Annotated in this window: 81 protein-coding genes and 1 pseudogene (1 of these 82 only partly in view); 55 read left to right on the forward strand and 27 right to left on the reverse strand. The window is 61.8% G+C overall.

From position 1 onward, the window contains the following. The 3 genes from QY049_RS20650 to QY049_RS20660 all read left to right on the forward strand — a co-directional run. Nucleotides 1-348: the 3' portion of a cytochrome c gene (locus QY049_RS20650; protein ID WP_301269905.1), read on the forward strand. The gene continues 978 nt to the left of window position 1, outside the view; the window shows 348 of its 1,326 coding nt (coding positions 979-1,326); its start codon lies off the left edge, out of view; the stop codon is at nt 346-348. Nucleotides 349-410: 62 nt separating this feature from the next. Then, nucleotides 411-1,235 (forward strand): haloacid dehalogenase type II, encoded by an 825-nt coding sequence (locus QY049_RS20655; protein ID WP_301269906.1) that lies wholly within the window; start codon nt 411-413, stop codon nt 1,233-1,235. Nucleotides 1,236-1,435: 200 nt separating this feature from the next. Beyond that, nucleotides 1,436-3,016, forward strand: coding sequence for an OprO/OprP family phosphate-selective porin (locus QY049_RS20660; RefSeq protein WP_301269907.1), 1,581 nt, complete (start codon nt 1,436-1,438; stop codon nt 3,014-3,016). A gap of 266 nt (nt 3,017-3,282) precedes the next feature. Here the strand turns inward: QY049_RS20660 and QY049_RS20665 are convergent, their stop codons facing one another. The 5 genes from QY049_RS20665 to QY049_RS20685 form a co-directional block, all read right to left on the reverse strand. Next, on the reverse strand, nt 3,283-4,170 hold the full coding sequence (locus QY049_RS20665) for a haloalkane dehalogenase (RefSeq protein ID WP_301269908.1): 888 nt from the start codon (nt 4,168-4,170) through the stop codon (nt 3,283-3,285). A 91-nt stretch (nt 4,171-4,261) separates the two neighbouring features. Then, a complete protein-coding gene (locus QY049_RS20670; RefSeq protein WP_158671076.1) occupies nt 4,262-4,795 on the reverse strand; it encodes a YkgB family protein in 534 nt (177 codons plus the stop codon). 106 nt (nt 4,796-4,901) lie between these two features. Further along, nucleotides 4,902-5,612, reverse strand: a complete 711-nt coding sequence (locus tag QY049_RS20675; protein WP_301269909.1) for an SDR family NAD(P)-dependent oxidoreductase — start codon at nt 5,610-5,612, stop codon at nt 4,902-4,904. Between the two features lie 348 nt (nt 5,613-5,960). Beyond that, nucleotides 5,961-6,473, reverse strand: coding sequence for a YkgB family protein (locus QY049_RS20680; RefSeq protein WP_301269910.1), 513 nt, complete (start codon nt 6,471-6,473; stop codon nt 5,961-5,963). A 50-nt stretch (nt 6,474-6,523) separates the two neighbouring features. Then, the gene (locus QY049_RS20685) at nt 6,524-7,060 is read right to left on the reverse strand and encodes a carboxymuconolactone decarboxylase family protein (RefSeq protein WP_301269911.1); all 537 of its coding nucleotides are present in this window, start codon (nt 7,058-7,060) and stop codon (nt 6,524-6,526) included. Between the two features lie 127 nt (nt 7,061-7,187). Here QY049_RS20685 and QY049_RS20690 point away from each other — a divergent pair, with 127 nt between their 5' ends. Beyond that, on the forward strand, nt 7,188-8,195 hold the full coding sequence (locus QY049_RS20690) for an AraC family transcriptional regulator (protein WP_301269912.1): 1,008 nt from the start codon (nt 7,188-7,190) through the stop codon (nt 8,193-8,195). Nucleotides 8,196-8,209: 14 nt separating this feature from the next. Here the strand turns inward: QY049_RS20690 and QY049_RS20695 are convergent, their stop codons facing one another. The 5 genes from QY049_RS20695 to QY049_RS20715 all read right to left on the reverse strand — a co-directional run bounded on the left by QY049_RS20695 (nt 8,210) and on the right by QY049_RS20715 (nt 12,986). Beyond that, nucleotides 8,210-8,527: a hypothetical protein gene (locus QY049_RS20695; RefSeq protein ID WP_301269913.1), complete on the reverse strand. Its 318-nt coding sequence runs from the start codon at nt 8,525-8,527 to the stop codon at nt 8,210-8,212. Between the two features lie 374 nt (nt 8,528-8,901). Next, nucleotides 8,902-9,333: a VOC family protein gene (locus QY049_RS20700; RefSeq protein ID WP_301269914.1), complete on the reverse strand. Its 432-nt coding sequence runs from the start codon at nt 9,331-9,333 to the stop codon at nt 8,902-8,904. Between the two features lie 30 nt (nt 9,334-9,363). Then, on the reverse strand, nt 9,364-11,127 hold the full coding sequence (locus QY049_RS20705) for an MOSC and FAD-binding oxidoreductase domain-containing protein (protein ID WP_301269915.1): 1,764 nt from the start codon (nt 11,125-11,127) through the stop codon (nt 9,364-9,366). 58 nt (nt 11,128-11,185) lie between these two features. Then, nucleotides 11,186-12,058, reverse strand: a complete 873-nt coding sequence (locus tag QY049_RS20710; RefSeq protein ID WP_301269916.1) for a DUF427 domain-containing protein — start codon at nt 12,056-12,058, stop codon at nt 11,186-11,188. 172 nt (nt 12,059-12,230) lie between these two features. Next, nucleotides 12,231-12,986, reverse strand: coding sequence for a sensor histidine kinase (locus QY049_RS20715; RefSeq protein ID WP_301269917.1), 756 nt, complete (start codon nt 12,984-12,986; stop codon nt 12,231-12,233). A 271-nt stretch (nt 12,987-13,257) separates the two neighbouring features. On the opposite strand from QY049_RS20715, the gene QY049_RS20720 reads away from it, so the two are divergent. Further along, nucleotides 13,258-14,172, forward strand: a complete 915-nt coding sequence (locus QY049_RS20720) for a helix-turn-helix domain-containing protein (RefSeq protein ID WP_301269918.1) — start codon at nt 13,258-13,260, stop codon at nt 14,170-14,172. A gap of 113 nt (nt 14,173-14,285) precedes the next feature. On the opposite strand, the gene QY049_RS20725 is transcribed toward QY049_RS20720, so the two are convergent. Then, nucleotides 14,286-19,487: an AAA family ATPase gene (locus QY049_RS20725; RefSeq protein ID WP_301269919.1), complete on the reverse strand. Its 5,202-nt coding sequence runs from the start codon at nt 19,485-19,487 to the stop codon at nt 14,286-14,288. 335 nt (nt 19,488-19,822) lie between these two features. On the opposite strand from QY049_RS20725, the gene QY049_RS20730 reads away from it, so the two are divergent. From QY049_RS20730 to QY049_RS20780, 11 genes are all read left to right on the forward strand, one after another. Then, nucleotides 19,823-20,509, forward strand: coding sequence for a haloacid dehalogenase type II (locus tag QY049_RS20730; RefSeq protein WP_301269920.1), 687 nt, complete (start codon nt 19,823-19,825; stop codon nt 20,507-20,509). A gap of 390 nt (nt 20,510-20,899) precedes the next feature. Further along, nucleotides 20,900-21,265: a response regulator transcription factor gene (locus QY049_RS20735; protein WP_301269921.1), complete on the forward strand. Its 366-nt coding sequence runs from the start codon at nt 20,900-20,902 to the stop codon at nt 21,263-21,265. Beyond that, on the forward strand, nt 21,262-21,903 hold the full coding sequence (locus QY049_RS20740; protein WP_301269922.1) for a sigma-70 family RNA polymerase sigma factor: 642 nt from the start codon (nt 21,262-21,264) through the stop codon (nt 21,901-21,903). Before QY049_RS20735 ends, QY049_RS20740 begins: the two co-directional genes overlap by 4 nt. Nucleotides 21,904-21,984: 81 nt before the next feature. Beyond that, nucleotides 21,985-22,932: an L-histidine N(alpha)-methyltransferase gene (egtD, locus tag QY049_RS20745; protein WP_301269923.1), complete on the forward strand. Its 948-nt coding sequence runs from the start codon at nt 21,985-21,987 to the stop codon at nt 22,930-22,932. 489 nt (nt 22,933-23,421) lie between these two features. Beyond that, nucleotides 23,422-24,036, forward strand: a complete 615-nt coding sequence (locus QY049_RS20750) for a sensor histidine kinase (RefSeq protein WP_301269924.1) — start codon at nt 23,422-23,424, stop codon at nt 24,034-24,036. A 325-nt stretch (nt 24,037-24,361) separates the two neighbouring features. Next, a complete protein-coding gene (locus QY049_RS20755; protein WP_301269925.1) occupies nt 24,362-26,008 on the forward strand; it encodes an ATP-binding protein in 1,647 nt (548 codons plus the stop codon). A gap of 2 nt (nt 26,009-26,010) precedes the next feature. Further along, complete coding sequence (locus QY049_RS20760; RefSeq protein WP_301269926.1) at nt 26,011-26,625, forward strand: response regulator transcription factor; 615 nt, start codon at nt 26,011-26,013, stop codon at nt 26,623-26,625. A 305-nt stretch (nt 26,626-26,930) separates the two neighbouring features. Then, the gene (locus tag QY049_RS20765) at nt 26,931-27,899 is read left to right on the forward strand and encodes an AraC family transcriptional regulator (protein WP_301269927.1); all 969 of its coding nucleotides are present in this window, start codon (nt 26,931-26,933) and stop codon (nt 27,897-27,899) included. 141 nt (nt 27,900-28,040) lie between these two features. After that, nucleotides 28,041-28,910 carry an alpha/beta fold hydrolase gene (locus QY049_RS20770; protein ID WP_301269928.1) on the forward strand — a complete coding sequence of 290 codons (870 nt, stop codon included), beginning with the start codon at nt 28,041-28,043 and terminating at the stop codon, nt 28,908-28,910. Nucleotides 28,911-28,948: 38 nt separating this feature from the next. Further along, nucleotides 28,949-29,923, forward strand: coding sequence for a zinc-binding alcohol dehydrogenase family protein (locus QY049_RS20775; protein ID WP_301269929.1), 975 nt, complete (start codon nt 28,949-28,951; stop codon nt 29,921-29,923). A 29-nt stretch (nt 29,924-29,952) separates the two neighbouring features. Next, complete coding sequence (locus QY049_RS20780) at nt 29,953-30,723, forward strand: SDR family oxidoreductase (protein WP_301269930.1); 771 nt, start codon at nt 29,953-29,955, stop codon at nt 30,721-30,723. Nucleotides 30,724-31,244: 521 nt separating this feature from the next. On the opposite strand, the gene QY049_RS20785 is transcribed toward QY049_RS20780, so the two are convergent. Beyond that, complete coding sequence (locus QY049_RS20785; RefSeq protein WP_301269931.1) at nt 31,245-32,006, reverse strand: ferredoxin reductase; 762 nt, start codon at nt 32,004-32,006, stop codon at nt 31,245-31,247. Next, on the reverse strand, nt 31,993-32,610 hold the full coding sequence (locus QY049_RS20790) for a sulfite oxidase-like oxidoreductase (RefSeq protein ID WP_301269932.1): 618 nt from the start codon (nt 32,608-32,610) through the stop codon (nt 31,993-31,995). Before QY049_RS20790 ends, QY049_RS20785 begins: the two co-directional genes overlap by 14 nt. Nucleotides 32,611-32,711: 101 nt before the next feature. On the opposite strand from QY049_RS20790, the gene QY049_RS20795 reads away from it, so the two are divergent. The 14 genes from QY049_RS20795 (at nt 32,712) to QY049_RS20860 (ending at nt 44,463) form a co-directional block, all read left to right on the forward strand. After that, nucleotides 32,712-34,346 carry an amidase gene (locus tag QY049_RS20795; protein WP_301269933.1) on the forward strand — a complete coding sequence of 545 codons (1,635 nt, stop codon included), beginning with the start codon at nt 32,712-32,714 and terminating at the stop codon, nt 34,344-34,346. Between the two features lie 33 nt (nt 34,347-34,379). Further along, nucleotides 34,380-34,565, forward strand: coding sequence for a hypothetical protein (locus QY049_RS20800; protein WP_301269934.1), 186 nt, complete (start codon nt 34,380-34,382; stop codon nt 34,563-34,565). Nucleotides 34,566-34,578: 13 nt separating this feature from the next. Beyond that, nucleotides 34,579-35,982, forward strand: coding sequence for an amidase (locus QY049_RS20805; protein WP_301269935.1), 1,404 nt, complete (start codon nt 34,579-34,581; stop codon nt 35,980-35,982). Nucleotides 35,983-36,160: 178 nt separating this feature from the next. Next, complete coding sequence (locus QY049_RS20810; RefSeq protein ID WP_301269936.1) at nt 36,161-36,769, forward strand: cytochrome P460 family protein; 609 nt, start codon at nt 36,161-36,163, stop codon at nt 36,767-36,769. 5 nt (nt 36,770-36,774) lie between these two features. Beyond that, nucleotides 36,775-37,356, forward strand: a complete 582-nt coding sequence (locus QY049_RS20815; protein WP_301269937.1) for a cytochrome P460 family protein — start codon at nt 36,775-36,777, stop codon at nt 37,354-37,356. Between the two features lie 63 nt (nt 37,357-37,419). Then, the gene (locus QY049_RS20820; protein ID WP_301269938.1) at nt 37,420-38,691 is read left to right on the forward strand and encodes a beta-propeller fold lactonase family protein; all 1,272 of its coding nucleotides are present in this window, start codon (nt 37,420-37,422) and stop codon (nt 38,689-38,691) included. 104 nt (nt 38,692-38,795) lie between these two features. Further along, nucleotides 38,796-39,707, forward strand: coding sequence for an urease accessory protein UreD (locus QY049_RS20825; protein WP_301269939.1), 912 nt, complete (start codon nt 38,796-38,798; stop codon nt 39,705-39,707). A gap of 25 nt (nt 39,708-39,732) precedes the next feature. Then, nucleotides 39,733-40,035: an urease subunit gamma gene (locus tag QY049_RS20830; RefSeq protein ID WP_367401198.1), complete on the forward strand. Its 303-nt coding sequence runs from the start codon at nt 39,733-39,735 to the stop codon at nt 40,033-40,035. 16 nt (nt 40,036-40,051) lie between these two features. After that, a complete protein-coding gene (locus tag QY049_RS20835) occupies nt 40,052-40,390 on the forward strand; it encodes an urease subunit beta (protein ID WP_301269941.1) in 339 nt (112 codons plus the stop codon). A gap of 9 nt (nt 40,391-40,399) precedes the next feature. Beyond that, on the forward strand, nt 40,400-42,103 hold the full coding sequence (ureC, locus tag QY049_RS20840; RefSeq protein WP_301269942.1) for an urease subunit alpha: 1,704 nt from the start codon (nt 40,400-40,402) through the stop codon (nt 42,101-42,103). A 25-nt stretch (nt 42,104-42,128) separates the two neighbouring features. Further along, entirely contained in the window at nt 42,129-42,827 is a 699-nt protein-coding gene (locus tag QY049_RS20845) for an urease accessory protein UreF (RefSeq protein WP_301269943.1), read from the forward strand. Beyond that, a complete protein-coding gene (gene ureG, locus QY049_RS20850) occupies nt 42,824-43,513 on the forward strand; it encodes an urease accessory protein UreG (protein ID WP_301269944.1) in 690 nt (229 codons plus the stop codon). The genes QY049_RS20845 and ureG overlap by 4 nt, the downstream gene beginning before the upstream one ends. Before the next feature lie 131 nt (nt 43,514-43,644). Next, entirely contained in the window at nt 43,645-43,956 is a 312-nt protein-coding gene (locus QY049_RS20855; RefSeq protein WP_301269959.1) for a chorismate mutase, read from the forward strand. A 69-nt stretch (nt 43,957-44,025) separates the two neighbouring features. Next, nucleotides 44,026-44,463: a VirK family protein gene (locus QY049_RS20860; RefSeq protein WP_301269945.1), complete on the forward strand. Its 438-nt coding sequence runs from the start codon at nt 44,026-44,028 to the stop codon at nt 44,461-44,463. 192 nt (nt 44,464-44,655) lie between these two features. Here QY049_RS20860 and QY049_RS20865 read toward each other — a convergent pair whose 3' ends face one another. Then, on the reverse strand, nt 44,656-45,009 hold the full coding sequence (locus QY049_RS20865; protein WP_301269946.1) for a hypothetical protein: 354 nt from the start codon (nt 45,007-45,009) through the stop codon (nt 44,656-44,658). Nucleotides 45,010-46,346: 1,337 nt separating this feature from the next. Here QY049_RS20865 and QY049_RS20870 point away from each other — a divergent pair. Beyond that, on the forward strand, nt 46,347-47,429 hold the full coding sequence (locus QY049_RS20870; protein WP_301269947.1) for a YncE family protein: 1,083 nt from the start codon (nt 46,347-46,349) through the stop codon (nt 47,427-47,429). Between the two features lie 344 nt (nt 47,430-47,773). Here the strand turns inward: QY049_RS20870 and QY049_RS20875 are convergent. Together QY049_RS20875 and QY049_RS20880 are read right to left on the reverse strand one after the other, a co-directional pair. Beyond that, nucleotides 47,774-47,965 (reverse strand): annotated as a pseudogene (locus QY049_RS20875) (SOS response-associated peptidase); the annotation flags it as partial. Nucleotides 47,966-48,558: 593 nt separating this feature from the next. Then, complete coding sequence (locus tag QY049_RS20880; RefSeq protein WP_301269948.1) at nt 48,559-50,127, reverse strand: hypothetical protein; 1,569 nt, start codon at nt 50,125-50,127, stop codon at nt 48,559-48,561. A 213-nt stretch (nt 50,128-50,340) separates the two neighbouring features. Here QY049_RS20880 and rpiB point away from each other — a divergent pair, with 213 nt between their 5' ends. Continuing rightward, entirely contained in the window at nt 50,341-50,790 is a 450-nt protein-coding gene (rpiB, locus tag QY049_RS20885) for a ribose 5-phosphate isomerase B (protein WP_194478389.1), read from the forward strand. 5 nt (nt 50,791-50,795) lie between these two features. Here the strand turns inward: rpiB and QY049_RS20890 are convergent, their stop codons facing one another. Continuing rightward, the gene (locus QY049_RS20890; protein ID WP_301269949.1) at nt 50,796-51,791 is read right to left on the reverse strand and encodes an alpha/beta fold hydrolase; all 996 of its coding nucleotides are present in this window, start codon (nt 51,789-51,791) and stop codon (nt 50,796-50,798) included. 174 nt (nt 51,792-51,965) lie between these two features. Between QY049_RS20890 and QY049_RS20895 the strand changes: the two genes are divergently transcribed. From QY049_RS20895 to QY049_RS20945, 11 genes are all read left to right on the forward strand, one after another. Further along, nucleotides 51,966-52,547 carry a helix-turn-helix domain-containing protein gene (locus tag QY049_RS20895; protein ID WP_194478387.1) on the forward strand — a complete coding sequence of 194 codons (582 nt, stop codon included), beginning with the start codon at nt 51,966-51,968 and terminating at the stop codon, nt 52,545-52,547. Further along, nucleotides 52,547-53,059: a GNAT family N-acetyltransferase gene (locus QY049_RS20900; RefSeq protein WP_301269950.1), complete on the forward strand. Its 513-nt coding sequence runs from the start codon at nt 52,547-52,549 to the stop codon at nt 53,057-53,059. Before QY049_RS20895 ends, QY049_RS20900 begins: the two co-directional genes overlap by 1 nt. 2 nt (nt 53,060-53,061) lie before the next feature. Further along, nucleotides 53,062-53,523: a GNAT family N-acetyltransferase gene (locus QY049_RS20905; RefSeq protein WP_301269960.1), complete on the forward strand. Its 462-nt coding sequence runs from the start codon at nt 53,062-53,064 to the stop codon at nt 53,521-53,523. A 92-nt stretch (nt 53,524-53,615) separates the two neighbouring features. Then, nucleotides 53,616-54,674: a LacI family DNA-binding transcriptional regulator gene (locus QY049_RS20910; RefSeq protein WP_301269951.1), complete on the forward strand. Its 1,059-nt coding sequence runs from the start codon at nt 53,616-53,618 to the stop codon at nt 54,672-54,674. An 87-nt stretch (nt 54,675-54,761) separates the two neighbouring features. Then, nucleotides 54,762-56,216 carry a xylulokinase gene (gene xylB / locus QY049_RS20915; protein ID WP_301269952.1) on the forward strand — a complete coding sequence of 485 codons (1,455 nt, stop codon included), beginning with the start codon at nt 54,762-54,764 and terminating at the stop codon, nt 56,214-56,216. After that, nucleotides 56,217-57,539, forward strand: coding sequence for a xylose isomerase (xylA, locus tag QY049_RS20920; protein WP_258764187.1), 1,323 nt, complete (start codon nt 56,217-56,219; stop codon nt 57,537-57,539). It abuts the gene before it with no gap. A gap of 11 nt (nt 57,540-57,550) precedes the next feature. After that, nucleotides 57,551-58,309: an ATP-binding cassette domain-containing protein gene (locus tag QY049_RS20925; RefSeq protein WP_258764186.1), complete on the forward strand. Its 759-nt coding sequence runs from the start codon at nt 57,551-57,553 to the stop codon at nt 58,307-58,309. Beyond that, the gene (locus QY049_RS20930) at nt 58,309-59,379 is read left to right on the forward strand and encodes an ABC transporter permease (RefSeq protein ID WP_258764184.1); all 1,071 of its coding nucleotides are present in this window, start codon (nt 58,309-58,311) and stop codon (nt 59,377-59,379) included. Before QY049_RS20925 ends, QY049_RS20930 begins: the two co-directional genes overlap by 1 nt. A gap of 93 nt (nt 59,380-59,472) precedes the next feature. Then, nucleotides 59,473-60,405 (forward strand): sugar-binding protein, encoded by a 933-nt coding sequence (locus tag QY049_RS20935; RefSeq protein WP_194478380.1) that lies wholly within the window; start codon nt 59,473-59,475, stop codon nt 60,403-60,405. Nucleotides 60,406-60,504: 99 nt separating this feature from the next. Then, a complete protein-coding gene (locus tag QY049_RS20940) occupies nt 60,505-61,485 on the forward strand; it encodes an aldo/keto reductase (RefSeq protein ID WP_258764183.1) in 981 nt (326 codons plus the stop codon). Between the two features lie 3 nt (nt 61,486-61,488). Then, nucleotides 61,489-62,331, forward strand: a complete 843-nt coding sequence (locus tag QY049_RS20945) for an amidohydrolase (protein WP_258764182.1) — start codon at nt 61,489-61,491, stop codon at nt 62,329-62,331. Nucleotides 62,332-62,409: 78 nt separating this feature from the next. Here the strand turns inward: QY049_RS20945 and QY049_RS20950 are convergent, their stop codons facing one another. The 3 genes from QY049_RS20950 to QY049_RS20960 form a co-directional block, all read right to left on the reverse strand. After that, complete coding sequence (locus QY049_RS20950) at nt 62,410-62,775, reverse strand: nuclear transport factor 2 family protein (RefSeq protein ID WP_301269953.1); 366 nt, start codon at nt 62,773-62,775, stop codon at nt 62,410-62,412. 111 nt (nt 62,776-62,886) lie between these two features. Next, the gene (locus QY049_RS20955; protein ID WP_092289080.1) at nt 62,887-63,237 is read right to left on the reverse strand and encodes a RidA family protein; all 351 of its coding nucleotides are present in this window, start codon (nt 63,235-63,237) and stop codon (nt 62,887-62,889) included. 119 nt (nt 63,238-63,356) lie between these two features. Next, complete coding sequence (locus QY049_RS20960; RefSeq protein ID WP_258764181.1) at nt 63,357-64,283, reverse strand: PHB depolymerase family esterase; 927 nt, start codon at nt 64,281-64,283, stop codon at nt 63,357-63,359. A gap of 216 nt (nt 64,284-64,499) precedes the next feature. Here QY049_RS20960 and QY049_RS20965 point away from each other — a divergent pair, with 216 nt between their 5' ends. The 3 genes from QY049_RS20965 (at nt 64,500) to QY049_RS20975 (ending at nt 68,346) form a co-directional block, all read left to right on the forward strand. Beyond that, complete coding sequence (locus tag QY049_RS20965) at nt 64,500-65,504, forward strand: PAS domain-containing protein (RefSeq protein ID WP_258764180.1); 1,005 nt, start codon at nt 64,500-64,502, stop codon at nt 65,502-65,504. Nucleotides 65,505-65,895: 391 nt separating this feature from the next. Then, nucleotides 65,896-68,004, forward strand: a complete 2,109-nt coding sequence (locus QY049_RS20970; RefSeq protein WP_258764177.1) for a methyl-accepting chemotaxis protein — start codon at nt 65,896-65,898, stop codon at nt 68,002-68,004. 45 nt (nt 68,005-68,049) lie between these two features. Next, entirely contained in the window at nt 68,050-68,346 is a 297-nt protein-coding gene (locus QY049_RS20975; RefSeq protein WP_258764176.1) for a hypothetical protein, read from the forward strand. A 32-nt stretch (nt 68,347-68,378) separates the two neighbouring features. On the opposite strand, the gene QY049_RS20980 is transcribed toward QY049_RS20975, so the two are convergent. Then, entirely contained in the window at nt 68,379-70,049 is a 1,671-nt protein-coding gene (locus QY049_RS20980; RefSeq protein WP_258764175.1) for an FAD-binding dehydrogenase, read from the reverse strand. A 248-nt stretch (nt 70,050-70,297) separates the two neighbouring features. Between QY049_RS20980 and QY049_RS20985 the strand changes: the two genes are divergently transcribed. The 5 genes from QY049_RS20985 (at nt 70,298) to QY049_RS21005 (ending at nt 74,683) form a co-directional block, all read left to right on the forward strand. Then, entirely contained in the window at nt 70,298-70,768 is a 471-nt protein-coding gene (locus QY049_RS20985; protein ID WP_194478371.1) for a hypothetical protein, read from the forward strand. Nucleotides 70,769-70,968: 200 nt separating this feature from the next. Then, nucleotides 70,969-71,163, forward strand: a complete 195-nt coding sequence (locus QY049_RS20990; protein ID WP_258764172.1) for a hypothetical protein — start codon at nt 70,969-70,971, stop codon at nt 71,161-71,163. 24 nt (nt 71,164-71,187) lie between these two features. Then, entirely contained in the window at nt 71,188-71,778 is a 591-nt protein-coding gene (locus QY049_RS20995; RefSeq protein ID WP_194478369.1) for an SCO family protein, read from the forward strand. Nucleotides 71,779-71,870: 92 nt separating this feature from the next. Further along, complete coding sequence (locus QY049_RS21000) at nt 71,871-72,806, forward strand: transporter substrate-binding domain-containing protein (protein ID WP_194482888.1); 936 nt, start codon at nt 71,871-71,873, stop codon at nt 72,804-72,806. Nucleotides 72,807-73,039: 233 nt separating this feature from the next. Next, nucleotides 73,040-74,683 carry a lysine--tRNA ligase gene (locus tag QY049_RS21005; RefSeq protein WP_258764171.1) on the forward strand — a complete coding sequence of 548 codons (1,644 nt, stop codon included), beginning with the start codon at nt 73,040-73,042 and terminating at the stop codon, nt 74,681-74,683. Between the two features lie 193 nt (nt 74,684-74,876). On the opposite strand, the gene QY049_RS21010 is transcribed toward QY049_RS21005, so the two are convergent. After that, entirely contained in the window at nt 74,877-75,530 is a 654-nt protein-coding gene (locus QY049_RS21010) for a helix-turn-helix transcriptional regulator (protein WP_258764169.1), read from the reverse strand. Between the two features lie 203 nt (nt 75,531-75,733). Here QY049_RS21010 and QY049_RS21015 point away from each other — a divergent pair, with 203 nt between their 5' ends. Both QY049_RS21015 and QY049_RS21020 read left to right on the forward strand, forming a co-directional pair. Next, nucleotides 75,734-76,078, forward strand: coding sequence for a DUF952 domain-containing protein (locus QY049_RS21015; protein WP_258764168.1), 345 nt, complete (start codon nt 75,734-75,736; stop codon nt 76,076-76,078). Further along, a complete protein-coding gene (locus QY049_RS21020) occupies nt 76,075-77,172 on the forward strand; it encodes a quinone-dependent dihydroorotate dehydrogenase (RefSeq protein WP_301269954.1) in 1,098 nt (365 codons plus the stop codon). Before QY049_RS21015 ends, QY049_RS21020 begins: the two co-directional genes overlap by 4 nt. Before the next feature lie 110 nt (nt 77,173-77,282). On the opposite strand, the gene QY049_RS21025 is transcribed toward QY049_RS21020, so the two are convergent. From QY049_RS21025 to QY049_RS21045, 5 genes are all read right to left on the reverse strand, one after another. Continuing rightward, a complete protein-coding gene (locus QY049_RS21025; protein WP_258764167.1) occupies nt 77,283-78,650 on the reverse strand; it encodes an MATE family efflux transporter in 1,368 nt (455 codons plus the stop codon). Between the two features lies 1 nt (nt 78,651). After that, on the reverse strand, nt 78,652-79,386 hold the full coding sequence (locus QY049_RS21030) for an MBL fold metallo-hydrolase (RefSeq protein ID WP_194478363.1): 735 nt from the start codon (nt 79,384-79,386) through the stop codon (nt 78,652-78,654). A 30-nt stretch (nt 79,387-79,416) separates the two neighbouring features. Then, nucleotides 79,417-79,719: a DUF6460 domain-containing protein gene (locus tag QY049_RS21035; protein WP_194478362.1), complete on the reverse strand. Its 303-nt coding sequence runs from the start codon at nt 79,717-79,719 to the stop codon at nt 79,417-79,419. A 188-nt stretch (nt 79,720-79,907) separates the two neighbouring features. Continuing rightward, nucleotides 79,908-81,569, reverse strand: a complete 1,662-nt coding sequence (locus QY049_RS21040; protein WP_258764166.1) for an ATP-dependent DNA ligase — start codon at nt 81,567-81,569, stop codon at nt 79,908-79,910. Beyond that, the gene (locus QY049_RS21045) at nt 81,566-82,603 is read right to left on the reverse strand and encodes a ligase-associated DNA damage response exonuclease (RefSeq protein ID WP_301269955.1); all 1,038 of its coding nucleotides are present in this window, start codon (nt 82,601-82,603) and stop codon (nt 81,566-81,568) included. The genes QY049_RS21040 and QY049_RS21045 overlap by 4 nt, the downstream gene beginning before the upstream one ends. Before the next feature lie 64 nt (nt 82,604-82,667). On the opposite strand from QY049_RS21045, the gene QY049_RS21050 reads away from it, so the two are divergent. Further along, nucleotides 82,668-83,594 (forward strand): class I SAM-dependent methyltransferase, encoded by a 927-nt coding sequence (locus QY049_RS21050; RefSeq protein ID WP_258764164.1) that lies wholly within the window; start codon nt 82,668-82,670, stop codon nt 83,592-83,594. 115 nt (nt 83,595-83,709) lie between these two features. Continuing rightward, a complete protein-coding gene (locus QY049_RS21055; protein WP_194478358.1) occupies nt 83,710-84,939 on the forward strand; it encodes an ABC transporter substrate-binding protein in 1,230 nt (409 codons plus the stop codon). Nucleotides 84,940-85,012 lie beyond the last annotated feature (73 nt).

Here is an 85,012-nt window from a genome sequence, read left to right on the forward strand (position 1 = left end):
TCGGATGCCTGCGCATCATGCCACCTGGAGAACGGCAAGGGGCAGCCGGGACTGTTTCCGCCTCTCGGCAAGAACGCCATGGTGCAACAACTTGATGCCACTGGCCTGGAGCAACTGATCCTGGCGGGGACGAGCATTGCAGCCACACCGAGCCGACCCTCGCCTCTGAGCATGCCCGCGTTTTCGTGGAAGCTCTCCGATCGGGAGATCGCGGATGTTGCGACCTTTGTCCGGAACAATTGGGGCAATCGAGCTTCCGCAATCGACCCGGACGACGTTGCCGCCCTGCGCAAGCAGCTGAAGCTTCAGGAGCCGAGGCGAACAGACAATTCAGGCGATCAAGATTGATAGGAAGACCGCAATTTGCGGCGCACGGAAGCTGAAGCCAGTCAAACCAGATGGAACAAACCATGATGCAGAACAAAGCCACCACGCCGATGGATCGTCGTAAGCTCCTGTCGGGACTAGGTACGGCAGCCGTGGGCGGCGTCACTGCGAAACTACTGGGTCATACGGGGCCTGCGAATGCCGCTGCGGCTCGAGACACGTCCGACGCACCGTCGATCCTCGTGTTTGATGTCAACGAAACACTTCTCGATATCGAGTACATCAGCCCTGTTTTCGAAAGAGTGTTCAATGATCGAAAGGTCATGCGCGAATGGTTCAACCAGCTTATTCTCTACTCCGACGCAGTAACGTTGTCGGGTCCCTACGTTACCTTCTTTGATCTGGGTCAGGGCATCCTGAAGATGCTTGGCACGATCCATGGCGCCAAGGTCACTGCGTCAGATATCGACGATCTTCGCACGCGAATGTTGACGATGCCGGCTCATCCCGACGTTCTCGCGGGATTGAAGCAGCTGAAGGATGCGGGCTTCCGTCTGGTGAGCTTCACGAATTCCCCGCCCGACCAAAAGGCCAGTCCCCTCAAGCATGCGGGTCTTTCTGAATGGTTTGAGAGATCGTTCAGTGTAGATCGGGTCCGCAGGTTCAAGCCGGCTGCTCAAGGCTATCATCTCGTGGCCGAAGAACTCAACGTTGCGCCATCCTCGCTCTGCATGGTCGCAGCTCATGTCTGGGACACGATCGGGGCGCAGAGCGTCGGCTACTCGGGTGCCTTGATCACCCGTTCCGGGAACGCGCCGCTTCTCGTGGATCAGCTTCCTCAGCCCCAAATCGTTGCGCCCGATTTGCCTGGCGTTGCGGCCCAAGCCATCCGGTTGTGGCGAAGCTAGGAACAAGGCCAGTGAAGGCCGTGGAGCAATCGTGCCGCCCATCGCTAAGCCGGTCAATCCTGGCACCGGTCTAAAGTCCGCAAAGGGATAGACGGGGCTCCGCGAAGCTTGCGCTTCGTGGGCCAAGCCCGATCGTCGATGTGGTGCGTCCTCGCCATCTCCGGATGATGTCTTGAGCCATACCCTGTTGGGAGCCAAAAATGAAAATCAGTAGGTTCTTCTCGACTGCGATGCTCGCGGCGACGACGCTCACGTCGGCTTCACTCCATTCAGTGCGCGCGGCCGGCGCGGGCCAGACCAGTGCTGAGATATCTTCCTTGAAGCGGCAACTGCATTTGCTCGAACAAAGGCTCGACAAGCTGCAACAGGGGAGCGCAGCGGGGGCCACCAAGTCAAAGGTTGCGGCAAATTCACAAGCAAGAGCCGCGTTAACGACCTCTAACGGAGCCAAAGCGCCGCCGCTGGCGGCGGGCGCGCTCGTGTCGATGCCGAACAACCGAGCGACCATCTGCACCGACGACGGCGAGAACTGTGTCGGTATCACGGGCCGCGTCCACTGGGACGTCGGTGGCTACGATTATCATCCCAATACCGCGGCGACCTCTCCGCAGCGACTGAATTCCGGCGAGAATGTCCGCCGTGCGCGCATCGGTCTCGCGGGCAAGTTCTTCGGCGACTGGAATTTTGCCCTGGTCTATGACTTCGGTGGTTCGTCAGATGGCTTCGGCGGCGCAGCGGCGGGCTCTCTTCCCGGCGGGGGGCTCTCGGGGCTGGAGAATGCCTACCTGAGCTACACGGGGCTCAAGCCGTTCGGAGGCAAGATGGCAATCGAAGGCGGCATTATGGACATCCCCTGGACGATCGACGAGGCCACCAGCTCGAACGACATCACGTTTATGGAACGCTCATCAGCCCAGGTCATCGCGGTCAACGTGGCCGCCGGCGATTTTCGTTCGACTTTCGGCACACGCTGGTGGAACGACTCATTCTGGGCCGGTGGCTATGTGACCGGTCCGACCACAGGTTCCATCCATTCGGCCTCGAGCGTCACGCCTGCGGGGGCCACCGAGCAGTTCGGTGCGGTGGCGCGCGTTGCGGGTCAGCTCATCAGCGGCAACAACTACTCCTTACACCTTGGCGCCAATGCCGAGTGGCTCGTTCAGCCGTCGCGCAATCTCGTGACCAACGCGCAGACGGTTTCGTTCAGTGACCGTCCTGAACTTCGGATCGATCCAACAGCGCTGATTTCGACCGGCGCAATTGCCAACGCCTCGGGTGCACAGGTCTACGGTGCGGAAGCGGCTGCGAGCTATGGGTCGCTCTACTTCCAGGGCGAGTACTACTGGTACAATGTCGATCGCAGCGCGTCGACGGGACTGCCACCGATCGGTGCTCCGAGTTTGCATTTTCAAGGTGGTTATGCCCAGGCAAGTTACGTGTTGACTGGTGAGACCCGCACCTACAATGCATCGACCGGCTCATATAACGGCATCAAGCCGGCGGATCCGTTCTCAATGCGGAGCGGCGGCTGGGGCGCCTGGGAAGTCGCGGGTCGCGTCTCAACAATCGATCTCAACGACGGGCTGGCGACCGCAGCCGGGGTCGCAGGTGGTCGGCAGACCGTCTATACAGCGGCCTTGAACTGGTACATCAACGGCAATCTTCGTCTCATGCTGGACTATCTGCACGGCGACGTCGCCAGGCAACAATCGCCGACTTCGACGGCAGATCGGGGCGCGACGTTTGACGCGGTAGCAATGCGTACCCAGCTCGCATTCTAATGAAGTGGGCACCAGGTTTGTCGGTACCGGCCGAGACTGTGTCAGCTGATTGGGCTCGCCGTGTTTCCTACCTCAGTCTCTTGCGCACGCGTGAGTCCTTTGGCGCCCATAATATTGCCGCCAAGGCGTTGCGCGACCAGGCCGCTCAACGCCTTGGTCGCGGACCGACCGCGTGCCGCTACGGTTGGGATTGATCCGAGGCGCCGATCAACAAATAGATGAATTGCTCTTGATCGCCATCCTCAGAGCATCGTGGCTCTCCTTAGCTAGGCGAGCGTGTTCATCCAGTCGACAATCGCGTGTCCGATCTCGTCGGGCGAGTCCTCCTGAACGAAATGGATTCCCGCCACGCTCCGCTCAGTCACAGCCGGCCAACTGCGCACGAGGTTGACCAGTCTATGATTGTCAAGAATGGCACCCGGCTCTGCCTTCAGGAAGAGCTTCGGTACATCGGTCGTCCCCAGCCAGTTCGCATAATCGGTCGCGATCGCGACCACATCGGCTGGTTCACCGTCGATCGGTATTTGCCGAGGCCAGGTCAATGTTGGACGTCGTCCCTCCCCGGGCTCCAGGAACGGCCTTCGGTAGTGCGCCATTTCCTCAGCCGAGAGCTTCCGGATGATGGCGTTCGGCAGGATCTGCTCGATGAAATAATTGTTCTGCAGGACCATCGTTTCGCCGGCATCCGAACGAAGGGCCTCCAGGGCTGAGCGCATGCCCATCTTGTCCCAATGATCGTCGCCTTGGGGCGCTACGATCGCCTCCATGAATGCAATTCCCCTCACCGATTCCCGATGGCGGTTGGCCCAGTCGAAGCCGAGAGCAGAGCCCCAGTCATGAAGAACCAGGGTGACACGCTCGCGCACATCCAGAGCGTCGAGCAAGGCATCAAGGTAACGACGGTGCTCAACGAAGCGATACGAGTTCGGGCCACTGTCGGGCAATTTGTCTGAATCGCCCATGCCAATGAGGTCGGGAGCAATGCAGCGGCCAAGCGGCTCGACATGTGGCAACACGTTGCGCCAGAGGTACGAGGAGGTTGGATTGCCGTGTAGCAGTAAGATGGGATCGCCCTCTCCAACCTCCACATAAGCCATCTCCCGATTCAGAACCCGCTGTCGCTTTTTCACATACGGAAATGCTGCGGATATCATGCGATTGTCCTTTTTCTCATCGTGTTCTAAATCGGTCGATGCGTGCTGTCATCGTTGTTACGATGTCGGGAGGGATCTTGATTCGAACTTCTTAGCTCGTAGCGGACAGAACGCTACGCCCTCGGGACAATGTCGTTTTGTCGCGCGCCGCGATAACCCGCTCGACATCCTGCTTCAGCAGATAAACAGAGACGGTCAGCAAGACGAGATCCTTCAGGAGGAAAGCTGCGACCATTCCCATGGCCGGGAACCCTCCGGCGCCGGCATCCCAGGCGTCTGGCGCGAATGGGAAGATCGTAACGGTTGCAATGAAGGTGCAGCAGGAACCGAGTGCGCCAAGCACGCCCAGCTTCTTATTCCAAAATCCCAGGAGCAATAGCGAACCGAAGGTCCATTCTGAAGCTCCGAGAAGAACACTCGTGCCACCGATACCCAAGACCGGAATCGTCCAGAAGATAAATGGGCCGTGGGTGATCAATGGCACGAGACCTCTGATCTCGGAATCGAACCATTTGTCATATCCGAACCACGCGAAGATGATCACCATCGATGTGCGGAGCAGATGGTAATCGAGATCGCGCCGTAGCAGCACTGAACGGCCGAGCGTGTCGATAATGAAGTTCATGGCGTGTTTTCTCCTGTTGACGAATGAATGAGGAACCGCGCCATGATGGTGCGGCACCAAGGGATAGGTCGGAGGATGCGATCGCCAAATGCAGTGGCGCTCGCAGTCAATGACCTGCGATTTGGCCACCATCGACGTGAATGGTTTCTCCGGTTACGAATTTCGCGTCTTCCAAGTAGAGGATCGCCTGCGCGATATCCTCGGGTTCACCCATGCGCTTGAGAGGGTGCAACGACGCCACGGCTTCGTATGTCTCGGGAGCGTGAAGCGGCGTCTTGATCATGCCGGGAGCTACAGCATTTACCCGAATGCCGCGGGTGGCGTATTCGATTGCGAGACCGCGCGTCGCAGCGGCGAGGCCGCCCTTGGTTAACGACGCCAGAACGGCAGGAACATTCGAGTTGGCGTATTCGACCAGGGTCGTCGTGATCTGGACGACGTGTCCGCTCTTCTGCTGCAGCATCGCCTTGATGGCGTGCTGGGTAATGAAGAAGAAGCCGTTCAGATTGGTCGCGAGAACGTCTCTGTAGTTCTGCTCGGTGTAGGTTTCGAACGGCCCGGAAATAAAGATGCCGGCATTATTGATCAGCGTGTCGACACGTCCGAACCTCTCGAGAGCGGATTCGATGACGCGTCGTCCGGCTTCCGGATCTGCGATATCGGCGCGAATTGCCAGGCAGTTCGGATCGTGGGACGGTGCAATCGACCGAGAAGTCGCGACAATGCAATAATTGCGGCTTCGATACCCATCGACGATTGCCTCGCCCAGGCCTCCCGAAGCTCCAGTGACGACGACAACCTTCTGACCTGTGTTCATGGTACGCCTCGTCTGGTTGTGCTGTCCTTGGGCGGCAGATATTTTGACGGCGTGCCCCAACGCGAGACCATGGCGTTTCCGATTCGTAACTCAACAGAATGCGAGAACCCTCCCGGTTGGATCTTGGCTCGCCGAAGGTCTCGTCGAATGCAGTGCCGTGTCTCACGGTGCCCCTTGAAACGGCGGCTCACAACCTAGCGATTATGATGCAGTAACGCATACTGAAGTATGGGTTGCTCGAACACCGGCCACCGCGGAGCTTCGCTGGAAGTGTGATCTCGACACGAGCTTCGTGCGTCACCGGCGAGCCAGCGTGCTCGCCGGTGACCGATCAGGTCGGCGTGATGGCTATCGACGTGCCAGTCGAACCAGATCTTGTCTCAACAGATAGAAGGAGACTGCGAGCAGGACGACGTCCTTCATCAGGAAAGGCACATTGCCGGTCATCGCCGGAAAGCCTCCTGCCGCAATATCCCAGCCCTCCGGCATGAAAGGAATGATGGTGACAGTTGCGACGAACGTGCCGGTCGAGCCGAGTGCCCCGAGAACACCAAGCCGCTTGCTCCAGAAGCCCGCGAGCAGCAGCGCGCCAAACGTCCATTCCGACACGCCCAGGAAGTAGCTGGCGCCCGCGTGGCCGAACACGGGATAAAGCCACCAGATCAGCGGACCGTTGCCGATGAAGGGGACCAGTCTCTCGAATTCATACGGAAACCACTTCTGGTAGCCGAAGAAGAAGAACATGATCACCATGGAGGCGCGAACGATGTGATAATCGAGATCCACAGCGAGTAAGCCGGATCCATGCATGATACGAAGAGCGGGGCTTTGGGCGAATTTGGTATTGGCAAGCGTAGTCATGATCCTGATTCCTGATTCCTGATTCGAGATGACGATGCGCCGCAGTTGCGCTACGCCACTGCCGGAAAGTCGATCTCGGTATCGTTGATACGATTGAAGACGTTGGTGAAGACGGTGGTTGCAAAGGCAAGGCTGATCTCGACGAGCTGCGCATCGCTGTAGCCAGCGGCCTTGATCGCGAGATAATCCTGGTCGCTGATGGTGCCGCTGGTGCGCGCGAGCTTGCGCACGAACGTGACCAACGCGTCACGCCGGGCATCGCCCGTGGGCTTACCGTCGCGCACCTGCTTCAGCACCTCCTGCGTAACGCCGACGAGCGACCCGAGATGGCTGTGGGCGGCGACACAGTAGTCACAGCCGGCGGCTTCGCTGATGATGAGCTTGATGATCTCCCTGTCGGACTTGTTCAGGCTGCCGGACGCCAAGACCGTATCGGCAGCGAGGACGGCCTTAAGTGCCGCAGGGCCATGGGCGGCAATGGCCGCGAACGTATTCGGCACGCTGCCGATGGCCTTCTTGATTTGGGCATAGAGCTGGCCAGACGGGCCGGCGTCAGCGTCGAGGTTCGGGATGGAAAGGCGGGACATGGTGGCACTCCTTATTGGCCGGTGAATGATTGCGGAGTGACAATAGGGTCCCAAGATGAGATGTTGAATGCCAGTATGGCGCGAATATATGCTTGTTCGTCTCAATAGGGTGTCGTGAGGGGTTTGGATGGATTGGTTGAGCCGGCTGTTCGAGATGATGCCAGTCCACGGTCGTTTGGACCTGCGTTGCTCGTATGGGGCGCCTTGGCGGATCGAGCAGGGGCCGGGCAATGTCAATGAGATCCCGTACCATGCCGTTTTGGCAGGCTCGGCGGTGCTGGACGATCCGGAGGGTGGCCGGCCGCTGCACCTCAAGGCTGGCGACATCGTGCTGCTTCCGGGCAATCCGCGGCACATCATGCATGATGGCAGCGGCGCCGCGCCGTTGAAGGTGCGCAACCGCGCGTCGCTCAATTTCATGATCAGCGAGAATCCGGGCTCCGACCAGCGACTTGATCTGTTGTGCGGACACTTCTCGATCGCGCCGCCGCACGACAGGTTGCTGCGAAATTATCTGCCGCCGGTGCTGGTCGTCAGCGCCGGCGCGACGAATGGAGAGCAAGAGACAGCGGGGCAACTCGCGGGCCTCGTTGCCTTGATGCGCGGCGAAACGGCAAGTGATCGATTAGGAGGCCGCGCGATGTTGAATGCGCTGTCGACTGCGATGTTCGCGCTCGTGTTGCGTCTTGCCAGCGAGACCGGGGATACGCCACGTGGGCTGCTTGCGCTTGCGGGTCATCCCCGCCTAGCGCCAGTGGTCGCGGCAATGTTTAACGAGCCGGCGCGCGCATGGACGCTGCCCGACTTCGCACAGCTCGCCAGCATGTCGCGTGCCACACTCGCGCGTCAGTTTCAGGAGAAGCTTGGTCGTTCGCCAAGCGATCTGTTGACCGACATTCGCATGACGCTGGCAGCGAACGAATTGAGGAAATCGTCAATCTCAACGGGAGCGGTGGCGGAAGCAGCCGGATATCTGTCCGAGGCAGCATTCCAGCGGGCTTTCAAGAGCCACATGGGGATCACGCCTGCGCAATGGCGGAAGGCAGCGCAAATATCGGCGACGGCTGACGAACTGGAGCTGACGAAGAGCGCAGAGGTGATGTCGGATATTGGAAGCACCTCAGCAGGTGCTTGAGATGGTTGGCCACCTCAACATCCCCGGCAGATGATCAGCTTGCGGTCCAGTATCTGATCGCGCTGTTGCTGCTCACGTTCCAACGCTGACAAAGTGCCTGAATGAGGTGCGTCGTCGCGCCTCGGCTGGTGATGGCCAACCGGCGCGAGCCACGGCCGATGCGATGTCAATTCGACCGAAGCCAGTTGCTCGGCTGCGCGTCCCTGCAGCCCGTGAAGGGTTTCGAGAGAGGTGCTCCGATCGGATGCGTATGTGGGGGACAGCAAGGCAAGGAGAAGAATTCCTGCAAGGACAGGGTGGCTCGAACGTGTTTGGATCGACATCTGGGTCATGGCGGAACTCCCTTGGTGGAGGCTCGTGATGAGCGGCTCCGTAGGAGCTACGATAGTCATGCATGCCAAAGACCGAATGCCGGGCGATCTCTAAGATGTGCTCGTTCGTCTCATAGCCATTGGTGGAGCTGCTCCGCCCGGTGTTGACACGGCCTTATTGCGGCAGTGATTGAATGTGAGGCCAGCGTAGCAGGTAGATTGGGTACTCGCAGATGACCGATTCGTTCGGACGAAAACCGGCCAGCTCAGAGGGCCGGTCCGGTCGACACGGCCAGTCTTCCAGGCCAGATGCTGTTCGTGCTGCGGGCGGAGGCTCGTTGGGGTGGGCCGGAGCGGTCGCCTACATGGAATGGCGATGTCCAGCGGCGCACGCCTCAAGCCGCGCGGTAGCCCCGTTCCTGGAGCACCCAGCCGTTGCCGTCCGGGTCCAAAAAATCAGCGAAACTGGCGTAGTCCCCGCGCGCGGGATCCAGGCCCGGCGCGAAGCCACCGTCCCATGCGCCGGTCGGCGTCTTGTGCCTGATATCGCTGACCTGGACGCCGCGCCCCAGCAGGTGGCGGTGCGCGGTCTCCAGATCCGTGACGACGAGACAAGTGCCACGGAGCGAGCCGACGGGCGCGTCGGTGATCCCCTTACCAATCTGGATCGAGCAGCTCGAGCCAGGAGGCGTGAGCTGCACGACGCGGAATGCGTCGTTGGGGCGGTAATCGACGTCGAGGACAAAGCCGACCTGATCGACATAGAATCTCAGTGCCCGATCGACATCTCTCACGGGAACGGTGATCACTTCGACCGAGAACTTCATAAGGACCTCATCGATTGCATCGCCTGCGACCTACAAATCGATGACGACGTCTCGTATAGGCTGTGAGCAGCAAATCAGGAGATTGCCGTCGGCCGGCATGTCGAGCGGAAGTGGATTATAGGCCACTGCGCCTGAAATCAGGCCGCTTTCGCAGTTGTGGCAAACGCCAGTCCGACATGACCAGCGGACCGGAACGTCACACGCTTCGGCCAGCTCCAGAAGGCTCCCGTAAGAGGACGGCTTCCAATGGACGGCGATGCCGCTTCGCGCGAAGGATATTAATGGACCACCGCCGGGGGCATCACTGGGCAGATGAGGAGCTCGGGGAACTGCGTTGACGATCCCAGGCATCAATGGCTCGCCGCCATTGAAGACTTCGACATGAATCCGATCGGGTCCTATGCCGAACGTTGCAAGCGCCTGCTTCATGTCTGCCATGAAACGGGCCGGCCCACAAAGGTAGACATCCGCTTCGTGCGGGATTCCGACTTCCTTGAATGTCGATTGCGACAATCGGCCTGGAGCATCGAAATCTTCGCCGAGCCTGTCGCGCGGAGCCGGTCTGCTGTAGCAGATGAAGCTGCGGCCCCGGGCGAGGCCAAGCACGAGCCGGCGGACTTCGCCGGCGAATGGATGATGCTGCCCGTCGCGCGCGGCATGCAGCCAGAATACCTGCCGGGCGGAGTGGGTCGCTGCAAGCGCGTGTAACATTGCGAGAACGGGCGTTGCCCCGATGCCCGCGCTGAGGAGTACGACTGGCCGCTCTCGGGATTGCAGGATGAAGCCTCCGCGGGGGAAGCTGACTTCGAGAACATCGCCGGTCTGGAGAGCCCTCTTCAGGTAGTCTACAGCGGCTCCATTCGGCTCGATCTTCACACTGATCCGATAGCTCTCGGTCGATTGAGGACCGGAGAGCGAATAGCTGCGAACGAGCGGCGGGCCATCGGAGCGCGGAAGGCGCACGACCACGTATTGGCCTGGGAGCGGAAGAGGCAACGGCTCGCGATGCGGATGCTGAAGGGAAAGAGAGAGGACGTCCACGGTCTCCCGATCGATCGCGGCAACCAAGAGCGAGAGAAATCCAGGCGCGGTCGAACTAGCAGCGGTCGCTGGAGCAAGACCTGCATTGCCGCTCCCTCCCGCACCTGCCATTTGGCTCTGAAGCAATGCTTCAAACGACGAGCGCCATCCCGGCGAAAGTGCCTCGATCCTCAATGCCCGCTCCAGCCGATCACGCGGGTGATCTGGAGAGTAGAGCAGCGCGCTGATTTCGGCGACGGTCATCCGTTCGGACGCTTCACCAACCTGTACGATTTGATCGCCGACCCCAACTTCGCCTTCACTCAGGACACGGAAATAGAATCCCGGCCGTCCACTGGATGTCAGAAGGGCAGGCATCTTCGGCTCGTTGGTCCGGATGCCGACGCGGTAGCAGGTGACGCGCGGTTGAGTGACCTCGAAGACGGCGCTGCCAATTCGATAGCGATCGCCTATGCAAACGCTATCGTCGGGTAGCCCTGCGATGGTGAAATTTTCGCCGAATTGTCCATGTACGAAGTCGGTGCGGCCCAGTTGCATCTGCCAGTAGCGGTATGACTCGATTTGGTAGACGAAGATTGCCCGCTGCTCACCGCCGTGCCCGCTAAGATCGCCTTGCCCATCTCCCTCTAGATTGAGCCGGCCAACCCGACAGCGACCGCGCACAGGGGTTTTCCAAATGCCCGTGCGTACCGTGCGGCCCTTCCACGCGATTTCGCGCGGAAGCCCAACGTTTACTGACACAAGATGCGCCATATGCAGCTCTCTGTTGGCGAGCAGTTCTTCTTGCCGCTTATGAGCCGTGGACTGGCTTTCAGGCGCTAGGTTCGCGGACTATCTCGGCAACGTCGAGATTCCGGTCGGGCCCATGTGGAACGACCGACTGGCCCGGCTCGAGACGTATCTGGTTGCCATCGAGAAGAACCGTCACGATATCTGGTTCGAACGATACAAAATTCGAGATGCGACCGACTTCGGAATACGCCTCGGGGTAGGACCATGCCGCCTGGCGCGCGTCGCCGATGGAATAATAGCTGCAGAGACCCTTGTATGGACAGAAAGTCTGGAGTTTCACTGGGGTGAGGGCGGACTCATCTACATCGGAACGTGAAACGTACCAGCGGGGCGCAAAGCCGGATTCGTAAAGCACCAGCGGTCGCTTTGTATCGGCAATGACCCGGCCCTCATGACTGACCACGAGATTGCGAGAGGTTTGGCGGATGTCGATGCGGTGATAGGGATCGGCGGCATGACCGACGATGCGTTCATCTTCCTCATAGAACGCATCCATTGCACGCCAGGCGAAAGCGATATGACCCTGCAAATCGCTCGCATAGGCAGGCAGATTGGTGTGCTGCCATGCTCCCCGCGCCGCGATGCGCTGCTCGTCTGCTTGAACGCTGTACCAGGAGGTGGGGCCGAGGTCGGCGTGTTGAGTGATATGCTCGGTTCGCTGCATGACCTGTTGCGACACATCGGCCTCAGGAAAATACGCTACGGGGTAGCGACCTGGTTCGAAGAGCAGGAGGCACCGCTCGCTATCTGCGATCCAGCTTTCGCCCAAACGCACGCGCATGCGACGGCGCAGCGGCTCAATGTACAAAAGCCGTTTGGGCAGGGGCTCGGGGACGAGAAAGCGTCCAACCGCGCCGGCTGAAAGCGGGCCTTGTTGCCAGGATAGTCCCACATCTGCCTCCTCGTTTTCGTCAAAGGACCGCCTGTTCAGGCCAATCCGGTTTCGTCCGGCTATTTCGGGCGCAAAGGGGCCGGAGTTACAGGCAACGAGATATTTTTTTCGGGGCCTTCAGGCGGTGCTGCTCGGCGATTTCGCTGTCTTGGCCCGAGAGGTGTGACGGTAACTAAGGTTCCACTCGCGGCAGAGTTACGACTAGTGTCGCCCCCAAGTCGGCGTTCGGCCTCACCTGGATAGCCCCGCCATGAGCAACCACCACGCGCCGACATAGCGCGAGGCCGAGGCCCAGGCCGCCCTCTTTTGTAGTGTAGAGGGGATTGAAAATGTCCGTTGTCCCGTCGGGAAGGCCAACGCCATTGTCCTCGATTTCGAGCACGACGGAGTTCGACGAGGTAAACGTTCGAATGTTCAGCGCTCTATGGCGATCCGTAACGTGAAGCAGGCTGTCGATCGCGTTCTGAATGATATTCAACATCACCTGAAGGAGCAGATCCCTGTTCGCCTTTGTCACCGGGCGATCAGGATCAAGACTGATGTTCGTTACGATCTCTGCGAGGGCAATCTGGGGGTCAGATAAGGCAAGCGCTTCGTCGACTATGGCATTCAGAGACTGCTCCGTAAGGTCGGTCAAAATGTTGGCCGATAATTGCTGCAACTCCGCGATGGTCCGCCCGCATCGGCCGACCGTGACACGGATGCGCTGGATGGACTTGACAGCACAAGCGATGTTCGGCGTTTCGCGGTCGAGCCAGCGCAAAGCGGCGTCGGCGCTGGAAATGACGGCTCCGAGAGGCTGAGTGACCTCATGAATGATTGTTCCGGCGAGTTCCCCGAGGTGCGCCAGCCGCATTTGACGATCGTGTTCGAGGCCGGTTCCATCAAAGGAATGATTGGCCGCCGTCCTTGGTTCGAAGAAATCCATCCCGACGCTCCGCAACCGTGGCTTCGAGTGGCCGTTCAGCACCCACCGCTTCGTTGTCGCGATGCAGCATGCGAGATGCTGGTGACCCATTCGCCTTCTGGAGATATCGTACGGCAGGCGACGTCGTGGTTCTTGAAAAGACCTGACGTTCGTTTTGGATGAATCTGATCGGCGCGATGACCGGCTTCATTCCAATGACCGTCAAGACGTCTCTCAACGGCGGACGGATCTTCATCAGCAAGCGGAGCAGAGCGTGAGAAGTCGAAGGAGGATGGTGGAAGAGAAGCCGTCGGACTTCTTGTCCGACCCCAAGGACGGCATCTGCCTGGTTCGAGAGGTCGCTGGCGCGAAGTTTGCTAAAGCCGGCCTTAACGCCGTTCACACGCTCAGGCGTCGACAGGGATCGGAGATGACTTCAATGCATCTCCGCGAGAATATGTACATGGTGACCGTATATCTTACGGATCATCCCGAGGCGCAAGACGTCTGGAAAGACGGCCATCATGCGATGCGACCGGCAATGCGAGCAGGAGCAATCTCTCTTTTCGATATGCGCTATCATTGGGAAGGGGACAATATGGCGCCGTTCGAGGCATTGAACTTTTTCATCCCTGATCTTGCCTTTGACGAGACCGCACGCGAGCTTGGTTCGACTTTCTCGGGTTTCAACTACGACGTGGAGCGAGAATACAGGGATGATGTCGCGACGTCGCTTGCCCGCGCCGTGCTGCCCGCATTGGATCGCCCGGCCGAAATTCCCATGTTGTTCGTCGACCACGTGTTCTCGGCGCTGCGTTCGCGCCTGCTGGTCGCGTATTGCGGCCTGAACCCGACTGGCAACGCAGCCGGTTCAAAGCTGTCCGACCACGAGGTGGCCCGGATCAAGGAGTTGCTTCTCGACGATGTCGGTGCGGATCGCTCGGTAGCTGAACTGGCGCAGGCGTGTGGACTGTCCGCCGGGCAATTTTCGCGTGCTTTCAAGAGGACGCTGGGAACGTCGCCACACCAGTGGCTCGTTGAGCAACGGATAGACCGTGCTAGGTATCTGCTACACGGGAAAAAATCGATCAGCGAAATCGCGTTGGAGTGCGGCTTTGCGGATCAGAGCCACCTCAGTCGCGTATTCTTGCGAAAGGTCGGGCTAACACCCGGCGAGTGGAGGCGTGCCAAGCATTCAGATGCTTAGGGCGGCCTATTGGAGCCGACCATTTCCAGATTGGAGCGAGTGAAGCGAAAGCACACGGGCGTGCGGCAAGTGTGTCGTGGCAGGTTTCCATCCGACGACATTTTTTCGAGAGCTTAGATCACGCTCAGCCCGTCATCGACAGGGACTGTGAACTGAAAGACGGCTCCTCGGGCTTCACTGGTGTCCGCCCACAGCCGGCCGCCATGTGAAAGAATAATCGATCGGCATATCGAAAGCCCAACGCCAAGACCAGTCGGCTTGGTCGTGTAGAAGGGTTCGAAGAGGCGGGCCAGGCTCTCGGGTGACAATCCCGGCCCTGAATCCGCAATTGATACCAGTACGCTTTCGTCGTCCGCTCTCGCGGTTCGGATCAGCAGATCTCGCCTGGCCTCCGTTGTCTCACTCATTGCCTCGATCCCATTCAGGATCAGATTAAGGGTCACCTGCTGCAGTTCGACGCGATCTCCGATGACGTTGGGCAGGCGGTCGGCGAACTCGGTCTGAATCGAGACCCGGTTTCTCGCGGCTTCGACTTGTGTGAGCTCGATGACCTGACCGATGACGTCATTGATCGCCAGGGCATCCCGCCTGGGAGGCGCTTTTTTCACGATATCTCGAATTCGCCCAATGACCTCGCTTGACCTGACGCTGTTCTCGACAACGCGCGTCAGCGCCCTCCGCGCTTGTTGCAGTGCGGGGGGCTGGTGATTCAGCCAGGTCAATGCAGCTTGGGCGCTGGAGATAACGGCTGTGTTCGGCTGGTTAACCTCATGGGCAATCGATGCAGTCAGCTGCCCCATCACCGCAACACGGTTGGCGTGAGCCAGCTCCATCTGCGCTTCCCGGTATCGGTGCTCCCGCTCCTGCAACTCCCGGTACAGCCGGGCGTTGTCGAGCGACGTCGCGGCCTCGGACGCAAGAAATCTGAGGATCGCGATCCGGCCGGGAGTGAAGACCCGCGAGGCAAGATTATTCTCGAGATACAGAAAAGCCACCGCCTTACCTTGCTTGACGAGTGGGACACACAGGACTGACCGGGTACCTTTCTGCCGGATGTATTGATCGCCGCCGAACGCGCTGCTCGTCGACGCATCGTCGAGCACGACACTTTCCTGCGTACGAGCCGTGTAAAGTACGATCGATAGCGGCAATACCTCGCCAGAGAGGGGCAAATCTGCCAAGTCAAAGGCGATAGAGCCGTGGCCGATTGCTGCCTGCGCCCGAACTCTCAGTTCCGTGCCCTGCGGCAGAACCAGCACGGCGCGTTCTGCGGCGGCGTGTTCGATCGCCGAATGCAATAGGGTTTCGGTGAGCTTATCCAGCGCGATCTCGCCCGAGACGGCTTCGGACACCTTGAGAACCGTCGCCAGGTCCAGCTGCTCGACATGCGTGCCGATAGTACTGGCGGCGTGGACGACATGTCCCTTTTCTCGGATGCTCGGATAGCGCTCCTCGAGCTGGTAGACCTTTGCGCTCGCGCCCCAGCGTGCATAGCAATCTCGTGCATTCGTGACGTACGACAGTACGACCGTACGAATGTCACGCATCTCGTAGAACGCAGCCGCGCGCTCCGCCGAAATAGCCTCGATCTGCAGGAACCCACCTTCTTGCGACAATTGTATCGCTGCCTCGTACAGCCTTTCGGCCTCGATTTTGCGGCCTTCGATCCGCGCCAACTCCGCGGCAATCAGCGTGCAACGGGCGGCGAAATTGGCCGGGCAGCGGTCGGACCATGCAACCAGCTTGCGGTAGTGTTCGCGAAGGCAAATGACGTGTTGCTCGCGATCCTGTTCCGGCGCCTCGTCATAGGCGGCGGCGTGGGCAAGCCCTGTATAGAACCGGTACTCGGCAAACTCACAATAGGCTCTGGCGCACCACGCGTACTCGTCTGCGCATCGGGCGAAAGCGATAGCGTCATGGCTACGTCCGGCAAGAACCGCGAGTTGGACCCGCACGACATAGTCGAAGAACGAACTCAACGGCTCCGTTGTGGCCGGGGCCTCAATTGAACTCGGCTTGTTCGAATCGAAAGCCGCATCACGCCCCATCAGGCTGAGCGCGAGCGCCCGTTGCGTCGCCAGGCATTCGGAATTCAACCGGATACCCAAGGCTTCCGCAAATCCCAGCGCCTGCTCGGCATGCAACAGAACGCCTGGAAGTGCTTCGCCGCTGAATAGATCCAGCGCCAGAAGCCCCCGATGCGAATACGCCGCGAAGGCGAGATCTCCGGTGGTCAGGCAGATCTCGAGGGCGCGTTGAACGAATGACCTTCCGGATCGGACGGGACGGATCCATGGAGTCACATGGAGGCCAAATACCAGGAGAGCACGGCCGCTCAGCCCTGTCTCCGAGCGTGTCTCAGCCAGAGATGCGCCGAACTGCGAGAGGCGAAAGGCAAGTTCCGCGTCGGTCGAATCGCTCGCGAGCACACCGAATATGGCGGTCAGCGGATAGCACGATTCAGGGCTGATCCCGTGCTCGAGGGTCAGCCGGGTGGCCTCCATGAGCATGATGTCAGATAGGTTGCGATCGGTGAGAAACGCAGGTGTGACGAGGTCGGCCAAGACACGCATGATCGCGCGATGATCCGGATCGACCATCGGCGCGAGTGTGCGAAGCTGTTCGTCAGACGATGTTTCGGCCAAAGCTCGCAATCGTCGACGATCTTCGTCAACTTGGCTGCGAGTCGGATGAGGGTGCCAGTCAATTCCGACCTTCCGGAGAAATGCCAGGCAGACGTCGACCGCCGGCTCCAGTTGCCCCGCAGCGGTGTACAGCTGCGCACGAAGGCTGGTGACCTCCGCACTCCGCACAACATCGGACCAGCTCTGCGACAAGGCCCGTAACTCTGCTTCTGCGGTGGTTAGATCGCCAAGGAGAAACTTGCATTCAGCGTGGAGCAGGCCGATCGAAAAGGCGATCTGGCTATGCTGCGCAGACCGTTTTTCCTCGAGCAATCTGCGGGCCATCTCAAGGTAAACTACGGCGGCATGGTAAGCTGTCGCACCGCGCGCGCGCTGACCTGCGGCGAGATTGATGGCAATGATCGTGTTTCTCTCGTCGCCGGTCTTCGCAGCGGCGACGCCGCGGTTGAGTTGGCTGGCTACGCTATAGATCCGTTCGCTCGGCTCGGCCTGTGTCAGCTGTGTGGCAAGAGCCATGCCGATCCGGAGATGCAAGGCGGCTCGCTTGTCTAGGTCCGGTTCAAGCGCATAGGCCGCCTCGTGGACGCGATCGTGCACAAATGCATATGAATTGTTGAGGCGTCGGACCAGTTCGAGACGTGTCGCCTCATTCAAGTCCGAGTGGAGAGCCTGCTCCGACGTGCCGTGCACAAGGCAGAGAGTTTCGATCTCGGCGGCATTGCCCAGGCACGCCAGCTCCAACAACGCGGCACGAGCGTCGTCGCGCAAGCCGCTCAACTTTCCGACGACTAGATCGGCAACGTTGTCGGAGTAGCTCTTCTCCTTGATGCCGGCAAGATCCCAGCGCCACTCTCCCTCAGCGTGATCGAATAGAAGCAGGTTCTCTTCCGCTAGTGTTCGTAGAAATTGGGTAAAGAAGAGCGGGCTGCCGCGAGTCTTCGCGTAGACAATTTCCGTGATTGGCAAAGCGAATGGCAGATCGCGGCGAAGCGCATCGGCCACGAATTGCCCGACAGATTCCCGGGTGAGGGGAAGCAAATTGATGCCCTGAACGTTCTTGCCGGATTGGCGGATCTCGGCGAGTCGTGCGGCCAGCCGATGTCCCATCTCGACGTCGCCGTCACGATACGCGGCGATCAAGAGTAGATTTTGCAGATCGGACCGGGCCAGCAGATATTTGATCAGGTCGAGCGTGGCCATGTCCGACCACTGCAGGTCATCCAGGAAGAGAACGAGCGGATGGGCCGGTTTGCAGAACACACCGATAAAGCGGGCAAAGAGAAGTTGAAAACGCCGTTGCGCATCTCGCGGTGATGCATCGGGGACAGATGGTTGATCTCCAATGAGAAGGCGCAGCTCCGGCACGAGATCGCCCATGAGTTGAGCAAGCGGGCCAAGCGCTTCGCGCAATGCGTTGCGCCAGGGTGCAAGGTCGGCTTCTTCCTTGGCAAGAAGGTTCCTGATAAGCCCGCTGAATGCCTGTGCGAGCGATGCGTAGGGTACGTCGCGCTTGTGCTGATCGAACTTGCCGGACCCGAACAGCCCTCGAGACTGCGCTATCGCTTTCTGCATCTCGTCGACAAGCGCGGACTTGCCCACTCCGGAGGAGCCCGACACCAGGACCAATTCTGGCACGCCACTTTGGGCGACGCGATCGAACGAGGCGAGCAAGGCCTCGATCTCGTGCTCCCTGCCATAAAGTCTTTCCGGAATCAGAAGATGGTCCGACCGATCCGATTGCGCGAGAGGGAACTGCTCGATCCGTCCGTGCGTGGCCCACTCCGCAAGGCAGTGATTGAAGTCGTTCCGGAGGCCGGCGGCGGTCTGGTAGCGGTCCTCGGCCGTCTTGGCGAGAAGCTTCATGATGATCGCCGATACGGCTGCCGGTACGCGATTCGTCAGCTCGTGGGGCGGAACTGCCAGTCTTGCGACATGGCAATGCGCCCATTCCAATGGAGTGGCGGCGTTGAACGGCAATACACCCGTGAGCATCCGGTAGAATGTCACGCCAAGTGCGTACAGGTCGCTGCGGGAATCGATGGACCGGTTCATGCGACCGGTCTGTTCGGGCGCCATATAGGCCAACGTTCCTGCGATGGTCTCTGCTGCTTCAAACTGCTGTCGCTCTCGCAGCACGCGAGATGCGAGGCCGAATCCGGTAATTCGGACCTCATTCTCCCCAATCACCAGAATGTTTGCCGGCTTCAGATCCTTGTGAACCAGGTTGCGTCGATGGAGATATTCGACGCTCGTCGTGATGGCGACAGCCAACCGTAGAAAGTGATCCAGCTTCATCGGCGCGATGAGCAATTGCTCCAGAGCTTCGCCGCCAGGATCTTCTAACGTCAATAGAGTTCGGCCGCCGCTGCGGATCAATTCCAGGGGCCACACGGCCCAGCTACGGTCGAGCTCACTGCGCAAAGCGAGTTCGTGGGCGAAGCGTTCAAGGACCTCGGCCGGAGGATGCTCCAGAGTGGCTCTTACGACGAGGATACTGCTGACTTTGCCTTCATCGTCTCGGGACCACTGGCGACAAAGGACACGCGCTCCGTCATCGCACAAGATCTCGAGATCCGCGTCTCCATTCGTAGTTGAACAATCGTGCATCCGGCGAACTCTGAAATCGGCCACTTCGGGGAAGGTTGCCTTGTTTTCCAAAGTGCCGTTCATCTGCCGGCTTTCCATAATCGTATGGAGCTAACTGGCTCCTCAGGTTCCCGAGCCGCCAGCCGACCAGTTCACCGGGATGGCTGCGGGGTGCCGGAAGCGCATCCTCGACCTTGTTTACTCGACGACCTTGCTATGCCTGTTACCGGCACATTGCAATCTATCTGGGGCGCCGATAACTGCCGCGTGAACGAGCCTTCGCCGTGTCAGACGGTCTTTCATGTCGCGCTGTAACCAAGCCGTGCCCTGCCGCGAATGACGTCAGGCACCGTGTACTGATCCAGCCAGAATTTGCGCAGATCAGGTGAACCGGTTGAAGCGAAGATGGAGCTTGCACCATGTCTGACCTTCCTTTGATCGTCTTCGATGTCAACGAAACGCTACTGGATATCCGGACGGTGGAGCCGGTCTTCAAGCGAGTATTCCAAGATAAAGTCGATGTGCGGCATTGGTTTGCGAACCTCGTGCTGTATTCGCTCGCCCTGACGGCAGCGCGCTCGTATGTGCCGTTTACGGATATCGGCGCCGCCGCATTCAAAATGCTTGCGGATACTCAGGGCGTCAGGCTCGAGCGGGCGGATAGCGATGAACTTCGGCAAAAATTCTCTACGATGCCGCCCTATCCGGAGGTGCCGGGAGCACTGGAGAGCCTGCGCAATGCCGGCTTTCGGCTCTTCACACTGACGAACAACCTGGCCGAGGTTCAAGCTCACCAGCTCGAACGCGGGGGAATCGCGGGGTTTTTTGAAGGGCTGTTCAGTGTGGACAGCGTGAAGCTCTTCAAGCCGTGGCCGCAAACCTACGACCATGTCGCGCGTGAACTGGCGGTCCAGCCGTCGCAGCTCTGCATGGTCGCCTGCCACGCCTGGGACACGCTAGGCGCAGTAGCGGCAGGCTGGAGCGCCGCTTTTGTCAGACGGGCCGACAACGAACTCATGGGAGTTGGTCCTCAGCCGCAAATTATTGGCAGTGATCTCACCGATGTCGCCCAGCAACTCATCGCTCGTTACGCGGCGCGACGCTGACCTTGTCAGGCGTCGGTCCACGAGGACAGGGCAATGAACGCGCTGTTGCATTGAAAGCATCGGCGCACAACTCGCTCGTGCGGGCCTTGATGCGATGCCCGTCTGGTTCCCCGCGCCGGCAAAACCCATACCAAAGTATGGGTCTGTGCATCCCAATCGTGAGATTGTGGAGGAAATCAACTGACCGCATGCTCCAGGCTCAGCTGCGCAACAAGCCTCCGCGGAGCTGCTGGAAAGCTCTTATACGGGGCATCGAACATGCGCCTCTCGCGAATCATTGTCGAACGCCGCGATATCGATAGCCTGGTCGACGGGGAGGCGGCTTGTGCGCCGATCGACCTCGTCACGATCGCATCTCGATGATGATCGCGTCTTGCGAGGGTAAGTCAGGTGAAGGTCCCTTTTGTCGGAGTCGTCGATGACGACGAGGCTCTGTGCCTGTCCTTGGTGGATTTGATGCGATCTGTCGGATTCCGCTCTGAACCGTTTGACAGAGCTGAAGCCCTGCTGAGCTACACGGCTCTTTCGAGCTTTGATTGCATCATAGCGGACGTTCATATGCCGGGTATGGGTGGGCTCAACCTGGTTCGGGAGCTCCAGCGACGGAAGATAGGATCGCCGGTGATCCTCATCACCGGTCTCCCGGACAAGCAGCTGGACGAGGAAGCAAGATCGATCGGCGCATTTTGCCTTATCAGAAAGCCGTTTGAAACGAGCGTCCTGCTCGAGTGTCTCGACAAGAGCTTTCGACGATGAACGCGTTCTCGCATTACGATGCTGTAGCAGGCATGTCCGCGCAGTCGCTTGGCAGGCGGCCCCCGAGCAACGTCGCCCGCGCAAGACTGGATCGGTCCAACGCGGCATCCGGAGATAGATGGAGAGATCGCTCGCGCCGATGGTCCGAGCTGATGCTCGCGGGACGCTCGGGAGATGAAGCAGCATATGAACAATTGCTACGCGAGTTGAATCAGTGGTTGCGTGCCTACTACGCTCGGCGGCTCCCATTCTGCGCTGCAGAAGACGCAAGGCAAGAAGCGCTTCTGGCTATTCACGCCAAGCGCCACACATTCGAGCCGTCGAAGCCGTTCGGCGCCTGGGTAGCGGCCATTGCCCGCTACAAGTGGGTCGATCTGGTCCGTGATGCGTCGCGCTACAAGGCCCTCGCGCCAGAGGAAGAGACTGCAACTGAAGGCCACGAGAGCGCAGCAATCAGCGTCGTCGCGATCGATCAGTTGCTCGGCCGACTGAAGCCCGCGCAAGAGAACGTGATCCGCCTCGTCAAGCTGAATGGCTTCAGCATCGCCCGAGCGTCCGGTGCGACCGGGCAGTCAGTCGAGCTCGTCAAGATCAATATCCATCGCGGGATGAAGAAACTGGCGGCAATGGTCTCTTGAGATATTTCGGGGCTTTCGGACCAAGACAAAGGTGTGAAGAAATTGAGGTCGTTCCCACTCCAGAATGAATTGCCATCCGAGATGGCTGACGCGACGATCGCATTCCGCAACGACGTCTTTGAAGGGCTGTCTCGAAGCCCAAAGGCAATTCCAGCGAGGTGGCTTTATGACCACCGCGGGTCGGCTCTGTTTGAAGCGATCACCCTGTTGCCCGAATACTATCCAACCCGGACCGAGCGATCGATTCTTGCTTCCGCGCTCCCGGCGATATCTGCCATCGCAGGGCCGGGCCGCGCCCTTGTTGAGTTCGGTTCAGGCTCATCGGCCAAAACGAGGCTGTTGCTGGCAGACATCGAGCCATCGGCTTATGTTCCGATCGATATCTCCGGAGAGTTTCTTCGGGACACGACAGCAGGCCTGTCGCGTGCGTTTCCAACAGTTCCGATCTACCCAACCGAGGCGGACTTCACGCGCCCTTTCGCGCTGCCGAAGCAGATTGCCAGGAGTCCCCGCCTTGGCTTCTTTCCCGGTTCGACGATCGGTAATCTGACAGTGCATGCAGCGGTCGATCTGCTGCGGGCTTTGGCCGGGACGTTAGGCGCCGGATCCATGCTGCTCATAGGCATCGATCGTATCAAGGGTCGAGAGGTTCTGCTGCCGGCGTATGACGACCCGCAGGGACTCACCGCGGCGTTCAATCTTAACCTCCTGCATCGGATCAACCGCGAGCTGGGTGGGTCGATTCCCCTGGGCGCATTTCGTCATGTGGCACGATGGAACGATACAGAATTTCGCATCGAAATGCATCTGGAGGCGATCCGAGACGTCCGGTTCGATGTCGGCGGTCGCGCCTTCTTCTTGGCGGAAGGTGAGACCATCCACACCGAGAACAGCCTCAAATACGGGCGAGGCGAGGCCTTCATCCTCTTGCGAGCTGGGGGATGGAAGCCGGTGGCGGACTGGACGGACGACGCAGGACTCTTCTCTGTCGTCCTCGCGGAGCAAGAGCCGCCGCAAGCGGCACCATAGGCCGTCCGTCAACGGGAGTGATTCAAACAATGTAACCTCAATTACGGCAATCCACGAACAGCAGGATCGGTCGGTGTACTGCATAATGAGAGAGCATTCACGCGAACCAACCGTACCGAGGTGAGGCCATGCATTTCCGCTCATCCCTTCTTATCAGCTTCGCTGCGATACCTCTCTCCGCCCTCGCGGACCCAGTCTCCACGCCCCCATCGTCCGCTGAACCAGGTATGGCCGAGAGCGTGCATGTGCAGCCGCGCGGGAGTGCCTTCATGCCCAATTCAAAAGCTGTTGACGCGTTGCAGAGACGCATAACCGATTTCAATCAGAAGCAGCAGGACCTCGATGCGGAGCTCGACAAGAAGTTGAAGATATGTCGCGGGTGCTGAATTCCCAACGTCAAGACAGATGGTAGGTCCGAACATGAGGCGCACTGACACATACTCAGCCAAGGCCGAAACTGGATACACGGGTTGTGGGCGGGCGGTTCAAATGAGCAGCGACACGCTCGAGCTCGTTGTCAGGGAGTTGCAGCACCGAATGCGCAATCTCCTCAGCGTCGTTCTGTGCTTCGTCGACACGACTGACGCGGATACTGCTTCCGAACTTCGTCTAGCACTTTCGGCTCGAATCGCAGCCCTGTCGGACGCCTATCGGATGATTGAGGGCGCGCAAGAGCGTCGGGTGTTGCTGGCATGGCTTCTAGAGCGCACGCTCAGGCCGCACGCGATGTCGCACCGCCACTGCATCCTTCTCTCCGGTCCTGACGTGAGATTGGAGCCGCACATTGCCTTGTCCCTGCACGTCATCTTTCATGAATTGGCAACCAATGCCAGCAAGCACGGCGCGTTGTCGTCAGCTGTAGGCGCGGTGGAAATCAGCTGGGATCGGCCGCCCCACCTCGCGGGGCAGGCCCTTGCGATAGAGTGGCGTGAGCGCGGCGGACCAAGTGTTAGAAAGCCGGGCCGCGCAGGCTTTGGGACGAAGCTGATCGAGAGGGCCTTGCCGAACGCCGAGGTCGATCTTGACTTCGCGCGCGACGGTCTCGTCTGTCGGTTGCTGGTCGATCTGGACCACGCAACGGCCGGCCGGCACGAGGTTGGTTGATCGATGTTCGTTGTTCCTTCCCTTCACCAACCAAAGTCTGTGTAACGAGGTTCGAAATGAATCCGGCGGGGTCGCCTGCGGTTTCGTGGATGCTCATGGGCATTTTCTACGCGCGTGCAGAGAAAAGTTGCGCGAGATGCAATGCACCTGTCCTGCGCGCTCAGGACTGCAGGGCGGGCTCCTCCTGCAACCTCAATGGCGCAGGCGTAGCGAAGAGCGGCATGTCGCCGCTATTGATGAGGGCCCTTTCTCTGGAGCGCTCGACCTCGACCGGAATGCGTCGCGTCTCGCCGAACGGCTCCAGCGGTCACTAGGGGCAACTCGCATGAGCCGGGAAAGCGAGACGAGCGAACTTGAGCTGGTCGCGAAGGCATTCCAGGTCATCTCGAGGGAAATCAGCTATCAGGGATTGGCCAAAGCCCTCCTCGCCGAGGCGCTAAGCTACTCCGGTGCAACCCGCGGCGCGATCCTGCTCAGCGGACAAAGGGATATGCTTGCCAAGGCGGATGCGAGCTTCCCTCGCGAGAGGGCAAACTTTCTTGCCTCCTTCCCTCAAAGCGCGCGATTCAGTCTACCTGAAGATCTCGCCGAAGAGGTCCTCGGGAGAAAAGGGACGGTGGTGAGGGTTGCCGGAGCTACGAGCTCGGCGCTCATTGACGCGACGAAGCCATCGTCCGGCAAGATAGCTCAATTATGCGTGCCGCTGGTTCATCAGAATTGGGCAATCGGCGTAATCTATCTCGAGTCCGACGACGATGTAGGCATCTTTACGCCTCAGTGCGTGCGGGTGATCTCGATGCTGGCCAGTCAAGCCGCCATTTCGTTCGAATCGGTTCGGCTGTTCGAGGCACTACGTGAGACCAACATGTGGATGGTCAGAGGTCAGCAGATCGGTGGCATGGGTAGCTATCGCTGGAATACGAGGACTCTCCTCTCCCGAGGTTCGCGCGAGTGCTACCGCATCCTGGATCTTGATCTGGATGTAAATCCGGTGCCGTTCGAAATGTTCATAAGTCGAATCCATCCGGAAGACTATCCTGCGTTGGAGCGGGCGCTTGGCGAGGCCATCAGCACCAAATCGCCATTTGCTCACGAATATCGCGTCATTCATAGGGACGGAAAATCCTTGCATGTCGTCGCTGTTGGGCAATTCGACGAGGGGCCAACGGGAGATTTGGAGCTCGAGGGCATCATCACTGACATCTCACAGCGGAAGGCGGCAGAGCAGGCGCTTGCAGACGCGCGGAATGAGCTTGCGCATGCGTCGGGTCTGACCTCGCTTGGTGAACTCGCTGGCTCCATCATTCACGAGATCGATCAACCTCTGACGGGCATACTCACAAGCGCAGAGGCTTGCGCGCGGTGGCTCGACAGGGATCCCGCTGAGGCTGCGGAAGCGCGAAAATCGATTGCACGCATTATCAGGCAGGCGCGCCGAACCGCAGATGTGGTGACAGGGGTCAGGTCCCTGGTACGAGGCGCCCAGGTTCGTTTTGCAGAATTCGATATCAACGACGCGGTTGCGGAGGTCCTTCTGCTTTCAAAGCGGGAGGTCGAGCGAGCTGGTGTCGTCGTACGTACGGATTTCGACCGGACGGCGCCTCGTCTCGAGGCGGATCGAGTGCAGATCCAGCAGGTCGCTCTTAACCTTGTGCGTAACGCCATAGAGGCGATGACCGAAGTAGGAGAGGGGAACCGCATTTTGACCGTCTCATCGTGGACCGCTGATGATATGATCTCGGTTGCGATCGCGGATACGGGTACGGGTGTCGATCCGGCCGATAGAGATCGGGTCTTTGAGACTCTCTACACGACGAAGGGAGCCGGGCTCGGTCTGGGACTATCGATCTGCCGGAAGATAGTCAGGCTTCACGGAGGAAAGCTATGGGTGGAAGAAAACGGGAGGTGCGGAGCGAGGTTCACGTTCAGTCTCCCGCGCCGCCAAGCAGTTCGGGGGGCGAGAATCCAGTAGACGTGTCTCAATCCGGGATCGTCCATATTGTTGACGATGACCGCGCTGTCCGCGAGTCCCTCGGAGATCTCCTCGAATCATTGAACTACAAGGTCGCGCTATACGCGTCTGCAGCGGACTTCTTGAAGGTCGAGCTATCGGATGCGCCGGCGTGTCTGGTGCTTGACGTCAGATTGCCTGGAACAAGTGGTCTTGAGTTGCAGGAATACCTAACGAAGATCAATGTCGGAATCCCGGTGATCCTGATGACCGCTTTCGGCGACATCCCCATGTCGGTCAGAGGCATGAAGCTGGGCGCGGTCGATTTCCTCACCAAGCCGATACGAGACCAGGATCTTCTGGATGCCGTCACCGCCGCGATTCGAAAGGATATCGATCGACGCGACGACAGTGCACATATTGCGCAATTGCAGGAAAAGTTCTCGCTGCTGACCGCTCGCGAGCGGCAGGTGATGACGCTTGTGACATCCGGATTGATGAACAAGCAGGTGGCCAACGAACTCTCTATCAGTGAAGCTACGGTCAAAATGCACCGCGGAAGCGTCATGCGGAAGTTGGGAGCAAGAACGGCGGCGATGCTCGTTCGAATGGCTGAGGCGCTTCAACTCCAGCGATAGAGCGTTGCGCTAGACAAGCAGCCGATGCTGAAATCGCCGGCGCGACTCACGCCCCGGCACCCATACCTAGGTATGGGCTGAGCCCGCACAACCGTGAGATTGCTGACAGGGCGGTTGAACAGCATGCTCTCCCTGTGAGGTGCTTCCAGTGATTGGCAGCGCACCTGGCCGGAGAAGCGATGCCGCCCTTGCAGCTTGCGGCTTCAACAACTGCGAACAGGCAACCAAGCATCCCCTCGGCACCGAAGTTCGTTGATGAGCGAACGCTGCCATCCGGAGCACAAGGTAGGGCGACGATGATGGGAATGAACCTAGCAAATTCAAGTGAGAGCAAGCAACGGGGCGCAGCCTCAGCTTCGTCGGCGCGATTGGCAGGCGAAGCGCGGGCGGTCAAGTCTTCCACAGTCGCCCTCGATTCAAGAGTTAGCATAACCCCTGCCGATCCGGTGACGCGCCTCGAGATGGGTCGGCGTTGGTGGGTTTCGGAGAGTGTTCACTTGCCTTGCGGCAACAAGGCTGAATTTCGCTTTCAGGGGTCGAGGCATCTTCTCGCACTTTACAACGAAGGCGCCGGGAAAAGAGGGGAGGCATCCGTCGACGGTGTATGTCGCTCGAAGCTTCGCGGTTCCGACCACCTTCTGACATTCGTCCCGGCGGGACGCGCTTACCGGGAATGGCATGAAACGGCTTCCTTTACAGAGGTGACATTTCTCTACTTCGATCCCGCTGCGCTTCGCCTATCGGAAGCCACCAACGCTCAGTTTTTACCGAGGGTGTACTTCGAGGATGCGCTCGTTTGGCAAACGGCCTTCAAGTTGAAGAAGGCTATAGAAAGCTGCGGAACGGAGTGCGCGCCCTATCTGGAAGCCCTCTGCGGCGTGCTCGCCCACGAGCTCTCAATGCCCGATGGCGACTTGGTTCGCGAGCCGACACCCGTCAGTCGTGGAGGTTTGGCAGGTTGGCAGAAGCGCGTCGTCGTCGAGTACGTGGAAGAGCATTTGGGAGAGCAGGTCTGCCTGCTCAAGCTCGCCGAGCTCGCCAGGCTGAGCGTTCACCACTTTTGCCGAGCGTTCAAAAGGTCTTTCGGGATGCCGGCCTATCAATATCAGGTGCTTCGACGCATGGAGTTCGCGAAATTGCGGTTGGCTGATCGGGCGACCTCGATCACCGACATCGCGCTCAGTCTCGGCTATGCGCAGACGAGCTCCTTTAGCTCGGCCTTTCGAAAAGCAACGGGTTGGACGCCTACCAATTATCGCAGGGAGCTCAAATGAAGCGGATCGCCGGGAGGCTTGTAACCAGGGCATTGCGACCCGCGAAATAGTCGGCACGTCCGCGAACGCTGCTTGCGAATGATCATTTAGGCGTTCTGGCAGCCGCACAGGCGTTGAAGGGCGAACAGAAAGGGACTGCGGATGACAGGCATTCGATATCGCAAAGCTGACGTGGATGGACTGAAGATATTCTATCGCGAGGCTGGACCGACCGACGCGCCGGTGCTGTTGTTGCTGCACGGCTTTCCGACAGCTGGCCATATGTTCCGTGACCTGATCCCCGCCCTGTCAAGTCGCTTCCGGGTTGTGGCGCCGGACTTGCCCGGATTTGGCCAGTCCGATATGCCCGGCCACGCAAGCTTCACATACACATTCGCGGCGTTGGCGCAGGTGATCGAGCGGTTCACTGAAGTCGTAGGCCTCGCTCGCTTCTCGCTGTTCGTCTTTGACTATGGCGCGCCGACGGGCTTTCGAATGGCCGTCCGCCACCCCGAACGGATCGTTTCCATTATCTCGCAGAACGGAAACGCTTACGAAGAGGGACTGAGCGACGGATGGGATCCAATCAAGGCCTACTGGATGGATTCATCGAAGGAGAACCGGGAGGCGCTGCGTGTGTTGCTTTCTCCGGAAACGACGGCCTGGCAATACACTCACGGGGTGCCGAATATTTCCCTGGTCTCCCCCGATGGATACACCTTGGACAATCACTATCTCGCGCGTCCCGGAGCCGACGAGATACAGCTCGATCTGTTTGCGGATTACAGAACCAACGTCGCCATGTATCCGGAATTCCAGGCGTACTTCCGCAAACATCAGCCTCCCTTTCTCGCTGTCTGGGGTAAGAACGATCCGTTCTTTCTACCAGCGGGAGCAAACGCATTTCAGCGCGACATCGCAAACGCGGAGGTGCGCTTCTTCGATACGGGCCATTTTGCCCTCGAAACTCATGCAACGGAGATCGCGGTCGTGATCCGCGATTTTCTTGTTCGGCAAACGTCAGGCGCGTGACTGAATGCACCTGCAGCAGCGAGCGACAGGAAAACATGATGCGTGCCATCGTCCTTGAAAAATTCGGCGGCTTGGACAGCCTGGTCTATCGGGATGTTCCGGAACCGGAGCCGTCGCACGGTCACGCCGTCATCCAAGTAAAGGGATTCGGCATTAACCACGCGGAGATGCACATGCGCCGAGGCGAATGGGCCGACGCGGCGCCTATCAGTGGAATTGAATGCGTGGGCCTCGTGAAGTCGTGTCCGGGCGGCGAATTCCCTGTCGGAGCGAGGGTGGCCGCGCTGATGGGCGGCCTCGGCCGGACGATTAATGGAAGTTATGCCGAGTATACGCTGGCTCCGGTCTCGAACGTCGCCCTGTTTGATTCGAAGTTGCCCTGGGCAGAGCTCGCAGCCATACCAGAGACCTTTGCGACGGCATGGACATGTCTCTTCCGCAACCTGGCCCTTCGCAGGGGGGAGCTTCTCGTCATCCGGGGCGCGACATCTTCGTTTGGTCAAGCCGCGCTCAAACTCGCGGTCAATGCCGGCGTGCGAGTCATTGCGACGACCCGCAGTCGGGAGCGCTTTGCCATGCTGGAGAAACTCGGCGCGACCCGTTGCGAAATTGAACGGCGCGATCTCTCACATCATCTTCCCGAAGCGAAGCAGGTAGATGCTGTTCTGGATCTCGTCGGCAACACGGTCGCTCTCGATTCGCTCGGCCTGCTCCGCCGCGGAGGCCGATCATGTCTTGCGGGCTGGTTGGGTGGACTTGATCCGATTGTCGATTTCAACCCGCTATTGCAGATGGCAAGCGGGGTCTATCTGACCTTCTTCGGCAGCTTCGTATTCGGGACACCCGGGTTTCCTCTCTCCGACGTACCTCTGGGAGAAATTGCCGCCGACGCCGCGGCTGGGCGGCTCGATGTCAAGCCAACCCGGATATTCCGGTTCGACGAGATCCACGAGGCGCATCGCGTCATGGAAGCGAACGAGGCGATCGGAAAGATGGTCGTCGTGATCGAGTGACGACCAAAAGTCACATTGGGGGATCTTCTATGTCAAGGACAGTTGCTATCGTTACGGGCGCAAGCCAGGGCATCGGCCGCGCAACTGCGGTGCGCCTGGCACGCGATTTCTCGGCCATTGTTGTCGTTGCACGAAATCGTTCCAATCTGGAGGACACTGCAACGATGGTGAGGGCTGTCGGTGCAGAGGCTCTGGTGCTCGAGGCCGATCTGTCCGGACCTCGCGCTGCGAAAGCTGTTGTCGATCAGACTCTGGCTCTCTTTGGCCGCATCGATGCTCTCCTCAATATTGCAGGCGCGGTGCCACAGGTCGACTTGTTCGAGACGACCGACGTACAGTGGGAAGCCGGACTGGCCTTGAAGCTGCACGGCGCTCGGCGGCTCACCATCGCCGCTTGGCCGTCGCTGATGGCAACCAAGGGTGCCGTGGTGTTGATGTCTGGAAACTCCGCCCTGTTCCCAAAAGCGCCCTATGCCGCGGTAGGCACAATCAATGCCGCGATTGTCGCGTTGGCAAAGGCGTTCTCCGACAAGGGGATTAGCGATGGGGTGCAAGTTAACAGCGTTCTGCCCGGCCCGGTGATGACGGGGCGTCGCCGCTCTTATCTTGAGCATTGGGCTGCTTCTCATAACATGACGGTCGAGGAAGCGACCACGAAGTTCCCCAGGGATGCCGGCATCGCGCGTTACGGTGAGCCGGAAGAGATCGCTGAATTGCTGGCGTTTCTGGTATCGCCCGGCGCCCGTTGGATGACCGGGGCGGCCTTACGAATGGACGGCGGCGAGGTGAAATCGATTTGAGCTCGGTGCGGGCTCTTGAGCGCGCAAATCACGCGCTTGGACGGCCTGATGCCATTCGGCCGCAGATTGCGTGTGACCGGCTTTTACGGCAGAGCATGGCATACATCACCCCGAGCGTTTTGAAGTCGTTCTCCGTAGCGGTCGATCGCTGAGGAGGCCCGGCGCTTTCCGGGGGACTTTGCCGCTGCGAGCTCCGTGGTGGCGGGCCGCTTCGCAGCCGCGCAGGGATATGCGAACCAGGGCTAGGTTCAGAAGCGCAGGTACCGCACCCCGCTCAGCTCAAGCAGATGTCCTTCTTGTGTGCGCGTCGCCCTGATCAGCTCGTTTCCACAATTGGAGCACCTTACGATCGCCTCCGATCGCCTCCGCTTGCGACAAGAGAGCCAAGGCCGACCATCGTACAGCATGCGCCGCACTGAACTTTCGTCAGGGTGATGTCAAATGCGAAGGGCGCCTGAAGTAGGTGTGTAGCTGGATCGCCGCCGATGATAAGGTCAGAGATAGTATTGAACATGGGACAACTATCCTCCCGATGGTCCAAAGCGTTCAGTCTTGATGGCGAGCGGATCAAAGTCGAGTTTCACCAGCATGCTTGAGATGCTCTCAACAAACCCTGCGGGACCGCAGACAAAGAATAGGGGGTCTTCCTCGCGCGCAAAGCTGTTCTTCGCGAGCAGCAGCTCGTCGACCCGTCCTTTATGTCCGGTCCAGTCGCGAGGGCACTCGCGAGTAAGAGCATAGATCACGCGCAGATCCGCATCGCCGTCGGACATCGCATCGAGTTCATCCCGATAAACGATGTCGTTCAGGCAACGAGCTGAATAGATCAACGATGCAGGTATGGGGACGCGCGACGCTCGCCGGTGACGCAGCATGGCCATGAGCGGCGTAACCCCGCTGCCGCCCGCGACAAGACATAACGGGCGATTGGCCGCTTGATTCCAGATAAAATGGCCGCCGATCGGTCCGCGAAACTCGAGAGCGTCACCAATCTGCAGTTCATCGAGCAGATAGGAGGAGACCTCGCCGTCCTCGATCCGCTCCACGGTGAGCATAATGAGCTCCTCTGTCGGAGGCGACGCGATCGAGTAGCTTCGTTCGGCCCGATAGCCGTCTTCGGCCGTGAGGCGAATGTCGACGTGTTGTCCTGGCTGGTGCCCAGGCCAACGGGTGGGCTGCAGGACGATGCTCTTCACCCGGCTTGTTTCGGCCACGATAGCCTGCACGCGTCCGACCTGCCATTCAATCCTGGACCGAAACTGAGGCGCGTCAATCGCCGTCATATCGCTGCTCTTTCCAGGGATCGCCGTAGTTGTGATAGCCACGCGACTCCCAGAACCCCGGCTCGTCCTTGGCCATGAAGCGCAGTCTCCGGAGCCACTTTGCGCTCTTCCAAAAGTAGAGATGAGGAACAAGAAGCCGCGCTGGGCCTCCATGAGCCGGGGCGAGCGGCAAACCCTCATAGCGGGTCGCAACCATCGCTCTTCCGCCGATCAGGTCGGCAAGGGGAAGGTTCGTCGTGTAGCCGCCGTCACAATGCGCCATGACAAAGGCGTTGGGTGGTTCTTCCAGTCCAACCATCTTCAAAAGGTCGTCGAACGTGACACCCTGCCAAACCGTGTTGAGCTTCGTCCATTTCGTGACGCAGTGAATGTCAGTTTTGATCGTGGTCTGGGGCAGTGCTTCGAATTCGTCCCAGGTCCACCTGCCAAGCAACGTTCCGCCAAGTTGAAGCGCAATTTTCCAGTCGGCGGCACGGATGTCCGGTGTCGGTCCGGCGGAGAGCACGGGGAAGTCGGTCGTCAGATACTGCCCGGGCGGCAACTCGGCCGCCCCGAAAGTCTGGCGTTTTGATCTGAAGCCACGGGAAACAATAGGCTGGTCCATGGATGCGTGCCCTTATGTCTGACGCGCAGTAGTCCGGACGCGATATCGGCGTGCCGTGTACCCCGCTCCAACGCAGATGCACCTCTGTTGATGGCTTGTCGATGGCCGTTGTGGAGAATGCATCAAGATCGAGAAAGACAGAGCAATCGCGGATGCGCAGCCACGGCTCATTTCAATATCTAGAGCCCAGCGATCTCGAGTGGTTCGAGCAGGAGGTAACGATGTCGGACGTGAGGCGGACGCTGCATTCGGACGAGCTTGCTTACCTCAGCGCTCAGGAATTGGCAGCTCGCATCCGTCGGCGCGAGTTGTCGCCGGTCGAAGTGATCGACGACTTCATTCGGCGCATTGAAGTGCGCAATCCGAGCCTCAACGCGCTCATTTATCTCGATTTCGAGGGAGCCCGTGCAAGTGCGAAAGAGGCCGAACGCGCACTATGTGCCGGCGAGCCGCTGGGGCCGCTGCATGGCATTCCGTCGGCGCTCAAGGATCTGTTCGACTTCAAGCCGGGCTGGCCAGCGAGCCTTGGCGGCATCCGCGCGCTGAAACACCACGTCGTGAACGGCTACTGCGCATTTTGTGAGCGCATGGAGAAGCGTGGCGGAGCAGTGTTTTTGGGCAAGACCAACAGCTCCCTCATGGGCTTCCGGGGAACCTGCGACAATTACCTATTCGGTCCAACCCGCAACCCTTTCAATCTTTCCAAGAATGCCGGCGGATCCTCCGGCGGCAGTGCCGCAGCGGTGGCCGATGGACTGTTGCCCATTGCAGAGGGCACGGATGCCGGCGGATCGATACGCATTCCGTCCGCCTGGTGTGGCGTCTACGGTTACAAGGCATCCTTTGGCCGCGTGCCGTTCCTGGTGCGCCCAAACGCATTCGGCGCGGCTGATTCGCCCTTCCTCTTCGAAGGTCCTATCACCAGGACGGTCGAGGACGCGGCCGTCGCTTTGAACGTCCTCGCAGGCCATGATCCGCGGGATCCTTTCAGCCTGACCGGTCCGACGGTCGACTTCACGGCGGCGACCCGACGTTCCATTCGCGGTCTCAAGATTGCCTATAGTCCCAACCTGGATGTCTTTCCAGTCGACGGAAAGGTGGCGGAGACGGTTGGCCGCGCGTTGATGGCCTTCGAGGAAGCCGGAGCTCACGTTCAGGAAGTCAAGCTCGGCATCTCCCGTTCGCAGCGGGAATTGAGCGACGTCTGGTCTCGCCTTTACATGCTTCTGAACCTGCAGGCGATCGAGAACATCAGGCGCGATGGCATCGATCTGTTCGGGCAGCATCGCGCTGACTTTCCGCCCGAATATCTGGATTGGGTCGAAAGGACCAATCGGATGTCTGGTCTCGATTTCTTTCGAGACCGGGCCGTCCGGTCCGAGGTGTACGATGCTTTCCAGCGTGTCTTCGAGGAGTTCGATCTGCTCGTCACGCCCACTCTCGCGTGTCCGCCGGTCGATAATTCAAGCGACGGAAATACGATCGGTCCGACGTCCCTCAACGGCGTGGAGATAGATCCCCTCATCGGTTGGTGCCTGACCTACTTTGTCAACTTTACGGGACATCCGGCGGCGTCGATGCCGGCGGGCCTGTCCGAGGGACTTCCGATCGGGATGCAAATCATAGGCCGGAGAAATGCCGATTCGGATGTGCTGGCGGCAAGCGCCGCGTTCGAGCGGCTTCGGCCATGGCAGGACAATTACCGAATTTGCCGTGAGCGCCCCCTCCAGGCGTGACCGACGAGTTCTTGTGAGCGGCGGAGATTTTCAATGAGCGATGATCCGATCAACCCGGCAATCGTGAGCGAACTGGCAGCGACAGTGGACCTCTCCATCGCAGAGGTGGACCGAGTCGGGATCGCTGCGTTGGTGGCGTCGGCGAGAGCGGCAGTCATTCGGCGAGCGGACACGCTGCCAATCGAATCGCCTCCGGCACTCGTGTTTGATCCACGATAACGGAGCTTGAAGAATGGACATTGTCGGTCTGGACGTTATGGGGGCAGCTAAAGCGATACTGTCCCGGTCACTTTCGCCTATCGACCTCACCGAGCACATGCTGGGGCGGATCTCCAGGATTGATCCTCATCTCAAGGCATTTGTCGAAGTGCTATCTGAGCAGGCGCGGGCGTCCGCAAAGCAAGCCGATGCCGAAATTCGCAACGGCCAATATCGCGGTCCGCTGCATGGCATCCCGATCGCGGTCAAGGAACTGTACGACATCGCTGGCGTCAAGACCCGTTCCGGCTCACGGGTACGGGAAAACTATGCCGCTCGGGCCGATGGCGCCGTCATCCGAAAGCTTAGGGACGCCGGAGCTATCTTGCTCGGAACCACCACGACTTATGAATTTGCCTTCGGCTTTGACGCTCCCCCGACGCGCAATGCGTGGAATCTGGACCACATTCCCTCGGGCTCGACCGGCGGCGCGGCGGCGGCCCTCGCGGCCCGGCTGTGCCTGGCCGCCGTAGGCAGCGATAGCGGTGGTTCCATCCGCACGCCGGCCGCGGCGAATGGCGTCGCCGGCATCAAGCCGACCTTTGGTCGCGTGAGCAAAGCGGGCATCACCGTCGTCGGTTGGTCGCTTGATCATCCCGCCCCGATGGGAAAGACCGTGAGAGACCTCGCGGTTCTGCTCGGAGTCATGAGCGGGGTCGATTCGAATGATCCAAGCAGCAGGAACCTTCCGGTGCCGGACTATACGAAGGCTCTGGACGGCGACGTCAGGGGGATCCGCATCGGCGTGCCGAGCAATTACTTCTTCGATGACGTCCAGCCCGCGGTGGCGCATGCCGTCAGCGAAGCCGTGACTGTGCTCGAGAAGCTGGGAGCGGCGATCGTCCCACTGACTGTCCCGAGCATGGAAGGGATCATCGACTCGTGGCTCGCCATCGCCCTGGCGGAAGCTGCGACCTATCATCAGCAAAGCCTCCGGTCGAAAGACGACTTGTACGCGAGCGATGTGCGATTCCTGCTTGAGGCCGGCGAGCTGACGCTTGCCACAACCTATATCAATGCGCAGCGCGTCCGACATGCCTGGAGGTCGTCACTGCGCGCCGCCATGGAAACCGTAGACGTCATGGTCACACCGACCTTGCCGAATACCGCGATGAAGGTCGGCCAGACTGTGAGCAAGATTGGCGCAAAGGAGGAGACGGTCTTCGAGGTCTCTGCGAGATTCTGCGCTCCCTTCAATCTGGCGGGCTTTCCAGCAGCTTCCATTCCGTGTGGCTTCGCGCCCGATGGGCTTCCGATCGGTCTTCAAATTATCGGCAAGCCATTTGAGGAGGAAGCCATTCTGCGGGTCGGGCAAGCATTTGAGAGCCGTACGGATCATCACTTGAGGGCACCCTCGATTGCGGGTCTGGCCGCCTAATCGCCGTGCGCGCTTTTCGGCGATCTCAGCGCGGCGACGCCCGAGCCGAATACATCAAGATAGAAAAAGAGAAGGCAATCGCCGACGCGCAGATCTTGTTGCGATTGGCTATCCCGGATCCCGACAGATCATTCGTGCCGAGGCCATGCGCGCTCGGTCGCAATCGCGGGAGAAAGCTATGCGGGTTGGAGCTCAGGCAGCAGCAGTAGTCATCGCGGGCAGTGCGGTTGCGACGATGCTGTTCTTCGGATCGCTGAAGGACAGCAACGCCCAGAGCACTGCGCGTTATCTGCCGCAATACACTGCGGACGGACAGCTGCTCCTGCCAAAGAATTTCCACGAGTGGGTCTATGTCGGTTCACCCTTGACGCCAAATGCCCTCAACGGGGGACAGGCAAACTTTCCGGAATTCCACAACGTCTACATCGAGCCGGGTTCGTACGCGATCTACAAGAAGACCGGCGAATTCCCCGAGGGGACGATCCTGTTCAAGGAGTTGCAGCTCACGTTGCCGCAGGAAAACGCTGACGGTTCGCGGACGGAAGCGTCGGGACGCGGGTACTTTCCAGGCAAGTGGAACGGAGCGGATGTGACCGTCAAGGACTCCAAACGCTTTGCCGAGACAAATGGCTGGGGGTACTTCAACTTCAATCATCATGAACCAAAGGCGTCGATGGCCAAGGTGAAGTCGAAGGACGAGTGCGCCTACTGCCACATTGCCAACGCCAAGAAGGATGAGGTCTGGACGCAATTCTACCCGCTGCTGGACAATAAGGACGCGCGATAATGCGCATGAGGCTACGCAGAATCGCCTGTATCGCCCTGGTCGTGGCGATCGGGTTCGGGGCCGCGCTCAGGCAGTCGCAGTTTCGGGCGAGCGCTGCCGATGGCATTGCGACCGGCGCCGGAGCGAGCGACCGAGAGGGTCACCTGCATGTGCCCGATGACTATCGCACCACCTATCAGCTCCTCGGAAGCTGGGCGATTGCGGCGGACGAGGGCAAGGGCTCGAAGGAAGTTCACGTCGTCTACGCCTCGCCCGGGACGATCGATGGCTATCGAAAGACCAAGCGCTTTCCGGATGGCGCGGTGTTGATCAAGGAGGTTTTCAAGCCCGCCACCGCCGAGATGACGACCGGCACCGTCAGCCGAGCCGATGTCCTGAAGGGCTGGTTCGTGATGATGAAGGACACCGCGAACAGGCATCCGGATAGCGCGCTGTGGGGCGATGGCTGGGGATGGTCCTGGTTCGACGCGGGCGATCGGTCAAAGACAACCACGACCAATTACAGGGATCAATGTCAGGGCTGCCACGTTCCAGCGCAGGCGTCCGACTGGGTCTACGTCGATGGATACCCGCCGCTGAGGCCATAGCGCCGGCGCAGGCCATCGAAGGTCTTTCGATTCAACCAAAGCCAATCATTAGAGGAGCGAGAGATGGCTAAAGAGGCGACCAACGAGATGGGAATGTCCAAAGGACAGGCCGGTCATCTCTACACCCAAACCAACGAGATTGAAAATGCGGTCATCCACTACGCGCGACAGGTCGACGGCAAGCTGATCGAGGTTTCCCGCATCAAGACTGGTGGCGCCGGGTCCGGCGAATTCAAGCCGATCAGCGGGCAGGACAGCGCCCCCAATTCGTTCGAGGGCGCGGGTAGCGTCATCATTACATCCGACCGGCGCTTTCTGTTTGCGACCAATGGTGGAGACAATTCCGTATCGAGCTTTCGCTTGGAGAGCGACGGGCAGCTTAAGCTGCTCGACGTGAAATCGACCGGAAATCCAGTCGATGGAAGGAGTGGTACGGCGAAATCGCTCGCCTTTGCACCTTCGACACGGACGCTCTTCGTTCTGCACTCGTTCGGACCGGATCATCTTCGGTTGATGTCGGTAGATGCAGAAGGCATGCTCAAGCCGCGGCCCGAGCGCTACACGGTCAATACCTACAGCAAGCGGAATCGCGTCTCCACCATGGTCGTGGTCTCGCCCAACGAGGATATGGTGCTGGTCGGTACCACATTCGACGAGCCGATCGCGCACACTGGGTTGTATCCCGACGGCTCGCCTATTCTTTGGGTCCAGCGGGCAGGCGGCGCGTTGCATTCCATTGCCTCGAATGCGCCGGACCCGGACGGCCTTGCCGTTTTCGCGCTGCAGAAGGATGGTTCGCTTGGTACAGCGAGGTTCTATGACGCAAAGGGCGGTTCTCCGTTCTTTATCGCCTTCCTGAACAAGCGACCGGATACCTTCGTGATCGGCTATGCCGTTGGCGACGGATGTTCGATCTGTACCGTCGAGAAGAACGGCGCGATCAAGATTGGCCCGCTGGTCAAGATCGATACGAGTGCAGGCCTGCCGTCGGAGCTGTGCTGGCTTGCGATTGCCCCCGATGATCGCATGATCTACGCGACGAATTTCGGCTACAGCAACATCAGCAGCTATCGCCTCAACGGCGGCGGTCTCGAAATTGCGAGCGATCCGGCCTGCCCCAAGGTACCCGGCGACGGCACAGCAAGGGGATTGAACGGAACCGTGACGAGCGGTCCCAGCGATAGCTGGCTCACCCCCGACGGCGCCTTTCTCTATCAGATCTACGGCAACGCCTCGAAGTTGGTCGGCTACAGCACTCAGTCGGACGGCTCGTTGAAGGAGATCGGCAGTGTCAAGATTCCGTACAACAGCCCGCAGGGACTCGCCGGCTTCTGATCTGGTTCGTTAACACAAGATCCGGGCGTGGTTCTCATCGCTGGTCCACGTCCGGCATCTCTCTGGCCCAACGCGGGAAGCGGGCGACATGAGCTCTAAGACGGATGTTTGAAGCAAATCACGAGCGCGCTCGCGACAAATCAGTCGTTCGCCGCAGTCACATCGGCGAGAAAGAGGGCCCCGGGCAGAAATTCGACTTGCAGCGCGCTGCGGGTGCGGCGCGGGTGGCATTCTCTGGTGCCCGAGATGGCGCCAAGGTCAGCGACGTTTATCGGAAATTTCCGATGGCCTTCTTGTTTCCGCATGTCGACAATGGCCGACACAGGGAGACCGTTCTCATCAATACATCGGGCGGTGTCGCGGGCGGCGACGAGATTAACATCGAAATTGTTGCCCGGGACGGGGCCTCGGTCGCGATAACCACGCAGGCCGCGGAGAAGGTCTATCGCGCTTTGGGCCGTCCTGCCCGAATCCTGACGCGGTTGAGGGCGGAGACGGGTGCTCGACTTGCATGGCTTCCGCAAGAGACGATCGTCTTCAACAACGCGCGCATCGTGCGGCAGACGGAGGTCGATGTGAGACCGGGGGCTGAACTGGTGGCCCTGGAGTGGCTGGTTTTCGGTCGCGCCGAGAGCGGTGAAGAAGTCATCGCCGGATATATTCTGGACACGTGGCGCATCAGGGTCGACGGCCATCTCGTCTGGGCGGACGGCTTCCTTTCGTGCGACCAGACATTCCCTCAATTGCGGAGAATGGCTTTGCTTTCAAACTGGAGAGCGATCGCGACAATGATTTACTTCGGGCCGAGCATGGAGACGCGGCTCGAAAGATTTCGTCAGATCGCAGCCTCTCTGGGATGCGCGTGCGGGGTCACCCTCGTGGGCGCGATTATCGTAGTCCGCGTTGCTGCAGCTGCCGGTGCGGATCTCAAGCGGGGTCTGCGCCGCTTCCTCGATCAGCTCGATCGCGAACTGGGAACAGGTCCCTTCGGCGTGCCGAAGATGTGGTCCTGTTAACAGCGCAGCAAAGTGGGAGACCAACTTGAATCTGACGCCACGGGAACGAGACAAGCTGATGATCGCTCTTGCTGCGATCGTTGCTCGCGGCCGACTCGGGAGGGGCGTCAAGCTGAACTATCCCGAAAGCATCGCATTGATTTCCGACGCCATCATGGAAGGCGCTCGCGACGGGAGATCGGTTGCGGATCTCATGGCGGAAGGCGGCAGGCTTCTGCGCTGCGATCAAGTCATGGAGGGTGTTCCGGAGATGATCCGCGAGATCCAGGTCGAAGCGACGTTTCCTGACGGAACCAAGCTCGTCCCCATTCACAATCCGATTCGATAGGAGCTGGAGGCGCGACATGATTCCCGGGGAAATCATTCCGGCTGATGGCGACATCGTCCTGAACCGCGACAGGACGGGACGATCGATTGACGTTGCCAACACAGGCGACCGGCCGGTCCAGGTCGGTAGCCACTATCACTTCGCCGAAGTGAACGCTGCACTCGTGTTCGATCGGGCCGTTGCCCGTGGCTGTCGCCTCGATATCCCGGCCGGGACTGCCGTGAGGGTCGAGCCGGGGCAGTCACGCGAAGTCTCATTGATTCCGTTTGCCGGAGCGCGTCGCATCTACGGCTTCAGCGGCGGCGTGATGGGCCCTCTTGAATCGCGTGCCGGCGCCTTTGGCCTTGATGAGTGAGAGAGAACGATGTCCGTCACGATGAGCCGCAGAGCCTATGCGCAGATGTTCGGCCCGACCGTTGGCGACAAGGTGCGTCTGGCGGACACCGACTTGTTCATTGAGCCCGAGAAGGACTTCACGATCTATGGCGAGGAGGTCAAGTTCGGCGGCGGCAAGGTCATTCGGGACGGGATGGGACAGTCGCAGCTCACGCGCGCGCGCGGAGCGGTCGATACAGTCATTACCAATGCGCTAATCCTGGATCATTGGGGAATCGTCAAGGCGGACATTGCGGTCAAGGACGGGCTCATCGCCGGTATCGGCAAGGCGGGTAATCCCGACACCCAGCCGGGGGTGTCGATCGTCATTGGACCGGGGACGGAAATCATCGCAGGCGAGGGCAAGATCATCACCGCCGGAGGGATGGATACTCACATTCATTTCATATGCCCCCAGCAGATCGAGGAGGCGCTTTTCTCGGGCGTGACGACCATGATGGGCGGAGGCACCGGACCTGCCGCAGGAACAACAGCAACGACCTGTACCCCGGGGTCGTGGCACATCCATCGCATGCTTGAGGCGCTGGACGCCTTCCCCATGAATTTCGGCATTTTCGGTAAAGGCAATGCCAGCGTACCCGAGGCCCTGGTCGAGCAGGTCGAAGCCGGGGCTTGCGGCCTGAAGCTGCACGAGGACTGGGGTGCGACGCCGGCTGCCATCGATTGCTGTCTCTCCGTTGCGGACGACCTGGATGTGCAAGTCATGATCCACACTGACTCCCTGAACGAGGGTGGGTTTGTCGAGAGCACGATCGCTGCGTTCAAGGGGAGGACGATCCACGCTGCTCACACCGAAGGGGCGGGCGGCGGCCATGCGCCTGATATCATCAAGGTCTGCGGCGAGAACAACATCATCCCTGCTTCGACCAATCCGACGCGCCCGTATACGGCGAACACGCTCGACGAAGCATTGGACATGCTGATGGTGACTCATCATCTCGACCGCCGTATCCCGGAAGACGTTGCCTTTGCGGAAAGCCGCATAAGGAAGGAGACGATTGCCGCCGAGGACATCCTGCACGATCTCGGGGCGTTCTCGATCGTATCGTCCGATAGCCAGGCAATGGGACGTGTCGGCGAGGTGATCACGCGTACCTGGCAGACCGCCGACAAGATGAAGAAGCAGTTCGGCCGGATGTCGGAGGAGGCCGGACAGAACGACAATTTCAGGGCTCGGCGCTACGTCGCAAAATACACCATCAATCCGGCGATCGCGCAGGGAATGTCGCGCTACATAGGCTCGCTCGAGGTCGGGAAGCTTGCAGACATCGTTGTCTGGGACCCGGCGTTCTTCGGGGTCAAACCCGATATGGTCTTGAAATCGGGCATGATCGTCGCCGCCATCATGGGTGATCCCAACGCGTCCATACCAACGCCTCAGCCGGAGTATTACCGGCCAATGTTCGGCGCCTTCGGCCGTTCGCCTGCCAAGAATTCAGTAACGTTCGTGAGCAAAGCCTCGCTCGAAACGACGATATCGGTGAACCTGGAAAAGCGTCTCCTGCCGGTCTCGGGGACACGCACGATCGGAAAACATTCCATGATTCTCAACGACGCGCTGCCTCGGATGGAAGTTGATCCCGAGACCTACGAGGTACGGGCAGACGGACGAATCCTCACGTGTCCACCGGTGGATGTCGTTCCAATGGCGCAGCGCTACTTCATGTACTGACGAGTTGATGTTGCATGGTGGTGCCATGACGGACGACAATCGCGAACTATCTGCGTCGGCGTTGCTGCGACTGCTGGCCTGGCTTTCGCCGTCATTCCCGAATGGAGCGTACAGCTATTCGCACGGCCTGGAGTGGGCCGTCGAGGCCGGCCACGTTACCAGCCGCCGCAGCCTCATTGACTGGCTCGAGGCCGACCTTTGCTATGGCTCGGGTCGGAACGAGGCCATCTTCTTTATCGAAGCGTATCGCCGTGTGATCGGGGCAGCGGAAGATAAGCTGCCGCACCTGGCAGAACTCGCCGCAGCGTCGCGCGGGACCTCGGAATTTGCGCTCGAAGCCGCACAGCAGTCGGGTGCATATCTTGCAACCCTGCGTCGCGTGTGGCCGGATCGAATTCTGGATGTTTTCTCGGATCCGAAATGCCCACCTGTATCGGCCGTTATCCTCGGCGCCTGCTCGGCGCGCTTGGCGATGCCCGTCGGCATTGCGCTTCCGGCATTCCTGCACAGCTACGTCGCCAATCTCATCAGTGCCGGCGTGCGATTGGTGCCGCTTGGTCAAACTGACGGCCAGCTTGCCATCGCGGCGCTTGAGCAGGCGATCCTGTCGCGGAGTGAAATCGCAACTCGCGAGACTATCGACGATCTTGGTTCGGCGGGTGTGATGACGGAGCTGGCGTCCATCGCCCACGAACTGCAATATACGAGGTTGTTTCGCTCATGAGCACGACCACAGGCGCGGCCCGCTCGCTCCGTACTTCTGGCGTTCCGTCAACGAATGGTCCGTTACGCGTCGGTATAGGCGGCCCGGTCGGTTCCGGAAAGACGGCGCTGATCGAGGCTTTATGCAAGCATCTCCGGGAATTCTACCAGATCTACGTCGTCACAAACGACATCTATACCAAGGAAGATCAGCTCATTCTGACACGCGCGCAGGCACTCCCAGCTGACCGTATCGTGGGGGTGGAAACGGGTGGTTGTCCGCACACGGCCATACGAGAGGATGCGTCGATGAACTTGGCAGCAATCCGCGACATGAATTTGAAATTCCCGGACGCTGAGCTTTGTTTCGTCGAGTCGGGCGGCGACAATCTCGCTGCCACATTCAGCCCGGAACTCGCTGACCTGACCATCTACGTGATCGACGTGGCTGCGGGTGAGAAAATTCCCCGCAAGGGAGGGCCTGGGATCATGAGATCCGATTTGTTGGTCATCAACAAGGTCGATCTCGCTCCCATGGTTGGCGCCAATCTCACGACCATGGAAAATGACGCTCGGAGGATGCGAGGGGAGCGGCCGTTCATCTTTTCCAACATGAAGGTCGGCCAGGCTGTCGCTGAAATCGCAGACTTTATTCTGCACAAAGGCGGGCTGTCCTCCGTGAGGTTGACTGAGGATGATTGTCGATGACAGAGGCCTTTGCGCTGCCCGTAAGGAAATTTGGCATTCGTAATCCTGCCGCGATCCGTGAACGTGGACCGCCGGGATTGTGCTGTCTGAGAAGCCGCTGGAGCTGTGCGCGTGCAATGAGGAAAGTTGCGATGACGGATGATGATCAGGAGCGTTTTGACGATCTGGCGAAGCTACGCCGCAGCATCGACAATCTGGACGCGGCGGTCGTGCACCTTCTCGCAGAGCGCTTTCGGTGTACCGATGCAATCGGACTTTTCAAGGCCAGACATGCATTGGCATCTCGAGACCCCCGACGTGAATTAACGCAGTTGAAACGGTTGCGAGCCCTCGCCGGGCAGAGCGGGCTCGACCCGGAATTCATTCAGAAGCTCCACGATTTGATCGTCCGCGAAGTTGTCGCCAATCACGAGGCGATAAAATTCAGATCGAGAACCACCTAGCCTGTGAACGTGGTCACGTGCTCGATCAACAATGAAATGAGAAGAAGCCTGTACACTCGGGAGACATGCTTGACTAACCTTTGCACGAGTTTGATCGTTGCCCTGATGATCGTATCGGCCTCCTTGACGCGCGATGCAGTCGCGGCCGAGCCCAAAAGTTCCGATTATGCAGCGCTCAGCGAGGCAATCCTCGAGGGCAAGGAGCCCCGGATGCTGATCGACCTCTCCGCTTGTCAAGTCCACGGCGCGGATATCGCGGGGCCGCCAATCAAAGCGAGCACCCGATTTGATGGATATATGATCCAGGCAGATGGAACGATCGCGTTCGCGACGACACATATGACGGTGAGGTCGGACAAGTCGGTCAGAGAATTCCTGTCGTTCAGGGTGCATGCAAACGGGAAGATCGAAGTCCGTACGGCAACTCTTGGCGCGGTCAATTTCGCAGTGCTCAAGGAGTCTTCATTTGATTGCGAGATCGGGAAAGCGGCGACGTTCCATTGGTAGCTACGAAACGACTTCACCCTTTGGACAGAGAAGTGGAATGGACCTTGCCGACGGCTTGCGGCATGTTGGCCATCTCGGCATAGCGACCTTCAGGCGCAGTCGTCGAGTTCAGGAGCCAAGCCTTTCGAACAGGATGGAGTTGAGTACGAGCGGATAGTCTCTGGCTTCCTGCGCCCTTCTCTTGCAAGCGCACTATGCCGAGAGGTCGACCAGACTACCGGGTTGTTGCCCCTTCTTTTCAAGTTGCTCTTCAATCGCGTCTTTAATCTTCTGTTCGACCGCCGCCCGCTGGTCCGGGGTCATTTTGGCGAGGTCAGCATCGGTGAGATTCATGCTCTTCAAAATGCCGGCCCGCATACGGTCGAAGGGATTCATCTTCACGTATTTCAGGAAGTCCGCGACTGCGCTGCTGTCGCCCGATGCGCCATCTTCGTTTGCCTGCACGGTTTCGCCGGTGGACGTCTCCGTCGTCTTTGTGGCGATGGTCGGAGAGGTTGCCTTCGCGGCTTGGTAGGCGAAGAGTGATGACTTAGTCGTAACTTGCATATCTGGCCCCTGCGACGATTTCGGGTTTGCAACGCGTGTGCCAAATTGCTTTTGTGGGGATTTCGGTGTTTTCCCGCCTTTAACTGGTTCGGCGTGCCTTGGCCGGAGAGAAAAAATTGCCGACTTCGCGGCGACACCGGCAAACTGTGCCGGGTCGTGCCCGGCTGCGACGCGTGGGCGTCCATCGCATGCTGAGCACCGCCGCGTTGCGCAAGGCGTTGGCGGGAAGCGCGTAACCTGAACTCATCGCCGCGATCACGACCGCCATCGAAGTGCGTATTCGGCCGGGGTCATTGACGTTCCTCGTACCTATTGCAGCGGCCATCTCCCAATTGGACCCGGTTGAATTCCTGAAACGGCGGATCACAACGCAGCAGCGTGTATGATTTGTATGAGGGAGGAGGTACGCGCCAGCAGAGAGTCTGGCCGGCGGGTATCTGGTACGTCTCGCCGCTTGTTAAAGTGTAGCGACAAGCGGTGTCCGTACTTTTAATCGTCGCCTCTGCCTGGGCCTGGGTGACTGAGGTCACCGCGAGGAACATCACCAAAGGTACACGCATCTTCTTCGTTCTCCGCATCTGATCACCAAATCAAATTGGGACGCGGTGATCGCTGCAGCAAGACAGTAGAGAGTCACAAAGTTCTGAAAGAAATTGGACGATTAATCGGGTGCGGCATGTAACCTTTTTAGCGGTCGACACTGCAAGTATCTCCAGTGCTGACGATTTGCAGACGTCTTGATTGATCGACACATTGCACGAACAGAAAGTCTTGGCGTGATGGTCCTTGGCGGCGACGCCAATTTGGGCTGGCGGGCGCCAACGAGCAGTGAGTAGGCCCGGATGGACCGTGCCCAAGGAAATCGTGTCGCCATGAGCCGCCATGTAACTGATTGAAGGGACGGCATGTGTGGACCACCAGCAGCCCGCTGGTCCCAGCCGTCCTTCGAAGCAGAATGATGCCAACGCGGGCCGCTTCCACAAGATCGTAGTTGAAGCCGTTGTACCACTCGGGCGCGCGAACCCGACCTGGAATGCGAAGTCGTCGTCGAATGACAGCCCGTCATTGCCGGACGCTACGCGAGCCACGACGTGCACGGGGAAAACGGCATCCACTCCTAGGCACTCTCGTGCCGGTGGAGGGGCCGTCCACAGCATCACAAGCAGATAAGGCACTACTAGCGAAGGAATAGTTCACAGCGTAAGCTGCCGAGACCCGCCCGCCAGAGGCGGCTCAATTTTCGGGAGGACGCCAAGATGGCACGTAGTCGTGGCATAGGATTATTGTTCGCGGCCGTCATAACTACGAGCTTTAGCTCTGGGCACGCGAAACCCTTCATGATTGTCGGACTCGATGAGAAGGTTCTGTGGGACGAGAGCGGCAAGCCCATTCTGTCTGCACCCGGCAAGGATCAGGTTCTGATCGTCGATCTCGCCTCTCCTGAGATACCTAAGATCGTTGCTGCGCTGCCTCTTAAGAACTCGGTGGTCGGACCGCCCGTGAACGTCGCGATCGATCCCAGCGGGACGGTTGCGCTGGTTGCCGACTCCGTCGACGTTGTCAAGGACGGCGACGCCCTGAAACAGGTGCTCGACAACAAGATCTACGTGATCGACCTGCAGACCAACCCGCCCAAGCTGGCGGCAACGCTGACGGCTGGGAAGCAACCTTCGGGCCTCAGCTTCAGTCCAGATGGTAAGATGGCACTGGTCGCCAATCGAGGAGATAATTCGATCAGCGTCCTCTCGGTGAACGGGACGGACGTGAAGATCACCGACACCGTTGCGATGCCCGATAGTCCGTCGCACGTGACGTTCACCCCGGATGGCAAGCGAGCCTTGGTCGCCCGCTTCCCCGCTCACAAGATATCCTTGATGGACATCGCGAACGATAAGGTGACGTACAACAAGATCGACTTGCCGGCCGGCCAATGGCCGTACAACGTCGCGGTGGCGCCTGGCGGGAAAATCGCCCTAACCTCGGACAACGGCAACGCAGGTGCTTCCGACGGAAGCGTGGACACCTCTAGCGTCATCGATTTAGAGGCCAATCCGCCCCGCATCATCGATCGCGTAATGGTGGGCGACGGCCCCGAGGGACTTGCAATCAGCCCGATAGGCGACGTCGCGGTCGCCGTGATCCTTCGCGGCTCCAATATGAAGAACGCATACTTCTACGAAAAGAACGGCAGCATTTCGGTGCTCAAGATCGACGGGAAAAAAGTGAGCAAAACCGGAGAGATTGAGGTCGGCGGCTTGCCCGAGGCCGCAGTGTTCACGCCCGACGGCAAGTACCTCCTTGTCGGCAACTACCTAACGCAGGACTTCTCGATCCTTAAGGTCGATGGCAGCAATGTCGCGGACACCGGCAAGCGCTTCCAGGTACCTGGGCATCCCGCTTCGGCTAGGATGGGACCTTGAAGATTCCACTCGTTCGAACATCCGTCGAAGGCCGCTTCACCGCCGGCCTTCATCGTTTCGTTGGTAACGGTGGTTCGCTTGGCTTTGAGTAGGCAAGTTTCCGATCGGCCCACCACTTTGACCGCGGGATGCGGGAGATGGCTTCGGCATATCTTCCTGGGCGCGAACGCACCATCCCGATGTCGATGTGAAGATCGCCGGCACTCCGGGGCGGGCGGTCGAAATAGCAACCTCGCTGTGCCCCGATGGTGGCTCGCCGCGGATGAATTCGTAGGTACTGTACCGGCGTGTCCAGCAGATGCTCGCCGCCCGGAGACCTCCGAGCGTGGCCTGACTGCCCTACGTCACCTCCGCGGGTCTTCCTTCACGCCCCGGGCGACGATTCGGAGCGTCCCGTCCGGAAGCGGCCGCTGCAGCTTCAAGGTCTCCTCGGTGGGCGCTAACATCCAAGACTCGACCTCGTCGGGCGTCGTTAGGATTACCGGCATCGCCTTTGGATGGATGGCACCGACCTCGGCGTTAGGCTAGGTCGTCAGGACCACCGTCGGCCCACATCCGCTCGTTCCAGCTTTCCGCAAGCAGCTTGTCGGCCGTCCGGATCAATGCCTCTCCCTTGGGTACGGTGGCTCTTGAAATCCCCGATGGCATGTCGGGCAAGAGTTGGCGCGCGCTCAAAATGTGGGTTGATCTAATGGTGTCTCTCGCTGAGCCGAAGGATGATCCGGCCGCGATCCAAACCGGTTTTGAGCTACCGGAAAAATGAAAGAGGCCGCCAACTGAGGGCGGCCTTACCTACCTAAGCACGAGCGCGCCAAGGAACATCACGAGAGTCAGGGTGCTAAGTGCGGTCGCCACAAGCGCACGTTCCGCATTGTTTTTGAGTATGTCGTTGCGCATGTGCGGCTCCTGCTCGGCACATGGGCAACCTAACAAATGTTGGATTGTTCCTCATTCTACTCAATCCGCACCACCAAATCAGGCCACTCCCAAAATCAAACTAGGCCACCGCGCTCGGAAACAGGCCAGCGCCACACAGCGCATTCGGACATAACAAGAACAAAAGAGTCGATAGGCCGCAAAACGATTCGGTGGTCGGCGAAATTCCGGTGTCGGATTCTGCGAGCCGGTTTTAAGCCACCGCTTTCTGGCTACCCCGCAGGTCGCGGAACTTTCGGTTCTCCCTCGCATAGGCAGCGAGCAAGGCCTTTACCCACAGCGCTATGCCTTCCGCCTTCAGATCAATCTTCTGCGATCGGCTGTAGTGCTGCTCTGTCACCGGCGCGAGCTTCTCGCGTTCCCTAGTCTTGCCGAGCGAGGTCTTATGACCCAAGATGGCCGTCGCCGCTCCACCGAGACGCTTGTCATCCAGATATGTAGTGATCGTTCGACGGCAGTCGTGCAGCGTCCACGCTTCGATGTTGTAGAGTGCGAAAAGGTCCACGCGTTCCTTCTTAGGCTGCGGTTTGGGACCAGGCTTCCCCTTTCGGGCAGGCTTCTGCTTGACTGTGTGATCGTAGACGCGGCCTTGAAGGCGATGCATCGCGAGGTTCAAGGCCGACTGCGTAATGTGCTTCTTCGGATCCCGCCCCGTGAACATCCACTTCGACGTGCCGCCCGAAAGAGCGTAATACTTCTGAATGATGCGGAGCGCCTCGGGCGGCATCGGAAGCGAATGCGGCCGGCCGCCGTCTCTGCCCCCCTTCATCTCGTGGGCCGTCCAATTCGCGATCTTCCATCCGCGAAGCCTTCTTACGACCTTCGCGGCGTCGTAGAGGCGATCGGGACGGAGCTTGAGGAAGGCGCCAGTTCTCTGGGCAGTCAGGCAGACGCCCCAAAAGGCGCCCAACGTGCCGGGGTAGGTCTCGTGCTCGCCTTCGGCCAAATGCGTGAACCGCTCGGCGATGACCAGGGTACGGGCGATCTCGGCGATAGTCGGGGTGCGGGTCCGCTCGTTCGTCTGGTATTCGAACGACCATCTGGTCCACCATTCATACTGCACGTCCTCCAGACCCGAGTCGGTAGCGCGAAACTTCCAAGCCCAGCTCAACATCGCCTTCGACTGGGTTACCGCACGGTGGACAGCCGATGCCGCGTGCTTGACGGCGATCGCGTCCCTGAGCCTCTCGAGGTCGCTGAGCTTGATGTCGCGTACCATCTTGTCGTTGATCGCGGCGAACTGCTCGAGCTCGAGATAGTGCGCGTATTCGTCCCGGTAGCCCTCTTTCAGCTTCGGTTTCTTGTAGGCAAGAAATTTCTCCGTCAGAGTTTTCCACGTCCAGAACGGTGCGGCTTGGCCGACGGGTAGTTTCTTGGCCTCCTCCCATTTTGCGAGACCGTATTTCAGTCTCTGGTCGACTGCATTCGACTGGGGGAAATCGGCGTAGGCGAGCAAGACCCTTGTTACATCGCGCAGGTCGCGTTTCATGAAGGCCGCAAGCTGAATCTGCTTGGCGATGTACCTGGCATGGTCCAGCGAGAGTTGACTCACTTCGCAGAAGCGGAGCGTCATCTCGCGCCGTCGCAGATACCAGACCGGCTTGTTTCGCGTGATGCGAATGGTGAGGCCGACGGTGCCGACGTCGCGCCATTCGACAACCGTCTTACCAAGGTCTTCGTCTTTGCTGAGATTAATCGCCTGCTCGACGACGCGATCGTTGAATCGGAACGCTTTGCGCTTGTAATTTGCAGCAGGTGACATGGGCAAAAAACTCGTACAACGATCGTACAAAAACAGCTACGAAAGGCATCATAGTTCACGATGCGTTCGAATTTGCCGTTTTGGTATAAGTTTTTGCATTATCAGCGAGTTAAGACCCGTGCATTCCTTTCGAAGATAGTTTATGGATCGTTTTCCCAAGCTGCATACGAGGGTTCGATTCCCTTCGCCCGCTCCAACCCCCTGGGACAGCGAATGGCCGACAAGGACGAGAGCGCGCGCGTGGTCGCGATTGCCTGTGATCACGGGGGCTTTGCCCTCAAGGAAGCCCTGAAGGTTGCTTTGCCCGATGTGAAGTGGCTGGACCTCGGCACAAGCGGTCCCGAGTCGGTCGACTATCCCGATTTCGCCCACAAGCTGGCGGATGCGATCAGAGACGGCAAGGCCGGGCGCGGCATTCTGGTCTGCGGATCGGGCATCGGCATTTCCATCGCGGCCAACCGCCATGCGCACATCCGTTGCGCGCTGGTGCACGACGTTACGGGTGCACGTCTGTGCCGCCAGCACAATGACGCCAATGTTCTGGCGCTGGGCGGTCGCACGACGGGTGACGTGGTCGCAAAAGAATGCGTCGAGGCCTTCCTGAGCACGGCGTTCGAAGGCGGCCGGCATCAAAAGCGTATCGACAAGCTGGGGGCCTGCTAGGCCCTTCAGCCCGGCAAGCTCCGCAAGAAATCGATGAGCGCCGCGTTCACCTCGTTCGGCCGCTCCTGCTGCGTCCAGTGCCCGCAGCCCGGCAGCATCTTGATCTCGCGCAGCTGCGGGACCCATTGCTTCATGTTGGCGAGGTGATCGGCAGCGCCGGGGAAGGCGATGACCATGTCGTGATCGCCGGCGATGAACAGCGTGGGCACGACCACCTTCACGCCCTCGAACGCCCCCATCAGCTCCCAGTTGCGATCGATGTTGCGATAATAGTTCAGCGGCCCGCGGAAGCCGCTGCGGGTGAATTCGCCGGCGTAATAATCGAGGTCGGCGGCGCTCAGCCATGACGGCAGCGGCACCGGCACCTTCGGCAACATGCCGTCCTTGCGCGAGACCATGCCGACGCCTTTCGACGGCTGTCCGCTCGCAGCCGCCATGGCGCGAATGGCGGTGACGCCCTCGCCCGAGCCGCCGAACAGCATCGCGGCGAGCGTCTTGCGCGGATCGCGCTCGAACTCGGCTTCGGCTGAACCCGGCTCCTGGAAGTACAGCTGATAGAACTGCGCATCCGTCGTCTGCGGCATGACGCTGGTCGGCCGCAGCTCGCTTCGCGGGCGATAGGGCACGCTGAGTATCGCAGCAGCGTGAAAGCGGTCGGGGCGCAGCCGCGCTGCGTGCCAGGCGATCCCCGCACCCCAATCATGGCCAACGATGATGGCGCTCCTTGCCTCGAACGCGTCGAGCACGCCGACGAGATCACCGATCAAGTGGAAGATCGTGTACTGGTCGATCGCCTCGGGCTTGTCGCTGTTGCCGTAGCCGCGCATGTCGGGCGCGACGGCGTGGTAGCCGGCCGCGGCCAGCGCCTCGAGCTGGTGACGCCACGAGTACCAACTCTCCGGAAAGCCATGACAGAGCAGCACCAGCGGGCCCTCGCCCTGTTCGGCGACATTGAGGCTGATGCCGTTGGCCTTGATGGTCCGCTGCGTCGGTCCGCTCATGTCATCGCCTCCCCGCTGCGTTGTCGTTTGGTGCATCCTAGACGGTGCTGTCACGCGCGCAAAGATTCCAATATATTAGCCCCTTGCTCCCGGCACGTGCGGCGCCTTCGGCTTAATCTCTTTCCGTCCGGCGGATGCGGTCCATGCGCGGGGCGATGTTCGGATCGGAAGGCCATGGACCAGCAAAAACTCGACAGGGCGATCGGTCGCCGCTTGAAGATTCTGAGGACGCAGGCCGGCATGACCTTGAACGAACTCGCCAGCCGCTCCGGTGTCAGCCGGGCCATGATCGGGCGGGTGGAGCGGGCGCAGAGCAGTGCGACGGCGGCCCTGCTCAACAAGCTCTGCGCGGCGCTCGACGTCTCGCTCAGCGACGTCGTTGCGCTCTCGGAGAAGCCGCCGGAGCGGCTGACGCGGCTCGCCGACCAGCCGCACTGGCGCGACCCCGACAGCGGCTACCGGCGCCGCCATGCCTCGCCTGTCGATGCGGCGAGCGGCATCGAGGTCATCGTGGTCGACATGCCGGCTGGCGCGCGGGTGCCCTACAGCCCCTGGGGCCGCAACGCCTTCACCCAGCAGCTCCTGATGCTGGAGGGGGCGGTCTGCGTGCATATCGACGCCAAGACGGTGCGCCTGCGCGAAGGCGATTGTCTCGACTTCGACGTGATGCGCGCGGTGACCTTCGAGAACGAAACCAAACAGGATGCCCGCTACGTCATCATCACCAGGCGCGGCACCTCTTACGGGAAAATATGATGTCGCTGATCGTTCGGGACGCAACGCTCGAAGACGCCGAGGATATCCTCGCCATCTACAATTTCGCCGCGATCAACACCACCGCCGTCTGGACCGACGGCCCGGCTGATCTCGACTCGCGGCGCGACTGGATCCGCACGCGGCAAGGCGCGGGCTATCCCGTGCTGGTCGCGATGAAGGGCAGGGACGTCGTCGGCTTCGCCTCGTTCGGCGATTTCCGTCCCTTCCCCGGCTATCGCCACACCGTGGAGAATTCGGTCTATGTCGACGAACGCCATCATCGCGCAGGGATCGGCCGCAGCCTTCTGGCCGCGCTGATCGAGCGCGCCAGCGCAATGAACAAGCACGCCATGATCGCCGGCATCGAGGCCGCCAATGCCGGCTCGATCGGCTTGCACGCCTCGCTCGGCTTTATCGAAGTCGCCCGCATGCCGGAGGTCGGTTGCAAGTTCGGCCGCTGGCTCGATCTCGTCTTCATGCAGAAGATGCTCGCAAGTGACGTGAGGCCATGACGATGCAGATCCGCCCCGGAGATACCTTCGATCCGCGCGTCGTCGCGCTGCTCGACCATCACGTCACGGCGGCGCGCGCCCAGACCGCTCCGGGCAGCGCGCACGCGCTCGATCTCGCGGGCCTTCGCGCCAGCGACGTCGCGTTCTGGACCGGCTGGGACGGCGAAACGCTGGTCGCGACCGGCGCGCTGAAGACGCTCTCGCCCGACCATGGCGAGGTGAAGTCGATGCATACGCTCCAGGCCACGCGTCGCCGCGGTTTTGGCGGCCTGATGCTCCGTCACATCATCGCCGAGGCGGGCCAGCGCGGCATCAAGCGGCTGAGCCTGGAGACCGGCTCGTGGGATTATTTCAAGCCGGCGCACGCGCTCTACCGGGCCCACGGCTTCGTGCCCTGCGCCCCGTTCGAGGGCTATGTCGAGGATTCCAACAGTCTTTTTCTCACGCTTGATCTGAGCGCCTAGCGCCGAGCGCCAGCGCAACCGCGGCTCGAAAAGATCGCCTTGCGCCTCAAAATGAGTTGCGCACCTCAAAACGCCTCTGCTAGCCTTCAGGCATGGCCCAAGAGACTTCAGAAGGTCTGACCGCCTCCGCCGCGTTGACGCTGAAGGACATCGCCCGCGAGGCCGGTGTCAGCTTGGCGACGGTCGACCGCGTCCTGCATAACCGCCCCGGTGTGCGGCCGGACACGGTCCGGCGCGTCCAGGAGATCATCGCGCGCAACGCTTTCCAGCCGCATGTGGCGGCCGCCGAACTCGCCCGCGGCCGTGCCCGCCGCATCGCCTTCGTGATGCCGACGGGAGCGAACCCGTTCATGCAGCAGATCGAGGCCTATCTCGGCGAGATGTCCGCCTGGCTCTCGGCCCGCCGTCTCGGCGTCGAGCTGATCAATACGGATGTGTTCGATCCATCCGTGCTCGCGGCCTCGCTCGAGGCGCTGTCGGGCAATTACGACGGCATTGCCGTGGTGGCGCTGGATCATCCCGGCGTTCGCGCTGCGATCAACGATCTCGTCGATGCCGGCACCAAGGTGGTGACGCTGGTCTCGGATGTGCCCTCGTCGCGCCGGCACCATTATGTCGGCATCGACAACATCGCTGCCGGCCGCACCGCCGGCGCGCTGGTCGGGCGGCTGGTCGGCCAGAAGTCCGGCAAGATCGGCATCATCGCGGGCTCGCAGGGCCTGCGCGACCATGCCGAGCGCATCTTCGGCTTCAATCAGGTGATGGCGTCGGAATTTTCGCACCTCGACATCCTGCCTCTGCTCGAGGGACGCGACGACGACGACCGATCCGAGCAGCTGATATCGCGATTGCTCGGCAAGCACCCCGACATCATCGGCCTCTACAATGTCGGCGCCGGCACGCAGGGCGTCGCAAAGGCCCTGACCGAGGCCGGCCGCGAGAAGCAGATCGTCTTCATCGCCCATGATCTCACGGCGATGACGCGAAGACTGCTGCTTCAGGGCACGCTCGATGCCGCGATCTCGCAGAATCCGGGGCACGAGGCCCGCGCCGCCGTGCGCGTGCTGCTGTCGCTTGCGCGCAACGAGCCGATCCTGAGCGAACAGGAGAATATCCGCATCGACATCCTGATGCGGGACAATTTGCCGTAGCCGCAAGGCGCGGTGCTTTTTTAGGAGACCGATTGCAGGAAGCGCGACGCCAGTTCGTGCGCTGCAAAAGGGAAGGGGAGGACGAACTTGTATCTCGGAGTGGACATCGGCACGTCCGGTGTGAAAGCGGTGCTTGTGAACGAGGCCGGCGCGGTGGTCGCGACGGCCGCGCGCGAGCTTGCGTTGTCGCACCCCGCACCGTTGTGGTCCGAGCAGGTTGCCGATGCCTGGGTCGAGGCCGCCATCGGTGCCATCGACGATCTCGCCGCCGCTCATCCGCGTGACGTCGCCGGCGTGCGCGGCATCGGCCTCTCGGGCCAGATGCACGGCGCGACACTGCTGGATGCGGATGGGCGCCCGCTGCGCCCCGCCATCCTCTGGAACGATGGCCGCTCGCATGCCGAATGCATCGAGCTCGAACGCCGCTGCCCGTCATTGCGCGCGATCGCCGGCAATCTCGCGATGCCCGGCTTCACCGCGCCAAAGCTGCTCTGGGTCGCGCGGCACGAGCCCGATATTTTCGAGCGGGTGGCGAAGGTGCTGCTGCCGAAGGCGTATGTCCGCTATCGCCTCACCGGCGAGATGGCCGAGGACATGTCGGACGCATCAGGCACGCTGTGGCTCGACGTTGGCCGACGTGACTGGTCGGCGGAGCTGCTCAACGCCACCGGTCTCGATCTGCATCACATGCCGCGCCTCGTCGAAGGCAGCGAGGTGAGTGCGGTGCTCGCCGGTGAATTCGCGCAGCGCTGGGGCATGGCGAGGGACGTCGTGGTTGCCGGCGGCGCCGGCGATAACGCCGCCAGCGCGATCGGTCTCGGCGCCATCGCACCGGGCGACGCCTTCCTGTCGCTCGGCACCTCCGGCGTGGTGTTCCGCGTCACCGATCGCTTTGCGCCGGCGCCCGAAGCGGCGGTGCATGCGTTCTGCCACGCGCTGCCTGACCTCTGGCATCAGATGGGCGTGATGCTGTCGGCGGCGGCCTCGCTCGCCTGGCTCGCGAACGTGATGGAGACGCCCGCGGCGGCCTTGCTGGCCCCGCTCGGCCAGCGCGTCGACGGCCCGAGCCCCGTCAAATTCCTGCCCTATCTCGACGGCGAGCGCACGCCGCACAATGATGCCGCTGCGAGCGGCGCCTTCGTCGGCCTGCGGGCTGCGACCGGCCGCAACCAGATCGTCCAGGCCGTGCTCGAGGGCGTCGCTTTCGCCGCGCGCGACAATCTGGCTGCGCTGAGCGCTGCGGGCGGGGCGATCACCGACGTTGATCTCGTCGGCGGTGGTTCGCGCTCACCGCTCTGGGCGCAGATCTGCGCCGACGTGCTCGGCATTGCCGTGCATCGCGTCGAGGAGGGCGAGGTCGGCGCCGCACTCGGTGCCGCGCGGCTCGGCCGGCTTGCGGTATCAGGCGAAGACCCGGCCCAAGTTTGCACCCGTCCGCGACGGCTTGCCAGTTTCACGCCTCGCGCCTCCGCCGCGTCCGCCTATGACGAGGCCTATCGCAGTTGGCGCAAGCTTTATCCCGCGTTGAAGGAGACGACGTAAGTGAACGCGCCAACGAAATTCTTCGATGCCAGCACGCCTGTTGCCTTTGCCGGCAAGGATGCGGGACATGCACTCGCCTACCGCCGGTACGACAAGGACCGCATGGTCCACGGCCGCAGGCTGGAGGATCACTTACGCTTTGCGGTCTGCTACTGGCATTCGCTGTGCTGGCCGGGCGGCGATCCCTTCGGGGGCGAGACGTTCATGCGGCCCTGGCACCACGGTAGCGATGCGATGGCCATGGCGCGCGCCAAGGCTGATGTCGCCTTCGAGCTGTTTCGTCTGCTCGATGTGCCCTTCTACACCTTCCACGACGTCGACGCGGCGCCCGAGGGCAACTCGCTCCAAGAATCCGTCGCCAACCTCAACGCCATCGCCGACGTGTTCGAAGCCAAGATGGCATCAGCCAAGGTTCGCCTGCTCTGGGGCACTGCGAACCTGTTCACGCATCGCCGCTACATGGCGGGGGCAGCAACCAATCCGGACCCCGAGATCTTCACCTATGCCGCCGGCCAGGTCCGCGCCGCGCTCGAGGTGACGCACCGGCTCGGCGGCCAGAACTATGTGCTCTGGGGCGGCCGAGAGGGTTACGAGACGCTGCTCAACACCGATCTCAAGCGCGAGCTCGACCAGCTCGGCCGGTTCGTGTCGCTGGTGGTCGAGCACAAGCACAAGATCGGCTTCAAGGGCCCGATCTTGATCGAGCCGAAGCCGAAGGAGCCGACCAAGCATCAATATGATTTCGACGTGGCCACCTGCTACGGCTTCCTCGCACGCTACGACCTGCTCAAGGACGTCAAGCTCAACATCGAGCAGAACCACGCCATCCTTGCCGGGCATTCCTTTCATCACGAGGTCGCGCTCGCCGAGGCGCTCGGCGTGTTCGGCTCGCTCGACGTCAACCGCGGCGACGATCTGCTCGGCTGGGATACCGACCAGTTCGCGATGAACGTCGGTGAGCTCACGCTGGTGTTCCACGAGATCCTGAATCGCGGCGGCTTCACCTCCGGCGGGCTCAATTTCGACGCCAAGATCCGCCGGCAGTCGATCGATCCCGATGACCTCATCCATGCCCATGTCGGCTCAATGGATGCCTGCGCGCGGGCGTTCCTCGCCGCCGCCGACATGCTCGATGCCGGCGCGCTCACGGCGCCGCTGGCCAAGCGCTACGAGGGATGGGCCGGGCCCGAGGGTCGCGCCATTCTCGGCGGCCAGCGGTCGCTCGCGGATCTCTCCGATCGCGCGCTCGGGGCGGGCTTCGACCCGCAGCCGCGGTCGGGCCGGCAGGAATATCTGGAATCACTCGTCAACCGCTACGTCTGAGCGAGGTCGTGATGGCACATGATGACACAACGCCGGTCCTCGAACTCACCGGGATCGGCAAGGAGTTCGGCGCCATCCGCGCGCTGCATGGTGTGGACATGCACGTCCGCCCGGGCGAAGTGGTTGGCTTGATGGGCGACAACGGCGCCGGCAAGTCGACGCTGGTCAAGATCATCGCCGGCAATTTCCGTCCCACCCATGGCGAGATCCGCTTCGGCGGCAACGCCGTCCACTTCAGCCGCCCGGTCGACGCCCGCGCGGTCGGGATCGAGGTCGTCTATCAGGACCTCGCGCTCGCCGACAACCTGACGGCGGCGGCGAACGTCTTCCTCGGCCGCGAGCTCAAGCGAAAGTTCGGGCCAATTGCGCTGCTCGACCACAAGGCAATGGCCTCGCGCGCGCTGGAATTGTTCGGCGAGCTGCGCTCGGAGACCCGGCCGCATGATCTGGTCAAGCAGATGTCCGGCGGTCAGCGCCAGGCCGTGGCGATCGCCCGTACGCGTCTGTCCAACGCAAAGCTCGTGATGATGGATGAGCCGACGGCCGCGATCTCCGTACGCCAGGTCGAGCAGGTCCTCGGCCTGATCCATCGCCTGAAGGAGCAGGGCGTTGCCGTCATGCTGATCTCCCATCGCATGCCCGACGTGTTCGCGGTTTGCGACCGCGTGATCGTCATGCGTCGCGGCGAGAAGCGGGCCGACAAGCCGATCCACGAGACGTCCCCCGAGGAAGTCACCGCTCTCATCACCGGCGCGAAGGAAGCGGCGTGATGGCCATGCCCCTGGAATCCCCCGTCACGTTCTCCAACGTCGGCAAGACCAAGTGGTGGCAGCGCGGCATCTTTGCCTCGCAGACCGGCTACGTCCTGCTGGCGCTCATCGTGCTGATGATCGCAATGCGTTTTGCCAGCCCTTACTTCTTCACCGAAGGCAACATGCAGAATGTGGCGAAGAACTTTTCCTTCATCGCCATTGCCACGCTCGGAATCACGTTCGTCATCATCACCGGCGGGATTGATCTCTCCGTCGGCTCGATGATGTGTTTTTCGGCGATGATCACCTCCATGGTCATGGTCGAGCTGTCGGCACCGGGATCGCCCTTCGTCCATCTGGCCGCCGACGGCAAGACGGTCGTCGCCAATGTGCCCGGCTTGATCCTTCTGATCTCGGTGCTTGCAGGTCTGCTCGTCGCGTTCGTCGTCGGAATAGTCAACGGCTTCTGCATTGCGGTGCTCGGCCTGTCGCCCTTCGTCACCACGCTCGGCATGCTGTCGATCGTGCGCGGGCTCGCTTATGTCGTCTCGAACGGCCGTGGCAGCTTCCCGGGCGGGCCCGATGCCGATCTCTTCTACGCGCTGACCTCGGGTGACGTGTACGGCATGCCCGCGCCCTTCATCTACCTGGTGATCCTCGCGGCGGTGATGGCGGTCGTGCTGCATCACTCCAGCTTCGGTCGCCACGTCTTCGCGCTCGGCGGCAACGAGAAGGCGGCGGAATTGACCGGCATTCCGGTCGTGCGCGTGAAGATCGAGGTCTATGTGATCTGCGCGCTCGCCGCCGGCCTGCAGGGCATCATCATCTCGGGCTGGCTGGGATCCGCGCCCGCAAACATGGCGACGTCCTACGAGCTCAACGTCATCGCCGCCGCCGTCATCGGCGGCGCCAACCTCGCGGGCGGCCTCGGCGGCCCGCTCGGCGCCATCGTCGGCTGCGTGCTGCTGGAGGTGATCCGCAACGGCCTCGTGCTGGCGCAGGTCAACTCCTACTGGCAGCAGACGCTAGTGGGCGTGATCATCATCCTTGCCGTGCTGGTCGACCGCGTCCGCTCGCGCATGACGTAACGGGTTACTCCGGAAGGACAACGAAAGATCGTCTATCCGCCTGCCGGAGCATCACATCACAAATGGATAGGCATTAAAGTGTGGAGGGAAAGCATGAAGAAGCTTCTGTTGGCCGGCGTGACCATCGCGATGATGGCGACCCCGGCATTTGCCCAGACCTACAAGTTCGCCGTCGTTCCCAAGGCGATGAACAACCCGTTCTTCGACGTGGCGCGTGACGGCTGCATGAAGCGAGCCAAGGAACTCGGCAACGTCGAGTGCATCTACAAGGGGCCGATCGAGCACGAGCCGGCGACGCAGGCGCAGATCATCCAGGACTTCATCACCCAGAAGGTGGATGGGCTCGCGATCTCGGTGGCCGACGTCGCGTCCATGACCAAGTCGATTGAGGCTGCGACCGCGGCCGGCATCCCCGTCATCACGTTCGACGCGGATGCGCCGGGCTCCAAGCGCATCGCCTATATCGGCACCAACAACAAGGATTTCGGCTTGGCGCTTGGCAAGCAATTGCTCCAGCTCCGGCCCGAGGGCGGCAAATACGCCATGGTCTCCGGCGGCCCGGGTGCGAAGAATCTCGCCGAACGCGTCGATGGTGTTCGCGAGGCGCTCAAGGGCTCGAAGTGGGTCGAGGTGCAGGGGTCGCCGACCTTCTGCAACGACGATTCCACGCTCGCGGTCCAGCAGATGTCCGACCTGCGCACGGCGACGCCGGATCTCGCCGCGATCGTTCCGGTCGGCGGCTGGCCGATGTTCGCGCCCGAGGGCTTCAAGGCCTTCGTCAACAAGAACAAGAAGGACATCGACAGCGGCAAGCTGACGCTCGTCGTCGCCGATACACTGAAGATGCAGCTCGAGTTGCTTCGCGATGGCTACTCCAACGCGCTCACCGGTCAGCGCCCGTTCGAAATGGGCGAGAAGTCGATGGACACGTTGCTGGCGATCAAGAAGGGCCAGAAGGTTCCGGAAACGATCTACACCGGTCTCGATCTGGTGACGAAGGACAACGTCGCGAAGCTCCTGAAGTAGATACGTCGAGCAGGAACGTCTCCCAGCCCCGACGTTCCTGCGCTACACTCCCTCTCCCGCCCTGCGGGGGAGGGAGTGCTGCATTTGGAAGGAACTGCAATGAAGCGTACCCGGCTTGCTGACGGTCTCGATGTCACTTCGATCGGCCTCGGCTCGGCGCCGCTCGGCGGATTGTTCTCGGCGGTCAGCGATGCGGATGCGGAAGCGACACTGGCGGCCGGCTGGTCGGCCGGCATCCGCTTCTTCGATACCGCGCCGCTCTACGGCTTTGGCCTCGCGGAACGACGACTGGGTGCTTTCCTGCGGCGACAGAAACGCGAATCCTATGCGATCTCGACAAAGGTCGGCCGCCTGCTGCGCGAGCCTGGTGGTGCGACGGTCGAGGACGATCATTACAAGGGCGCGCCTGCGCTGCGGCCGCAATTCGATTTCAGCTATGATGGCGTGATGCGCTCGGTCGAGGAAAGCCTCGGCCGCCTCGGGCTCGATCGCGTCGATGTTCTGCTGGTGCATGACCCCGATGATCACTATGACGCTGCCGTCAGCGGCGCCTTCCGCGCGTTGATGCGTCTGCGCGACGACGGCACCGTGATGGCGATCGGCTCCGGCATGAACCAGTGCGAGATGCTCACGCGCTTCGCCGAGGCCGTGCCGGTCGACTGCTTCCTGCTGGCCGGCCGCTACACGCTGCTCGACCAGGGCGCTCTGGATGCGCTGTTCCCGGTTTGCATCTCGAAGAGGATCGGCACCCTGCTCGGCGGCATCTACAACAGCGGGATTCTGGCCAATCCGCATGCGGGTGCGAAGTTCAACTATGAGGACGCGGATGCAGCGCTCGTGGCGCGTGCGCTCGATCTCGACCAGCTCTGCCGCAAGCACGGCACCGAGTTGAAGGCCGCCGCGTTGCAGTTCTGCATGGCCCATCCGGCCGTGACGGTTGCCGTGATGGGTGCGCGCAATGCGGCCGAGGTCGCCGACAACATCGCGATGTCGGAGCGCGCGGTGCCGCAAGCCTTCTGGCAGGAGCTTCGTGCGAAAAATCTCGTCGACGCGCGGGCGCCGCTGCCGGGCGGAGTGTGAGCCATGGCCATCGACGCTCACCAGCATTTCTGGGATCCCGCGCGCGCAGACTACCCCTGGATGTCGGCGCCTGAGCTTGCGCCGATCCGTCGGGCCTTCGGTCCGGCCGATCTCGCGCCGCTGCTGAAGGCGAACGGCATCGACGCAAGCATCGTCGTGCAATGCCGCTCCGCGCTGGCCGAGACCGAAGAGTTCTTGGCGATTGCGGATGCGACGCCCTCCGTCATCGGTGTCGTCGGCTGGGCCGATCTGACCGATGCCGCGATCGGCGACACGCTCGACCGCCTGCGCACCTTGCCCGGCGGCGCAAAGCTGGTCGGCGTGCGCCACCAGGTCCACGACGAGGCCGATCCCGAATGGCTGCTGCGCACCGAGGTCCAGCGCGGATTGACTGAAATATTCGCCCGCGATCTCACCTACGACTTCCTCGTCCGCACCCGCGAGCTCCCCGCTGCGACCGCAACAGCAAAAGCCTTTCCGCGAAGCCGATTCGTGCTCGACCACGCCGCAAAACCGCCGATCGCCGATGGCGGCAGCGTCGAATGGTCCGAGCGCGTCGCAGCGCTCGCCGCCTGCGGCAATGTCTGGTGCAAGGTCTCTGGGCTCGCGACCGAAGCGAAGTGGAACGATTGGGACGCCGAGCGGCTGTTTCCGTTCGTCCAGCATGTAGCGAAGTGCTTTGGCGAGGATCGCCTGATCTTCGGCTCCGACTGGCCGGTGTGTCTGCTCGCCGGCAGCTATGGCGAGATCGAGGGCGCGTTGGAGACGTGCCTGACGAAGCTCGGCGCGAGCACGCGCGAGAAGGCGTTCGGGGTGAACGCGAAGACTGCGTATCGGCTGTCATAACCTGAGCGCGCACCCAGCAAATGGTGTCGTCCCGGCGAACGCCGGGACGACGATCGAGTTTGTGTCAGCGCTCGTGCCTCACGCGCCCGCGGGCACCTGATCCAGGAATCCCGTGATGCTCTTGATCCGCCCGTCCTTCAGCACCGCGAAATCGGTGCCCTTGATCGGGCTGTCGACACCATCAGGACCGAGGCCCCACGAAAAGCGCAGTTGGTCGCCGTAGCCGTTGGGCGCGCCGATCAGGCTGAACTTGAAGTCGGGAAAGCGTTGCTGCACGCCTGATATCAGCCCGTCGATGCCATCAGGGCCTTCGCCCTTCATCAGCGGGTCGACATAGCTCGCGTCCGCGGTCCAGAACTCGCCGAGCAATTCGCGGCGGCGATTCTGTGCGCGCTCGTTCCAGAGATCGATATAGCGGCGGGCGATCGTGACATGGTCGGTCATAAAACTCTCCTTCGATGGCGCCGTGGTTCGGCTGACCGTCACTATCGAAGGTTCACGCGCGCCGATCGATTACCTCTGAGGTCATCAGCGCGCGTGAAATTTACGCGAAAATTACTTCGCCGCGGTCACCATGATCTCGACGGTATACTGCGGCGCGGCCAGCTTGGCTTCGACGGTTGCGCGGGCCGGGGTGTTGCCGGGCGACACCCAGCCGTCCCACACGGCGTTCATTTCCTGGAACGTCTTCATGTCGGTGATGTAGATCGTGGCCGACAGCAGCTTCGACTTGTCGGTGCCGGCCTTGGCGAGATGGCCGTCGATGGTCTTCAGGATGTCCTGGGTCTGCTTGGTCACGCTTTCGCCGGCCGCGTTGCTGGCGACGACGCCGGCGAGATAGACGGTGTTGCCGTGCACCACGACCTGGCTCATGCGCGGGCCGGTTTCAAAACGCTGAATGCTCATTTACGGGATCTCCTGATGGGAATGGCGGCCCTGTCTAGCGCAGCCCCCTGAGCTCTGCCACCCCGGGCACGCATGGCGTTGCCGGGCACGCATGCATGACCGGCAAAACATGCGTCGGTTCATCGAAACCGGCTGAAGAAAGCCCAAATCGTTTCGGCGCCGTCGATGTCGGCGTTCTGCGGCCCGAGCAGGCCGGTTGCAACCTTCGGGAAACGGGCATCCGGCGCAACTCCGGGCATGCGGTGTCCGCCGTCGTTGATGCGATAGAGCAGGACGTCATGCCCTTCAGGGCAACGTGATGTGATCCGTGTGACCGTGGACTGATCATTCGGCGCCCTGTCCGGAATTTCGGTCGCGTCGGCGTCGCCCGGACCGCAACCATTGAGCTTGCGCCAGAATGCCACGGTCTTCTCGGTTGACCAGAATCCATGCGCGGCAAAATAGCTCGCCCCGCGCCCGCCCTCATAGGGGATCAGCGGATCGGCGGTGCCGTTCATGATCAGCATCGGCAGCGGCCGGGATGGATGGCAGGCGGCCGCGAGCTCGTCGGTCAGGTTCATGATCACACTGGCGCCGGCCGCGAACAGATCGGCGCGGGTGCAGACCAGCGTCATCGTCATTGCCCCGCCGTTGGAGATGCCTGTGACATAGATGCGCTTCGCGTCCGCGGCGCCGTCGGCCACGAATTTCTCGACCAGCTTTGCGATGAAGGCGACATCGTCCGTGCCTGCGGGCGGACCGCGTCCGGCGCGCCCCGCTTCGGTCCGCGCATCGGCCCAGGCGCGGTTGAGGCCGTCAGGAAACACCACGGCAAAGCCTTCGCGCTTCGCCACCTGCGGCCACGCCGTCCGTGCGATCATATCGGCGCCGCGCTGGGTCTTGCCGTGCAACACGACGACGAGCGGCGCAGGTTTCCGTGCCGGCAATTGCGCGGTGTACGATCGCATTACGCCATCGACGTCGATCGTAGCGGCGCGTGCGGGAGAGAGGCAGCAGATCGATGCCAGCCAAAGCGCGGCAAGCTGCAGGGCGGATCGCGTCGTCAAGGGCATGCTCGGCACCATGGTCGTCTGCGTTTAACCGTTTCGACGCTCGCACCCAAGCGCAAGGCCCCCGGGCGCGATGCTCAAGGGGCCCCCTTCCTCTTTCGGGAGTGGTGCACAAAAATGATGCAGGAACCGCTCGCTGAACCGGCGTCAGCGCGCGGACTTGCGATAAGCTGCAATTAGGAGTTGAGTTAGGTTTTGACGACGGGGGCTGATTTGCTCCAACTGGAAAAATATTTCGACCCTTCGGATATACTTCGTTTTCTTGAAGAAAAAATCGGGACTGGCGTCTGGCGCTGCGACGCCGAGGGCCGGATGCAGTGGTCGCGTGGCTTCTACGGCCTGCTGGGGCTTGATCCCCATTCCGTCGCGCCCTCCTACGCGGAGCTCGAGCGACGAATTCATCCGGAGGATCGTGGGCCACCGCGTGATCCGCGCGAATCGGTCTTCGACCGGTTCCTGCTCGAGGGCGAGTTTCGTATCACTCGGCCCAATCGGGCGCTGCGCTGGATCCGCGTCCAATCCGAGACATTTCTCAATGCTGCCGGCGAGCCCGAATGCGTGCTCGGTATCGCCGTCGACGTCACTGAACAGCGCAGGTCGCCGCAGCCTCTCAGGATCGAGGCGGGCCGCTACGCGGCGCTGACGCAGGTCGCAGGCGGGTTTCTGTGGGTCGGTAGCCGGGATGGCCGGATCACCGCGCTGCTGAACGCGGAGAACAAGCCGGACGCGCAGCGATTCTTCGGCAAGGGCTGGGTCGATCTCCTGCCTGAAGAGGAACGTGAAGCGGCGTTGCAGAACTGGGCGACCGCGGCCGAAACGGGACAGCCGTACGACGTCCAGCACCGGCTGCGCCAGTCCGACGGCTCTTATCGCTGGTATCATTGCAGGGCGGTGCCGGTCACGGAGGCGGATGGCAGCATTCGGGAGTGGCTGGGAATCTCCACGGACGTGCACCAGGAGCGATTTTCGATCCAGCACGCAGCGACGTCGCGGCTGACCGGCGCTCAGCTGCGCGCGGCCCGCGGCATGCTGAATTGGTCGGTGAAGCAACTGGCCGCGCGAACCGGGATTTCCGCTGCCGTGATTCGCCGGCTCGAGGAAGAGAATGGTCTGTTGCGACTGCCCGACGAGACGTTGACCGTTCTTCGCGACGCGCTTTCGTCTGCCGGCATCGAGTTCACGTTCGGAGCCGGGAAGCCCGGCGTGAGGCCGAGATGATCGTCAAGATGATCGTGTCACGGCCATTCACTGCCGCCATTCCGGCACTTTAATTCCCGGCGCAGTGTCGCGCGCAATTTTTGCGCACGCTGAGAGACATTGCGGACAAATTTTTCTTAATGCTGAAATAAGCATTTTTGGTCACCATCGCCCCACACGTCAAAGTCGGATTCGTGGGGATGTGAAGACTAACGGTAGAGCGTGAGTTTGGAGTGCTGGATCATTGCCGAAGCGTCGCGCGCTTCGATCAATCCGGATCATTGCAAGCGGGCGCGCCGATGCTGCCCGGGTCGGAATGTTCAATTTCGCCTCGAACGATCGCATCCGTGCGGCATCTTCCGTGCGGGATTTCATGCGATGCGGCTGAGGCCGTAGCTATGGAGTATTCTCAATGCCTTTTCATTTCGGATTTCGCATCGGCGGCCGGTTGATCGCCGGATTTGCCGCAGTCTGCGCCATCATCGCGCTGTCCGTCGGTTATACCGTGTTCGCGGTCGGGCGCATTTCAACGACCGTCGATCGCATGACCAATCTGCGCACGCCGGTGGCGCTGGCGAGCACCGAACTGGTCGGCAACCTCTATTCCACGCTCGCGACCTTGCGCGGCTATCTGCTGAGCGGAAATCCGCAAGGCAAGCTCGACCGCACGGCGATGTGGAAGGAGATGGACAAGGCAGCCGCTGCATTCGACGAGCAGGCGGCGCAATTCACCAACCCCGAGAACAGGCAGAAATGGCAAGACGCCAAGGCGCTGCTGGCCGAGTTTCGCGCGGCGCAGGACAAGGCAGAAGCGATCGCCTTCACCCCTGATGCGTATCCTGCGACCAAGCTGATGGTCGGCGAGGCCAGCCCGCGCGCGGACATGATCTTCTCCGAGATCACGAGGATGATCGATCAGGAGGAGGCGCTGGAAGCGACACCGGAGCGGAAGAAATTGCTCAAGGCCATGGCCGATACGCGCGGCAATTTTGCCGCCGCCACGGCCCTGCTCCGGATGTATCTGCTCTCGGGCGAAAAGGCCGACAAGGAAAGGTTCGCCAAGCCCTGGGCGGCGTTCGAGAAAGGCTATGCCGGGGTCAATGCGCGAAAGGACCTGCTCACGTCTCCGCAACAGGCTTCCTTCGACAAGATCTCGAAAGCGCGAGACGAGCTTGCGCCGCTCTACGAAAAGATCTTCGCGCTTCGCGAGTCGCAAGACTGGAATGCGCCGGTTTACCTGCTGATGACCGAAGCTGCACCGCGCGCGGCAAGGATTCTCGATCTGCTCGACGGGCCCAAGGGGGCCGACGGCGCACGCTCGGGAGGCATCAAGTCCAATCAGAAAAAGATGCTCGCCGATGAGAGCCGGGACGTGCAGGAGAGCATCTCGCTGCTCAAGCTGGTGCTGTGGGTCCTGTTGGCCGCGGGAGTCGGCTTCGGCGGGACAATCGCGTTGTTCACGTCCCGCTCGATCGCCGTCCCGATCCGGGGAATGACCTCCGCCATGGGCAAGCTCGCCGGCGGCGACACCTCCACGGCGATCCCCTGCGTGGGCCGCACCGACGAGGTCGGCGAGATGGCCGATGCCGTCCAGGTGTTCAAGGAGAACATGATCGAGGCCGAGCGCCTGCGCGCCGAGCAGGCGCAGGCCGAGGCTCGCGCGGCCGCCCAGCGCAAGGCGGACATGCACAAGCTCGCCGGCCAGTTCCAGGAAGCGGTCGGAGAGATCGTGAAGACGCTGTCGTCCTCCTCGACCGAGCTTGAAGCCGCGGCGCGGACCCTGAGCAAGACCGCCGAGAACACCCAGGAACTATCGAGCGTGGTCTCTGCCGCATCCGAGGAAGCGTCGACCAACGTTCAATCGGTGGCCTCCGCCACCGAGGAGATGAGTTCCTCGGTCTCGGAAATCGGCCGCCAGGTGCAGGACGCGGCCAGGATCGCCGGTGCGGCGGTGGAGCAGGCGCAGCGGACCAATGATCGGGTCCACAAGCTGTCGCAGGCCGCAACCCGCATCGGCGACGTGATCGAGTTGATCAACACGATCGCGGGGCAGACCAACCTGCTCGCGCTGAACGCCACGATCGAAGCGGCGCGGGCCGGTGAAGCGGGGCGCGGCTTTGCCGTGGTTGCGTCCGAGGTCAAGGCGCTCGCCGAGCAAACCGCGAAGGCGACCGGAGAAATCGGTCACCAGATTTCCGACATTCAGGCGGCCACCCACGACTCGGTGCTCGCGATCAAGGAGATCAGCGGAACGATCGGCAGGATCTCGGAAATATCGTCGGCGATCGCTTCGGCCGTCGAAGAGCAGGGAGCGGCCACGCAGGAGATTGCGCGCAACATCCAGCAGGCGGCGCAAGGCACCGACGAGGTCGCCGCCAACATCAGCGAGGTGAAGCACGGCGCGGCGGAGACCGGCTCCGCTTCGACCCAGGTGCTTGCCTCGGCTCAGATGCTGTCGAAGGACAGCTCGCGATTGCATGCCGAGGTCGAGCAGTTCCTCACCACGGTGCGCGCAGCCTGACCCCGAAGAGACGCGTCGTTCTTCATGATTGCATGAGGGAAGGCAATGACCGATCCATTCGCACAGGAACGGCCCACAGGCGACAACGTCATCGCCTGGCCGTTCAGGGCGACCAGCGTGGTCGCCAACGCCAGGAGAGATTGCGAGACGCTGCAACGTAGCGTCGCGACGCTGCAGCGTTGTCTCGGGGCGCTCGGCGATTTTCTTCGGAATTTCGATGACAGGCCGGAAGCCGAGGGACTTCGGGCGCACATGGCGGAGCTGAACGAGCTGCTGTCGCTGCGGCTCGCTCAGATCTCCCGGACCGAATGCCTGTTGGAGGAGCTGCTTCGCCGCGGCTGATGCGGGCGCGTCGGCCCACGGCCGCGCACCACTCAGCCCACCGCCTTGGCCGCGGCGCGGCCGGCATTGCGGCCCGAGAACAGGCAGCCGCCGAGGAACGTGCCCTCCAGCGAGCGATAGCCGTGCACGCCGCCGCCGCCGAAGCCCGCGGCTTCGCCGACCGCATAGAGGCCGGGAATGATCCGCCCCTCTGCGCCGAACACGCGCGAGTCGAGATCGGTCTCGAAGCCGCCCAGCGTCTTGCGGGTGAGGATGTTGAGCTTGACCGCGATCAGCGGGCCCTTCTCCGGATCGAGAATCCGATGTGGGGACGCGGTGCGAATCAGCTTGTCGCCGATGTAGCGCCGCGCATTGTGGATGTTCATCACCTGCGCATCCTTGACGTAGGGATTGGCGATCTCGCGGTCGCGCGCCTCGATCTGCATCTTGATCTCGTCGAGCTTGAGCAGATCGTTGCCGGCGAGCTTGTTCATGGCGGTGACGAGATCCTCGATCCTGTCGCGCACGATGAAGTCGACGCCATGGCTCTTGAACGCCTCCACCGGCGCCGGCGCGCCCTTGTTGGTGGCGCGGCGCAAGGTCATGCGCCAGCTTTTGCCGGTGAGGTCCGGATTCTGCTCCGAGCCCGACAGCGCAAACTCCTTCTTGATGATGGCCTGCGTCAGGATGAACCAGGAATAATCGTATCCTGTCGACATGATGTATTTGAGCTGGCCGAGCGTGTCCGAGCCCGGGAACAGCGGCGCCGGCAGCCGCGTGCCCGTGGCGTCGAACCACATCGAGGATGGGCCGGGCAGGATGCGGATGCCGTGGCGCGGCCAGATCGGTGACCAGTTCTGGATGCCTTCGACGTAATGCCACATGCGGTCGCGGTTGATCAGCCGCGCGCCTGATTTCTCGGTGATGCCGATCATGCGGCCGTCGACATGCTCGGGCACGCCTGAAATCATGAACTTCGGCGGCTCGCCGAGCCGCTTCGGCCAGTTTGCCCGCACCAGGTCGTGGTTGCCGCCGATGCCGCCGGACGCCACGATCACGGCCTGCGCCTTCAGGTTAAACTCGCCGACCACATTGCGCGACGAGCTCTTGCCACGCTCGACATTGTCAGGGGCGAGGATGGCGCCGCTGATGCCGTCGACCGTGCCATTGGTGATGGAGAGCGCATCCACGCGATGGCGGAACTTGAAGGTCAGCCGGCCGCTGCTTGCGGCTTCGCGCGCGAGGCGCTCGAACGGCTCGACGATGCCGGGGCCGGTGCCCCAGGTGACATGAAAGCGCGGCACCGAATTGCCGTGGCCCATGGCGTCATAGCCGCCCCGCTCGGCCCAGCCGACCACGGGGAAGATGCGATGCCCCATCGCGCGCAGCCAGTCGCGTTTTTCGCCGGCCGCGAAGGCCACGTAGGCCTCGGCCCATTTGCGCGGCCAGAAATCCTCGTCGCGGTCGAACCCGGCGGTGCCGAGCCAGTCCTGCATGGCGAGGTCGAACGAGTCCTTGATGCCGAGCCGGCGCTGCTCCGGCGAATCAACCAGGAACAGTCCGCCGAACGACCAGAAGGCCTGGCCGCCGAGCGACTGCTCGCCTTCCTGGTCGACCACGATCACGCGCTTGCCGGCGTCGGCAATCTCGGTCGCCGCCACCAGTCCCGATAGTCCTCCGCCGACGACGATGACGTCCGCCTGCTCAGTCGAATCCCCGGCCATGAGTTCCCCCCTGTAGTCGCCCGGATTGAAGCCAGCTGGCGCAACTGAGATCAAGGGCTTGTCGCGTCAGACATCGTTAACTTGTTCCACTTTGGGATCGGGCGGACTGAGTGCAGCGCGGACGCAACACTGGATTTGAATTTGTTTTGAACGAGCCGGCCTGCCTAGACAAAACCACGGTAACGACCGACGCTAGGCGCGCATCACCACCTGACACGCAGATTCGAAAACGACTGGGGCGGGGGACAATGAAGTTTCTGACGGGGTTGCTTGCGGCGGTTTGCTTGATCGCTTGCATGGGGGCGTCTCACGCGGTGGTGCGGATCGCGGATGACCGCGGCGGCCGGATCGGAACCTACGTCGACAAGTACCAGGACCTGCGCCAGTCCGGTGACACCGTCATCATCGATGGCCTCTGCGCCTCCGCCTGCACCATTGTCCTCGGCGCCATCCCGCACGACCGCATCTGCGTCACCTCGCACGCGACACTCGGCTTCCACGCCGCCTGGGACTTCGGCAGCAACGGCCGCGCCGTCACCAATCCCGAAGCCACCCAGATGCTCTATGCGATGTATCCCTCGCAGGTGAAGCGCTGGATCACGCAGCGCGGCGGCCTCACACCGCACATGCTGTTCCTGAAGGGCAAGCAGCTCCAGGCGATGTACAAGCCCTGCTACCTCGACGCGCAGGCCTCGGCCAACAAGCCGTCGTCTAGGTAAGATCTCGCTTCGTCATTGTAGAGTTGGGTGACGCCGCGCACGCGGTGAGCTCCCTCTCCTGCTTGCAAACAGGATAGGCGGGCACCACCTTCGCTGCGAAGGCTGCGCACCTCATCACCACGTGATCTCCGCCCACCCCGTTCTGCTTGCCCGCCCCGGCGCGAGCGCCTATTTGAAGGGCAGGGAACCCGATCCTTGTCATGGCGCAATCACCGCATCCCGCACACCGGCTACAGGACGTTTCGCCCACTGCCGGGCGCGCGCCGTCCGTGCTGCTGTGGACTGGAGCGGGCGCCGGTGGGTTGATGGTGATTGGCGCGCTGGCGCTCTGGTTCCACTACGGCACCCAGGTGTTCTTCGAAATGATCAGGAGCGGCTTTGCAGCCTGCTTCTGACCCGCGACAGGAAGTCTTCCGCTCATGAGTTCAGCCGCCCGTCCGCTGGTGATCGCGACCGCCTTCGCCTCGAGCCTCGTCGTCGGCCTGCTGGTGCTGTTCTGGGCCATGGGCGGGGTCAGCAAGGTGGCGCAGCCGGCCGCGATCGGCGGCCCGTTCCAGCTCACCGACCAGAACGGCAAGGCCGTCACCGACAAGAGCCTCAAGGGCAAGCCGACCCTGATCTTCTTCGGCTACACCCATTGTCCCGACGTCTGCCCGACCTCGTTGTTCGAGATGTCGGAAGTGCTGCGCGCGATGGGCAAGGACGCCGACAAGGTCAACGCCGTCTTCATCTCGGTCGATCCCGAGCGCGACACGCCCGCGACGATGAAGGACTATCTCTCGAGCTTCGATCCGCATCTCGAGGGCCTGTCCGGCGATCCCGCCGAGACCGCCAAGGTGATCACCTCCTACCGGGTCTACGCCAAGAAGGTCCCGACCAAGGACGGCGACTACACCATGGACCATACCGCGCTGATCTACCTGATGGACCGCGACGGCCGCTTCGTCTCGCCGTTCAACCTGAAACGGTCGCCGGAAGAGGCTGCGACCGAGCTGAAGCGGTATCTTTAAGGCCTCTGGTTAACTGCAATCGGCGCTCGCGTTCCCGGCCGGATGGTCTATAAGGCCTTCCGATCCCAATGAAATTCATTCCTTTCCGGCCGATGGCTCCATCGCAACAGGCGAAATCGTCCAAATCTGCCCGTGGCTTGCTGACAGGGCTCGCCGTCACCGCGTGCTTGCTCGCAGGGCTGTCCGGCGCCCGCGCCCAGGCTCCGGCCAAGCCGCCCCCGGCGGCCCCTCAAGCGACGACGCCAACCGCGCCTCAAGCCGCCCCCCAGGCCGTACCCGGCTTCTGGGACCCGCGGCGGCGCCCGGAGCGGCCGGACCTGTCGCGCCTGACCGTGATCCGCTTCCTGACCGAGACCGACTATCCGCCGTTCAACTTCACCGGCGCCGACGGCAATCCGGCCGGCTTCAACGTCGATCTCGCACGCAGCCTGTGCGAGGAGATCAAGGTCTCCTGCACGGTGCAGATGCGCCGCTTCGAGACGCTGGTCGATGCGCTCACCTCCAACCGGGGCGATGCGATCATTGCCTCCATGGCGGTGAGCCCGCAGCTTCGCGCCCGCGTCGACTTCACCGATCCCTATTATCGCGTGCCCGCGCGCTTCGCCTCGCGCAAGGATGCGGTGATGCCGGAGATCCGGCCCGAATATCTCGAAGGCAAGAAGGTGGGCGTCATCGCGGGCTCCGCGCATGAGGCTTACCTGAAGGCGATGTTCACCGACGCCGAGCTGCACCCCTACCCGAACGACGATGCGCTTCGCGCCGCGCTCCGCAAGGGCGAGGTCGATTTCATCTTCGGCGATGCCATCTCGCTGGCGTTCTGGATCAACGGCACGGACTCCGGCGATTGCTGCGCCTTCTCCGGCGGCCCGTTCGTCGAGAGCCGCTTCTTCGGCGAAGGCATCGGGATCGCCGTGCGCAAGGGCAACGACGTGCTGCGCCAGGCCCTGAACTGGGCCCTGTTCCGCGTCTGGGAAAAAGGCCGCTACACCGATCTGTGGCTCAAGTATTTTTCGGTGAGTCCGTTCTAGATTCTTCTTCGCCTCTCCCCGCGTGCGGGGAGAGGCCGGATTGCATCGAAGATGCAATTCGGGTGAGGGGGGACTCTCCACGAGCCAAATTCTCACCATCATTGCGGAAGCAGCCCCTCACCCCAACCCTCTCCCCGTAAGAACGGGGCGAGGGAGTAAGAGCGGCGATAGCCGCGCCAAGTTTTGCATTCTGCCCGGAAATCGCTATTTTCCGCGGCCCGGAGGCCCCTTTGATGTCCGTAATCGATCCCAGCATGAGCCCGAGCGATCTTCGTGCGCTCGCCGAACAATCCAACGCCTGGCCGTTCGAGCAGGCGAAGGCCATTGTCGCGCGGCTGAAGAAAAGCCCGAAGGACGAGGTGCTGTTCGAGACCGGCTACGGACCCTCAGGCCTGCCGCATATCGGCACGTTCGGCGAGGTCGCGCGCACCTCGATGGTGCGCCACGCCTTCCGCGTGCTGACCGAGGACAAGATCAAGACGCGCCTGCTCGCCTTCTCCGACGACATGGACGGCTTCCGCAAGGTGCCTGACAACGTGCCGAACAAGGATCTCCTGGCGCAATATCTGGGACGTCCGCTCACCGCGGTGCCTGATCCCTTCTCGAACGAGCATCCCTCGTTTGGTGATGCCAACAACGCGCGCCTGCGCGCGTTCCTGGATCATTTCGGCTTCGACTACGAGTTCGCGAGCTCGACGGTCTATTACAAGTCGGGCCGCTTCGACGCGACGCTGCTCAGGATGCTCGCCGCCTACGACAAGATCATGGACATCATCCTGCCGACGCTCGGTCCCGATCGCCGCGCGACCTATTCGCCGTTCCTTCCGATCAGCAAGACGTCAGGCGTCGTGCTGCAAGTGCCGATGATCCGCCGCGACGTTGCCGCGGGCACCGTGACCTATGTCGACCCCGACACTAATGAGGAAGTCGAAACATCAGTCACCGGCGGTAACGTCAAGTGTCAGTGGAAGGCCGACTGGGCGATGCGCTGGGTCGCGCTCGGCGTCGACTACGAGATGGCCGGCAAGGACCTGATCGATTCCGTGAAACTGTCCGGCGCCATCGCCAGGGCGCTCGGCGGCACGCCGCCGGAAGGCTTCAACTACGAACTCTTCCTCGACGAGAAGGGCCAGAAGATATCGAAGTCGAAGGGCAACGGTCTCACCATCGACGAATGGCTGCGCTACGCCTCGCCGGAATCGCTGTCGCTGTTCATGTATCGCGAGCCGAAGGCGGCGAAGCGGTTGTTTTTCGACGTCATCCCGCGCCAGGTCGACGACTATCAGCAGTTCGTCGATGGCTTTGCCAGGCAGGATGACAAGCAGCAGCTCGGCAATCCGGTCTGGCACATCCACAACGGCAAGCCGCCGCAGGGCGACATGCCCGTGACGTTCCAGCTTCTCTTGACGCTGGTGTCGTCGTCGAACGCGGAGAACGCCGAGACGCTGTGGGGGTTCATCGGCCGCTACCGTCCGGGCGTGAGCCCGCAGACGCATCCGAAGCTGGATGCGATGGTCGGCTACGCCATCAACTATTACCGCGATTTCGTCGCGCCGACGAAGCAGTTCCGCGTGCCCACCGACACCGAGCGCGCCGCGTTGCAGGACCTGCGCGATGCGCTGTCGCAACTTCCGGCCGAGGCGTCAGCCGAAGAGATCCAGAACGTCGTCTACGAGATCGGCCGCCGCGAGCCGTTCCTCGACCAGGTCAAGAAGGGCAAGGACGGCCGCCCCGGCGTCACGCTCGACTGGTTCAACATGCTGTACCAGGTGCTGCTCGGCCAGGAAAAGGGCCCGCGCTTCGGCTCGTTCGTTGCGGTGTACGGCGTGCAGAACGCGGTCAACATGATCGACGGCGCGCTGGCGCGGAGTGCGTGAGGGATACTTTCGCTGTCATCGCCCGGCTTGACCGGGCGATCGAGTACTCCGAGGCAGTTGTGACGCGCCGAGACGCCGCGGCGTACTGGATTTCCCGCTTGCCGCCTGCGCTAAAGCTTCGGCGCGCCCAAGATTGAAACCTCGACGAAGCTTTGGCGTAGCCGGGTCGCGCGGAATGACAGCGGAGCAAGTCTCACTGGCTCGCCCACACGATCCTTGCGACCCACGCGACATCACCTGCCGCCAACGTCCGCTCCGCCTGCGTCGCATCGAGCGACTGCAACTCCAGCGCCTTCGCCGTGCGGCGCTTTAGCGTCGCGACCATCGCCTCGCCCGTCTTCGTCTTCACCACCACGCGATTGCCTTTGCGGACCGGCGTGCCCGGTGAAACCAGGATGACATCGCCGTCGCGATAGGCAGGCATCAACGTGTTGCCGGAAATCTCCAGCGCGAAGGCACGGCTGTCCTCGGCGTTCGGCAGCGCGATTTCGCCCCAGCCTTTGCCTGACGGGAAGCCTTTCTCGTCGAAAGCGCTGCCGAGGCCTGCCTGCGCGAAGCCGAGCAGCGGTACAGTGTGGCCATCGCCGGCATCATCGTCGATCAGCCTGGCAAAGATCTCGATCGACGATTCTGCCGCCGCCAGCGCCTTCGCGATCGATTCGGTGGAAGGCCAGCGCTCGCGGCCATCGGTGGTGACGCGCTTGGACTTGTTGAAGGTGGTGGGATCGAGCCCGGCCCGCTTGGCAAGGCCCGATGGCGACAGTCCGGCGCGCGCGGCCAGCCGGTCCAGCGCGGCCCAGATCTGGTCGTGGGTCAGCATCCTCTGCGCTTTGGCCTGTTTGACCATGGAAGGTCCAGCCCGTCGCAACTCAGGAAAACTGTCCTCAAATCAACCGGTTTTCCGTTTTTCGCGCAAGGGGCGACCTCTAACTCTTGAGTTCGGAAGGGGCGGCCTTTACGGTCGCGCCGGGTTTTGAGACCCGTTCGGGACGAAAAACCCCAAGAGAGTCAAAGAGCTGACTCAACGAGCAAACAGGGCTCCGGTAAGCGGTGGTCAAGATCTACAAAATCTGTCCGGCCTCGGCCTGGCGCGAGGCGGAACGGCAGGGCGTGTACCGGGGCAGCGCGGACGACGCGCGCGACGGATTCATCCATTTTTCGATCGCCACCCAGGTTCCTGAGACGCTGCGCAAGCATTATTCCGGCCAGCGCGCGCTGTTCCTGGTCGAGGTTGACGGCGATGCGTGTGGCGCCGAACTGCGCTGGGAGCGCTCGCGCAATGACGAGCTGTTTCCGCATCTCTATGGCGAGCTCGATCTCGGCGCCGTGCTCTCGGTGATGAACCTGAACATGCGCTCCGATGGCGGCCACGATACCCCGGAGCTTGCCCCGTGATCCGCGCATTCGATGCTTTCTCGCTGCCGGTGCTGCGCTGGCTCGATCCGGAAGACGCACACCGGCTCGCGATCCAGGGCCTGCGCTTCCTGCCACCCGTGAAGCCGCGCACCGATGATCCCAAGCTCGCCGTGCGCGCCTTCGGGCTCAACTTTCCCAACCCGATCGGCATGGCTGCGGGCTTCGACAAGAGCGCTGAGGTGCCCGATGCGCTGCTGCGGCTCGGCTTCGGCTTCGTCGAGATCGGCTCGGTGACGCCGAAGCCGCAAGGAGGCAATCCGCGGCCGCGGCTGTTTCGCCTCGAGCGGGATGAGGCCGTCATCAACCGCATGGGCTTCAACAACGACGGCGCGGAAGCGGTGCTGCGCCGGCTTGCCGCGCGCGCGGCGAACGGCGGCATCGTCGGCGTCAATGTCGGCGCCAACAAGGATTCGCCCGATCGCGTCGCCGATTACGTCAAGCTGATCGAGACCTTCGCGCCGGTCGCGAGCTATTTCACCGTCAACGTCTCCTCGCCCAACACGCCCGGTCTGCGCAATCTGCAGGAAGGCGCGCTGCTCGACGATTTGCTCGGACGGGTGATCGATGCGCGCGAGCGTGTCAGACAGAAGGCCGGTGACACGCCGGTGCTGCTCAAGATCGCGCCCGATCTCAGCCTTGCCCAGCTCGACGACGTCGTGCAGATCGCGCGCTCGCGCCGGGTCGACGGCATGATCGTGTCGAACACGACGATCGCACGGCCGAGCACGCTGCGCGAGGAGATGCGCGCGAAGGAGCAGGGCGGCCTGTCCGGCCGGCCGCTGTTCCGCCTGTCGACGCGCATGGTCGCGGAGACCTATGTGCGCGTCGAAGGCGCATTCCCGCTGATCGGCGTCGGTGGTGTGGACTCCGGCGGCGCCGCGCTGACGAAAATCCGCGCCGGTGCCAGCCTGATCCAGCTCTATTCGTCGCTGGTCTACAAGGGCCTCGGCCTCGTCGACGAGATCAAGCGCGACCTCACCTCGACGCTCCTGCGCACGGGACGGGATTCGCTGTCGGAGATTGTCGGCGCCGATGCTGCGACGCTGACGGCGGAAGACTGGCCGGGGATGTAGGCTCTTCGTCTCTCCCGCGTTGGTCCGCGTGTGGGGAGAGGAGTGAGGGAACTCTCCGGGAATCCCACTCTCACCGCCCTTGCAGAGACTCCCCCTCAATCCCGACCTTCTCAGAGCGAGCTTTGCTCGTCGCGCCCCCGCAACCGGGGAGAAGGAGAAGAAAGAAACGTCGCCCGGTACAGCGCTGGATACCTCGCGCCCTGCAATCCCCCGCGTGCGACATAGAACGCGAGCAGCGCGCACCACAGTCCGGCATTGCCCAGCGATTGCAGCGCCAGCCAGATGCCGAAGAAGATCGCGAGCGAGGCCAGCATCAGGTTGCGCATCTCGCGCGCCCAGGTGGCGCCGACATAGATGCCGTCGAAGCCGAACGCGAACACGCCGGGGATCGGCGCCAGCACGATGAACGGCAGGAACTCGTGCGCGGCGCGACGAACGTCCTCGCTTGTGGTCATGAAATTGATGATATCGGGCCCGAACGTCGCGAACAGCACCGCGACGACCAGCGCGAAGCCGAGGCCCCACAGCAGCACCAGCCTTGTCGAATCCGCAAATCCCCTGGCATCGCGCGCGCCAAAGGTGCGGCCGCAGAGCTGCTGGGCGGCGTTGGCGAGGCCGTCGAGGAAGAAGGCGCTGACCAGCAGGAAATTGTTGAGCACGGAATTTGCGGCCAGCGTCACGTCGCCGGCGCGCGCGCCCTTGGCGGTGAAGAACAGGAATACGGTGATCAGCGCCGCGGTGCGAATCATGATGTCGGAATTCACCGACAGCAGCCGCATCAGCTTGGCGCGGTCGAACAGAATTGCGCGGGGAACGGCAAAGCCGCCATGCGCATGGCGCCGGCAGACGACGACGCCGAGCACGAAGCCGATGCCCTCGGACAACAGCGCGGCGATGGCGGCGCCCGCGATGCCGGTGTCGTAGACCAGCACCAGCAAGATCGTCGCCGCCATGTTGATGAGGTTGATGGCGACCTGGAGCGCGAGCGCCGGATTGGCGCGGGCCTGCCCGACCAGCCAGCCGAGGATGACGTAGTTGGCGAACGCGAAGGGCGACGACCAGATCCGGATCATGAAATAGGTTTTGGCGGCGTGCGTCACGCCCGCGCTGCCGCCCATCAGGTCGAACAGGATGCCGGCCAGCGGCAACTGCAGCACGATCAGCGCGCCGCCGATCAGGCCTGCGACGATGAATCCGCGCACCAGGATCACGGTCTCTTCGCGCGTCTCGCCGGCGCCGAGCGCCTGCGCGGTGAAGGCGAGCGTGCTCATGCGCAGGAAGCCGAACAGCCAGAACAGGCAGTCGAAGATGACGGAGGCCATCGCGACGCCGCCGAGCAGCGCGGCATCGTCGAGCCGTCCGATCGCGGTGGTCGAGACCACGCCGATCAGCGGCGTGGTGAGGTTCGCAACCATCGCGGGGCCCGCGATGGCGAAGACCTGGCGGGAGCCGACCTTGGGATGAGCAGGGGCGTGCATGTCAGAACACCAGCACCATGCCGTCCTCGGCCGCGAGATGCGCGATCTCGTCAAGACGCGACAGCACGTCGTCGCTCATATGGGTGAGCACGAGGCGTCTGGCGCCGATCGCTGGCAGATGCTGTTCCAAGGTCTTCAGGCTGAGATGGTTCTTGACCACCTTCTCGTACATATAGGCCTCGGCAATGAAAAGGTCCGCGCCATGCGCCAGCGGAATGAGTGTATCAGTCCATTCGGTGTCGGCGCTGTAGGCGAGCGTGCGGCCCTCGGTCTCGACGCGGTAGGCCAGGAACGGCCCGCCGGAGTCGCCGTGCACGACCGGGTAGGGCGTCACAGTCACCGCGCCGAAGCCTTGGACTTGCCCAGGCGCGAGTTCGACCACGTTCAGCTCGAAGCGCTGCCTGGTCTTGGAGGAATGCTCGAACAGCACCTCCATCGCGCAGGCGAGCCGTGTCTCGATGCCTCGCGGGCCCGCGACCGTCAGCGGCCGTGTCCGCCGCGAGAATTGCGCGTCGAGCAGGAAGAACGGCAGCCCGGCGAAATGATCGCCGTGGAAATGCGTGATGAGGATGAGATCGATCTCGCTGCGCTCGATCTCGAGCCGCTTCAGTGCCGGCAGGGCCGACGCGCCGCAATCGATCAGGAAGTTGGCTTCACGCCCCGAGATATGGAAGCAGGTGTTGAGCCTGCCACCGGAGCCGAAGGCGTCGCCGCAGCCGACAAAGCGTAGTTGCATCGGCTGCGGGCTCCCTGTGTCGGATTCACTCTAGCGTCGCGGCGACCCGAAGACGCGCGACAGCAGCCAGATCGGGATCACGATGACGGCGCCGAGCAGGAAGTAGCGCCACAGCCAATTCACGGCATCGAAGCCGAGATCCCAGATGCGCTGGAACAGCAGGCGAATGCTGATGAGGATATTCCACGGATCGAAGCCGATCGCGGCCAGCACGACGCCGACCAGGATCGAGAGCAGCACCAGGCGGAACGCGACCGCCAGCGGCGAGCCGCCGAGAAAGCGGTGCAGGCCATCGCTGTGGCCGGCCGGCAAATCTCTGACGTCGTGGGCCATCTCACAAAACTCCTCGCGGGGATTCGCCCCGATTATAGGTCACGGCGGGGGAAATGGGGAACCCTGACCTGAGCGTCAATCAGCTTACCGCATTTTAATTCGGGCAGTGCGGGCGCCGCGGACTGGCTGCAAGCTCTCCCGGCAAGCGGGAGAGGGCGCGCGCTGCCGTCGCGGCGAGATAGAATGCCTCACGCCTCGATCTCCGCCGCCTCCGCCTTCAGCATTTTTTCCAGCGTTTCCAGTCGGTCCGCCTCCCGCGGCGGTTTGTCCCAGCGCAGGCGGCTGATGCGGGGAAAACGCATGGCGACACCGGATTTGTGCCGCGGCGAGCGTTGCAGCCCCTCGAAGGCCACCTCCAGCACCAGCCCCTTGTCGCCCTCGTGCACGACATGGCGGACGGGGCCGAACTTTTCCGTGGTGTTGCGACGGACGAAGCGGTCGATCTGCAGCAACTCCTCGTCGGTGAAGCCGAAATAGGCCTTGCCGACCGGCACCAACTCCTCGCCGCTCTCGGTCTCGGTCCAGACGCCAAAGGTGTAGTCGGAATAATAGGACGAGCGCTTGCCGTGACCGCGTTGCGCATACATCAGCACGGCGTCGATGATGTGCGGATCGCGCTTCCACTTCCACCACTGCCCCTTCGGTCGTCCCGGCAGATAGGCCGCATCGCGCCGCTTCAGCATGACCCCTTCGACGGCGTCGGCATCCTCGCCCGCGCCGGCGCAGGCCGGATCGGCGCGCGCCGCGGTCAGCGCGTCCCAGCTTGCGAAGGGAACGGTGGGTGAGAGATCGATGCGGGGATCGCCGAGCTTTTTGACGAAGCTCTCCAGCCGCTCGCGCCGTTCCGCGAACGGCAGCTCGCGCAGATCGTTCTCGTCGTCACCGAGCAGGTCGTAGGCGCGTAAGTGAATCGGAAACTCCCTGATCAGCTTCGGCGAGACGGCCTTGCGGTTGAGCCGCTGCTGCAGGACGTTGAAGCTCTGTACGCGCCCTTCGCGCAGGATCAAGAGCTCGCCGTCGATCGCGCCCGGCAAGCGCAGCGACGGCACGAGGTCCGGAAAGCTGCCGGTGATGTCCTCGCCGGTGCGCGAATAGAGCCGCGCGGTGATCTGCCCCTGGTCGTCGCGGCCGGCGACCGCCTGCACGCGGATGCCGTCCCATTTCCATTCGGCGACGTAGTCGGCGGGATCGAGGTTTTCGAAATCGCTGTCCTCGATCGCATGCGCCAGCATCACGGGCCGGAACGGCGCGGGATCTCGATTGACGGGTTTCTCGGCGCGGCCCTCCAGCCAGGCGAACAGGTCGAGATAGGGGGCGCTGAGACCCGGCCAGATCAGCTCGACCTCATGCGGGTCCTTGTCGCCAAGCGCGGCAGCGGCCGTCTTCGCCAGCCGCGCGGAAATGCCGATACGCATGGCGCCGGTGACAAGCTTCAGCAGCGCCCAGCGGCCGGTCTCATCCAGCTCGTCGAGCCAGCGCTCGAGCTGCTTCGGCAGCTCGCTCTTGCCGAGGGTGCGCAGCGTGGTGACGACCTCGGTCAGGGACGGCGGAGGCGGGTTGTTGTGGGCCGCCAGCTCCGCCTTCGGCCACATCAGCGCGACCGTCTCCGAGAGATCTCCGACATAGTCGTAGGACAACCCGAACAGCACCTCGTCCGTGCGCGAGGCAATGAGGGCGCGGATCAGCGCGGGCTTGGCGTGCTTGAAGCTGAGCGCACCAGTGAGTGCGGCCAGCGCATAGCCGCGGTCGGGATCGCCGACCTCGCGGAAATAGCCCGTCAGCAGCCGCAGCTTGTTGTTGCGGCCGGGCTCGTAGGCGAGACGGTCGAGCAGTTCGGCGAAGCGGTTCATGCCTCGGCCTCTTTGGCGCGCGACGGCTCGCCTTCCTCTTCCTCGCCATAGCCGACGAGATCGAGCGGCTGCGCCCGCAGGCCGCGCGACCTGCACCAATGCACCAGCGCGTCTTCCTGGCCGTGGGTGACCCAGATCTCGCCGGCGCCGGTCGCGGCGATCGTCGCGGTGAGGCCGTCCCAATCGGCGTGGTCGGAGATCACCAGCGGCAGTTCGATCCCGCGCTGCCGCGCGCGGGCGCGCACGCGCATCCACCCTGACGCGAATGCGGTGAGGGGATCGGGAAACCGACGCGTCCAGACGTCTGATGTCGCCGAGGGCGGCGCCAGCGTGATGGTGCCGGCGAGCGCAGCCTTCTTCACGCCCGTCGCCGGCCTGAGCTCGCCGAGGTCGATGCCGCGACTCTGGTAGTAATGCGTGATCGATTCCATCGCGCCATGCAGATGGATCGGCGCGTCATAGCCGGCCTTGCGCAGCAGCGCGATCACGCGCTGCGCCTTGCCGAGCGAATAGGCGCCGACGAGATGCGCGCGCTCGGGAAACAATGCGACCGAGGCGAGCAGCTTCTTCACCTCGTCGGCCGCATCGCCATGGCGAAACACCGGCAGGCCGAACGTGGCCTCGGTGATGAAGACGTCGCAGGGGACGAGCTCGAACGGTGCGCAGGTCGGGTCGGGCGCATCCTTGTAGTCGCCGGAGGCGACGATGCAGGTGTCCTTGCAGGTCACCGCGATCTGTGCCGAGCCCAGCACATGGCCGGCCGGGTGGAATTTGACGCTGACGTCGCCGAGCCTGATGTCCTCGCCGTAGCTGATCGCCTGCGTCGATCCGGCAAAATTCTCGCCATAGCGCAACCGCATCATGTCGAGCGTTTCCTGCGTCGCCAGCACGGCGCCATGGCCGGCGCGGGCGTGGTCGGAATGGCCGTGGGTGATCAGGGCTCGCTCCACCGGGCGGACGGGGTCGATATGGAAGCCGCCGGGCTTGCAGCACAGGCCGTCAGCAGTTGGCAGCAGGATGTCTTGCGGGCGCATGATTGGTATATAGGTCGCTCCACCGCGTCTTCGAGTCATCACCCGCTGCGCTTCCTGGTTCCCAATGCCGCTCCGCCTGTTCCTGACCTCCGGCGATCTCATGGCCGACCGCCGTTTCGAGTTCGCGCGCGACCTCCAGCTCAAGGGCGACTTGCCCGCCGCCGCCGACCTGATCGAGCAGGCGATCGAGCTGGCGCCGAACTTCACCTCGGCCTGGTTCACGCTCGGCGAAATCCGCCAGCAGCTCGGCGAGCGCGACAAGGCCATCGCGGCATTCCGCAAGGCGCGCGACTCCGACCCTGGGGATCAGCACGGCGCCGGCCTGCATCTGATGCGGCTTGGCGACGCGCAGATGGCGGAGATGCCCAAGGCCTATGTGCAGGCGCTGTTCGACCAATATGCGCCGCGCTTCGAGCACGCGCTGATCAACGACCTCGGCTATCGCGCCCCCGCGCTGATCTTCAAGGCGGTGCTGGCCGCGCGCGTCGCCGCGAAGAAGCCGGCCTTCTTCAAGCGCACCATCGATCTCGGCTGCGGCACGGGGCTTGCCGCCGCCGCCTTCGCCAAGCAGGTCGATCATTTCATCGGCATCGACCTGTCGTCAGGCATGATCAAGGAAGCGCGCGCGACCGGGCTCTATGCGGAGCTCGAAGTCGCCGACATGATCGAGGGCCTGCGCGGCAAGGTGGACGCCAGCGCAAACCTCGTCGTCGCCGCGGATGCCTTCGTCTATCTCTCCGATCTCGCGCCGGTGTTGCTCGAGGCCAAGCGCGTGCTCGTGCCAGGCGGCACGCTCGCCTTTACGCTGGAGACGCATGCGGGCGATGGCATCGTGCTCGGCGAAGGCCTGCGCTATGCCCATTCCGCGGAATATGTGCGCGGCGTGATCGCGCACGCCGGACTGAAGCTTCTCACGCTGGAACCCGCCTCGCCACGCAACGAGAACAACGAGCCGGTGCGCGGCCTCGTCGTCGTTGCCGAGAAAACTTGAGTCTAGGCGCTAGATTCGCTGTAATTTAAGCGCCTTTGCGTCGCAAATCGACGACTTCCTACTTGCGAGCTGTGCGGATGCCAGCACAATGCGCGCATTAGGGAGAGAAACAACAATGACGAAGAATCCTTCGCGTCGCGATGTCAGCGCCGCCGCGCTTGCCACCATCGCCGCATCCGTTCTGCCCGCGCCTTATGTCTGGGCCGCCGAGAAGAAATACGACGCCGGTGCCAGCGACACCGAAATCAAGATCGGCCAGACCGTGCCTCATTCCGGTCCCGGCTCGCTCTATGGCGTGCTCGGCCGCGTCGGCGAGGCCTATTTCCAGATGCTCAATGAAGGAGGCGGCATCAACGGGCGCAAGATCAACTTCCTCACGCTCGACGACGCGTACAGCGCGCCGAAATGCGTCGAGGCGACGCGGAGGCTGGTCGAGCAGGAGGAGGTGCTGGCGCTCTACGGCTCGCTCGGCACCGCACCGCAGACCGCCGTGCACAAATACCTGAACTCCAAGGGTGTGCCGCAGCTGCTGCTCAACACCGGGGCCTCGAAGTGGAATAACCCCAAGGAGTTCAAGTGGACGATGGCGGGTCTCCCGCTCTATCCGACCGAAGCGCGCATCCTGGCGCGGCACGTCCTCGCCGTGAGGCCGAACGCCAAGATCGGTATCCTCTATCAGAACGACGATTTCGGCCGCGACTTCCTGGGTCCGTTCAAGAAGGTGCTGGCCGATGCCGGCGGCACCGCATCCGTCATCATGGAGCAGACTTACGATCTCACCGATCCAACGGTCGATTCCCAGCTGATCAATCTCTCCAAGTCGGGCGCTGACGTTTTCTACAACATCTCCACCGGCAAGGCGTCGTCGCAGTCGATCCGCAAAGTCGCCGAACTCGGCTGGAAGCCGCTGCAGCTGCTCTCGGCGGGCTCGACCGGCAAGTCCATTCTCAGCGCCGCAGGCTTCGAGAATGCCAAGGATATCGTCTCGATCAGCTATGCGAAGGACGCCGGGCCCGGCCGCTGGGAAAAGGATCCGGGTCCCACGGCGTTCGAGGAGTTGCGCAAGAAATATCTGCCGAACATCGCTCCCGACAACACGATCGCCTATGCCGGCTACGGCCAGGCCGTCACCATGGGCGAGATCCTGCGCCGCTGCGGCGATGATCTGACGCGGGCCAACGTGCTGAAGCAGGCATCAACCCTCAACGGCTTCCACTCGCCGTTCTTCCTCGACGGCGTCACTTACAGCTACACCCCCGACGACTACACGCCGATGAAGACGCTGTTCACCCAGATCTTCAACGGCAAGGATTGGGAGGTCTCGGACAAGCCGGTGGTCGAGTAGGTGTTTTCTTCCTTCTCCCCTTGTGGGCCTGTTGCGCTACTGCCTTTTGATGCGGGAGACGTAAGGAGAGAGG

Origin of the sequence: Bradyrhizobium sp. WYCCWR 13022 (assembly GCF_030435535.1) — a bacterium.
Classification (GTDB): Bacteria; Pseudomonadota; Alphaproteobacteria; order Rhizobiales; family Xanthobacteraceae; genus Bradyrhizobium.

Excerpts from the sequence above, each read along its gene's own strand:
- QY049_RS20655 (WP_301269906.1), top strand. The coding sequence starts at position 411 with ATGATGCAGAACAAAGCCACCACGCCGATGGATCGTCGTAAGCTCCTG.
- egtD (WP_301269923.1), top strand. The coding sequence starts at position 21,985 with ATGGCTGACGCGACGATCGCATTCCGCAACGACGTCTTTGAAGGGCTG.
- QY049_RS20810 (WP_301269936.1), top strand. The coding sequence starts at position 36,161 with ATGCGGGTTGGAGCTCAGGCAGCAGCAGTAGTCATCGCGGGCAGTGCG.
- QY049_RS21050 (WP_258764164.1), top strand. The coding sequence starts at position 82,668 with ATGCCGCTCCGCCTGTTCCTGACCTCCGGCGATCTCATGGCCGACCGC.
- rpiB (WP_194478389.1), top strand. The coding sequence starts at position 50,341 with ATGGCCGACAAGGACGAGAGCGCGCGCGTGGTCGCGATTGCCTGTGAT.
- QY049_RS21040 (WP_258764166.1), bottom strand. The coding sequence starts at position 81,569 with ATGAACCGCTTCGCCGAACTGCTCGACCGTCTCGCCTACGAGCCCGGC.
- QY049_RS21035 (WP_194478362.1), bottom strand. The coding sequence starts at position 79,719 with ATGGCCCACGACGTCAGAGATTTGCCGGCCGGCCACAGCGATGGCCTG.
- QY049_RS20685 (WP_301269911.1), bottom strand. The coding sequence starts at position 7,060 with ATGTCCCGCCTTTCCATCCCGAACCTCGACGCTGACGCCGGCCCGTCT.
- QY049_RS20800 (WP_301269934.1), top strand. The coding sequence starts at position 34,380 with ATGAGCGATGATCCGATCAACCCGGCAATCGTGAGCGAACTGGCAGCG.
- QY049_RS21045 (WP_301269955.1), bottom strand. The coding sequence starts at position 82,603 with ATGCGCCCGCAAGACATCCTGCTGCCAACTGCTGACGGCCTGTGCTGC.
- QY049_RS20765 (WP_301269927.1), top strand. The coding sequence starts at position 26,931 with ATGAACCTAGCAAATTCAAGTGAGAGCAAGCAACGGGGCGCAGCCTCA.
- QY049_RS20890 (WP_301269949.1), bottom strand. The coding sequence starts at position 51,791 with ATGAGCGGACCGACGCAGCGGACCATCAAGGCCAACGGCATCAGCCTC.
- QY049_RS20895 (WP_194478387.1), top strand. The coding sequence starts at position 51,966 with ATGGACCAGCAAAAACTCGACAGGGCGATCGGTCGCCGCTTGAAGATT.
- QY049_RS21055 (WP_194478358.1), top strand. The coding sequence starts at position 83,710 with ATGACGAAGAATCCTTCGCGTCGCGATGTCAGCGCCGCCGCGCTTGCC.
- QY049_RS20775 (WP_301269929.1), top strand. The coding sequence starts at position 28,949 with ATGCGTGCCATCGTCCTTGAAAAATTCGGCGGCTTGGACAGCCTGGTC.
- QY049_RS20945 (WP_258764182.1), top strand. The coding sequence starts at position 61,489 with ATGGCCATCGACGCTCACCAGCATTTCTGGGATCCCGCGCGCGCAGAC.
- QY049_RS20985 (WP_194478371.1), top strand. The coding sequence starts at position 70,298 with ATGAAGTTTCTGACGGGGTTGCTTGCGGCGGTTTGCTTGATCGCTTGC.
- QY049_RS20720 (WP_301269918.1), top strand. The coding sequence starts at position 13,258 with ATGGTGGAAGAGAAGCCGTCGGACTTCTTGTCCGACCCCAAGGACGGC.
- QY049_RS20995 (WP_194478369.1), top strand. The coding sequence starts at position 71,188 with ATGAGTTCAGCCGCCCGTCCGCTGGTGATCGCGACCGCCTTCGCCTCG.
- QY049_RS21025 (WP_258764167.1), bottom strand. The coding sequence starts at position 78,650 with ATGCACGCCCCTGCTCATCCCAAGGTCGGCTCCCGCCAGGTCTTCGCC.
- QY049_RS20740 (WP_301269922.1), top strand. The coding sequence starts at position 21,262 with ATGAACGCGTTCTCGCATTACGATGCTGTAGCAGGCATGTCCGCGCAG.
- QY049_RS20770 (WP_301269928.1), top strand. The coding sequence starts at position 28,041 with ATGACAGGCATTCGATATCGCAAAGCTGACGTGGATGGACTGAAGATA.
- QY049_RS20795 (WP_301269933.1), top strand. The coding sequence starts at position 32,712 with ATGGCCGTTGTGGAGAATGCATCAAGATCGAGAAAGACAGAGCAATCG.
- QY049_RS20695 (WP_301269913.1), bottom strand. The coding sequence starts at position 8,527 with ATGACCCAGATGTCGATCCAAACACGTTCGAGCCACCCTGTCCTTGCA.
- QY049_RS21010 (WP_258764169.1), bottom strand. The coding sequence starts at position 75,530 with ATGGTCAAACAGGCCAAAGCGCAGAGGATGCTGACCCACGACCAGATC.
- QY049_RS20980 (WP_258764175.1), bottom strand. The coding sequence starts at position 70,049 with ATGGCCGGGGATTCGACTGAGCAGGCGGACGTCATCGTCGTCGGCGGA.
- QY049_RS20870 (WP_301269947.1), top strand. The coding sequence starts at position 46,347 with ATGATTGTCGGACTCGATGAGAAGGTTCTGTGGGACGAGAGCGGCAAG.
- QY049_RS20990 (WP_258764172.1), top strand. The coding sequence starts at position 70,969 with ATGGCGCAATCACCGCATCCCGCACACCGGCTACAGGACGTTTCGCCC.
- QY049_RS20835 (WP_301269941.1), top strand. The coding sequence starts at position 40,052 with ATGATTCCCGGGGAAATCATTCCGGCTGATGGCGACATCGTCCTGAAC.
- QY049_RS20845 (WP_301269943.1), top strand. The coding sequence starts at position 42,129 with ATGACGGACGACAATCGCGAACTATCTGCGTCGGCGTTGCTGCGACTG.
- QY049_RS20665 (WP_301269908.1), bottom strand. The coding sequence starts at position 4,170 with ATGATATCCGCAGCATTTCCGTATGTGAAAAAGCGACAGCGGGTTCTG.
- QY049_RS20865 (WP_301269946.1), bottom strand. The coding sequence starts at position 45,009 with ATGCAAGTTACGACTAAGTCATCACTCTTCGCCTACCAAGCCGCGAAG.
- QY049_RS20805 (WP_301269935.1), top strand. The coding sequence starts at position 34,579 with ATGGACATTGTCGGTCTGGACGTTATGGGGGCAGCTAAAGCGATACTG.
- QY049_RS20910 (WP_301269951.1), top strand. The coding sequence starts at position 53,616 with ATGGCCCAAGAGACTTCAGAAGGTCTGACCGCCTCCGCCGCGTTGACG.
- QY049_RS21030 (WP_194478363.1), bottom strand. The coding sequence starts at position 79,386 with ATGCAACTACGCTTTGTCGGCTGCGGCGACGCCTTCGGCTCCGGTGGC.
- QY049_RS20970 (WP_258764177.1), top strand. The coding sequence starts at position 65,896 with ATGCCTTTTCATTTCGGATTTCGCATCGGCGGCCGGTTGATCGCCGGA.
- QY049_RS20855 (WP_301269959.1), top strand. The coding sequence starts at position 43,645 with ATGACGGATGATGATCAGGAGCGTTTTGACGATCTGGCGAAGCTACGC.
- QY049_RS20670 (WP_158671076.1), bottom strand. The coding sequence starts at position 4,795 with ATGAACTTCATTATCGACACGCTCGGCCGTTCAGTGCTGCTACGGCGC.
- ureC (WP_301269942.1), top strand. The coding sequence starts at position 40,400 with ATGTCCGTCACGATGAGCCGCAGAGCCTATGCGCAGATGTTCGGCCCG.
- QY049_RS20705 (WP_301269915.1), bottom strand. The coding sequence starts at position 11,127 with ATGGCGCATCTTGTGTCAGTAAACGTTGGGCTTCCGCGCGAAATCGCG.
- QY049_RS20680 (WP_301269910.1), bottom strand. The coding sequence starts at position 6,473 with ATGACTACGCTTGCCAATACCAAATTCGCCCAAAGCCCCGCTCTTCGT.
- QY049_RS20690 (WP_301269912.1), top strand. The coding sequence starts at position 7,188 with ATGGATTGGTTGAGCCGGCTGTTCGAGATGATGCCAGTCCACGGTCGT.
- QY049_RS20750 (WP_301269924.1), top strand. The coding sequence starts at position 23,422 with ATGAGCAGCGACACGCTCGAGCTCGTTGTCAGGGAGTTGCAGCACCGA.
- QY049_RS20930 (WP_258764184.1), top strand. The coding sequence starts at position 58,309 with ATGGCCATGCCCCTGGAATCCCCCGTCACGTTCTCCAACGTCGGCAAG.
- QY049_RS20780 (WP_301269930.1), top strand. The coding sequence starts at position 29,953 with ATGTCAAGGACAGTTGCTATCGTTACGGGCGCAAGCCAGGGCATCGGC.
- QY049_RS20900 (WP_301269950.1), top strand. The coding sequence starts at position 52,547 with ATGTCGCTGATCGTTCGGGACGCAACGCTCGAAGACGCCGAGGATATC.
- QY049_RS20905 (WP_301269960.1), top strand. The coding sequence starts at position 53,062 with ATGCAGATCCGCCCCGGAGATACCTTCGATCCGCGCGTCGTCGCGCTG.
- QY049_RS20935 (WP_194478380.1), top strand. The coding sequence starts at position 59,473 with ATGAAGAAGCTTCTGTTGGCCGGCGTGACCATCGCGATGATGGCGACC.
- QY049_RS20815 (WP_301269937.1), top strand. The coding sequence starts at position 36,775 with ATGAGGCTACGCAGAATCGCCTGTATCGCCCTGGTCGTGGCGATCGGG.
- QY049_RS20715 (WP_301269917.1), bottom strand. The coding sequence starts at position 12,986 with ATGGATTTCTTCGAACCAAGGACGGCGGCCAATCATTCCTTTGATGGA.
- ureG (WP_301269944.1), top strand. The coding sequence starts at position 42,824 with ATGAGCACGACCACAGGCGCGGCCCGCTCGCTCCGTACTTCTGGCGTT.
- QY049_RS20755 (WP_301269925.1), top strand. The coding sequence starts at position 24,362 with ATGAGCCGGGAAAGCGAGACGAGCGAACTTGAGCTGGTCGCGAAGGCA.
- QY049_RS20790 (WP_301269932.1), bottom strand. The coding sequence starts at position 32,610 with ATGGACCAGCCTATTGTTTCCCGTGGCTTCAGATCAAAACGCCAGACT.
- QY049_RS21000 (WP_194482888.1), top strand. The coding sequence starts at position 71,871 with ATGGCTCCATCGCAACAGGCGAAATCGTCCAAATCTGCCCGTGGCTTG.
- QY049_RS20820 (WP_301269938.1), top strand. The coding sequence starts at position 37,420 with ATGGCTAAAGAGGCGACCAACGAGATGGGAATGTCCAAAGGACAGGCC.
- QY049_RS20785 (WP_301269931.1), bottom strand. The coding sequence starts at position 32,006 with ATGACGGCGATTGACGCGCCTCAGTTTCGGTCCAGGATTGAATGGCAG.
- QY049_RS20660 (WP_301269907.1), top strand. The coding sequence starts at position 1,436 with ATGAAAATCAGTAGGTTCTTCTCGACTGCGATGCTCGCGGCGACGACG.
- QY049_RS20880 (WP_301269948.1), bottom strand. The coding sequence starts at position 50,127 with ATGTCACCTGCTGCAAATTACAAGCGCAAAGCGTTCCGATTCAACGAT.
- QY049_RS20950 (WP_301269953.1), bottom strand. The coding sequence starts at position 62,775 with ATGACCGACCATGTCACGATCGCCCGCCGCTATATCGATCTCTGGAAC.
- QY049_RS20700 (WP_301269914.1), bottom strand. The coding sequence starts at position 9,333 with ATGAAGTTCTCGGTCGAAGTGATCACCGTTCCCGTGAGAGATGTCGAT.
- QY049_RS20825 (WP_301269939.1), top strand. The coding sequence starts at position 38,796 with ATGTTTGAAGCAAATCACGAGCGCGCTCGCGACAAATCAGTCGTTCGC.
- QY049_RS20940 (WP_258764183.1), top strand. The coding sequence starts at position 60,505 with ATGAAGCGTACCCGGCTTGCTGACGGTCTCGATGTCACTTCGATCGGC.
- QY049_RS21005 (WP_258764171.1), top strand. The coding sequence starts at position 73,040 with ATGTCCGTAATCGATCCCAGCATGAGCCCGAGCGATCTTCGTGCGCTC.
- QY049_RS20975 (WP_258764176.1), top strand. The coding sequence starts at position 68,050 with ATGACCGATCCATTCGCACAGGAACGGCCCACAGGCGACAACGTCATC.
- QY049_RS20955 (WP_092289080.1), bottom strand. The coding sequence starts at position 63,237 with ATGAGCATTCAGCGTTTTGAAACCGGCCCGCGCATGAGCCAGGTCGTG.
- QY049_RS20675 (WP_301269909.1), bottom strand. The coding sequence starts at position 5,612 with ATGAACACAGGTCAGAAGGTTGTCGTCGTCACTGGAGCTTCGGGAGGC.
- QY049_RS20725 (WP_301269919.1), bottom strand. The coding sequence starts at position 19,487 with ATGAACGGCACTTTGGAAAACAAGGCAACCTTCCCCGAAGTGGCCGAT.
- QY049_RS20925 (WP_258764186.1), top strand. The coding sequence starts at position 57,551 with ATGGCACATGATGACACAACGCCGGTCCTCGAACTCACCGGGATCGGC.
- QY049_RS20730 (WP_301269920.1), top strand. The coding sequence starts at position 19,823 with ATGTCTGACCTTCCTTTGATCGTCTTCGATGTCAACGAAACGCTACTG.